This is a genomic window from Nocardiopsis mwathae (assembly GCF_014201195.1).
GTDB classification, from domain to species: Bacteria; Actinomycetota; Actinomycetes; order Streptosporangiales; family Streptosporangiaceae; genus Nocardiopsis_C; species Nocardiopsis_C mwathae.
On record NZ_JACHDS010000001.1, the window covers coordinates 4,649,401 to 4,759,467 of the forward strand.

The 110,067-nt window shown below is 69.6% G+C and carries 118 protein-coding genes, 1 pseudogene and 1 riboswitch (1 of these 120 only partly in view); of the genes and pseudogenes, 55 read left to right on the top strand and 64 right to left on the bottom strand.

All coding sequences use genetic code 11. The annotated features are described in order from the left end of the window. Positions 1-462: 462 nt before the first annotated feature. Positions 463-1,830 (top strand): outer membrane protein assembly factor BamB family protein, encoded by a 1,368-nt coding sequence (locus HNR23_RS20330; RefSeq protein ID WP_184077786.1) that lies wholly within the window; start codon positions 463-465, stop codon positions 1,828-1,830. Between the two features lie 506 nt (positions 1,831-2,336). On the opposite strand, the gene HNR23_RS20335 is transcribed toward HNR23_RS20330, so the two are convergent. Together HNR23_RS20335 and HNR23_RS20340 are read right to left on the bottom strand one after the other, a co-directional pair. Further along, positions 2,337-2,558, bottom strand: a complete 222-nt coding sequence (locus HNR23_RS20335) for a hypothetical protein (protein ID WP_184077788.1) — start codon at positions 2,556-2,558, stop codon at positions 2,337-2,339. Positions 2,559-2,579: 21 nt separating this feature from the next. Next, entirely contained in the window at positions 2,580-2,861 is a 282-nt protein-coding gene (locus HNR23_RS20340) for a pyridoxamine 5'-phosphate oxidase family protein (RefSeq protein ID WP_184077790.1), read from the bottom strand. Between the two features lie 706 nt (positions 2,862-3,567). Here HNR23_RS20340 and HNR23_RS20345 point away from each other — a divergent pair. Then, positions 3,568-4,083, top strand: coding sequence for a hypothetical protein (locus tag HNR23_RS20345; RefSeq protein WP_184077792.1), 516 nt, complete (start codon positions 3,568-3,570; stop codon positions 4,081-4,083). 102 nt (positions 4,084-4,185) lie between these two features. Here HNR23_RS20345 and HNR23_RS20350 read toward each other — a convergent pair whose 3' ends face one another. From HNR23_RS20350 to HNR23_RS20370, 4 genes are all read right to left on the bottom strand, one after another. Then, positions 4,186-4,872 (bottom strand): DUF4241 domain-containing protein, encoded by a 687-nt coding sequence (locus tag HNR23_RS20350; RefSeq protein ID WP_184077794.1) that lies wholly within the window; start codon positions 4,870-4,872, stop codon positions 4,186-4,188. A 184-nt stretch (positions 4,873-5,056) separates the two neighbouring features. After that, on the bottom strand, positions 5,057-5,884 hold the full coding sequence (locus tag HNR23_RS20355; RefSeq protein WP_343070635.1) for a sulfite exporter TauE/SafE family protein: 828 nt from the start codon (positions 5,882-5,884) through the stop codon (positions 5,057-5,059). Positions 5,885-6,233: 349 nt separating this feature from the next. Next, a complete protein-coding gene (locus HNR23_RS20365; RefSeq protein WP_184077798.1) occupies positions 6,234-6,431 on the bottom strand; it encodes a DUF397 domain-containing protein in 198 nt (65 codons plus the stop codon). A 9-nt stretch (positions 6,432-6,440) separates the two neighbouring features. Further along, entirely contained in the window at positions 6,441-7,283 is an 843-nt protein-coding gene (locus HNR23_RS20370; RefSeq protein WP_184077800.1) for a helix-turn-helix domain-containing protein, read from the bottom strand. A 209-nt stretch (positions 7,284-7,492) separates the two neighbouring features. Here HNR23_RS20370 and HNR23_RS20375 point away from each other — a divergent pair, with 209 nt between their 5' ends. The 5 genes from HNR23_RS20375 (at position 7,493) to HNR23_RS27290 (ending at position 10,699) form a co-directional block, all read left to right on the top strand. Then, positions 7,493-7,984 carry a hypothetical protein gene (locus tag HNR23_RS20375; protein WP_184077802.1) on the top strand — a complete coding sequence of 164 codons (492 nt, stop codon included), beginning with the start codon at positions 7,493-7,495 and terminating at the stop codon, positions 7,982-7,984. Beyond that, on the top strand, positions 7,981-8,220 hold the full coding sequence (locus HNR23_RS20380) for a hypothetical protein (protein WP_184077804.1): 240 nt from the start codon (positions 7,981-7,983) through the stop codon (positions 8,218-8,220). Before HNR23_RS20375 ends, HNR23_RS20380 begins: the two co-directional genes overlap by 4 nt. Positions 8,221-8,544: 324 nt before the next feature. Next, entirely contained in the window at positions 8,545-9,675 is a 1,131-nt protein-coding gene (locus HNR23_RS20385) for an ATP-binding protein (RefSeq protein WP_281382014.1), read from the top strand. Further along, on the top strand, positions 9,672-10,160 hold the full coding sequence (locus tag HNR23_RS27285; RefSeq protein ID WP_281381852.1) for a ParA family protein: 489 nt from the start codon (positions 9,672-9,674) through the stop codon (positions 10,158-10,160). Before HNR23_RS20385 ends, HNR23_RS27285 begins: the two co-directional genes overlap by 4 nt. After that, the gene (locus HNR23_RS27290; RefSeq protein ID WP_343070636.1) at positions 10,055-10,699 is read left to right on the top strand and encodes a ParA family protein; all 645 of its coding nucleotides are present in this window, start codon (positions 10,055-10,057) and stop codon (positions 10,697-10,699) included. Before HNR23_RS27285 ends, HNR23_RS27290 begins: the two co-directional genes overlap by 106 nt. Positions 10,700-10,884: 185 nt before the next feature. On the opposite strand, the gene HNR23_RS20395 is transcribed toward HNR23_RS27290, so the two are convergent. Beyond that, positions 10,885-11,721, bottom strand: coding sequence for a helix-turn-helix domain-containing protein (locus HNR23_RS20395; protein ID WP_184077806.1), 837 nt, complete (start codon positions 11,719-11,721; stop codon positions 10,885-10,887). Between the two features lie 135 nt (positions 11,722-11,856). On the opposite strand from HNR23_RS20395, the gene HNR23_RS20400 reads away from it, so the two are divergent. Further along, on the top strand, positions 11,857-12,582 hold the full coding sequence (locus HNR23_RS20400; protein ID WP_184077808.1) for a creatininase family protein: 726 nt from the start codon (positions 11,857-11,859) through the stop codon (positions 12,580-12,582). Positions 12,583-12,695: 113 nt separating this feature from the next. Here the strand turns inward: HNR23_RS20400 and HNR23_RS20405 are convergent. The 8 genes and pseudogenes from HNR23_RS20405 to HNR23_RS20440 form a co-directional block, all read right to left on the bottom strand. After that, positions 12,696-13,778, bottom strand: a pseudogene (locus tag HNR23_RS20405) (lysylphosphatidylglycerol synthase domain-containing protein); the annotation flags it as partial. Next, positions 13,678-14,538 carry a methyltransferase domain-containing protein gene (locus tag HNR23_RS20410; protein ID WP_184077810.1) on the bottom strand — a complete coding sequence of 287 codons (861 nt, stop codon included), beginning with the start codon at positions 14,536-14,538 and terminating at the stop codon, positions 13,678-13,680. The gene HNR23_RS20410 and the pseudogene HNR23_RS20405, both read right to left, overlap by 101 nt. Then, the gene (locus HNR23_RS20415; protein ID WP_184077812.1) at positions 14,535-15,647 is read right to left on the bottom strand and encodes a glycosyltransferase family 4 protein; all 1,113 of its coding nucleotides are present in this window, start codon (positions 15,645-15,647) and stop codon (positions 14,535-14,537) included. The genes HNR23_RS20410 and HNR23_RS20415 overlap by 4 nt, the downstream gene beginning before the upstream one ends. Further along, positions 15,644-16,042, bottom strand: a complete 399-nt coding sequence (locus tag HNR23_RS20420) for a 6-pyruvoyl trahydropterin synthase family protein (protein WP_184077814.1) — start codon at positions 16,040-16,042, stop codon at positions 15,644-15,646. The genes HNR23_RS20415 and HNR23_RS20420 overlap by 4 nt, the downstream gene beginning before the upstream one ends. Before the next feature lie 36 nt (positions 16,043-16,078). After that, positions 16,079-17,065 (bottom strand): zinc-dependent alcohol dehydrogenase, encoded by a 987-nt coding sequence (locus HNR23_RS20425; RefSeq protein WP_184080646.1) that lies wholly within the window; start codon positions 17,063-17,065, stop codon positions 16,079-16,081. Between the two features lie 8 nt (positions 17,066-17,073). After that, a complete protein-coding gene (locus HNR23_RS20430) occupies positions 17,074-17,868 on the bottom strand; it encodes a CDP-alcohol phosphatidyltransferase family protein (RefSeq protein WP_184077816.1) in 795 nt (264 codons plus the stop codon). Next, positions 17,855-18,679, bottom strand: coding sequence for an inositol monophosphatase family protein (locus tag HNR23_RS20435; RefSeq protein WP_184077818.1), 825 nt, complete (start codon positions 18,677-18,679; stop codon positions 17,855-17,857). Before HNR23_RS20435 ends, HNR23_RS20430 begins: the two co-directional genes overlap by 14 nt. Further along, the gene (locus tag HNR23_RS20440; protein ID WP_184077820.1) at positions 18,672-19,361 is read right to left on the bottom strand and encodes a GTP cyclohydrolase II; all 690 of its coding nucleotides are present in this window, start codon (positions 19,359-19,361) and stop codon (positions 18,672-18,674) included. Before HNR23_RS20440 ends, HNR23_RS20435 begins: the two co-directional genes overlap by 8 nt. 201 nt (positions 19,362-19,562) lie before the next feature. On the opposite strand from HNR23_RS20440, the gene HNR23_RS20445 reads away from it, so the two are divergent. After that, positions 19,563-20,414 (top strand): TetR/AcrR family transcriptional regulator, encoded by an 852-nt coding sequence (locus HNR23_RS20445; RefSeq protein ID WP_184077822.1) that lies wholly within the window; start codon positions 19,563-19,565, stop codon positions 20,412-20,414. 33 nt (positions 20,415-20,447) lie between these two features. Here the strand turns inward: HNR23_RS20445 and HNR23_RS20450 are convergent, their stop codons facing one another. Together HNR23_RS20450 and mgtE are read right to left on the bottom strand one after the other, a co-directional pair. After that, positions 20,448-21,155, bottom strand: coding sequence for an MgtC/SapB family protein (locus HNR23_RS20450; RefSeq protein WP_184077824.1), 708 nt, complete (start codon positions 21,153-21,155; stop codon positions 20,448-20,450). Next, positions 21,156-22,601, bottom strand: coding sequence for a magnesium transporter (mgtE, locus tag HNR23_RS20455; RefSeq protein WP_343070637.1), 1,446 nt, complete (start codon positions 22,599-22,601; stop codon positions 21,156-21,158). It lies immediately after the preceding gene. Positions 22,602-22,867: 266 nt separating this feature from the next. Then, positions 22,868-23,044, bottom strand: a riboswitch (M-box (ykoK) riboswitch). 66 nt (positions 23,045-23,110) lie between these two features. On the opposite strand from mgtE, the gene HNR23_RS20460 reads away from it, so the two are divergent. Continuing rightward, the gene (locus tag HNR23_RS20460; RefSeq protein WP_184077827.1) at positions 23,111-23,293 is read left to right on the top strand and encodes a hypothetical protein; all 183 of its coding nucleotides are present in this window, start codon (positions 23,111-23,113) and stop codon (positions 23,291-23,293) included. Positions 23,294-23,316: 23 nt separating this feature from the next. Next, positions 23,317-23,493, top strand: coding sequence for a hypothetical protein (locus tag HNR23_RS20465; RefSeq protein ID WP_184077829.1), 177 nt, complete (start codon positions 23,317-23,319; stop codon positions 23,491-23,493). A gap of 212 nt (positions 23,494-23,705) precedes the next feature. Here the strand turns inward: HNR23_RS20465 and HNR23_RS20470 are convergent, their stop codons facing one another. Together HNR23_RS20470 and eccD are read right to left on the bottom strand one after the other, a co-directional pair. After that, complete coding sequence (locus HNR23_RS20470; protein WP_184077831.1) at positions 23,706-24,407, bottom strand: class I SAM-dependent methyltransferase; 702 nt, start codon at positions 24,405-24,407, stop codon at positions 23,706-23,708. A 345-nt stretch (positions 24,408-24,752) separates the two neighbouring features. Then, on the bottom strand, positions 24,753-26,093 hold the full coding sequence (gene eccD / locus HNR23_RS20475; RefSeq protein ID WP_343070638.1) for a type VII secretion integral membrane protein EccD: 1,341 nt from the start codon (positions 26,091-26,093) through the stop codon (positions 24,753-24,755). A 274-nt stretch (positions 26,094-26,367) separates the two neighbouring features. Between eccD and eccCa the strand changes: the two genes are divergently transcribed. The 7 genes from eccCa (at position 26,368) to HNR23_RS20510 (ending at position 36,566) form a co-directional block, all read left to right on the top strand. Beyond that, positions 26,368-30,318 carry a type VII secretion protein EccCa gene (eccCa, locus tag HNR23_RS20480; RefSeq protein ID WP_246422422.1) on the top strand — a complete coding sequence of 1,317 codons (3,951 nt, stop codon included), beginning with the start codon at positions 26,368-26,370 and terminating at the stop codon, positions 30,316-30,318. Positions 30,319-30,421: 103 nt separating this feature from the next. Then, positions 30,422-31,324 (top strand): ABC transporter ATP-binding protein, encoded by a 903-nt coding sequence (locus tag HNR23_RS20485; RefSeq protein WP_184077833.1) that lies wholly within the window; start codon positions 30,422-30,424, stop codon positions 31,322-31,324. Further along, on the top strand, positions 31,321-32,166 hold the full coding sequence (locus HNR23_RS20490; RefSeq protein ID WP_184077835.1) for an ABC transporter permease: 846 nt from the start codon (positions 31,321-31,323) through the stop codon (positions 32,164-32,166). Before HNR23_RS20485 ends, HNR23_RS20490 begins: the two co-directional genes overlap by 4 nt. Positions 32,167-32,224: 58 nt before the next feature. Further along, entirely contained in the window at positions 32,225-33,472 is a 1,248-nt protein-coding gene (locus HNR23_RS20495) for a sensor histidine kinase (protein ID WP_184077837.1), read from the top strand. Then, positions 33,469-34,101: a response regulator gene (locus tag HNR23_RS20500; protein WP_184077839.1), complete on the top strand. Its 633-nt coding sequence runs from the start codon at positions 33,469-33,471 to the stop codon at positions 34,099-34,101. The genes HNR23_RS20495 and HNR23_RS20500 overlap by 4 nt, the downstream gene beginning before the upstream one ends. Positions 34,102-34,533: 432 nt before the next feature. Beyond that, positions 34,534-35,643 carry a hypothetical protein gene (locus HNR23_RS20505; protein ID WP_184077841.1) on the top strand — a complete coding sequence of 370 codons (1,110 nt, stop codon included), beginning with the start codon at positions 34,534-34,536 and terminating at the stop codon, positions 35,641-35,643. Between the two features lie 242 nt (positions 35,644-35,885). Beyond that, the gene (locus tag HNR23_RS20510; protein WP_184077843.1) at positions 35,886-36,566 is read left to right on the top strand and encodes a hypothetical protein; all 681 of its coding nucleotides are present in this window, start codon (positions 35,886-35,888) and stop codon (positions 36,564-36,566) included. 97 nt (positions 36,567-36,663) lie between these two features. Here HNR23_RS20510 and HNR23_RS20515 read toward each other — a convergent pair whose 3' ends face one another. Then, positions 36,664-37,422 carry a Mut7-C RNAse domain-containing protein gene (locus HNR23_RS20515; protein ID WP_184077845.1) on the bottom strand — a complete coding sequence of 253 codons (759 nt, stop codon included), beginning with the start codon at positions 37,420-37,422 and terminating at the stop codon, positions 36,664-36,666. A gap of 183 nt (positions 37,423-37,605) precedes the next feature. On the opposite strand from HNR23_RS20515, the gene HNR23_RS20520 reads away from it, so the two are divergent. Next, the gene (locus tag HNR23_RS20520; protein ID WP_184077847.1) at positions 37,606-38,418 is read left to right on the top strand and encodes a CPBP family glutamic-type intramembrane protease; all 813 of its coding nucleotides are present in this window, start codon (positions 37,606-37,608) and stop codon (positions 38,416-38,418) included. Here HNR23_RS20520 and HNR23_RS20525 read toward each other — a convergent pair. Then, positions 38,407-38,919 (bottom strand): hypothetical protein, encoded by a 513-nt coding sequence (locus HNR23_RS20525; RefSeq protein WP_184077849.1) that lies wholly within the window; start codon positions 38,917-38,919, stop codon positions 38,407-38,409. The two genes, HNR23_RS20520 and HNR23_RS20525, sit on opposite strands and share 12 nt — an antisense overlap. Before the next feature lie 451 nt (positions 38,920-39,370). Between HNR23_RS20525 and HNR23_RS20530 the strand changes: the two genes are divergently transcribed. Continuing rightward, on the top strand, positions 39,371-39,520 hold the full coding sequence (locus HNR23_RS20530) for a hypothetical protein (RefSeq protein ID WP_246421816.1): 150 nt from the start codon (positions 39,371-39,373) through the stop codon (positions 39,518-39,520). A gap of 104 nt (positions 39,521-39,624) precedes the next feature. On the opposite strand, the gene HNR23_RS20535 is transcribed toward HNR23_RS20530, so the two are convergent. The 4 genes from HNR23_RS20535 to HNR23_RS20550 form a co-directional block, all read right to left on the bottom strand. Then, positions 39,625-41,094, bottom strand: a complete 1,470-nt coding sequence (locus tag HNR23_RS20535; RefSeq protein WP_184077851.1) for a dihydrolipoamide acetyltransferase family protein — start codon at positions 41,092-41,094, stop codon at positions 39,625-39,627. Between the two features lie 20 nt (positions 41,095-41,114). Next, the gene (locus HNR23_RS20540) at positions 41,115-42,095 is read right to left on the bottom strand and encodes an alpha-ketoacid dehydrogenase subunit beta (RefSeq protein WP_184077853.1); all 981 of its coding nucleotides are present in this window, start codon (positions 42,093-42,095) and stop codon (positions 41,115-41,117) included. A 5-nt stretch (positions 42,096-42,100) separates the two neighbouring features. Further along, entirely contained in the window at positions 42,101-43,216 is a 1,116-nt protein-coding gene (gene pdhA, locus HNR23_RS20545) for a pyruvate dehydrogenase (acetyl-transferring) E1 component subunit alpha (RefSeq protein ID WP_184077855.1), read from the bottom strand. Positions 43,217-43,632: 416 nt separating this feature from the next. Next, on the bottom strand, positions 43,633-44,244 hold the full coding sequence (locus tag HNR23_RS20550) for a sigma-70 family RNA polymerase sigma factor (RefSeq protein ID WP_184077857.1): 612 nt from the start codon (positions 44,242-44,244) through the stop codon (positions 43,633-43,635). 272 nt (positions 44,245-44,516) lie between these two features. Between HNR23_RS20550 and purS the strand changes: the two genes are divergently transcribed. The 5 genes from purS (at position 44,517) to purL (ending at position 49,273) form a co-directional block, all read left to right on the top strand. Then, positions 44,517-44,759 (top strand): phosphoribosylformylglycinamidine synthase subunit PurS, encoded by a 243-nt coding sequence (purS, locus tag HNR23_RS20555; protein ID WP_184077859.1) that lies wholly within the window; start codon positions 44,517-44,519, stop codon positions 44,757-44,759. Between the two features lie 218 nt (positions 44,760-44,977). Next, positions 44,978-45,454: an ATP-binding protein gene (locus tag HNR23_RS20560; RefSeq protein ID WP_184077861.1), complete on the top strand. Its 477-nt coding sequence runs from the start codon at positions 44,978-44,980 to the stop codon at positions 45,452-45,454. 217 nt (positions 45,455-45,671) lie between these two features. Next, positions 45,672-46,388, top strand: a complete 717-nt coding sequence (gene purQ, locus HNR23_RS20565) for a phosphoribosylformylglycinamidine synthase subunit PurQ (RefSeq protein WP_184077863.1) — start codon at positions 45,672-45,674, stop codon at positions 46,386-46,388. A gap of 36 nt (positions 46,389-46,424) precedes the next feature. After that, the gene (locus tag HNR23_RS20570; protein ID WP_184077865.1) at positions 46,425-46,910 is read left to right on the top strand and encodes a hypothetical protein; all 486 of its coding nucleotides are present in this window, start codon (positions 46,425-46,427) and stop codon (positions 46,908-46,910) included. A gap of 53 nt (positions 46,911-46,963) precedes the next feature. After that, positions 46,964-49,273 (top strand): phosphoribosylformylglycinamidine synthase subunit PurL, encoded by a 2,310-nt coding sequence (gene purL, locus HNR23_RS20575; protein WP_184077866.1) that lies wholly within the window; start codon positions 46,964-46,966, stop codon positions 49,271-49,273. Positions 49,274-49,346: 73 nt separating this feature from the next. On the opposite strand, the gene HNR23_RS20580 is transcribed toward purL, so the two are convergent. The 7 genes from HNR23_RS20580 to HNR23_RS20610 all read right to left on the bottom strand — a co-directional run bounded on the left by HNR23_RS20580 (position 49,347) and on the right by HNR23_RS20610 (position 54,019). Continuing rightward, positions 49,347-49,667 (bottom strand): helix-turn-helix domain-containing protein, encoded by a 321-nt coding sequence (locus HNR23_RS20580; RefSeq protein WP_184077868.1) that lies wholly within the window; start codon positions 49,665-49,667, stop codon positions 49,347-49,349. After that, the gene (locus tag HNR23_RS20585; RefSeq protein ID WP_343070772.1) at positions 49,664-50,059 is read right to left on the bottom strand and encodes a type II toxin-antitoxin system RelE/ParE family toxin; all 396 of its coding nucleotides are present in this window, start codon (positions 50,057-50,059) and stop codon (positions 49,664-49,666) included. Before HNR23_RS20585 ends, HNR23_RS20580 begins: the two co-directional genes overlap by 4 nt. 237 nt (positions 50,060-50,296) lie before the next feature. Further along, the gene (locus tag HNR23_RS20590; protein WP_221308185.1) at positions 50,297-51,403 is read right to left on the bottom strand and encodes a YVTN family beta-propeller repeat protein; all 1,107 of its coding nucleotides are present in this window, start codon (positions 51,401-51,403) and stop codon (positions 50,297-50,299) included. Positions 51,404-51,748: 345 nt separating this feature from the next. Further along, positions 51,749-52,279, bottom strand: a complete 531-nt coding sequence (locus HNR23_RS20595) for a UTRA domain-containing protein (RefSeq protein WP_343070639.1) — start codon at positions 52,277-52,279, stop codon at positions 51,749-51,751. Positions 52,280-52,653: 374 nt separating this feature from the next. After that, on the bottom strand, positions 52,654-52,893 hold the full coding sequence (locus HNR23_RS20600; protein WP_343070640.1) for a DUF397 domain-containing protein: 240 nt from the start codon (positions 52,891-52,893) through the stop codon (positions 52,654-52,656). Beyond that, positions 52,883-53,140 carry a DUF397 domain-containing protein gene (locus tag HNR23_RS20605; RefSeq protein ID WP_184077872.1) on the bottom strand — a complete coding sequence of 86 codons (258 nt, stop codon included), beginning with the start codon at positions 53,138-53,140 and terminating at the stop codon, positions 52,883-52,885. The genes HNR23_RS20600 and HNR23_RS20605 overlap by 11 nt, the downstream gene beginning before the upstream one ends. A 21-nt stretch (positions 53,141-53,161) precedes the next feature. Beyond that, positions 53,162-54,019: a helix-turn-helix domain-containing protein gene (locus HNR23_RS20610; protein ID WP_184077874.1), complete on the bottom strand. Its 858-nt coding sequence runs from the start codon at positions 54,017-54,019 to the stop codon at positions 53,162-53,164. 185 nt (positions 54,020-54,204) lie between these two features. Between HNR23_RS20610 and HNR23_RS20615 the strand changes: the two genes are divergently transcribed. The 9 genes from HNR23_RS20615 to HNR23_RS20655 all read left to right on the top strand — a co-directional run bounded on the left by HNR23_RS20615 (position 54,205) and on the right by HNR23_RS20655 (position 61,476). Beyond that, a complete protein-coding gene (locus HNR23_RS20615; RefSeq protein ID WP_184077876.1) occupies positions 54,205-54,693 on the top strand; it encodes a hypothetical protein in 489 nt (162 codons plus the stop codon). Then, positions 54,690-54,929, top strand: a complete 240-nt coding sequence (locus tag HNR23_RS20620) for a hypothetical protein (protein ID WP_184077878.1) — start codon at positions 54,690-54,692, stop codon at positions 54,927-54,929. The genes HNR23_RS20615 and HNR23_RS20620 overlap by 4 nt, the downstream gene beginning before the upstream one ends. After that, the gene (locus HNR23_RS20625) at positions 54,929-55,132 is read left to right on the top strand and encodes a hypothetical protein (protein ID WP_184077880.1); all 204 of its coding nucleotides are present in this window, start codon (positions 54,929-54,931) and stop codon (positions 55,130-55,132) included. Before HNR23_RS20620 ends, HNR23_RS20625 begins: the two co-directional genes overlap by 1 nt. Positions 55,133-55,482: 350 nt before the next feature. After that, positions 55,483-55,824 (top strand): DUF6507 family protein, encoded by a 342-nt coding sequence (locus HNR23_RS20630; RefSeq protein WP_184077882.1) that lies wholly within the window; start codon positions 55,483-55,485, stop codon positions 55,822-55,824. Positions 55,825-55,882: 58 nt separating this feature from the next. Next, positions 55,883-58,558, top strand: coding sequence for a hypothetical protein (locus HNR23_RS20635; protein WP_184077884.1), 2,676 nt, complete (start codon positions 55,883-55,885; stop codon positions 58,556-58,558). Positions 58,559-58,572: 14 nt separating this feature from the next. Beyond that, the gene (locus HNR23_RS20640) at positions 58,573-59,133 is read left to right on the top strand and encodes a hypothetical protein (protein ID WP_184077886.1); all 561 of its coding nucleotides are present in this window, start codon (positions 58,573-58,575) and stop codon (positions 59,131-59,133) included. Continuing rightward, positions 59,130-60,089: a hypothetical protein gene (locus tag HNR23_RS20645; RefSeq protein ID WP_184077888.1), complete on the top strand. Its 960-nt coding sequence runs from the start codon at positions 59,130-59,132 to the stop codon at positions 60,087-60,089. The genes HNR23_RS20640 and HNR23_RS20645 overlap by 4 nt, the downstream gene beginning before the upstream one ends. A gap of 558 nt (positions 60,090-60,647) precedes the next feature. Next, positions 60,648-60,794: a hypothetical protein gene (locus tag HNR23_RS20650; protein ID WP_184077890.1), complete on the top strand. Its 147-nt coding sequence runs from the start codon at positions 60,648-60,650 to the stop codon at positions 60,792-60,794. 451 nt (positions 60,795-61,245) lie between these two features. Further along, the gene (locus HNR23_RS20655) at positions 61,246-61,476 is read left to right on the top strand and encodes a hypothetical protein (RefSeq protein ID WP_184077892.1); all 231 of its coding nucleotides are present in this window, start codon (positions 61,246-61,248) and stop codon (positions 61,474-61,476) included. A gap of 223 nt (positions 61,477-61,699) precedes the next feature. Here the strand turns inward: HNR23_RS20655 and HNR23_RS20660 are convergent, their stop codons facing one another. The 7 genes from HNR23_RS20660 to HNR23_RS20690 form a co-directional block, all read right to left on the bottom strand. After that, complete coding sequence (locus tag HNR23_RS20660) at positions 61,700-62,671, bottom strand: glycine betaine ABC transporter substrate-binding protein (RefSeq protein ID WP_184077894.1); 972 nt, start codon at positions 62,669-62,671, stop codon at positions 61,700-61,702. 91 nt (positions 62,672-62,762) lie between these two features. Further along, entirely contained in the window at positions 62,763-63,746 is a 984-nt protein-coding gene (locus HNR23_RS20665; protein ID WP_246421817.1) for a glycine betaine ABC transporter substrate-binding protein, read from the bottom strand. Positions 63,747-63,971: 225 nt separating this feature from the next. Then, the gene (locus HNR23_RS20670) at positions 63,972-64,940 is read right to left on the bottom strand and encodes an ABC transporter substrate-binding protein (protein ID WP_184077896.1); all 969 of its coding nucleotides are present in this window, start codon (positions 64,938-64,940) and stop codon (positions 63,972-63,974) included. Then, positions 64,933-66,870, bottom strand: coding sequence for an ABC transporter permease (locus tag HNR23_RS20675; RefSeq protein ID WP_184077898.1), 1,938 nt, complete (start codon positions 66,868-66,870; stop codon positions 64,933-64,935). The genes HNR23_RS20670 and HNR23_RS20675 overlap by 8 nt, the downstream gene beginning before the upstream one ends. Before the next feature lie 2 nt (positions 66,871-66,872). Beyond that, complete coding sequence (locus tag HNR23_RS20680; protein WP_184077900.1) at positions 66,873-67,982, bottom strand: quaternary amine ABC transporter ATP-binding protein; 1,110 nt, start codon at positions 67,980-67,982, stop codon at positions 66,873-66,875. Between the two features lie 121 nt (positions 67,983-68,103). Next, positions 68,104-69,648 carry a GMC oxidoreductase gene (locus tag HNR23_RS20685; protein WP_184077902.1) on the bottom strand — a complete coding sequence of 515 codons (1,545 nt, stop codon included), beginning with the start codon at positions 69,646-69,648 and terminating at the stop codon, positions 68,104-68,106. Between the two features lie 161 nt (positions 69,649-69,809). Further along, a complete protein-coding gene (locus HNR23_RS20690) occupies positions 69,810-71,333 on the bottom strand; it encodes an aldehyde dehydrogenase family protein (RefSeq protein ID WP_221308186.1) in 1,524 nt (507 codons plus the stop codon). 456 nt (positions 71,334-71,789) lie between these two features. Here HNR23_RS20690 and HNR23_RS20695 point away from each other — a divergent pair, with 456 nt between their 5' ends. After that, positions 71,790-72,440, top strand: coding sequence for a class II aldolase/adducin family protein (locus HNR23_RS20695; protein WP_184077906.1), 651 nt, complete (start codon positions 71,790-71,792; stop codon positions 72,438-72,440). Positions 72,441-72,467: 27 nt separating this feature from the next. On the opposite strand, the gene HNR23_RS20700 is transcribed toward HNR23_RS20695, so the two are convergent. The 5 genes from HNR23_RS20700 to HNR23_RS20720 form a co-directional block, all read right to left on the bottom strand. Then, positions 72,468-72,869 carry a PIN domain-containing protein gene (locus tag HNR23_RS20700; protein ID WP_184077908.1) on the bottom strand — a complete coding sequence of 134 codons (402 nt, stop codon included), beginning with the start codon at positions 72,867-72,869 and terminating at the stop codon, positions 72,468-72,470. Next, positions 72,854-73,009, bottom strand: a complete 156-nt coding sequence (locus HNR23_RS20705; protein WP_184077910.1) for a hypothetical protein — start codon at positions 73,007-73,009, stop codon at positions 72,854-72,856. Before HNR23_RS20705 ends, HNR23_RS20700 begins: the two co-directional genes overlap by 16 nt. A 39-nt stretch (positions 73,010-73,048) precedes the next feature. Continuing rightward, on the bottom strand, positions 73,049-73,327 hold the full coding sequence (locus tag HNR23_RS20710) for a helix-turn-helix transcriptional regulator (protein WP_184077912.1): 279 nt from the start codon (positions 73,325-73,327) through the stop codon (positions 73,049-73,051). Positions 73,328-73,455: 128 nt separating this feature from the next. Then, on the bottom strand, positions 73,456-74,316 hold the full coding sequence (locus tag HNR23_RS20715) for an ABC transporter permease (protein WP_184077914.1): 861 nt from the start codon (positions 74,314-74,316) through the stop codon (positions 73,456-73,458). Next, complete coding sequence (locus tag HNR23_RS20720) at positions 74,313-75,284, bottom strand: ABC transporter ATP-binding protein (RefSeq protein WP_221308187.1); 972 nt, start codon at positions 75,282-75,284, stop codon at positions 74,313-74,315. Before HNR23_RS20720 ends, HNR23_RS20715 begins: the two co-directional genes overlap by 4 nt. 240 nt (positions 75,285-75,524) lie before the next feature. Between HNR23_RS20720 and HNR23_RS20725 the strand changes: the two genes are divergently transcribed. Next, the gene (locus HNR23_RS20725; protein ID WP_184077916.1) at positions 75,525-75,974 is read left to right on the top strand and encodes a VOC family protein; all 450 of its coding nucleotides are present in this window, start codon (positions 75,525-75,527) and stop codon (positions 75,972-75,974) included. 93 nt (positions 75,975-76,067) lie between these two features. Here the strand turns inward: HNR23_RS20725 and HNR23_RS20730 are convergent, their stop codons facing one another. The 3 genes from HNR23_RS20730 to HNR23_RS20740 all read right to left on the bottom strand — a co-directional run bounded on the left by HNR23_RS20730 (position 76,068) and on the right by HNR23_RS20740 (position 77,937). Then, positions 76,068-76,430 (bottom strand): CrcB family protein, encoded by a 363-nt coding sequence (locus HNR23_RS20730; RefSeq protein ID WP_184077918.1) that lies wholly within the window; start codon positions 76,428-76,430, stop codon positions 76,068-76,070. Continuing rightward, complete coding sequence (locus HNR23_RS20735) at positions 76,427-76,972, bottom strand: fluoride efflux transporter FluC (protein ID WP_184077920.1); 546 nt, start codon at positions 76,970-76,972, stop codon at positions 76,427-76,429. The genes HNR23_RS20730 and HNR23_RS20735 overlap by 4 nt, the downstream gene beginning before the upstream one ends. Before the next feature lie 197 nt (positions 76,973-77,169). After that, on the bottom strand, positions 77,170-77,937 hold the full coding sequence (locus HNR23_RS20740) for an alpha/beta fold hydrolase (protein ID WP_184077922.1): 768 nt from the start codon (positions 77,935-77,937) through the stop codon (positions 77,170-77,172). Positions 77,938-78,241: 304 nt separating this feature from the next. Here HNR23_RS20740 and HNR23_RS20745 point away from each other — a divergent pair, with 304 nt between their 5' ends. The 4 genes from HNR23_RS20745 (at position 78,242) to HNR23_RS20760 (ending at position 81,151) form a co-directional block, all read left to right on the top strand. Next, positions 78,242-78,802 (top strand): DinB family protein, encoded by a 561-nt coding sequence (locus HNR23_RS20745; RefSeq protein ID WP_184077924.1) that lies wholly within the window; start codon positions 78,242-78,244, stop codon positions 78,800-78,802. Positions 78,803-79,052: 250 nt separating this feature from the next. Further along, positions 79,053-79,556 carry a hypothetical protein gene (locus HNR23_RS20750; protein ID WP_184077926.1) on the top strand — a complete coding sequence of 168 codons (504 nt, stop codon included), beginning with the start codon at positions 79,053-79,055 and terminating at the stop codon, positions 79,554-79,556. Positions 79,557-79,856: 300 nt separating this feature from the next. Next, entirely contained in the window at positions 79,857-80,540 is a 684-nt protein-coding gene (locus HNR23_RS20755) for an ATP-dependent Clp protease proteolytic subunit (RefSeq protein WP_184077928.1), read from the top strand. Continuing rightward, positions 80,537-81,151, top strand: coding sequence for an ATP-dependent Clp protease proteolytic subunit (locus tag HNR23_RS20760; RefSeq protein WP_184077930.1), 615 nt, complete (start codon positions 80,537-80,539; stop codon positions 81,149-81,151). Before HNR23_RS20755 ends, HNR23_RS20760 begins: the two co-directional genes overlap by 4 nt. Positions 81,152-81,198: 47 nt before the next feature. Here HNR23_RS20760 and HNR23_RS20765 read toward each other — a convergent pair whose 3' ends face one another. After that, complete coding sequence (locus HNR23_RS20765) at positions 81,199-81,561, bottom strand: helix-turn-helix domain-containing protein (RefSeq protein ID WP_184077932.1); 363 nt, start codon at positions 81,559-81,561, stop codon at positions 81,199-81,201. 380 nt (positions 81,562-81,941) lie between these two features. On the opposite strand from HNR23_RS20765, the gene HNR23_RS20770 reads away from it, so the two are divergent. Continuing rightward, entirely contained in the window at positions 81,942-83,345 is a 1,404-nt protein-coding gene (locus HNR23_RS20770; RefSeq protein WP_184077934.1) for an MFS transporter, read from the top strand. Between the two features lie 22 nt (positions 83,346-83,367). Here HNR23_RS20770 and map read toward each other — a convergent pair whose 3' ends face one another. Beyond that, a complete protein-coding gene (gene map / locus HNR23_RS20775; RefSeq protein ID WP_184077936.1) occupies positions 83,368-84,129 on the bottom strand; it encodes a type I methionyl aminopeptidase in 762 nt (253 codons plus the stop codon). Between the two features lie 62 nt (positions 84,130-84,191). Here map and HNR23_RS20780 point away from each other — a divergent pair, with 62 nt between their 5' ends. Continuing rightward, entirely contained in the window at positions 84,192-84,461 is a 270-nt protein-coding gene (locus tag HNR23_RS20780) for a helix-turn-helix domain-containing protein (RefSeq protein ID WP_184077938.1), read from the top strand. 100 nt (positions 84,462-84,561) lie between these two features. Beyond that, entirely contained in the window at positions 84,562-84,756 is a 195-nt protein-coding gene (locus HNR23_RS20785; RefSeq protein ID WP_343070641.1) for a DUF5988 family protein, read from the top strand. Positions 84,757-85,503: 747 nt separating this feature from the next. Here HNR23_RS20785 and HNR23_RS20790 read toward each other — a convergent pair. Both HNR23_RS20790 and HNR23_RS20795 read right to left on the bottom strand, forming a co-directional pair. Next, entirely contained in the window at positions 85,504-86,088 is a 585-nt protein-coding gene (locus tag HNR23_RS20790) for an HD domain-containing protein (RefSeq protein WP_184077940.1), read from the bottom strand. A 10-nt stretch (positions 86,089-86,098) separates the two neighbouring features. After that, positions 86,099-86,944 carry a transcriptional regulator gene (locus HNR23_RS20795; RefSeq protein WP_184077942.1) on the bottom strand — a complete coding sequence of 282 codons (846 nt, stop codon included), beginning with the start codon at positions 86,942-86,944 and terminating at the stop codon, positions 86,099-86,101. A gap of 105 nt (positions 86,945-87,049) precedes the next feature. Between HNR23_RS20795 and HNR23_RS20800 the strand changes: the two genes are divergently transcribed. From HNR23_RS20800 to HNR23_RS20810, 3 genes are all read left to right on the top strand, one after another. Next, positions 87,050-87,418: an NUDIX hydrolase gene (locus tag HNR23_RS20800; RefSeq protein WP_184077944.1), complete on the top strand. Its 369-nt coding sequence runs from the start codon at positions 87,050-87,052 to the stop codon at positions 87,416-87,418. After that, positions 87,346-88,983 carry a tyrosine-type recombinase/integrase gene (locus HNR23_RS20805; protein ID WP_184077946.1) on the top strand — a complete coding sequence of 546 codons (1,638 nt, stop codon included), beginning with the start codon at positions 87,346-87,348 and terminating at the stop codon, positions 88,981-88,983. The genes HNR23_RS20800 and HNR23_RS20805 overlap by 73 nt, the downstream gene beginning before the upstream one ends. 203 nt (positions 88,984-89,186) lie before the next feature. Beyond that, positions 89,187-90,068, top strand: a complete 882-nt coding sequence (locus HNR23_RS20810; RefSeq protein ID WP_184077948.1) for an SURF1 family cytochrome oxidase biogenesis protein — start codon at positions 89,187-89,189, stop codon at positions 90,066-90,068. On the opposite strand, the gene HNR23_RS20815 is transcribed toward HNR23_RS20810, so the two are convergent. Both HNR23_RS20815 and HNR23_RS20820 read right to left on the bottom strand, forming a co-directional pair. Then, on the bottom strand, positions 90,041-90,460 hold the full coding sequence (locus tag HNR23_RS20815; protein WP_184077950.1) for a DUF3817 domain-containing protein: 420 nt from the start codon (positions 90,458-90,460) through the stop codon (positions 90,041-90,043). The two genes, HNR23_RS20810 and HNR23_RS20815, sit on opposite strands and share 28 nt — an antisense overlap. Positions 90,461-90,723: 263 nt before the next feature. Next, a complete protein-coding gene (locus tag HNR23_RS20820; protein WP_184077952.1) occupies positions 90,724-92,292 on the bottom strand; it encodes a glycosyltransferase family 2 protein in 1,569 nt (522 codons plus the stop codon). A 347-nt stretch (positions 92,293-92,639) separates the two neighbouring features. Between HNR23_RS20820 and HNR23_RS20825 the strand changes: the two genes are divergently transcribed. The 3 genes from HNR23_RS20825 to HNR23_RS20835 all read left to right on the top strand — a co-directional run bounded on the left by HNR23_RS20825 (position 92,640) and on the right by HNR23_RS20835 (position 95,281). Beyond that, the gene (locus HNR23_RS20825; protein ID WP_343070642.1) at positions 92,640-93,356 is read left to right on the top strand and encodes a WbqC family protein; all 717 of its coding nucleotides are present in this window, start codon (positions 92,640-92,642) and stop codon (positions 93,354-93,356) included. 127 nt (positions 93,357-93,483) lie between these two features. Next, positions 93,484-94,197 (top strand): PIG-L deacetylase family protein, encoded by a 714-nt coding sequence (locus tag HNR23_RS20830; protein WP_184077954.1) that lies wholly within the window; start codon positions 93,484-93,486, stop codon positions 94,195-94,197. A gap of 94 nt (positions 94,198-94,291) precedes the next feature. Beyond that, entirely contained in the window at positions 94,292-95,281 is a 990-nt protein-coding gene (locus HNR23_RS20835) for an NAD-dependent epimerase/dehydratase family protein (protein ID WP_184077955.1), read from the top strand. Between the two features lie 145 nt (positions 95,282-95,426). Here HNR23_RS20835 and HNR23_RS20840 read toward each other — a convergent pair whose 3' ends face one another. Together HNR23_RS20840 and HNR23_RS20845 are read right to left on the bottom strand one after the other, a co-directional pair. Beyond that, positions 95,427-95,834 carry a DUF202 domain-containing protein gene (locus HNR23_RS20840; protein WP_184077957.1) on the bottom strand — a complete coding sequence of 136 codons (408 nt, stop codon included), beginning with the start codon at positions 95,832-95,834 and terminating at the stop codon, positions 95,427-95,429. 5 nt (positions 95,835-95,839) lie between these two features. Then, a complete protein-coding gene (locus tag HNR23_RS20845; RefSeq protein ID WP_184077959.1) occupies positions 95,840-96,223 on the bottom strand; it encodes a YidH family protein in 384 nt (127 codons plus the stop codon). Between the two features lie 231 nt (positions 96,224-96,454). Here HNR23_RS20845 and trxA point away from each other — a divergent pair, with 231 nt between their 5' ends. Further along, positions 96,455-96,838 carry a thioredoxin gene (trxA, locus tag HNR23_RS20850; protein ID WP_184077961.1) on the top strand — a complete coding sequence of 128 codons (384 nt, stop codon included), beginning with the start codon at positions 96,455-96,457 and terminating at the stop codon, positions 96,836-96,838. Between the two features lie 39 nt (positions 96,839-96,877). On the opposite strand, the gene HNR23_RS20855 is transcribed toward trxA, so the two are convergent. The 5 genes from HNR23_RS20855 to HNR23_RS20875 form a co-directional block, all read right to left on the bottom strand. Continuing rightward, positions 96,878-97,699 (bottom strand): SDR family NAD(P)-dependent oxidoreductase, encoded by an 822-nt coding sequence (locus tag HNR23_RS20855; RefSeq protein ID WP_184077963.1) that lies wholly within the window; start codon positions 97,697-97,699, stop codon positions 96,878-96,880. A gap of 163 nt (positions 97,700-97,862) precedes the next feature. Beyond that, positions 97,863-98,636 (bottom strand): spermine/spermidine synthase domain-containing protein, encoded by a 774-nt coding sequence (locus tag HNR23_RS20860; RefSeq protein WP_184077965.1) that lies wholly within the window; start codon positions 98,634-98,636, stop codon positions 97,863-97,865. A 27-nt stretch (positions 98,637-98,663) separates the two neighbouring features. Next, on the bottom strand, positions 98,664-99,518 hold the full coding sequence (hisG, locus tag HNR23_RS20865) for an ATP phosphoribosyltransferase (protein WP_184077967.1): 855 nt from the start codon (positions 99,516-99,518) through the stop codon (positions 98,664-98,666). A gap of 103 nt (positions 99,519-99,621) precedes the next feature. Then, positions 99,622-99,885: a phosphoribosyl-ATP diphosphatase gene (locus HNR23_RS20870; RefSeq protein ID WP_184077969.1), complete on the bottom strand. Its 264-nt coding sequence runs from the start codon at positions 99,883-99,885 to the stop codon at positions 99,622-99,624. 122 nt (positions 99,886-100,007) lie between these two features. Further along, complete coding sequence (locus HNR23_RS20875) at positions 100,008-100,820, bottom strand: SDR family NAD(P)-dependent oxidoreductase (protein WP_184077971.1); 813 nt, start codon at positions 100,818-100,820, stop codon at positions 100,008-100,010. Positions 100,821-101,046: 226 nt separating this feature from the next. On the opposite strand from HNR23_RS20875, the gene HNR23_RS20880 reads away from it, so the two are divergent. From HNR23_RS20880 to HNR23_RS20890, 3 genes are all read left to right on the top strand, one after another. Continuing rightward, positions 101,047-101,742, top strand: coding sequence for a class I SAM-dependent methyltransferase (locus tag HNR23_RS20880; protein ID WP_184077973.1), 696 nt, complete (start codon positions 101,047-101,049; stop codon positions 101,740-101,742). A 187-nt stretch (positions 101,743-101,929) separates the two neighbouring features. After that, a complete protein-coding gene (locus tag HNR23_RS20885) occupies positions 101,930-102,388 on the top strand; it encodes a Clp protease N-terminal domain-containing protein (RefSeq protein ID WP_184077975.1) in 459 nt (152 codons plus the stop codon). A 212-nt stretch (positions 102,389-102,600) separates the two neighbouring features. After that, positions 102,601-103,293, top strand: coding sequence for a hypothetical protein (locus HNR23_RS20890; protein WP_184077977.1), 693 nt, complete (start codon positions 102,601-102,603; stop codon positions 103,291-103,293). Between the two features lie 76 nt (positions 103,294-103,369). Here HNR23_RS20890 and HNR23_RS20895 read toward each other — a convergent pair whose 3' ends face one another. Further along, on the bottom strand, positions 103,370-104,953 hold the full coding sequence (locus tag HNR23_RS20895) for an OmpA family protein (RefSeq protein ID WP_184077979.1): 1,584 nt from the start codon (positions 104,951-104,953) through the stop codon (positions 103,370-103,372). A gap of 245 nt (positions 104,954-105,198) precedes the next feature. On the opposite strand from HNR23_RS20895, the gene HNR23_RS20900 reads away from it, so the two are divergent. Next, entirely contained in the window at positions 105,199-105,555 is a 357-nt protein-coding gene (locus HNR23_RS20900) for an ArsR/SmtB family transcription factor (protein WP_184077981.1), read from the top strand. Between the two features lie 169 nt (positions 105,556-105,724). Beyond that, the gene (lpdA, locus tag HNR23_RS20905) at positions 105,725-107,128 is read left to right on the top strand and encodes a dihydrolipoyl dehydrogenase (protein WP_184077983.1); all 1,404 of its coding nucleotides are present in this window, start codon (positions 105,725-105,727) and stop codon (positions 107,126-107,128) included. Positions 107,129-107,193: 65 nt separating this feature from the next. Here the strand turns inward: lpdA and HNR23_RS20910 are convergent, their stop codons facing one another. From HNR23_RS20910 to HNR23_RS20920, 3 genes are all read right to left on the bottom strand, one after another. Next, positions 107,194-108,045: a class I SAM-dependent methyltransferase gene (locus HNR23_RS20910; RefSeq protein WP_184077985.1), complete on the bottom strand. Its 852-nt coding sequence runs from the start codon at positions 108,043-108,045 to the stop codon at positions 107,194-107,196. 46 nt (positions 108,046-108,091) lie between these two features. Then, positions 108,092-108,919 carry an SURF1 family cytochrome oxidase biogenesis protein gene (locus tag HNR23_RS20915; RefSeq protein WP_343070645.1) on the bottom strand — a complete coding sequence of 276 codons (828 nt, stop codon included), beginning with the start codon at positions 108,917-108,919 and terminating at the stop codon, positions 108,092-108,094. A gap of 236 nt (positions 108,920-109,155) precedes the next feature. Continuing rightward, on the bottom strand, positions 109,156-110,067 hold the 3' portion of the coding sequence (locus tag HNR23_RS20920; protein ID WP_449406845.1) for a chaplin family protein. Its footprint extends 237 nt past the window's final position; the window shows 912 of its 1,149 coding nt (coding positions 238-1,149); the start codon falls outside the window, past its right edge; its stop codon occupies positions 109,156-109,158.

The following is a 110,067-nucleotide window of genomic DNA, read 5'->3' on the forward strand; positions in this document are numbered from 1 at the left end:
ATCTTTTGTTCGTCAGCGACGATTCTTGCAGCCTCCACTTTTTTCCTAAAGAGAAGGGGTAGCATCGCTCATACGAATGAATCGTACTTCTACGCAGCGGCATTCTTCGCTATTGCGCTGTCTCTGTTTCTCTTGATAAGGCCTCTTCTTCTCTCGCAGGTTGAGAAACCGTCACAGACTCGCTTCTGGCTAGACCAAGCAGCGGCCCGGATTTCGGCGGCTTTAGGATCTGTTCTTGCTCTAACGGCTCTGTACGTTGCTTATCCGAGCGCGACAATCGCTGCTCAGCTATTGAATCCAGCCAGCTCTGGAATACCTTTCGAAGTAATTTCCTGGATGTCGTGGGCTGGAGTTGCTTTATCTGGATGCATTCTAATCCTCATTCCCCCGCCGTCTTTGTACAGGCCGGTCCGCGTTACGCTAACCGCTGCCTCTGCAGGTGTGATGGTTACCCTGACCATCGTGGCCAGTGGAACACTGATCCCGCTCTACCAGGGCGTAGAGCATACGGCGGCTTCACCCCCTAAGAATGAACTTGGTTATCCGTCAAGTATCAACAGCGTCGGCTGGCGCTGGGAATCACCAGCCGGAAGCCACATCCTCCGAGTCTGGCCCACTTCAGGAGGAGTCACTGCCCTGGTGGGAGAGAACAAAGCAGTTGACGGCGTGATAGGGCTGGACTCTGAAACAGGTCGAGAAGTTTGGCGATATCGCATCCCCGGACGTCAAATAATTGCAAATATCTCGGGAAACGGCTCCAACATTTTCATTGAACATGAATATAGGAACCTTTTGGATAAAGGCGTAAAAAATATGGAGCTAGACTCTGCGACGGGAGAAATTCTCAAAGAATTTAGCTCATCGACCGAGGAACTGAACCAGGAGAACGACTCCGAAGATGTTCTCTTTACCTCCTACGGTCAGCTATTTGCTGGTGATGGTGAGCGGGTTCTGATTAGGTCTGAGTCTGTTCCGAGATCCGATGATGGCTACGATTGGGAATACAGATCCGAGAGCGGGTGCGAAGTAGACGCAACTGACAGGGATGAATTTATGAAAAGCATCCGTGTCATATCCGATGTCGTTTTGGTACCTCTCAATTGCTCCGTCCCAAAACGCTCAGACGCTACTGAGTACGATAACCCCAGCAAGGGACACCTTGTCGCGCTGGACGCAAGAGACGGACAGGTGAAGTGGGACTACACGTGGGACTCTGTTAAAGACCAAGCACGAGGACTCGCCAGTATTTCCATAGGCTCAGACGGATCCACGGTCCGTGTATATGACTACCTCCAGTATGCACGTGATCAGTTCTCAGATAACCCTGTCCATTCCATTCTTGACCTTGAGACCGGAGAGCCGATTAATGAGCACATCGGACCATTTTCCGGCCCGCAGGTGGTAGATTTTGATGCTTCAGTGATTGTCCTCCGAGACCAAGCCGCTTCCGCGTATTCACTAATTAGAGCCAAGAACCACGAGCTTTTGGGAAAGACGCAATCCAATTCCGAACCCCAAGATCAGACAAAGCCTACTCTTTTGAGTGAATCCCTTGTTGTTCCTTCAGTTGACCCCCAAAGCGAAGAGCACACTGCACCCCGCGCCGGTGTCGATTCTGTAACAGTTTACTCAAAAGCCAATCCTGATGAGCCGCCGACGAGCATCGAGCTTGAACCGGGATCTGTTCTGCTTCCCCAGGGTGAGGAAAGGATTATGATAAAGGCTCCTGGTGCGCTTATAGTTGGATCCAATTCCCCTTCGACGGAGAATTCAGATGGCGCACTGTACTCCAACTACCCAACAGCCCTGATCGGCCTCGTGAACCGATGAGTGGCCAGTTGATTATCTAGCTAAATCATACGTTGGGCAGGTACTGGACCTCCATAGCAAGCGCTTCTCTAGAATTGTCCAGCCGTTCGCGACGTTCCTCGGCGGGGGTTCCATGCCGGTTGCGACATGGGCAACCTTGTCGCAACCGGCTTCGGAGCGGAATACAAGGCAATCGTGGAACCATCCTCGTTTTATCGAGAATCAATAGAACGACGCTGATGTTCCATTTCTCACATGGTGACCAGTGCGCTACTGCGGGGAATCGCCCGTAGGATAAATCGGTGCTTGGGAGGTCTGCGCGGAAGATTGGAGTGTTTTCACTCCGCTCCGCTGCGCTCTCGGTGCGTTGCTCGCCGACTCTCCAGGGAGCGTTCCGAGGAATCCGGACCGCAAAATCGGTTTCTCGGTCCTCGGTTCGCTCATCTCCTTCGCCCCGACTCGAAGATGAACTCGCAGGTCAGCGACCTCGTCGCTGATCAGCCCGAAGTCGTGGCCCAGGTCGGGATTCAGTTGCCCTCGTCGTACACATCGGTGCGTTCCCAGGCGATCTTGCTGGGGCTGACACGCGCCGTGACGAAGACGCCGGATCCGAGCGCCGACTCGTTGAAGATCTTCATCCTGTGAGGGCGGAACCGATAGAAGCGGTAGGCGCTCAGCGCCGACTCGCTGAAGTCGGGGAACCGCTCCACATACGCCGTCGCCGCCTCACCGGCGGGGGTGGGCGCCAACTCGTGGGCAGCTCCGAAGAGTTAGAGGCCGCAGTCGGACTGGCCCCATGCCTGGTGGGAGTCGTAGACCGCTACAGCCACGGTGCTGCGCATGCGCACATTGCCCGAGTGCCGTGCACGCGGGTCTGACAGCCAGACCAGGTCGAACTCGGGCGTCCAAGCGAAGTAGGCGGTGTTGATGTGGGCGCGGTCCTGCGGAGAGACCGTGGAGATCGCACACAGCCGCGAAGCATCGAGTAGCTCCCTGGCCAGTTCCGCGAGCCGTTGGCTTGCGATCGGCCGGTCCACACGCCGAATCACCAAGGCCACCACCTTCATCCCCCAACCCCGAACCTCCAACGTAGCTGGGAACTACGTCAACGCCGGAGACCTCACCTCTGTTTTCCTGGGGTATCGCTCCGCAGACGCGATCGGCTGCGAGTGCGACGGCGACAATCCGTCCTGCGGATTCGCCACTGCCGTTCCCCTGAGTCGGGGCAATTCGGCGCGCAGCGGCTCGGCCCTTGTGGCTTCGGGGATCTGGCTGACGTCATCTGGTAGAGGGCGGCGGCCGTGATGAGTGCGCCTCCGGCCTGGATCTGGATCGTGCGGTAGCGGCGGACTGTCATGACGAATTCCCTTATGGACCAGCCGTTGGACTCCCCGATCCAGCAGAAAACGGCCAGGGCGGCGCCGCCCGCCCAGCGATCCCAGGAGAAGTCCGCGGCGGCATCATCGGGTTCGTCATTCCGATCAGCCTGGCCTAGGCTGAGGCGGACGTATGGTCCACGGAGACCGAAGGCCGTTCCGTCCCCCGGTAGGTGCACCCGTCGGAGCGTCTCTGTGTCCCATAGGATCCGGCCATGGAGCGAAAAGGATCCGTGCTTCGAAGATCACTGGTCGCTCTGGCGGTAGCGATCGGGGTCGTCGCGGCCTTCTATTTCCTGTTTTTTATCGCGGGATACGTGACGGGCCTCAGCGTTGAGGCACAGACTTCGTCCTCGCTCTACTCCCCGGCAAGGAACTCCTGATGCCTACGGAGCCCGCAGGTGCGGACGCCCCCATCGCGTGGGGCCTGACGGCCAATGTCGCTCCGCAGCACCACGTCGGCGATGGCGGACGCGTCCGCTCCGGAACGCGCTATTTCACGGTGGGCACCAAGGTCTGGATCTGCCCACCGCAATGGGGTGACGGCGGTGAACAGGTGATCGTGCTCGGGCGCCGACGGGGCACGCACGGGCGCAAGTGGTCGCGCGTCGTGATGTACATCGACCGCTTCACCGCCTTCCGCGCGGCGCCGATCTACTCCCCCTCCGTGTACCGGAGACTCACGCGCCCGTGGACCCACCCGCTGTATCGGGATGGGTCATGCGGGCACAACGACCGGGCGGCGTGGGAGAGCCCGATTCGCTACACCTGGACGCGAGAGATCGCGGAGTCCTGGGCACAGAGCCTGAACCAACGCATTCCGCGGTGGTGGGAGGGGGAACCCGAGCCTCGGTCGGCAACGGTCCGGCGTATGGGGTGGGCGGGTGTCCGTCCATGATCCGAGCGCCGAGCCCTCTCGCTGATGATGAGCATGGTGAACGGCGGGACGAATCGGACGGACGTGCCGCCTTTCGCCATGATCATCGCGGTGATATCACGGTCATTCGACGTCGATGCGTTGAGCGCCGTGGAGCACGAGGAAGTCCACGACCACGGCGGCCACCTTCCCATCCCCGCCCCGACCGAACCACACGGGGTAGGCGCCGTCACCCCACCCGGACGCGAACGCGATAAGGCCCGGGGATCCGTCCGGAGCCTCAAGGGTGACCGTGTCCGTCCCGTGGACCAGGATTTCGGGTCCGTCACCGCACAACAGAACCTCCCAGCCGGCTGTGCCGTCGTCCTGGTCATCGAGGATCCCGGCGAAGTGCTCCAACAGCTCGGCGTCCAAGAGGCAGCCCATACCGCCGTCCACGCCGAATCCGAAGAAGCCGAACCCGCCGTCGTCCTCTTCCTCCGCCTCGTCCCTGGCAGGCTCGGCGCTCCGGAGGTCGCGGAGGTCCTGCCCGGGTACGAGCGCCATTTCCCAGTCGGTCACCGCGGCGTTCTGGACGGCGAGTACTGCGGCGCAGACCCGGACGTGGTCTGGGTTGCCGTTCACGTGGGCGACGGTCAACCGCAGCGGGTACCGACCGGGAGGCACGGTCTGCACGTAGGGCGTGAAGCCCTCCGCGAACATGAGGTCCGTCGGGTCGGCTGCGATGAGGCGCCCGGTGGGTAGGTGCAGGTCGCCCTGGTCGTGGACGGCCGTCGTGAGTGTCGTGTCGGCATCGAGACGGAACCGCATGCCGCCGGAGAAGAAGGCCTCCGGATGCCGAGGTGCGGGGGAAGGAGGGCAGGGTGCTGCCACCGCTCCAGACGGGGCCGCAGGGAGATCGTCGGAGAGGGCGTCCTCGTGCGTCATAGGTCGAGAGACTAGTTCGGCCCTGTGACACGGAGCGCGCCGGAACCGGTGTCGGCCGACCGGAACCCTATCTGCCTCCGTGGGAAGAAAGCTTGACCGCCGAGAACACCAGGATCGCTGCCAGAACCGGGATGAGGACCAGGTCGGGGATGACGCCGAGCAGGACGCCTCCCAGCACGGCGCCCGCCACCGAACCGCCGGCCATGACGACGACGAAACGCAGGTTCGCGCGGAGGACCGCGAAGCTGCCGTCGCGGCTGTAGCGGGCGAAGGCCACCAGCATGGTCGGCAGCGACACCAACAGCGACAGGCTGCCCGCGGTCTTGATGTCCACCGCGAACAACAGCACGATCGTGGGAATCAGCAGCTCGCCTCCGGCCACGCCCATGATCGCCGCGACCACACCGATCCCGAACCCGGTCGCGACCCCGATGAGGATCTGGACGCCGACCGGCAGCACGAGCGTTCCCAGCGCGGTGGTGTGCGTCGCCACCAGGGCGGCGGCCATGAGCACCATCAGCACCGCCAGCACCTTGTAGAGAGTGGCACTGCGCATCCGCACCGCCCAGGCCGCTCCGGCCCAAGCACCCAGGAGGCTTCCGGCCAGCAGGTTGGCGGCCACGGGCCAGTGCGCGGCCAACTCCGGGGCGGAAACGGCCGCCATCCGGGCGGGCAGCGCGGCCAGGACAACGGCCAGGCTCATCGCCTTGTTGAGGATGACCGCGGAGAGCGCAGCGAAACCGAACAGGCCGATCAGCAGCGGTAGGCGGAACTCCGCCCCGCCCAGGCCGATCATCCCGCCCAGCACTCCCACCGCGGCACCGGCCGTGAAGGCCAGCGGTAGCGACTTCGCGCGCTGAAAGGACTGCTCGGCATCGACAGCCACGTGGACCACGCCCCAACGGTCACGAGCCATGCCCGCCCCGGGGCGGCCCACCTGGAGGGAACTGTAGTAGCCCTGCCATCAGGTGCAGCCGACCAGGGCCGGTGTCGCGACGCGGGAAGCGCGCCGGGGCTTCGCCGACCTGCCGCCGACGATGCGCTGGGCCGTCTGAGAGACGTCGACGACGCTCTCGTCGTCAGCCCTGGTCGGCCTCGGACGGCCCAGCCGTTCGCTTACGGCTCGGCTATGCGGAAGACGCCTCGACGGCGGTGTTCTGGCCGACCACGATCTTCCAGCCGTCGTCCTGCTTGGCGATGACATAGAGCGTCACGCCGTGGGTTCTCTCCACGGGTGCGCTCCGTCAGAGTTCGCGGCCCTTCACCCCGGCGAGGAACGCCTGCCATTCGACGGCGTCGAAGGCCAGTGCCCCCTTCTCAGGGTCTTTCGAGTCACGCACCGCAGCTCCGCCGGGGAGATCGGCCACCTCCACGCAGTCGCTGCGGTCGGTGTAGCTGGACGTGCGGAAGACGAGGTCGCTGGAGTCAGGGGTCGGGTTCAAGGCCGCTCTCTAGGTGATCGTGCTGCGTAGGTACTCGATGCTGTCGTCGGCATCGAGCGCCGAGTCCACGAGATGATCGAACAACCGCCGGTATCGGCGTACCTCCTCGGCCTCTTCGACGAAGAGGCCTTCCGTATGCATCTCCAGGTAGACGACCGAGTTCGCGGACGCATAGTCCAAGAGCACGAACTGGCCTCTCATGCCAGCGTGTAGTCCCGCTGCGAACGGTACGACGCCGACAGTGACGTTGTTGTCCGCCTCCGCTACGTCGATGAGGTGCCGCACCTGTTCTTGCAGCACCCGCGGACTCGGCTTGAGGCGCTCGATCGCGCACGCGTCGATGACGGCTCGCAGTTCGGGGCCGTCGGGGTGGGACAGGATCTCCTGTCGCTTCCGCCGGGCTGCGACGACGCGTTCGACATCAACCGGATCCCGCAGCAGGTTCGCGGAACGGGTGAACAGCTCCACGTATTTCGGGGTCTGCAGTAGTCCGGGGATCATGATCAACTGGTACGTCGAGATGCTGGCGGCCTCGGCCTCCAGCGCCGGGAACTCATCGGGGAAGACGTCGTCGTACTTGGTCCACCAGCCCTTCTTCCCCGCTTGCCTGGTGATGCTGAGTAGGGACTCGCGCTGCCACTGGTCGTTGACGCGGTAGGTGTCCAGCAGCGCCTTGACCTCGACCACCGATGGACGCTTCCGCACCCCGGTCTCGATGTTCGAGACCTTGCCGACCGACCACTCCAGAGCACGAGCAGCATCGTCAAGGGTCATTCCCGCCGCGTGGCGCAGTCGTCGGAGCTCTTCGGAGAGTCGGCGCCGACGCACGCTGGGGCGCTGCTGTTCGATCATCGTCTCCCTTGCTTCTCCTGGTCTTCAGGATGTTACGGCGCTTCGCGGCAATCGGGCATCCGACTACAGACAGATCGAAATCCTCACAATCTGAAAAGCAAGATATTGTGAAGTACTTGAAACTCTGAAATCCTCAGGCTTCTATGGATGGTGAACTCATTTCCGTGCCGGACCCCGCTCATCCGGCCTGACCCCTGGAGGGGTTCGCCATGCGCTTGTTGTCCCTGCTCTTCCTCCCGCTCGTCCTGCTGCTGCGGGTGTTCACGCCGTCGCCCCCACGGCCTCGGGCTCGGTCGGTGGCGGCTGCCCGGCTTGCTGCGCTCACCGCAGTGCCCTGCGCCTCCTGGTCGGCGCCGCGGTCGGTCCCGGCGCGCGTGCTGCTGCCCGGCGGGGCGTCTCGGACGCGGCCCTACGCTCCGACGCCCCGCATCCCCGACTACATCGGCTTCTGCGAAGTCGCGCTGCGCCATGAGGCCCGCTGGGAGGTCACCTACGACGGCGGCGAGCTGCCCTACCGCGGTCGGCACCGCGTCCACGACGACCTCATGATCGCCTGCGCCGACCTGGTCCTTCTCGACCACGCACTCACGCGGTCCGACCCGCCCGCCTGCCCACGTCCGTACGCCGACCTCGCCCGTGACGGTGCGGGGCTGCCCCACCTCCGTGCCGCGAACACGGACTCCCCGGAGGCGACGGCATGACGCCGCGGTGGGGCCATTCCCCCGAGCACGCCGACGCCCATGCCACAGCCGCCCGCTTCCAGGCCGAGCACTCGGGCACCGTCGTCTGGTTCGGCGAAACCAGCGGCCACTTCTACGTCCTGGATCGCCTCGGCCTCCACGACTACGCCACGCTCGCCGAACTCACAGCCCACCTGCGGTGGCGCCACCGCCGTTCCCGTTCGAGATCCGCGACCGCACTTCCTCAGGCCGCCTGACCGCCCACGAACCCTGCCGGCCGAACCCCGTGCCCCCGCCGTTCGCCCGGTTTTCTCGGCCGCCGCTCATCAGAGGGGGATGAGCACGCGGCCCTCCGTCCCCGGAGGACGAGGAAGCCGACCAGCGGCACTCGGCCCTCCGGGGACGGTCAATCCCCATCACCAGGCAGGTCCACCCGCGTAAGCTCACCTCGTGGAAAGGTTCGCGCCGAGGGTGCGTATCCCATCCCGTTGAAGCCTCACAGGCGATTGATCGCAACACTGGAACGGATGTCCATGGAACGCGAGTTGGCCGAAGAACTAGGGACACAGGAGAGCTGAGCCCTGGAGTTCGAACGCAAGGCCAAGGACCGCGAAGCCATCCGTAAGGCGATCTGCGCGCTGGCCAACGACCTCGCCGGTGCAGGCGGTGGCGACCTTGTCATCGGAGTCAGGGATGACGGTACCGTCGACCCGGATCTCGACACATCGGACGCGGCTCTTCTTGACCTCGCCCAAATCCGTGATGAGGGCACGATCCTGGACCGTCCGTCCATGACTGTGCAGAAGGATCTGTTCCGCGGTCAGCCCGTGATCAGGATCCACGTCGAGGCTTCACATACACCTCCCGTCCGTCTGAACGGGGTCGCGTGGGTACGCCCGGGTCCTCTCACGAAGCGCGCTTCAGCGGAGGACGAACGGATGCTCGTTGAGCGGAGGAGGAGTCGATGGCTACCCTTCGACAACCATCCGGTTCCGGGGAGCTGCACGCACGACCTCGACATGCGCCTGTTTCGCGGCACCTACCTCCCCTCCGCTGTCGATACCCAGGTCATTGAGGAGAACGGACGCCCCGAGGAGCAGCAGCTCGCTTCCCTGAATCTCCTCTCCCCGTCCGGGGAGGCGACGGTGCTTGGTCTGATCCTCCTCGGGATGGACCCGACGCGTTTCTTCGCCGGCGCGTACACACAGTTCGTCCGATATGAGGGTGATTCTGTCGACAGCGCTGTGATCGACGAGCAGGAGCTTCGCCTGAACGTAGTGGACACCGCCCAGCGGCTGGAAGTGCTCCTCAAGGGCCATACCCACACTCATCTCGCGAATGTGAGCGGATTCCGAGAACGCTCTCAGCCTGACTATCCGATCGCTGCCCTGCGCGAGGCGTGCATGAACGCCCTCATGCACCGGAACTATGAGTCATCGAACGCCCCCACCCGAATCCAGTGGTTTGCGGACCGGGTGGAGGTCGCCAACCCTGGCGGCCCCTATGGCCAAGTGAAGGCGAACAACTTCGACCGGATCAACGACTACCGAAACCCTTCTCTGGCTGGCGCGATGAAGAACCTGGGGTATGTCAACCGGTTCGGACGCGGTATCGGCCGCATGCGGGCCGAGCTTGAGCGCAACGGAAATCCTCCACCGAAATTCGACGTTAACGATAATTCGTGGGTGGTCGTGATGAGGAAGACGAAATGACGTCCATCGCACTGTTCAACAACAAAGGAGGTGTAGGAAAGACGACCCTTGTTTATCACCTCGCCCACATGTACCAACGACAGGGCGCGAGGGTGCTTGCCGTCGACTTGGACCCGCAGTCCAACCTCACGTCGATGTTCCTGGGCGAGGACGACTTAGCACAGCTGTGGCACGAGGAGGAACCAACATTCCAATACCAGCAAGGACTAATCCCCGCCATACGGGCAGAGAATGATGGAACCGTTGCCCAGGCCGTCAAGCCGATCATCGAAGGGACCGGCGATGTGGAGCTCATACGCCCGGTCGAAATCACGGAGAGACTTTGGCTGCTGCCCGGCGACCTCGAACTGAGCAGATTCGAGGATGATCTGTCCCAGTCGTGGGGTCTGACCTTCAAGGGAGACCCAAGGCGCTGCGGGCTACAACCGCCTTTTATCGAATCATCCAGTCGGCCCGACGTGACGTCACCCCTGACATTGTCCTGATAGATATCGGCCCCAACCTCGGTGCGATCAACCGGGCGGCGCTGCTGTCCTCGGACACCATTCTCATGCCCCTCGCTGCGGACCTGTTCTCGCTACGCGGCCTCCGCAACCTCGGCCCGGCGCTCCGTGAGTGGCAGAGGGACTGGCAGGAGGTGGTGGCGCCCCGTATCCCGGAACAGATCGAGGCCCATGCGGGTGACGTACGACCTTTGGGATACGTCACCATGCAGCCGATCGTCCGAGTCGACCGCCCACTCGTTTCCTACCAGCGCTGGCTGGAGCGCATCCCTCTGGTATACGACCGGTGCGTTCTCGGCAACGACCCGCCCTCAGCCGCTGCGGATAACGAGATCGCGACCATACGTAATTACCGCAGCCTAATGCCACTGGCACACGACGCTCGCAAGCCCATGTTCGATCTGCGTCCTGCGGATGGCGCGATGGGCAGCACATTGAGCTACGTCCAAACCTGCCGCAGCGAATTCGAAGAACTGACTCGAAAAATCGACGCGCGGTTGGCCGCCGTGGCCACAGAGTAAGACACCCTGGTGGGCATCGGGTGGTCGCCGTTAGATGGTCGATGCGAGTTCGCTGAAACGGCTCCAGGCACGGCCGATTCCCGATCCTGCCCTTCCGTTGATCTCGGCGGAGCGCACCGAATCCAGCCGATCATCCGGGGCACTCCGCCGAGATCAACGCAGGACCCGGTGACGGCACTCACGTCCTACTGGGGGTCGACGAGGTCGAAGAACCGTCCCATGGCCTTCCTCTGGGCGGGTGACGGCCGGTGGCCTGACATCAAGGCCTCCATGTGGAGGCCGAACGTCTCCTCGTCGATCTCGTCGTCTGCGGACTCGCTCGGCAGCTTCTCAAGGAGTGCGTCGATGTCGATTCCCCGGGCGAGTTCGGCCTCCTTGACCGCATTGCAGTACGCGGCCTGTTCGCGGGCATACTCCTCCACCCGCGGATCGTCGGGCTCGGCGTCAGCCAGGTCGTCGTAGAGCCGGACGAGCCGATCGCCCCACGTTGCCAGCCGCTCGTCGTTCTGCACCAGGCTCTGGGTGACCGCGTCAAGCGCGGCCTTGTCGGCGCCTACGACCTTTTCCAAGAGCAATGCCAATTCCAGGCCCTCACCACTGATGCGCACGCCGCCGACCTCTGCCAAGAGCGCACGGACCTCTTCCGAAGCGCTGGCGCCGATCAGCCCCGGCGAACTCCCTGCCTCACGCAGCCGCCGGACCGCCTCGCGCTGGGCGCGGATCTTCTCTTCCTGGCGGCTCAGCGTCCGCTCCAGCTCCCCGAGGATCTCCTCCTGCTCGTGCGCGCCCGCGATGGCATCGCCGATCTCGGGCAGGGTCAGCCCCAGCTCGGCCAGCTTGCGGATCCACAGCAGCCGCGCGATGTCGGGTAGCCGGTACACCCTGCGCCCACCGGAGTCGCGCTCGGCCTCCGGGAGCAGTCCCACCTGGTGGTAGTGCCGAATGGTGCGCGTCGACACCCCGGCCAACCGTGCCACCTGGCCGATCGCCAGCCGCTGAGTTCCAAAGTTCTCCCTGGTCATGCCACCAGAGAACCACTTGACGCTGCGTCAAGTGCAACTTCGGAATCCGAGCGCACGGGACTCGGCCCGGGGGCCCTCGGCGTCGGTAGCCTGGCCGGTTGTCGGGGCGGGTCCCGACCGGTACCGGGAGGGTTCATGGACGGACATTCCAAGCAGCTGCTGCCCCTGGACACGTCGGCCGACGCCGAGCGGTATCGGGGTCGTGTGGCGCTGCTGCCCATCGGGAGCTTCGAGCAGCACGGGCCCTACCTGCCCTCGGTCACGGACACGGTGATCGCGTGCACCATCGCCGGCGAGGTCGCCGCGGCCTACGGCGTGCAGGTGCTGCCGCCGGTGACGGTGTCCTGTTCGCACGAGCACGAGGCGTGGCCGGGGACGGTGAGCATCTCCGCGGCGACCCTCGTCGCGGTCGTACGCGACATCGCCGCGTCCGTGCGGCGCTCCGGGGCGGCGGGGCTCGTGCTGGTGAACGGGCACGGCGGGAACTACGTGCTGGGAAACGTCGTCCAGGAGGCGCGGGGGACGATGGCGCTCTTCCCCGGGCTGCACGACTGGCAGGCGGCGCGGGCGGCGGCCGGTCTGGAGACCTCTCTCGACACCGACATGCACGCCGGGGAGCTGGAGACCTCCGTCCTCCTGCACGCTCACCCGGACATGGTGCGGGAGGGGTACGCGTCCGCCGACTCCGTGGCCGATGAGCGCCCGCACCTGCTCACCCTCGGGCTGGAGGCCTACACCGGCTCCGGGGTGGTGGGGCGGCCCTCGCTCGCCTCGGCTCGCAAGGGCAAGGCGGTGCTCGCCGGCCTGGTCGAATCGTTCGCGGCGTATCCGCCGCTGTTCACCGTCCCCCGATCCCGCTGAGAGTCGGGGCTCTGTCGGCGGCGGCAGAGCAGTACGGCGACGCCGGGGAGGCTCGCGGCGAGGGCGAGGACGCCGTACGCCACGGCTGTGGCCAGGCCCAGCTCGGCTCCCAGCCCCGCCGCCCCGAACGCGGCCGCCGTCACGGCCTCGCGCGGCCCCCAGCCCGCCGCGTTCATCGGTACCGCCATCGCGAGCAGGGCGAGGATGGCGGGCGGAAGGAGTTCGGGCACGGTCGCCGTGCTCCCGACGGTCCACGCGGCGACGAGGAAGAGCGCCACGTGTCCGGCGAGGACGGCCGCCGACAGGAGGATGACCGGCGGTCCGGTGTCGCGGGTGAGCAGGGCGCTGCGGGCGTCGGCGAGTAGGCCCCGCACCGAGCGCCGCCAGCGCGGCGCGCCCCTCCCCCACACCCCCCATGCCGCGACCAGTGCTGCGACCGCGACCGCGATCAGGACCGCCCAGGAGATCCCGCCCGGCGCGAGCGTCGTCCCCCGCGCGGGCACACCGATCAGCAGGGCGGCGCCGGCGGCGGCCAGGACGACCTGTCCCGCCGTCCGTTCCAGGAGCACCGCCCGGACCCCGCGGCCGAGGTCGCCGGACGAGCGCCCGTGGTCCACAGCCCTGTGGACATCACCGAGCACCCCGGTCGGGAGAACCGCGTTCAGGAGCAGCGCGCGGTAGTAGTCGGCGAGCGCCCGCCCCATCCCCAGCCGCAGCCCCAGCGCACCGGCCACGAGCCGCCACCGCCACGCGCTCAGCACGGTCGTCACGGCTCCGATCGCCAGCGCGGCCAGCAGCGCGACCGCCGAGGCCGCGCCCCCGACGGCGCCGAGTGTCCCCGCCAGGGTTTGCGTGTCGAGCCGCCAGACGAGCACGAGCAGCAGCGCCACCGCGGCCAGCGCCCGCGCCCACGGCCAGAAGGCGTCGTGGGCGATGACCTCCCGCCAGGCTCTCCGGCCCGGCCGACGTCTGCTCCGAACGGCCCTTGCCACTGTTTCCCCTCCGTTCGTCGCCGGGCGCGGATCCGCCGAACACGCGGCTACGGGGAGCGCGGAGGTGCTCCGCCCATCATCCCTCGCGGATCGTCCGCACCGCTCACGCCCGCGCCCCATCGCCCGGCAGTACGAGCAGGTCGATGTGGTGCACCTCGGCCCGCAGCCGACCGGACGCGCATTCGTCCTGCCTCCACTCCACATACGGATGCGCCCGGGTGGAGAGTTCAGGGCGCTGCTCGACGGCCGCGGCGACCCACCCCTCCAGCCACCGCGCCGTCAGTGCGCGCCGGTCCGGGCCGAGCCGCCACGGGCTGGCGCTCGCGTGGACGCGGGCGCCCCACTGCCGGAAGGCGCGGGTCGCGGCGGCGGGTGCGTCCGGGCCGAGAAGGCGGCGGCCGTGAACCTCCCGTCGCTGATGGTCGTCGAACGCGGCGGCGATCTCGGCGTCGAGGGGGTGGCCGGGCGTCAGCGCGACCCGGCCGGCGACCGACAGGGTCAGCAGGGCGGCGCACCCGGCACCGGCCCACGCCTCGACCAGGGCGCCCAGCTCCTCCTCGGTGAGCAGGTCGAGCAGCGCGGAGGCGGTCACCAGGTCGGCGCCGATGAGGTCGGACGCGCGCAGGTCGGCGAGGTCGGCCAGGTGGGTCTCCACGGAGACGGGCGCCCCGTCCGCCGCCGCGGCCGGTGGCGTGCCGGCGGCGTGTGCGAGCAGGTCGGCATCGCGGTCGTGGAGGACCCAGTGCTGGGGGCCGGCCAGGCGCGGGGCGAGCCAGCGCGCCATCGAACCGGTGCCGCTGCCGAGGTCCCGGACGGTCAGGTGGGCGCCGCTCCCGCGCGGTGCCGCGGGGGCGAGATGCGCGCGGAGCGCAGCCACGAGCCCCGTGTCACGCGCGTCGGCGTCGGCCTCCTCGCGCAGGGCCAGCCAGTCGGCGGCGAAGCGGGGGGATCCGGGTTCGCTCATCGGGCATCCTCACATCGCGCTCGCAGGTCGGTCGGGCCGGGTATGCGGTCGAGGACCGCGGCCATGTCCCGGGCGGTGTCCGCCCAGGGCCGCAGCCTGTCCCGGCGACGCCGCGCCGCCGACCGCAGCCGGGCGCGCAGGTCGCCGTCGACGAGCCAGCTCCGCAGGGCGCCCGCCAGGGCCCGCACGTCGTTCGGTGGGACGAGGAGCCCGGGAACGGCGCCGCCGGCCGGCTGCCCGAGGGTGTCCGGCAGGGCCCCCACCGCGCTCGCGATGACGGGTGTGCCGCGCGCCAGCGCCTCGGTCACGACCATCCCGAAGGTCTCGGCGCGGGACGGCAGCACGAGGACGTCGGATCCCGCGTAGGCGTCCCCGAGTGCCGCGCCGCCCAGGGGTCCGGCGAAGTGGATGCGTGCCTCCAGTCCGCTTCGTGCGACCTGGCCGCGGACACGCCGCGCGTAGGCCGACTCCGGCGCGGCCGGGCCGACGCACAGGCACTCCCAGCGCAGGTCGCCGACCTCGGCGAGTGCCGGTACGAGAATGTCGTGCCCCTTGCGCGGGGTCACCGACGCGACGCAGAGGAGTCGACGGCCGCCGTCCGTGCCCGGGGCGAGCGGCGCGCCGTCGGTGCCCGGCTCCACGGTGAAGATACGGCGCGCGTCCAGGCCGTGCCGCTCGACGAGGCCGCGTACGGCCCGCGGGCTCGTGGCGATGACGGCGCTCGCGGCGCGCAGGGTGTCCCGCTCGGCGCCGTCCAGCGCCGCGGCGCGCTCAGCACTCAGCCCGGTCTCGTCGGCCAGCGGCAGGTGCACCAGCACCGCGAGCCGGAGGCGAGGGGACCGCGGAACGATGACGTCCGGGACACCGCAGGCCACCAGCCCGTCGAGGAGCACGGTGCCGCCGTCCGGCACGGCGTCGAGTACCTGCTCCAGCCGCGCCCGGGCGGCGGCGTCCGGTTCCGGCCACGCACCGGGGATCGCCGCCTCGCGCACGGGCCGCCCCCTGCGCGCGAGTTCCCGGTGGACGCGCCGGTCGAAGACGTTTCCTCCGCTGGGGGTGGCGGGGTCGTCCACACCGCCCGGCAGGACGAAGGTGGGCACCGCCGTCATAGTGCGCGCTCGTAGCTCGCCCAGGCGACGTGCGACTCGTGGAGCGTCACCCGGAGCTCGCTCACCCCGCGGGCCTGCTCGCCCAGCGCCCCGTTGGCCACTCGTTCGGCGATGCGGTCGGCGATGGCCTTGGCCAGGAATTCCGTGGTGGTGTTGACCCCGGCGAACTCCGGCTGTTCGTCCAGGTTCCGGTAGTTGAGGTCGGCGAGGACGGCGCCGAGTTCGCGGGTGGCCCGCCCTATGTCGACCACGATCCCGTCGCCGTCGAGTTCCGGACGGCGGAACGAGGCGTCGACGATGAAGGTGGCCCCGTGGAGGGCCTGGGCAGGTCCGAAGACCTCGCCGCGGAAGCTGTGCGCGACCATGAGGTGGTCGCGGACGGTGACGCTGAACAAGAACGGCTCTCCTTCGTGTGTGGTCGGCTGCGGCGCCTAGTCGTCGTCTTCGACGTAGGCGATCCGGTGGCACAGGGCCGGGATCCGGCCGTCGGCGAGGCGGGGCATGACCTCGGGCAGCCGTTCGAACGGGCTCTGCCCGGTGATCAGGGTGTCGAAGGCGGGGTCGGCGAGCAGGCGCAGGGCCAGGGCGAGCCGGTCGGCGAGCGACCTGCGGTGTCTGCGCGCCGGGGAGACCGCGCCCACCTGGCTCGCCCGGATCGCCAGGCGTCGGGAGTGGAAGGACTCCCCCAGCGGTATGCGGACCGCGCGGTCGCCGTACCAGCTGAGTTCGATGACCTCGCCTTCGTCGCCGAGCAGCGCCAGGGCCCGGGCGAGCCCCTCCTCGGTGGCGCTGGCATGGAACACCAGGTCGCAGTCGCCCTCGGCGTCCTCCGGGTGCTCGAACGCGACGCCGAGGCGTTCGGCGACGGCGGCGCGCTCGGGCTCGACGTCGACGAGCCGGACGCGCACGCCGGGGACGCCCGCCAGCAGGCGGGCGACGCAGCAGCCGACCATGCCCGCCCCCACCACGGCGATGCGGTCGCCGACGAGCGGGCGGGCGTCCCACAGCGCGTTCACCGCCGTCTCGACCGTGCCCGCCAGTACGGCCCGCGCGGCGGGGACGGCGTCCGGGAGGGGGACCACGGCTCCGGCGGGGACGACGAACCTCGTCTGGTGGGGGTAGAGGGTGAAGACGTCGCGGCCGAGGAGGTCGTCGGGCCCGTGCTCGACGGTTCCCACGTTGAGGTATCCGTACTTGACCGGGCCGGGCAGATCCCCTTCCTGGAAGGGGGCCCGCATGGCCTCCCGCTGGTTCTCCGGGACGCCGCCGCGGAACACCAGGGCCTCGGTTCCGCGGCTGACCGCCGTGTAGCGGGTGCGCACGACCACCGTGCCGGGGGCCGGGTCCGGCAGCGGAACCGACCGGATCTCGCCGACTCCCGGGGACCGCAGCCAGAAGGCGCGTGCGGTGCGCTGCATACTCCCCATCACCGGCCTCCGTCCGCGTCCGGGCCGGTGCCGGGCCGGGCCGCCCGCGTGCGCCACAGCCAGCCGATGTCGCGGCCGAAGGACCAGATCAGGAGCGCCAGCGCGCCGGCGACCAGTACCGCCGCGCCGGCGTCCGGCAGGGTGGCGGACGCGGCCGCGATGAGGGCGGCGGCCTGTGCCACCGCCACCGCCTTGCGCGGGGTGCTGGGCGGCAGGTCACCGTGCAGCCATGGCGCGGCCGTCGCAGCTGCCGCGAACGCGTAGCGCATCGCGCCGATCGCCAGCACCCACGGGCCGAGGTGGACGGCGACGTGCAGGCTGAGGACCAGGATCAGGAAGGCGTCGACCTCCATGTCGAAGCGGGCGCCCAGCGTGCTCGCCGTGTCGGTGCGGCGCGCCACCAGGCCGTCGACGCCGTCGAGCACCAGGGCCACCGCGGCGAGCGCGACGACCAGGGCGAGCGCGGCCCCGTCCAGCGGCCGCCCGGCGATCTCCTCGGCGACCAGCGCCGTCACCCCGCCGACGAGGACGGCGCGGGCCAGCGTCACGCGGTCGGCCGGCCCCATCGCGCGGGGTCCGTCCCGGTACAGGGCTCGGGTGAGCAGTCCCCACACGGCCAGCGCGTAGGCCGCTCCGGCCGCCCAGCCGACGGTTCCCAGACCGACGGCCCCGGTGAGCATCGCCAGCAGCACCGGCTGGGCGGCGGCGCCGGCGGCGGGACCCGCCCACGCGGCCGCTGCCCCGCTGCGCATGGCCGCGGGCATGGGGACAGCGCGCACGTCACCGGATCCCATACGCACGTCTCACCTCCGCCATCAGGTAGGTGCGCAGCCCCGGCGCGAGGGCGATCGTCGCCGAGGAGTCCACCGAGTGCGGGCTGCCGTCGCGGTCGACGACATCCCCTCCCGCCTCTCTGACCAGCAGTACCCCGGCCGCCGTGTCCCACGGCAGGTTGGCCAGGATGACCGTGCCGTCGAGCCTGCCGTGTGCGGTCCACGCGAGGTCGATGGCGGCCGCTCCGAGCATGCGGACCCGGCGTACCCGCGCGCCCAGCCGGTCCAGCAGGTCGAGCCGCACCCGGTTCCGCGCCGCGGCGCCTTCCCCCACGGCGAAGTCGCCGATGGAGACCACGGCGTCGGTGGGGGCGTCCGAACCCGGGACGTGGATGCGTTCGCCGCCGCAGAAGGCGCCCTTGCCCGCGACGGCCGTGTACTCGGCGCCGAGGAAGGGCAGGTCGATCGCCGCGAGCGCAGCCCGAGCCCCGGACACCAACCCGAGGGAGACGGCGCACAGCGGGATTCCGCAGGCGAGGTTGGCGGTGCCGTCGACCGGATCGAGCACCCACCAGGGCTGCTCGTCCGCCGTGCCCCCGCTGCGGCCGTGCTCCTCCCCGAGGAAGCCGACCTCCGGGGTCTCGCGCGCCAGGAACGAGCGAACCGCCTCCTCCACGGCGAGGTCGACGTCGGTCACGACATCGCGGTCGCCCTTGGTGCCGACCGACCGGGGGGCGTGCTCCCGCACGATCCCGCGGGCGATCGCCACGGCCTGGCGGGCGACGGGCAGCAGGTCGGCGTAGTCGGGGCCGGTGCCCGCCGGATCAGCCACGTCCGCCGCCCGTCCGGCCCGGGGCGACTCCGTCGTGCGAAGGCGCGGCGGGTGTGGTCCGCACCGCCTCGATGTGGGGGAGGTCGTGCCCGAGCCGGTCGCGCTTGGCGGTGAGGTAGGCGATGTTGCCCGGGTGCGCGGGGGCGAGGAGCGGGACCCGCTCGGCCACCCGGACCCCGTGGGCCTCCAGGGCGTCGACCTTGTCCGAGTTGTTGGACATGAGCCGCACCGAGTCGACGCCGAGGTAGCGCAGTACCCGGGCGGCCGGCCCATAGTCGCGGACGTCGACCGGCAGGCCGAGCGAGGTGGCCGAATCGATGGTGTCCAGCCCCTGCTCGTCCTGGAGGATGTGCGTGCGCACCTTGGCGACCAGCCCGATCCCGCGGCCCTCGTGGCCGCGCAGGTAGACCAGGATTCCGGATCCCTCGCGGACGATGGTGTCCAGCGCCGACGCCAGCTGTTCACCGCACTCGCAGCGCGTCGCACCGAAGATGTCACCGGACAGGCACTCGGAATGCACCCGCACCAGCACGTCCTCGCCGCCGACGGCCGCGCCGAACACGAGCGCCATGTGTTCGTGGCCGTCGATCGGGTCGCGGAAGGCGACGGCTCGAAACATGCCGCGCCGGGTGGTCAGGTCGGACTCGGCGACATCCGTGAGACCGGTGTCCTGATCAGGCATCTTCCCCCCTGGGGTGTGGGATGGCCGTATGGGCGCGGGGCGGCGTGGCCATGGCCGCGCCGACGACCGCTCAGTGGTTACACGGCTCTCGGCGCTCAACCGTTCGCTGGCAAGCCGGACACACTTCTCGCCGCACTGAGTAGACTGTGATCCTGATATTCGAAATTTGAGACACCATATCCCAAGCCCGGAAGGTGCGACATGGCCGGGGACCCCCCGATCGCGACGGGTGTGACGCGGCGACGCCGCCGGCTCACCGACCAGGAGACCGAGCAGCGTATGCTCCAGGCCGCCGTCGACCAGGTCAACAGCGCCGGGCTGACCGTCAGCCTGGAGCACATCAGCTTCGAGGACGTGATCCGGGACGCGGGGGTGTCGCGCAGCGCCGTCTACCGCCGCTGGCCCTACAAGGACCTGTTCTTCAGCGACCTGCTCAAGGAGCTCGCGCGCGGCACCAGCCCGGCCATCGTCGAGGAGGACCCCGAGGCCCGGCGCGCGGTCGACCGGACCATCCTCGACCGCGTGGACTGGCTGAGGACGCCGTCGCTGCGCGTCGCGCTGGCCGCGGAGATCCTGCGCCACGGCGCCCCGGTGGAACTGCGGACCTTCCTGCACTCCCCGGAATGGCGCACCTACCTCGCGCTGCACGCGACCTTCCTGAGCCTGCCCGAGGGAGAGCTCCGCGGCGAGGTCCAGGCGGCCCTCACCGAGTCGGAGCGCAACGTCACCGCGGGGCTCGCCGCCGCCTACGAACGCGTGGCGTCCCTACTGGGCCTGCGCATGCGCCCGGAGCTGGCGAGCGGGTTCGAGACGCTGGCGACGCTCGCCAACGCCATGGTGCGCGGGCTGGTCGTGATGGCCCCGACCACCCCCGCCCTGTCCGAGGAGACGATCCAGGCCGACCTGTTCGGAGCCCCGGCCCCCGCGGAGTGGACGCTTCCCGCGCTGGCGCTCGGCGCGCTCGCCGCGTCCTTCCTCGAAGCGGACCCCGACGTCGTGTTCGACGACGACCGCATCGCGGAGGTCCGGCGCGCCCTCGCCCGCGGCGAGTGAAGGGCCCGCCCACTGTGGGCGGGCCCCGCGGGGCTATACGCCGACCTCCTCCATCGCCCGCCAGTGGACCGAAGACACGCCCGGTTCCAGGCTCAGGCGGCTGACCGCCTGCTCCAGGGTGGCGTCGGCGCGGCCGACGGCGGTCAGCTCGGCCTCGACCTCGACCCGGGTGCCCTCCTCGTCGAGGTCCTCGCTGTGCAGGGAGCGGAGGCGGAAACCGCCGCTGGACAGCGCCTGCAGGAGCAGCGGCCGGACGTGGGCCTCCTGGTCGCCCCGGCATACCGCGCGCAGGCGGTAGACCGTCTCGACCTCGCTGGAGGCGTTGGCCGGGCGGCTCTCGATGCGGTGGGCGATCGGGCGCAGCACCACGTTGGCCGCGACCACCGCCAGGGCACCCATGAGCGCGCCCAGGTAGAGGCCGCTGCCGGCGAGCACGCCGACGGCCGCCGCACACCAGATGGTCGCCGCGGTGTTGATGCCGCGGACGTTGACCCCGTCCCGCAGGATCACGCCCGCGCCCAGGAACCCGATACCGGAGACCACCTGCGCGGCGATCCGGGTCGGGCTGACCTCGCCCGGGGTGTTGACGGCGAGCAGCACGAACAGCGCCGCCCCCGTCGCCACCAGGGCGTTGGTGCGCAGCCCGGCGAGCCGCGCCCTCCACTGCCGCTCGACACCCACCAGCGCCCCCAGCACGAGTGCGCAGGCAAGGCGGAGCGCGAACTCCCAGAACTCGATCATCTAGCCCACCCCCAGCAGCAGTGAGGCCAGCCCGAAGTAGACCGCCAGGCCGGTGAAGTCCTTGATGGTGGTGATGAACGGGTCGGCGCCGGGCGCGTGGTCCAGGCCGAGCTTGAGCATCAGCCACGGCAGTGCGAACCCGAGGAACGTCGCCAGCGTGACCGACGTGAACAGGGCGAGCCCCACCGCCACCCCCAGCATGGGGATGCCGTTGGGCGCCCCCTGCCACAGGTAGGCGATGCCGCCGCCGACCAGTGCGATGGCGAGGGCCATGGCGAGGCCGACCCGGACCTCCCGGAACAGCTGGCGGCCGAACCGGTTCGGGTCGATGTGGCCCAGCGCCAGCCCGCGGGCGAAGATCGTGGTCGACTGGGTGCCGACGTTGCCGCCCATGTCCATGACCAGCGGCACGAACACGGCGACCGCGACCACCGCCGCCAGGACGTCCTCGAAGCTGTCGATGAGCCCGCCGACCAGCAGCCCCCCGGCCAGCGTGACCATCAGGAAGGCGATGCGCACCCGCACCGGGTACCAGATGCTTCCACTGGTCAGCCGCTCACTGCGGAGCATTTCGGTGGCGTGGGCCGGGTCGCCCATGCCCGCCTTGCGGTAGACGGTCTCGGAGGTGTCGTCGTCGATGGCGTCCATGGCGTCGTCGTAGGTGAGCGCCCCGACCAGGCGCCGCTCGGAGTCGACCACCGGGATCGCGCCGAGGTCGCGGCGCTGCAGTGCGCGCGCCGCGGGTGCGGCCGCGGACCTGGTGGGCACCGCGATGTCGCCCAGCCGCGCCAGCTCGCCGACCTCGGTGAACGGGTCCGCCTGGACCAGCTCGGCGACGCTGACCAGCCCCAGGTAGGTGCGGTCGTTCTCGGTGATGAACACCGTGGTGACGTCCTCAGGCCCCAGGCGGGAGCGGCTGATCAGGCCGAGCGTCTCCTTGACGAGCATGTGCGGGCGCACGGCGATGTACTCGGGGTTGGCCTCGCGTCCCGCGCTGCCCGCCGGGTAGGCGAGCAGGGCGCCGACGCGCTCCCGGTCGGCGTCGGACATGGCCGCCAGGAGGCGCTTGGCCACGGCGGCCGGTGCCTCGTCGACCAGCCGGGCCAGGTCGTCGGCGTCCAGGTCGGCCAGGACCGCGGCGGCCTCGGAGTCGGTCATCGCGCGCAGCAGCCGTACCTGCTCGTCGTCGGTGAGCAGGTCGAAGACCTCCATGGCCAGGTGCTTGTCCAGCAGCCGGAAGGCCAGGACGAGCTCGGTGGGCGGAAGGATCCGCAGGATCACGGCGATCTCGTCGGCGGTCGCCGTGGTCAGCGTGGTCTTGGCGCGGTCGAGGTCGCGCTCCTTGAGGCGGTCCATGAGCATGGTGTGCATGGTGGGCTCCCTGGGGGGTCGGGCGCGCCGCAGCACCGGGGCGCGCAGGGAGCCGCCCGCACCAAGGGGGAGCACGATAGGGCTCCCGCTCCAGGTCAGCGGACGTCGACTCGCGGCGCACTCGGGTGAGGGCAGGCTGTGAAAGGTGGTGAGGTGGTTCGGCCCGTGGTCGTCGGGGTCGCCGAGCGGCGACTATGACCGGGCTCGTCGTCGACCGGGGTGGATGGTCGATCAGGCATCAGCCCTCACCTCCCTCGCGCCTCGTGCTCGCATACGAAAAAAGACCTCCCGAGCGGGGAGGCCTTCACAAGCTCACGAGAAAAGGTCGCCGGGCATGAGCCGACGGGTTCCCCACGTGGAGCTTTGACACTGCACACCTAGGCGGCCGCCAGGGCGGCGCCGGTCCGCATTAAGCCGAGCCTTGATTCGGCAGGGCCTGTTCAACCCGTTGGGGTCTCTCGACCTTTCCGGGCAGCGGACGCGTACGTGCACAGGAGCCTCGCCTAACGGGACACCTGACATTCCAAAGTGGAGCTTACCACCTCCGGGCGGCGATGGCCACCGAAAGCCTTGGGGCGCGGGGGGTGACGTCGATAACGACGCAGGCCGGAAGGGGGCCGGTCTGGAAGGGCGCCGACGCCATGCGCAAGCGCGGCGTGTCCGCCGACCCCGCCCACCTCGCCCTGGACGGGAGCGGGCGCAAGGCTCAGCTGTACGTGGATGGTCCGTTCGCCCGAGAACAGCGGTGTTACCCTCGCAGGCCGTGACCGGATCTAGGAGGTGAAAAGCCGTGCGACGCAAGTACCACCTGGTGTTCGGAATGGTCGCCGCGGGACTGTCCGCGTCGATCCTGGCGGTCGACCTGCCCTACTACGCCGTCCTGGCCACCGCGGCCGTGACGGTGCTGCTGGTGACCTGGCTGACCCTGTTCGTGCGTGAGGCCCGAGCACAGGCCGCGCAGGGCTGACCGCCGGCGCGGTTGTTCCCTCACCCGCGCCGCCCATGGGGTCCGATCGGGCGCAGGGGCCATCTGCACGAACGGACATCTCCGGAATCCGGCACCGCCGCAAGCGGGCATCCTCGGATGCGTGCCCATGTCCGGTCCGGCAGGCGCCGGGGCGCTCGGATCGCGAAGGAAGGCCGCCCGGCGGACCGGCCGACCGGTGGTCCGCGCCCCCGCTACCGAGGCAGGCGGAAGTAGATCATCGGGTTGTCCGTGCCGCTGCGGACCGGGTCGTCGAGGCCGAGGTCGCGCTTGATGGCGTGGATGGCGCGGTAGGCGTCGGGGGCTTTGGCCTTGGAGGGGGTGAAGTAGGGGGTGTCCTTCTCCGCGAGCCACCTGAGGACCGCCCGGCCCTCGGTGAAGGGCAGGGCGTGCTTGCCGTGGAAGACGTCGTGGACGCTGACGGGGGTGCCAGGGGCGACGCGGGGGAAGAGGTTGTCGATGTACCAGCGGGCGAAGCGCCCGTTGTGGGCGGCGTCCACGAACAGGTACCCGATACCCTCCGGGACCGCGTCGACGTTCTCGCGGATGTCGCCCTGGTGGAACGTCCACCGGTCGGCCGACAGCTCGGCGGGGACGTTGGAGACGACGTTGTCGACGATGTCGTAGGAGTGCAGCCGACCGGTGCCGTTGTCGCGCAGCGCCGAGAGGATCCAGGTGGTGGACCATCCGTGGAAGGTGCCCAGTTCCATGACGGTCGCCGGGCGCTGCTCTCGCAGCAGCAGGTAGGTGATCTCCGCTTCGAGGTCGTCGAGCTGCGGGGTCATCTTCCCGCGCATGTCGCGGCAGAAGGCCCGCTGCTGGTCCCGCACCTTGGCCAGCGGCTCGGTGTACGTGCGGTACAGCTCGCCGAGCAGGTCGAGATCGATCCGCTTCATCGGACCCCCTAAGTCACCCGTGTGCTTCCGGCCGGGCGGTACCCCCGGCGGCCGCCCCTCCGGTGCCGCCCACCGCGAGAGACCGCGGATGAGCCCCGGTCGGCCCGATGCTATCGCCCCGCCCGGGCCGTTCACCTCAAGACACCGTGCTCAGACCGCACGCCGACGGTCCGCGGTTCTCCCGGTGGAAACGCGCCCGGCATTCCGCCGCGCTGCGGACACGTCGGGAACGGCCGCCCCCGAGTTCCGCCCTTGCGCGGCGGGTCTCCGTTTTTCGTGCCCGCGCTTCGGACGGAACGGCGGAGGGTGTGACGGGGGGCGGGGGTGGGGGTTGCTGAGCGCTCCCTAGGCGGCGGTGATGGAGTCGATCAGGTCGAACAGGCCCACCGCCCAGGCCACCGCGGCGCACAGGGCGATGACGACGACGATCTCCACCCCGTTGATGACGCGCCGCAGCGAGGCGCGGGGGACGTCCGCCAGACGGATCCAGCTCAGCACGGAGACCGCGACCCCGATGGCCAGGGCGATCGCCGGGATCCACGGGCCCAGGGCCGGCAGCGGCTTCATCGAGCCCATCAGCGTGATCCCCAGCCCGATCACGCCCCCCAGGCGCAGCGGCAGCACGTGGCTGATCCTGTCGAACAGCCGGGAGCGCAGGATCAGCAGCAGCGACAGCAGGGCGGCCAGCAGGACGTCGGGCAGGCCGCGGCCCATGAAGACCAGGAGCGGGACGGCGGCCACCGCGCTGACGGCGAAGCCCAGCACCGCGCCCAGCAGCAGCCGGTCACTGGCGGTCAGGCTCTCCTCGAAGCGTTCGCCGTCGACCTGGCCGGAGTGGCGCACCTCGTAGTCCAGGCCCGACAGCCCGCCCATCGCCAACGCCATCCGGGGCAGCGCGCCCACACCGAGCACCAGCAGCACCGCCAGCGCGCGCACGCCCTGCGCACCGTCGATGAACATGCCGACGGCGCTGATGACCCCGCCCGACACGGTGACCACGGCGAGCGCCGCCAGGTAGGACAGGCCCAGCTCGTCGATCATCCAGCCGATCCCGGCGATGAGCAGCGCGCCCACGCTCCCGAAGGCCGCCAGCACCAGGAACTGCGCGTTCGGGCTGACCACGTACACCGCGAGCATGCCGGTGGCCGCACCCCACGCGCACGCCGTCCCGAAGAGGACGTGGCCGACTCCGGCCATCTCCCGGCGGCTCGCGAACAGCACCAGTGCAAGTGTGTACAGCGCGCCGATCCCGGCGATCGCTAGGTTGCCGGGGGCAGGGCGGACGTAGGTCATGATGCCCAGCACGACCAGCGGGCCGATGGCGGCCAGCAGCATCCCGAACGCGAACGTCGTGGAGGAGCGCCAGAACCGGGCGGTGTCGTCGATCTCGTCCTCGACGGCGCCGCGCACGTCGTCGATGTGGGCGGGGCGGCCGCGCGCGCTCACCCTGTCGAGCAACAGGACGTCGCCGTCGGCGATCCCCGCGCTCTCCAGGGACGCCTCGGGGTGGATCTCGTCGCCGTCGCCGGTGGTCAGCGTCCACCCGGCGGGCTCGGTGCCCTCGGTGTCGGGGGACACCACCCGGACCACCTGCGGGAGGAGGGTCGCCACCGGAACCGTCCCGGGAAGGGCGAGGTCGGCCCAGCGCTGCGGCCCCGTGACCGTCACCCGGCAGTATCCGCTCACGTCCGTGTTTTCCCTCGTGATCGTGGTGGTTCGCGTGCTTTCGCGGGGGTGCCCGCCCCCAGCGCCCGATTAGGCGATTCCATCCGGTTGCGGGATCATTACCGTAGCAACCTCACACTCCTCTTTCCTCAGGTGCACCGGAGAGATCGCCTTGGCGACCACGCTTGTCCACCGCCCCGCACGCCACTCCGTCCCCGCCCCCGGTTCCGATCCCCTCGTCATCGCGGCGCCGCCGCAGCTGCCGGACAACCCCCCGGCCACCAGCTCCATGGCGATGATGATCATGCCGGTGATCAGCGGGTCGGGGTCGCTGCTGATGGCGATCACGATGGGCAACCGCCCGCTGTACGCGGCCGCCGCGATGCTCGTCATGCTGGCCAGCGTCGCCGTGGGCGTCACCATGTTCCTCGCCCAGTACAACGGGCCGCGCAAGCGGATCCGCGAGCAGCGCGAACGCTACCTCGACTACCTCGACCAGCTACGCGAGACCGTGCGGGACGTGGCCGCGACCCAGCGCAAGGGCAGCGCGTTCCGGCACCCGGCCCCGCACCTGCTGACCGAACCGGCGCGGCTGCCGGCCCGCCGGTGGGAGCGGCGCGCCTCCGACCCCGACTTCCTGCACCTGCGCGCGGGCACCGGCACCCGGCCGCTGGCCCGGCCGCTGAGCCTCAAGGTGGACGCCTCCAACCCTCTGGTCGTCTACGACCCGGTGTGCCAGGGACTCGCCGACCAACTCGTCGAGCTCTACGCCCAGGTTCCCGAGGAGCCGCTGGTGGTGCCGCTGCGCGAGCTCGGCGTCGTCTCGGTCATCGGCGACCGGGCGGCGGGCCGCGCCCTGGCCCGCTCGCTCATCGCCCAGCTCGCCACCTTCTCCGCGCCCGAGGACGTCCGGGTGGGGGTCGTGCGGCACTCCCGCCTCCTGCCCGAGTGGGACTGGCTGAAATGGCTGCCGCACAACGCCCACGACGAGATCACCGACGGTCCGCTTCCGGCGCGCCTGGTCGCCGGCAACACCGTGGAGATGGCGGAGCTGCTGGCGACCGAGATCGAGCAGCGCACCATCGACATGCAGCGCCGCCGCGGGCGCCCGCCCGGCCCGGGAACACAGCGACTGGTGCTCGTCGTCGACGGCGAGTTCCAGGCGACCCTGTCGGGGCTGTCCGCCGAACCGCCCGTCACCTCCCTGGCCGACCTGGGCATCCACCTGATCATGCTGCTGGGTGAGCGCCGCGAGGAACCCGAGCACGTCGACATGCGGCTGTACGTGGACGCCGACGGCGAGCTCAGCGAGGACACCGGGGACGGCGCCCCGTCCGGCGCGGCCCAGGGGACGGCCGGGGAGTCCGACTGCCCGCGCACCCCCCTCAAGGGGACGGCCGACCGGGCGAGCGTCGCACTGCTGACCTCGCTGTCGCGCATCCTGTCACCGATGCGGCTGGCCGCGACCGACGGCGCCGACGTCCTGCACACCACCGTCGACCTGCCGGAGATCCTCGGTGTTCCCGACGTGGCGCAGCTCGACGCGCGGCACACCTGGCGGCCCCGCAGCACCAACGACTACCTGCGGGTCCCCATCGGCGTCGGCCCCTCGGGGAACCTGGTGCTGCTGGACCTCAAGGAGTCGGCGTTCGGCGGCATGGGCCCGCACGGCCTCGTCGTGGGCGCCACCGGGTCGGGCAAGTCGGAGATGCTGCGGACCATGGTGGCCTCCCTGGTCATCAACCACTCCCCCGACCACCTCGCGCTGCTCCTGGTCGACTTCAAGGGCGGTGCGACGTTCGCCGACACCGACCGCCTCCCGCACAGCGCCGGGCTCATCACCAACCTCGCCGACGACGACACCCTGGTCGCCCGCTTCCGCGAGGCCATGTACGGCGAGCTCACCCGCCGCCAGCAGCTCCTCAAGGACGCCGGCAACCTACCCAACCTGCACGCCTACGAGGCGCTGCGCGAGCAGCGGCCCGACCTGGACCCGCTGCCGCACCTGCTGGTCATCATCGACGAGTTCTCCGAGCTGCTCACCGCCCACCCCGACTTCGCCGAGCTGTTCGTGGCGATCGGGCGCATCGGCCGGTCCATCGGCGTGCACCTGCTGCTGGCCACCCAGCGCCTGGAGTCCGGCAAGATCAAGGGGCTGGAGTCGCACCTGTCCTACCGCATCGGCCTGCGCACCTTCTCCGAGGCCGAGAGCCGCGAGGCCATCGGCGTGGGCGACGCCTATCACCTGCCCCCCGAACCCGGCTCGGGCTACCTCAAGGTCGACACCTCCGTCTTCGAGCGCTTCAAGGCCGCCATGGTGTCGGGGCCCTACATCCCGCCCGCGGAGGCCACCAGCGACGACGACCCGGTGCTGCCGGTGATCTCCTACAACGCGGTCGGGTCGCTGCTGGGCCTGTCCGACCTCGTGGGCGGCGACGGGGAGGAGGAGTCGGGCGGCTCCGGCTCCTCGACCCGCAGCGTGCTGCAGGTGGCGGTGGACCGGCTGGTGGCGGCCGGGGCCGAGCCGGTGCGGCCGGTGTGGCTGCCGCCGCTGCCCGCGGCGCTCACCCTGGACGCCCTGTTCGAGCGGGTGGAGAACGAGGAGGCGGCCGCAGGCGGCGACGCGGACACCGCGAGGCGGGGCGGCGCCCGGCAGGGCGCCCCCGCCGAACCGGACCCCGCCGAGATGTGCGCCTACATCGGCCTCACCGACATCCCGCGCGAGCAGCGCCAAGAGCCGACGGGGCTCGACTTCACCGGCGCCGACAGCAACATCGTCGTGCTCGGCGGCCCGCAGACGGGCAAGTCGACGCTGCTGCGCACCATGATCGCGAGCCTGGCCTGGCGGTACCCGCCCGGCCGGGTGGCGATCTACGCGGTCGACTTCGGCGGCGGCGGGCTGGCCGCCCTGGAGGGCCTGCCGCACGTGGCGGGCGTGGCCGGGCGGTCCGACCCCGAGCGGGTGCAGCGCATCCTCTCCGACGTGTCCAACCAGCTCGACCAGCGCGAGCAGGTGTTCCGGAGTGTGGGCCTGGACTCCCCGGCGGGGCTGCGCCGGGCGCGCGCCCAGGGGAAGGTACCCCGCGGTATCGCCGGCGACGTGTTCCTGATGATCGACGGCTGGTCGTCGGTGCGGGAGAACTTCGAGGACGCCGACGACGTGCTGCTCGACATCGTCACCCGCGGCCCGTCCCTGGGCGTGCACACGATCCTCACCGGCGCGGCGAGCTCGCAGATCCGCAGCAAGCTCGCGGCGTTCTTCGGCGGCCGCATCGAGCTGCGGCTGACCGACCCCTTCGATTCGGGCATCGGCCGCAAGATCGCCGAGGAGATCCCCAAGGACGTCCCCGGTCGGGCGCTGCTGTCCGACGAGAACATGGCGCACATCGCGCTGCCGCGGGTGGACGGCGTCGCCGACGACACCGACCTCGGCGAGGGCGTGCGCGACCTGGTCGCCCGGGTCGGCGAGCGGTGGACCGAGCGGGCGGTCCAGCAGGTCCGCACGCTGCCGGACCGCGTCGAGCTGGACGAGCTGACCGGCATGCACGACGGCCCGGAGCTCATCCTCGGCATGGCGGAGCGGACGCTGGAGCCGGCGCTGCTGTCGCTGGCGGAGGAGCCGCACCTGATGGTGTTCGGCGACCCGCAGACGGGCAAGAGCACGCTGCTGCGCGGCCTGCTGCGGCAGCTCACCCGGCGCCCGCCGGAGGAGGTCGGCATCGTGCTGGTCGACTTCAAGCGCGCCCACCTCGACGTGGTCGGCGAGGAGCACATGCTCGCCTACTGCACCGAGCCGCAGTTCACCCAGCAGATCGCCACCCAGCTGGCCGGGTCGGTCAAGGAGCGCCTGCCCGGCCCCGACATCACCCCGCAGCAGCTGCGGGAGCGCAGCTGGTGGAAGGGGCTGGAGCTGTTCGTGGTCGTCGACGACCTCGACCTGATCAGCAACCGGCAGGGCAATCCGCTGGCGCCGCTGGCCCAGTACATCCCGCAGGGCGCCGACCTCGGCCTGCACCTGATCGTGGCCCGCCGCACGGGCGGCGCCGGCCGCGCGCTCTTCGAGCCGATCCCCCAGGCGCTGACCGACGCGGCCACCACGGGCGTCCTGTTCTCCGGCGACCGTATGGAGGGCCGCCTGGCCAACGGCGTCGCCTCCCGCCCGCTACCGCAGGGCCGCGCCCTCCTGGCCCGCCGCGGCCAGCGCCCCGAACAGCTCCAGGCCCCGTGGAGCGACCCGCCGGAGTAGGGCGCGTCGCGTCGGTCCGTGCACCGGTGTCGTCCGAACGGACGACACCGGTCGCCCCGTTCGGCGGAACCCCCGAACGCCGCCGCACGCGACCGTTGAAGGCATGACAGAACACGCAGTCACCGTCCGCGGGCTCCGGAAGTCGTACGCGGGCACGGTCGCGGTCGGCGGGCTCGACCTGGACATCGAGCGGGGCGAGGTCTTCGCGCTGCTCGGGCCCAACGGGGCGGGGAAGAGCACGGCCGTGGAGATCCTGGCGGGGTTCCGGACGCGCGACGCCGGAGAGGTCGGCGTCCTGGGCGAGGACCCGCAGCGCGCCGGGCGGGGCTGGCGCGCCCGGGTCGGGATCGTCTGGCAGAAGGACGTGGAGTCCACGCCCCTCAGCGCCCGGGCCACCCTCCGGCACTTCGCGCACTACTACCCCGACCCGCGCGACCCCGAGGAGGTCCTCGCCATGGTCGGGCTGCGGGAGAAGGCGGACACGCCCGTCCCCGTCCTGTCCGGCGGGCAGCGCCGCAGGCTGGACGTCGCGCTCGGCATCGTCGGCCGCCCCGAGCTCCTTTTCCTCGACGAGCCGACGACCGGGTTCGACCCCGCCGCGCGGCGAACGTTCTGGGGGCTGATCCGGTCCCTGGCCGACGACGGCACCACCATCCTGCTCACCACCCACTACCTGGACGAGGCCGAGGCGCTGGCGGACCGCGCCGCCGTCATCGCCGACGGCCGCATCGTGGCCGAGGGCGACACCGCGACCCTGGGCGGCCGGGCCACCGGCAGGTCGGCGGTCCGCTGGCGGGAGGACGGGCACCACCGGGAGGTGGAGACCGACGAGCCCACGCGCGTCGTCGGCGAGCTTGCCGACCGCTTCGGCGGCGAGGTGCCCGACCTGAACGTGCGGCGGCGGACGCTTGAGGACGTCTACCTGGAGCTGACCCGGGCCGGTTCCGCGGACGGCGCGCCGGCGGCGAGCACCGTGGCGGCGTCGCGCGAGGAGGTGTCCGCATGACCACGCCCACGATCACCGCTGCCGAAGGGCCGCGTCCGGGTCGGCGGGTTCCCGGTGCCTGGACCGTCGGCCTGCACCGGGGCGTGCTCGAAATCCGGTGGTTCTTCCGCGAGTGGGAGCAGGTGCTGTTCACCTTCCTGATGCCCGCGTTTCTGCTGGTCCTCTTCTCCCTGATCTTCGACGGGTTCGCCGACGCCGACGTCGACCGGGCGCAGTGGTACGTGGCGACCATCATGGCGATGGCCCTGATGTCGGTGAGCTTCCAGAGCCTGGGCATCGCGATCGCGATCGAACGCGACAACGGGGTGCTGCGGCGGCTGCGCGGCACACCGATGCCGAAGGCCGCCTACTTCCTGGGCAAGCTGTGGCTGGTCCTGGCCACGGCCCTGGTCCAGGTCGCGGTCCTGCTGGGCATGGGGGTGGCCTCCTACGGACTGGAGCTGCCCGCGTCGGCGGCAGAGTGGTGGACGCTGCTGTGGGTCGCGGTGCTGGGCCTGACCGCCTGCGGGCTCCTCGGCATCGCGGTCAGCAGTGTCCCGCGGTCGGGCCGCGCGGCGCAGGCCGTGGTGGTCTTCCCGTTCCTGGGGCTGCAGTTCGTGTCCGGGGTGTACCTGCCGCCGTCGATGCTGCCGGATTCGGTCAACATCCTCGCCGCGGTTTTCCCGCTGAAGTGGATGGCCGAGGGGCTGCGCGGCGTGTTCCTCCCCGAGGAGGCCGCCGCCCTGGAGTACGCGGGGGTCTGGGCCTACGACCAGATCGCGCTCGTCCTCCTCATATGGTGCGTGGCGGGGTTCGTGCTGTGCCTGACCACCTTCCGGTGGAAGGGAAAGAACGACGGCTGACGGCGGGTCGGCGTACGACATACGGCAGGGTGGACGAGCGGGAGGAGTGGGGCGAAGAATGTGGCCGCGCCGAGACAGTGCCGTTGACGGCCAGGCGGAGGCAGGGTCGTCCACACCCCCGGAACCCGGCCACCACCGGGAGTTCCGGGGCTGGGACGCGTGCTTCACACTCGTCTATGCGGGGGCCGCCGTCCTCGGCGTGGCCGTACCGTCCGCGGGCCCGGTCTGGATGGGTCCGGTCCTGGTGGGGCTGCTCGCCCTCTGCTACGCGGTGCTCATCCGGCCCGTGGTGCTGCGCGACGACCCGACACAGGCACTCTCGCCCCGCACGGCCGCGGCGATCGTCCTGGCGGCCGCGGTGTTCCTCCCCCTGACCGGGCAGTCGCTGGTGTACTACGTCCTGCTGCTGGCGGTCATCCCGCAGTGCTTCATGCTGCTGGCGCCCGGCTGGGCGGTCGGCTGCCTGCTGGTGTTCTTCGTCGGGCTGCCGTCGGTGGTGTGGTGGCCGATCCAGGGCGAGCCGCCACTGAGCATCCTCATCGCCGGGACCCTGATGGTCGCCTCGTCGCTGACCCTCGGGGTGTGGATCCACCAGGTGCTGGCGCGCAGCGAGGAGCGCGCCCAGCTGCTCCGGGAGCTGCACGAGAGCCAGCGCGAGATCGCCCGGCTTTCGGCGGAGCGCGGGGCCCTGGCCGAGCGGACGCGAATGGCGCGGGAAATCCACGACACCCTCGCACAGGGGTTCACCAGCATCATCACGCTGACCGAGGCCGTCCGCTGTGAACTGGACACCGACCCGGAACGGGCGCGGCGCCACGTCGACCTGGTCGCGCGGACGGCGCGGGAGAACCTCGCCGAGGCCCGCGCCCTGGTCGCAGGCCACGCACCACTGGCGGCGGGCAGCGGGTCCTTGAAGCAGGCGCTGGAGCGCATCACGGCGCGCCTCGCCGAGGAGCTCGACATCGACGTCACCTGCGCGGTGACGGGTGAGCCGACAGCGTTCGACGCACCCCTCCAGGTCGACCTGCTGCGCGCCGCGCAGGAGTCCCTCGCCAACATCCGCAGGCACGCCGAGGCGTCCCGAGCCGAGGTCGTCCTCCGCTACGGCACCGACCGCGTCGAACTCGTCGTGCGCGACAACGGGCGCGGGTTCCGCCCCGAGGACATCGGAGCCGGCCACGGCGTGCCCGGGATGCGGCGGCGTGCCGAGGAGGCGGGCGGAACGTGCACCATCGACAGCAGGCCCGGCCACGGGACCGAGTTCCGAATGGAGATCCCCCTGATGAGAACCGGAGCCGCGCCGTGACCCGGATCCTGATCGTCGACGACCACCCCGTCGTCCGGGAGGGGCTGCACGGGATGCTCGCCGCAGAGGACGGCTTCGAGACCGTCGGCGAGGCGGCGTCCGGCGGCGAGGCACTGGCGCTGGCCGCCGTCCACCGGCCGGACGTCGTCCTCATGGACCTGCGCATGCCCGGCGGTGACGGTGTCGAGGCGACGGCACGCCTCCTGGAGCGGCACCCGCGGTGCCGCGTGCTGATCCTGACGACCTACGACACCGACACCGACATCCTCCGCGCGGTGGAAGCCGGCGCCGCGGGATACCTGCTCAAGGACGCCCCGCGCACCGAACTGACCGCCGCCATCCGCTCGGCGGCCCGCGGCGAGACGGTCCTGCCCCCGCGCGTAGCCACCCGCCTCGTCAACGGCCTCCGCGAACAGCGCGAGGCCCCCAAACTGTCAGCCCGCGAGGTCGACGTCCTCCGCCTGGCAGCAGCGGGCCGCACCAACACCGAGATCGGCCGCGAACTCCACATCAGCGCGACCACCGTCAAGACCCACCTGGTCCGCACCTTCCAAAAACTCAACGTCTCCGACCGCACCGCCGCCGTCACCGAGGCCATGAGGCACGGTTTCCTCCCCCCGCCGAGATGACCTGCCCGCGGTGTGAACGCCTCACGGTCGTCGCCGCCACCCCGAAGAGGAGCGCGCAGGCGCCGATCGTCTGGAGGCCACCCTTCGAGTAGCCAGGTCCCGCGCCCCTTCTCTACCGACCCCGTGGGGCGTGCGGGACCCCGTCTGTGTTCTTCCCGGCGGTGAAGTCCTGGAATGACCTGATGTGGCCACTGAGGGCAGGCCGAGCGGTCAAAGTGCGGAGGGGCAGTTGGTGGCGGGGATGGGAGGGGGCTGCGCGTCGGGTGGGGTTCCCCGCGAGTTAGTGGGTTGTCACGGAGCACGGTCATACTGGTCTGGGGCGTTTGTTGGGTATCGGGCGCTGTCGGCAGGAAACGCCGCCGATGTGCCCGTCTCCCTCGTGGGGCGTCGAGGGTCGGAACCGTCCCGTTCTTCGTTCGGAAAGGCGGATGTATGCGTCGCGCGCGTGCGCTGGTCGGGATCGCGGCCGGGGTCGCTCTGCTGCTCACCAGTGCCTGTAGCGGTGCGTCCGGAACGACGGGCGGGGGCGGCGGGGGCGACTCCGAGGCCGAGGCCGAGGCGAAGCTCACCGGGCTGGCACTCCTCTTCCGCGGCTACGACGGAGGCGACCCGGAGGAGAGCCAGGCTCTCGTGTTCGTCGACCCCGACGACGGCACCGAGAAGACGGCCATCGCGCTGCCGGAGCGGGCGCTCGATCCGATGGTCCCCGGGATTCCCGCCTACGCGATGTTCTCCGAGGACTGGCAGTTCTTCGTCTACGCGACGCCCGACGCCACCGACCTGCAGCTGGCCCAGCTCAACGCCGATCGGACGGCCTATGAACCGGTGTCGGCGATCACCCCGCAGGCCTCCGAGGAGTGGGGCGAGCCGCGGATCCAGGGGGACCGCATCTGGTTCTCCGCGCGGACACAGGCGCAAGGTTCTCCGCCGAGCGTGCGCGTGATGTCGGTGCCGCTGGAGGACCCGACCTCCTCCCCCAAGCAGGCCGGTCAGCTGCCCGCCGGTGAGGACGGCAAGCCCGACCCCTGGACGCTGACGCCCGACGACGCGCTGCACATCCGCGAGCAGGTGCCGATCGCGCAGATGACCGGTCAGGACGGCAGCTCGCTGACCGTCCGCAAGAACGGCGAGCACCTGATGAACGCGACCCTGACGGTCGGCGGGAAGCAGTGGCAGAGCCTGGAGTCGGCCCCTGTGTGGGGCGAGGGCGGCATCATCGTCGGCCCCGCCGCCCGAGGCCAGGCCCAGGGCCGACCCCAGGGCCAGGACGGCGGCGCGTCGGGCGGCGACGGCGGGGCGCAGCTCATCACGCTCGATGACAGCGGCCAGGGCTACACCACCACCCAGCTTCTTGCCCCGGGCGATGGCGCCGTCGTGCAGTACGCGCCCGCGCCCGACCGCGACGCGGTGCTGCTGCAGACCGACTCGACCTGGTACCGGATCGACCTGGAGGACGGCAAGGCGAGCCAGGAGGCCGACTTCCCCGTCCCGCACGACGCCTCGCTGGACGGCTACCCGCTGGTGGCGGGATGGGCGACCTGACCGCGAACGGCCGTACGCGCCGGAGCGGCCGACACCCGCGTGGTCGCCGGAAGGGCCCTTCCCGGTAGGAGGCCGAACCGTTCGGAGCGGCCGACACCCGCACGGGCGTCCTGCGCCGTCGACCGACCCACCTGACTTCACGGGCCGCAGGCTCGGCCCGTGACCACCCCCCGCTACCCCCCGATCTTCCCCATCCCCTTATTCCGCATCGCTGTTCCGCGGTAGATCGGATTCCCCGAAGAATGCAGCAGTACCCGACCCCGCCCCGCCCCCTGCCCGCCTGGGCGCAGCCGCCCGCGGACCCGGCCGCCGCGGCCCAGGGCTACGGGGCGCAGTTCGGCCCTGTCGGCCCCGGGCGGGCGGCGCAGCAGGACCCCGCCGCCCTGCCGTCCCCGCAGCCGGTGCCGTGGCCGCCGATGGCCCCGCTTCCCGCCGTCGTGGCCCAGGAGGCCCAGCGGCGGCAGCTCGGCGACCCCGTCAGCGCCCACGCCGAGACGGCAAGCCCGTGGCGCGGCGGGGTGAACTTCCTGATCAGTCTGGTGGCGCTGGTCGCGGTCCCGGTCGTCATCGAGACGTCCGGCTACGAGACGCCCGACTTCGTACTGCGTATCCTCATGATCGCCCCGGCCGTGACGTTCCTGCTGTGGATGGCCGCGCTGAACCGGCGCCGCAAGACGGCCTACGTCTTCGAGAACGGCCTCACGGTCCGCAAGGGCGCCAAGTTCCAGTCCGTGCACTGGCAGGACGTCGTCGCGCTGAAGTACTCCTCGGGCAACAACCCCGCCGGCGACATCAAGATCTGGCTGCGCGACGGCGGCCGCGTCGACCTCCACGGCCACACCATCCCCGAGTCGGCCGCGATGTTCTCGTTGGTCCTTCGGGCCGCCGAGTACTTCGGCTGGCCGCAGAAGAAGCCGCGGTAGCAGCCCTCCGCGCGTCCGGTGACGGCGCCGGCCCCGCCGTCACCGGACGCAGCCCCGCGGCGGCCCGCTCAACGCCCCGCCGCTGCTTCCTCCCGCGCTACCGGGCGACGGCGCGGCGGGCTCGGTCGACGATGTGCAGGAGGCGCCGGTGGTGGGCGCCGGGCCAGTAGACCTGGCCGCAGGGGCCGCAGCGCGAGTAGGTGTCGTAGGTGGCGCGTGTGCCCGCCATCAGCTCGTCGGTCACCTCGGCCTTGGCGACCCCGACGAGGTCGCCGTTGCAGGCCGGGCAGCGCGTCCACGGGTCCAGCGGCGGGTCGAAGCGCGCCAGGACCTCGGTCAGCTGGTCGTCGGGGTCGTCGGCGCGGACATGGGCGCCCAGCCACAGGCGGCGGCGGAACAGCAGCGCGCGGTCGCGGGTGAGCAGCACCCGCCGCTCGGTGTTGGCCAGGTCGATCAGCCGGTCGTCGGCGAAGTCGTCGGGGTAGGCGGTGTCGACGCCGACCAGGCGGAGGCGGCGGGCCAGCGTCCCCAGGTGGACGTCGAGCACGAACCGGGTCGGCGACACCGGGAGCGGCTGCGGCAGCTGGGGCGGCGCGATATCGACGACGTCGCCCGGCCGCGCGCGGTACTCGGCGCCGACCTCCCGCTCCGTCGGCCCCGGGTTTCCCCCTCCGGGGCCGTCCGGCTCCGGGCCGCACACGCGCAGCGTGCCGACCTCCGTCAGCGGAACACCGAGGGACTGCACGACGTGCCCGATGCCGGCGGTGTCGTCGTGGTCGAGCCGGACCACCCCGCCACGGTGCCGCGGGGCGAGGAAGAAGCGCAGCTCCGGGGCGAAGCGGAGCGTCAGTGTCATCGCCGGTCCCCTCCCCTCGCATGGTCGGTCCGAGCCTTCGCCGCCCGTCGATCGTCACCGTCGTCTCTCCTTCAGTCTGGCACCGGAGGCGTCGCGGCTTCTTGCCGACCGTTGACCGAAGTGGGGGTGTTCCTTGGTCGACGGCCGGGTCCGGGCCCGCCGCAGCCGACCTAAGCTGGCGCGATGACCGACAGCTCTCCATCACCGGCCGCCGAACGGCCTGCGCAGGGCGGGTGGTCGGCCCGTGCCTGGTCCCTGGTCGTCGTGGGCTACCTGCTCGCCTTCGGGTTCTCCAGCGTGGTGGCCGTCGGCATCCTGGTCGGTTCCCCGGTCGAGATCGACCTGCCGCGCCCGGCCGCGCTCATCGTCGCCTCCTCGACGTTCGCGCTCGGTTTCGCCGTCGCGCCTCTCGCCCACCTGCTGGCCCACCGGTGGCTGCGCCTCTCCGGCACCGAACTGGGGTTGCGCGGCGAGACGCTGTGGCGGGCCGTCGGCGCGGCGGGCGCTGCCTACCTGGCCATGAAGCTCGGTTTCGAAACGCTGTTCCTGTTCCCCGAATGGCCGACGCCGCACGCCGCGGCGGAGCCGTGGCAGGTGCTCCTCACCGAGGTCCACGGCGGCGTGGTGGAAGAACTGCTGATCCTGGCGCTGCCCATGGCCGTCATGACCCGCCTGGGCTGGGGGTGGCCGGCGCAGCTGCTGGTCCTGGTCGTGCTGCGCACACCCTTCCACCTCTACTACGGGCCCCAGGCGCTCGCGCTCACCGCGGTGTGGATGGCCGGGTTCCTGCTCGTCTACCGCCAGGTGCCGCTGGTGTGGTCGTTCATGGCCGCCCACCTCGTCTACAACCTCGCCAACTCCCCGTTCATCCCGGTGCTGATCCGCGTCGGCGCGAGCTTCGCCCTCACCGTCATCGGCGTGGTCGCCGTCGTCCGCTGGATCTCCGCCCAACGCCGCCGACGCCGGACCGGGCCCCTGCCGGGGTCACGGGCCTGACTTCCTGATCGCACGCGCCAGGGAGGCAAGGTCCCCGGCAACGTAGCGGCCGAGGAGCAGGCCGAGCGCCACCAGGAGCGCGGCGACCAGAGCGAGGACGACGGGGAGGACGGGGAAGTCCCGACCGGTCTCCACCGCGAGGATCACGCAGTGCAGTGCCAGGAGGAACGGCGCCAGCACGGCCAGCACCACGTTGAGGTTGCTGGTCTTCGTCGCTTCGTCCTCGGCCGGAAGAGGAAGGACCCGTTCGACGGCCTTCGCGAAGGCCCTGTCGATCGGCCGGTGGGCGACTATCAGGACGGTGAGCAGAACCGTAACGGCGGGGAACGACGTGGCGATCACCCACCGGGGCACTTCGGTGGCCGCGCGGTGCTCCGTGGCCTCCCGGGTCGTGCTGAGCGCCGGCAGCGCGTCCCAGGCCAGCAAACTGACCCCGAGCATCGCGATCAGGCACACCATGCTGCAGATGACACCCGTGCGGAGCGAAGGGCTGGGCACCACCACTATCGGCCTCCTTACCGGTAGGACGTCGGTGGTAGGGACTCTAGGAGGCCGAGGAGCCGCCCGGCATCGCCCGGAGGTCGTCGAGGCGCCCCTCGCACCGTTCCCGAATGTCGCGTGCGTCCGGTGGTGGACCCGCCTACCGGATGGGCACGTCCACGATCTCGCTGGAAGCCCCCGTGGCATGGCCGGTTCCCTGCGGTCGGCGGGAGGGTTCCGGTACGGTTCCCGGTGGCCGGATCCGGCCAGGAGGGCACACGAAAAGCACGGCCGCCGCAGGGGCCGGGCGAGCCCCGGGGACGACCGCGCGAACGAGGGGATGGGAGCCGCCCCTGCCCGCGCTAGATCCACATCCACATGCTGTGGACAACAGGGGCGGCCCTCTGCCTACGACACGTACCGGCCGCGCCGCTGGTTCAATGTCGAAGACGAGGCGACGGGCGCCGCCGCCATGGTCCTCACCGGCGAGCTCGGCCGACCGCTGGACATCCACCAGGGGAAGGCCTCGCGGATCCTCACCGGACCCGCCGACGACGGCGACGGCGCGGACGCGATCGACCTCGGCGGGCGCGTGGAACCGGTGGGGCAGCGCCGCCTGTGATGCCCACCGGGGCCGGTACGGGCATCGGCATGGACGCGGACCGGCCCCGGGAAGGCTGCTCCCGGGGCCGGTCCGTGATTCCGACAGTGTGTGGGAGTGAGAGATCAGCCCCAGGCGAGGGCCACCGTCTCCGGGTCCTCCAGCACCGCGCCGACGTCGCGCAGCACCTTCGAGCCCAGCTCGCCGTCGACGAGGCGGTGGTCGAAGGACAACGACAGCGTCGTCACCTTGCGGACCTTGAGTTTGCCCTTGTGCACCCACGGCATGTCGCGGATCTGGCCGAACGCCAGGATCGCGGCCTCGCCCGGGTTGAGGATGGGCGTGCCGGCGTCGACGCCGAAGACGCCGACGTTGGTGATGGTGATGGTGCCGCCGGTCATGTCGGCCGGGGTGGTCCTGCCCTGCCGCGCCGTGTCGGTCAGGTTCTGCAGCTCCCGGGCGAGTTCGGGCAGCGGCTTGGCGTGGGCGTCCTTGACGTTGGGCACGACCAGGCCGCGCTCGGTCGCCGCGGCGATCCCCAGGTTCACGTAGTTCTTCACCACGATCTCCTGGGCCTGCTCGTCCCACGAGGCGTTGACCTCCGGGTGCCGCCGCACGGCGGTGAGCAGGGCGCGCGCCACCAGCAGCAGCGGGGAGACCTTGACGTCGGCGAACTCGCGGCGCTCCCGCAGCTTGCGCACGGCCTTCATCGTCTTGGTGACGTCGACCTGAAGGAACTCGGTGACGTGCGGGGCGGTGAACGCGCTGTTCACCATCGCCGCGGCGGTGCGCTTGCGCACGCCCTTGATCGGGATGCGCTGCTCGCGCTCGCCGGCGGCCACGCCCGCGGCCGGGGCCGCGACCGCCGCAGGGGCCTCCGCCGCTGCCGGAACCGCTTCCGGCGCCGGGGCCGGAACGGCCGGAACCGCGGCCTCGCTGTGGCGGCGCACGTCCTCCCTGGTCACAGTGCCGCCGGGACCGGTGGGCGTGATCGTGCGCAGGTCCACCCCCAGGTCCTTGGCGAGCTTGCGCACCGGCGGCTTGGCCAGGACGCGCGTGGGGCCGCCGTTGAGCGGCGCCGACGACGCGGGCTGTGCGGCGGCCGCGGGCTGCGGAGGCTGCGGCGCGACCGGTGGCTGAACCTGCGGCGCCGCGGGCGCCGCCGTTCCGGCCGAAGCCGCCGGAGCCGCCGGAGCCGCCGAGGCGCCCGCGGGCTGCGGACTTCTGCGTCGGCGACGCTGCGTGGCCCCGGCCTTCTCGCCGTAGCCGACCAGCGGCTTCTCGCGCTCCTCTTCCTCCTCGGCCGCGCCCTCACCCGCCGGGGCCCGGTCCGGTGCGGCGCCGCCGCCCGTGTCGACCCGGATGATCACGGTGCCGACGTCGACCGTCGCCCCCGCCTCCACCAGCAGCTCGGTGACGGTGCCCGCGTACGGGCTGGGCAGTTCCACGGCGGCCTTGGCGGTCTCGATCTCGCAGATCATCTGGTTGACCGTGACCTCGTCGCCGGGCTGCACGTACCACTGCAGGATCTCGGCGTCGACCAGCCCTTCGCCCACGTCGGGCAGGCGGAACTCCTGAATTCCTTGCTGACCCATTGTTCCCCTGGCTTTCCCTCTTAGTACGCGAACGCTCGGTCGACACCGTCAAGGACCCGGTCGAGGTCGGGCAGGTAGTGCTCCTCCAACCGCGACTGGGGGTAGGGGGTGTCGAACGCCGCGACGCGGATGACCGGGGATTCCAGGTGGTAGAAGCACTCCTCGGTGACGCGGGCCGCGAGCTCGGAGCCCAGCCCGCCGGTGAGGGGCGCCTCGTGGGTGACGATGAGGCGTCCGGTGCGCTTCACCGACTCGACGACGGTGTCGTAGTCGACGGGCGCGAGGGAGCGGAGGTCGACCACCTCGATCGAGCGCTCCGTTTCGGCCGCGGCGGCCTGCAGGGCCGTCTTGACCATGGGGCCGTAGGCGACGAGGGTGGCGTCGGTGCCGGGGCGGGCGATGCGGGCGCCGCCCATGGGGGCGGCCGCGTGCAGCGGCGCCTCGGTGTCCACTTCGGCCTTCTCGTAGTAGCGCCGCTTGGGCTCGAAGAAGATCACCGGGTCATCGGAGGCGATGGCCTGCTGGATCATCCAGTAGGCGTCCACGGCGTTGGCCACGGTGACCGCGCGCAGCCCGGCGGTGTGCGTGAAGTACGCCTCGGGGGACTCGCTGTGGTGCTCGACCGCGCCGATGCCGCCGCCGTAGGGGATGCGGATCACGACGGGCAGCTTCAGCTTGCCGGCCGAGCGCCGCCGCATCTTGGCGAGCTGGCTGAAGGTCTGGTTGGCGGCGGGGAAGAAGAAGCCGTCGAACTGGATCTCGCACACCGGCCGGTAGCCGCGCAGGGCCAGGCCGATGGCGGTGCCGATGATCCCGGACTCGGCCAGCGGAGTGTCGATGACCCGGTCGGCGCCGAAGTCCTTGTGCAGGCCGTCGGTGACCCGGAACACGCCGCCGAGCTTGCCGACATCCTCGCCCATGATGAGGACCTTGGGGTCGGCCTCCATGGCGCGCCGCAGTCCCGCGTTGATGCCCTTGCCGATCGTCAGGTTGGTACTCATCTTCTTCACCGGCCCCCTTCCGCGCCGCTGTCCTCGAACGAGGCGAGGTAGTCGGCGAATTCCGCGCGCTGGCGGTCGATGTGGACGTTCGGCTCCGCGTAGACCTCGGCGAAGATGTCCAGCGGGTCGGGGTCGGACATGGTCCGGCACTCGTGGCGGACCCGCTCGGCGAGCCGGTCGGATTCGGTTTCGACCTGGGCGAAGAACGCGTCGTCGGCGAGCCCCTCGTTCTCCAGGTAGGCGCGCATCCGCAGGATCGGGTCCTTGCGCTCCCACTCCTCCAGCTCCGCGGCGACGCGGTAGCGGCTGGGGTCGTCGTTGGTGGTGTGCGCGCCCATGCGGTAGGTGAACGCCTCGATGAGGGTGGGCCCCTGGCCCTCGCGCGCGTTGTTCAGCGCGGAGCGGGTGACGGCGAGGCAGGCCAGGACGTCGTTGCCGTCGACGCGCACGCCGGGGAAGCCAAACCCGGAGGCGCGCTTGTACAGCGGGACGCGGGACTGGCGCTCCAGCGGCTCGGAGATGGCCCACTGGTTGTTCTGGCAGAAGAAGACGACGGGGGCGTTGTTGACCGCGGCGAAGTTGAACGCCTCGTTGGTGTCGCCCTGGCTGGTGGCGCCGTCGCCGAAGTAGGAGATGACGGCGGACCCGTTCTCGCCGACGGAGCCGTCGCGCTGCACGCCCATCGCATAGCCGGTGGCGTGCAGGGCCTGGCTGCCGATGACGATGGTGTAGAGGTGGAACCCGTGCTCATTGGGGTCCCAGCCGCCGTTGGTCACGCCGCGGAACATGCCGAGCAGTTCGCGGGGCTGGATGCCGCGGCACCAGGCCACGCCGTGTTCGCGGTAGGAGGGGAAGGCCATGTCGTCCGGGCGCAGCGCGCGGCCGGAGCCGATCTGCGCCGCCTCCTGGCCGAGGAGCGAGGCCCACAGGCCGAGTTCGCCCTGGCGTTGCAGCGCCACCGCTTCCTGGTCGACCCGGCGGACCAGGACGAGGTCGCGGTAGAGCCCGCGCACTTCCTCAGGGTCGATGTCGAGCGGGTAGTCGGGGTGCTCCGTGAACACCCCCTCCGGGGTCAGGAGCTGGACCAGCTCCGGTTCCTCATGCGCGGTGTTGTCCGACACCTGTCGCTCCTCGGGGGTCTCGGGGCCGATCTCGCGGGGTACCGCTGGTCGGCCGGATCTCAGCCCGCTTACCCGGGGTAACGGGTATGGGCAGGCAGCCCTACCGACATCGTGACAGAACTCACCACGGTTGGCGCAAGGCCTCGTTGGCACCTTTTCGGTTGCAACCCATGATGTCCGAGAACCCGAAAAGCGCAACTACCAGGACTTCCTACCTTTCGCAAGGCCATCCGAAGAAAAATTCGGACATCCGACGAACCCCATCACGCCGGTCCGGCACGCCGCTCAAGTGAGTCGCCGCACCCGCGAAACGATCACCGAACGCACAGAGGGACGTCACTATACGTGACGTCCCTCTGTGCGTTATGGGTTCGGCGGGAAGCACCGGTCGGGAAGTTCCGGCCGGGAGGCGCGGCTCAGGCGGCCGCGCGCACGCCCCGCTCTCGGGCGTAGTCGGTGAGCATCTCGCGGAGCTGGCGACGGGCGCGGTGCAGCCGCGACATCACGGTGCCCAGCGGCGTCCCCATCCGGGCCGCGACCTCCTTGTAGGAGTAGCCCTCGATGTCGATGAGGTAGACGACCATCCGGAACTCCTCGGGGAGCTCCGCCAGCGCCACGCGGATGTCGGAGTCGGGGAGGTGGTCGAGCACCTCCATCTCCGCGGAGCGGGAGCCGGTCGACGCGTGGGCGTCGGCGGCGGCGAGCTGCCAGTCCTTGATCTCGTCGGTGGAGTCCTGCCGCGGCTCGCGCTGCTTCTTGCGGTAGCCGTTGATGAAGGTGTTGGTCAGGATCCGGTAGAGCCAGGCCCGGAGGTTCGTCCCTGCCTTGAACTGGTGGAAGTTGGCGAACGCCTTGGTGAAGGTCTCCTGGACCAGGTCCTCGGCGTCGGCGGCGTTGCGCGTCATGCGCAGCGCGGTCGGGTACAGCTGGTCGGCGTACGGGGTCACGGCCGCGACGAAGTCCAGTTCCTCGTGGGTGTCCGGGGCTTCTGCGGTAGCGGCGCCGCGTTCGAGTTCGATGGTCGCCAAATCTCCCCCTTAGAGACGACCGGATGATCGCTGCCACCCTGGTAGACGCACGGAACGGCTAAAGTCGATGCTCCATACCGGGGTGATGAGTGTCACGAATCGGACGAAACGGTACCGCCGACAGGTAAGCGTGCGGTAAGAGGAAAGGGCCGCGGAGCCCCGCCAGCCCGGAGTGTGCGCAGGTGCCGTACGCTGATCCCGGCCCCCTCCGACCGCATCCGGAGAGGCGCCCACCCGAGCCTGTGAAGTGCGGCACAACCGTGGAGGACCCCGTGGCCCGCGTCATCGTCGACGTCATGCTCAAGCCGGAGATCCTGGACCCTCAGGGCCAGGCCATCGTGGGGGCGTGCGGCCGCCTCGGCTTCGACGGCGTCACCCAGGTGCGCCAGGGCAAGCGCTTCGAGGTGGAGGTGGACGGCGAGGTCGACGACGCCAAGCTCGCCGACATCCGCCGCCTCGCCGAGACCCTGCTCGCCAACCCCGTCATCGAGGACTTCGAGCTCCGCGTCGCCTGACGCCGCCACTTACCTCCGTTGATCTCGGGCGTATCGACCGAGTTTCCTCCGATATTCGGTCGATACGCCCGAGATCAACGGAGGAGGGACCCCAACGGGTCGGGGTTCGCCCCTACAGCTCGCACATCCACCCCCTAACGGCCCGAGCGTCCCGTTTCGCCCCGTGTCCCCCGGGAAGCTTCCTCAGTAAGGGACAGGTCGGCCGTGAGGGTTGATACATGGACGAGCAATTCTCGATCACCCTCCCCCGCCACGCATACACCGTCACCGTGATGCGGGACGTCCTCCGCACCGCGTTCCGCGTCCACGGCATCTGCGGTGACTGCGCGTTCCCCATCCTCATCGCCGCCACCGAGGCGTGCGCCAACGCCGTCGACCACGGAGCCCCCGCACCCGACTACGAAGTCCGGCTGCGACTCCGCCCGTCGCTGTGCCTCCTGGAGGTCAGCCACACAGGACCGGAATTCCGGGCGGGCCGGGTGCCTCTTCCAGAACTCGAATGGGAGTCGGGAAGGGGCATTCTGCTGATGAGGGCCCTGATGGACAGCGTCGCCTTCCACGCCAGCCGCTCCGGCGGCGTCACCGTCTGGATGTGCAAGCAGCTCCACCCCGCCGAGCCGTCGCGCCGCGGCGCCCGCCGATCGGCCGCGACCATCCCCGCCTCCCGGCGCCCGCCCGAGCGCCTGCACTCCTGAACCCGCAGGCCTCCCGGCCGCCGGCGCGCGCGGACCGCCGACACGTGTGGCCGCCACCTTCCGCGCCACCCGCGACACCACCCGCGACACCACCCGCGACCCGCCACCCCGAGAGCAGAGGTCAGCAGGTAACCTCGGGACCGGATGCGCCGGTCGTGTCGACCTCGGTTCACCAATCGCCCGATCTCCACATCGACGATCCCTTCGGAGAGTGCCCATGACAGCCCGTGTGGGCGTCGTCACCTTCCCCGGTTCCCTGGACGACACCGACGCGATGCGCGCGATCCGCATCGCCGGCGCCGAGCCCGTCGCCCTCTGGCACGACGACCACGACCTCAAGGGCGTGGACGCGGTGGTGCTGCCCGGCGGATTCTCCTACGGCGACTACCTGCGCTGCGGCGCCATCGCCCGATTCGCCCCGATCATGACCGAGCTGATCCCTGCCGCGAGGTCGGGCGCCCTGCCGGTCCTGGGCATCTGCAACGGCTTCCAGATCCTGTGCGAAAGCCACCTGCTGCCGGGCGCGCTCACCCGCAACTCCTCGCTCCGCTTCATCACCCGCGACCAGTACCTGCGCGTCGAGTCGACCGCCACCGCCTGGACCAACCGCTATACCCCGGGTGAGGAGATCCTCGTCGTCCTGAAGAGCGGGGAGGGCGCCTACGTCGCCGACGACGCCACCCTCGACGAGCTGGAGCGCACCGGCCGGGTCGTCGTCCGCTACGCCGGCGCCGCGCCCAACGGCTCGCGCCGCGACATCGCGGGCATCACCAACGAGCACGGCAACGTCGTCGGCCTGATGCCGCACCCGGAGCACGCGGTCGAGGCGCTGACCGGCCCGTCCGTCGACGGCCTGGGCTTCTTCACCTCGGTTCTCGCCCACCTCGCCGACGGCTCACCGGTGGCCGGCGCGACGGCGACCGCCGGAGGCTGACCCGAGTACCGCAGCGACCTGGGGGAACGTTTCTCAATGATGGCACTGCTTCGCTCTCGGAGGATGATGATCCTCCTGGTCGCCGTTGTCACCGTCGCCCTCGTGGCCACCGGTGCGGTGGGGCTGTTCAACGCCTTCTTCGCCCAGCAGGCCGGCGACCAGCGGGAGGCCGGCGCACCGATCCCCGCCCCCGAGATGGCGGCGCTGGGCGACGCCCCCGACGACGCCGAGTACACCGACCTCGGCCAGCAGTGCGAGCAGCGCGAGTGCTACCGGGTCGTCGCCGTCACCCACGATGAGGCGCGCGACGGCGAGGAGGCGGTCGAGGCCGTCTACCAGCACCTCATCGACGAAGGCTGGGGCCGGATCCTCCCCGAGGGTGCCGAGGGCCCCGACGACGCCCCGCTGAGCGACACCTACCTGACCAACGGGTCCGTCCTGGTCCAGGGCAGCACCTCTCCCTACACCCCGGGGAGCACCGCCGGCCTGGTGATCGCGCACATGCAGGATCCGCTCTCTTGACCGACGCCCACGAACCCGCCGGTCGAACACCGCACATCCCGAACGGAAACCCGATGCCCGAAGCAGCCAAGCACACCCTGCTGGACACCGTCGCCACGGCCGAGAGCACGCCGGAGAACCCGCAGCCGTACGCCGAGCTCGGCATGGCCGACGACGAGTACCAGCGCGTCCGCGACATCCTGGGCCGCCGTCCCACCGCCGCCGAGCTGGCGATCTACTCGGTCATGTGGAGCGAGCACTGCTCCTACAAGAGTTCCAAGGTGCACCTGCGGCAGTTCGGGGAGAAGGCCCCGCAGAGCGACGCACTGCTGGTCGGCATGGGTGAGAACGCGGGCGTGGTGGACGTCGGCGACGGCTACGCGGTGACGTTCAAGATCGAGTCGCACAACCACCCCTCCTACGTCGAGCCGCACCAGGGCGCGGCCACCGGCGTCGGCGGGATCGTCCGCGACATCCTCACCATGGGCGCGCGGCCGATCGCGGTGATGGACGCGCTGCGCTTCGGCCCGGCCGACGCCCCCGACACCCGCCGGGTGCTGCCCGGGGTGGTCTCCGGCATCTCCTTCTACGGCAACTGCCTGGGGCTGCCCAACATCGGCGGGGAGATCGGGTTCGGTGCACAGTACGCGGCCAACCCGCTGGTGAACGCGCTGTGCGTGGGCGTGATGAAGCACGAGGACATCAAGCTGGCCCAAGCGCCGGGCCCGGGGAACAAGGTCGTGCTGTTCGGGGCGACGACCGGCCCGGACGGCATCGGCGGCGCGTCGGTGCTGGCGAGCGCGACCTTCGACGAGGAGAGCCACGCCAAGCGGCCGAGCGTGCAGGTGGGTGACCCGTTCCTGGAGAAGCTGCTGATCGAGTGCAGCCTGGAGCTGTTCGCCCAGGACCTGGTGGTCGGCATCCAGGACCTGGGGGCGGCCGGCGTCTCGTGCGCCACCACCGAGCTGGCGGCGGGCGGCACCGGCGGCATGCGGATCCAGCTGGACCGGGTCCCGCTGCGCGACCCGCGGCTCACGCCCGAAGAGATCCTGATGAGCGAGTCGCAGGAGCGCATGATGGCCATCGTCGAGCCGGGGAAGCTCGACGCGTTCATGGCGGTGTGCGCGAAGTGGAACATCCTCGCCACCGAGATCGGCGAGGTCACCGACGTCACGCCGGACGAGGCCGCGCGCGGCGGGCGGCTGGTGATGACCTGGAACGGCGAGACCGTGGTGGACATGCCGCCGCGCACCGCCTCCGACGAGGGGCCGGTCTACCAGCGGCCGTTCGCCCGCCCGGGCAGCCAGGACGACCTGCAGGCCGACACCCCGGCGCGGCTGGAAAAGCCCAAGACCGACGAGGAGCTGCGCGACCAGGCGCTGCGCGTGCTCGCGGCCCCGGGGGTGTGCGACCCGAACTGGGTGACCCAGCAGTACGACCGCTACGTGCTCGGCAACACGGTGCTGGCCACACCGCACGACGGCGGCATGGTGCGGGTGACCGAGGACGGCGAGCGCGGGATCGCGCTGGCGACGGACGGCAACGGCCGGTTCACCCGCCTCGACCCTTACACGGGAACGCAGGCGGCCTACGCCGAGGCGTACCGCAACGTGTCGGCCACCGGTGCCCGCCCGCTGGCGGTGACCAACTGCCTGAACTTCGGCTCGCCGGAAGACCCGGGGGTGATGTGGCAGTTCGCCGAGTCCACCAAGGGGCTGGCGGACGCCTGCAAGCAGCTCGGCACCCCGGTGACCGGCGGCAACGTGAGCTTCTACAACCAGACGGGGGACGCGGCGATCAACCCGACGCCGGTCATCGGCGTGCTCGGCGTGATCGACGACGTCAACGACCGGCTGACCTCGGCGTTCGGTCCGGACACGGACGGCGCCAAGATCCTGCTGCTCGGCGAGACCGCCGAGGAGCTGGGCGGGTCGGTGTGGGCCGACGTCGTCCACGGCCACCTGGGCGGGCTGCCGCCCAAGGTCGACCTGGCGGCGGAGGCCGCACTGGGCGAGGTCCTGGCGAGCGGCGCCGAGTACGGCGTCATCGCGGCCGCCCACGACCTGTCCGACGGCGGCCTGGTGGTGGCACTCGCGGAGTCGGCCCTGCGCGGCGGCACCGGCTGCCGCGTCACCCTGACCGACGACCCGTTCGTCGCACTGTTCAGCGAGTCCACGGCCCGCGCGATCGTGGTCGTCCGCCCGGACGCCGAGGCCGCGTTCACCGAACTGTGCGACCGCCACGGCGTCCCGGCGAAGGAACTCGGCACGGTCGGCGGCACGTCCCTGTCCGTCACCCACCCGGGCGGCGGCTTCGACATCGCCCTGGCCGACCTCCGCACGGCCTACGAGAGCACCCTCCCGGAGATCTTCGACGGCGAATAGGCGTCGGTCGGTCACGGCAATGGCGGGGCGGGACCACTGGTCCCGCCCCGCCGCGCTTTCGCGGGGACGGACGTCAGCCGACCTTCAGCTGCTCATCCCCGAAGTCCGCAACAAGCTTGAGAGTCCCACCCAGAGCGGTGACGTACCGGTCAAGGGACTCCCTGGTCGACACGTCCCCCTGCTCGATCTGCGAGACCCGGGCCACCGAGACGCCCATCCGCTGGGCGACCTGCGCCTGCGTCAGGTGCCGACGCCTGCGCATCTCGGCCAACCGCCACCCCTGCGCCTCTTCCTGCAGTCGGCGAACACCGCTCTCGAACTCGTCGACACCCCCAGCGGTCTCGATCGCACGCTCAAGGTGACCGCTGGACCGCCAACGCTGATACCCGCTCACGGCTCCACTTCCTTCCGGCGCTCCGCCACGTAGGTCTCATACAGCCACTCCGCCCGGGGCACTGCATCCCGATACCACCGCCGCCAGTTCCCTGCTTTGTCCCCCGCTACGAGCAGTATCGCCGAACGCCAAGGGTCGAAGACGAACAGTATGCGGATCTCGCTACGCGCCGTCGATCCGGGTCGCAGCTCCTTCATGTTGGGGATGTTCGAAGCTGTAATGGTGTCGACCAACGGTCGACCTTCTGCCGGCCCGTTGCGCTCCAGCACCAGGATCGCCTGGTTGACGAGTCTGTGGGACTCAGGATCTGCGGCATAGAGACCGTCAAGGAATTCCCCCCACCTCGTCAGTGAGGAAGATGTCCCACTCAGCCAATCCGCCCCTCCTGTCATCACCCACTGCTACTTAAGAATATCCTAAACCCTCGACTGTGGCTGCGCAGGGACTTCGGGATCCTCGGGCTCCCCGGTCTGAAGCGCTGGGAGAAGGCGGCCGCCCATGACCTGCCGGACGGCGGCCTGGCCGCAGCCTTGGCAGAGTCGGGTTGAGTCTCACGCCACGATGGGGCCAGGAGTCGAACTCCGGGCCCCATCGTCGTATTCGTCGGCATGCCTTCCCCGCGGGCGGTGTCAGTGGTCGGGGGCCGTGTGGTCCTCACCTTCGGGGACAGGCAGCCCGACCGAGCTTCCCGGCTCGACAGTGGGGGTGACGGGCGTGTAACTGATCCCGTTGGGCCGCTCGCCGACGGTTATACGCGCCACGACCTCCTTGTCGACCAGGTCGAGCACCGCGACCTCGTCGGCGTAGGTGTTGGTGATGTAGGCGTGGCGGCTCGACGGCTCGATGACGATGCCGTGCGCGCCCTGCCCCGTCTCAACGGTACTGACGACCTCGAAGCTCTCGGCGTCGATGATGGAGACGGTCGTGCCCGGATCCTCCTCGCTGCCCTCGTTGGCGACGAGGAGGTGGCTGCCGTCAGGGGTGGCGTAGACCTGGATGGGACCGGAGCCGACCGTCACCTTGTCGACCAGCCGCTGCTCGGCGACGTCGATCCTGGCGAGGGCGTCCTCGTCCCGCAGCGTGGCGTAGGCGAACCGGCCGTCGCTAGAGAAAGCGGTCTGGACGGGGGTCTCACCGACCTCGATGTCGGCGACACGCTCATCGGTGGCCGTGTCGATGACGCTGACCGTGCCGTCCTCGACGTTGGCCACGTACACCGACGTTCCGTCGGGGCTGGGACGGAGGCCGTGTGGATATGCACCGACCGGGATCGTCGCCACGTTGTCGCCTGTCTCGGCGTCGAGCACGGAGACGGTGCCGTCGTCGCCGTCGGTGGTGTAGACCTTTCGGCCATCAGGAGTGACGATCACGTGGGCCGGGTGGGCGCCCGTCGGGGCCGCCGCTCGGAGGTCGAGGGTCGCGGCGTCGACCGCGATGGCCTGCGAGTCGCTACCGCTCACCGCCCACACGCTTGCACCGTCGGGAGAGACCTGGACGTTGTGGGGACTTCTGATACCGGTCAGCGTCGCGACGACCTCGTGAGTGGCGGCGTCGATCGCGGTGAGGCTGTCACTCGCCTCGTCGGCGACCCAGATGGCCCCCTCCACCATCCCCTCGTGACTCACCGGTGTGGCGTCCGGCTCCTGCTCTCCGGGGGTGAGGACCCCGATGGCGACCGCGGCCGCCGCAACCGTGGCCAGCGCGCCGGCGCCGACGATGAGTGCTCGCTTTCCCATAGTGATCTAACCCCGCCCCTCAGATGACATGCTGCGACGATAGGGCGGGGGGCGCTGCCGGAACCATCACTGCAAGTCCTTGATGTACAGGACCTTAGGTTCGATGGCATCCGCCGTACCGCTCGATAGGTTGGGACGCTGGACCGGCCGCCCCAGGCGTCGGCCCTCAGCGGGATGGTCCCGGAGTGCCGACAACCTGCGCACGGCTTCCGCGAACACCCTCCCGGAGATCTTCGACGAGAACCGGGCATCCATCGCCGGATAGCACCGCCTTGGGAAACGTCGTCAGGATGTCGCGAAGGTCCCCGGTGTCTCAACAGCCGGGGACCTGCCGCATGAGTAGGGTCAGAACTGGTCGGACCCGACGGCTTCTCCGATCGGGAAGGCGTGACTGCTTGCCGCGCAGATCGTCTCCAATGCGTGGATGGGCATGTCATCCGTGCTGATGCTCACCCGCAGGATCTCCACCACCCACTCACCGGCGACATCGAGCAGGTCGGCCTCATAGGGTGTCGCGGGCCGCGCGGTCAGGGTCTCGGTGGCGTGGCTGAAGGTGTGGCCCAGGTCCTCGATCGCGGCCTGCAGCGTGGGAAGTACGAACCCCTCACCGTCCAGTCGGGTGTTCTCTCCGACGTCCACACGGAAGTAGCTGGTGGCGATGCGCACCGGCACGTCGTTCGCCCAGAACATCTTGCGACGGGCGATCACCGCGTTCCCCGGTTCCACCCGAAGCGCGGTGGCCACATGCTCGTTCGCGGGCTCCTGGCCGACGAACAGCATCTTCCGTGCGGAGGTGAGTCCCTGGCGTTCGGCCTCGGTCATGTACAGGGACTTGGAACCGCGGACCGTCAGCGGGGTCGGCAGGGCCCGCTCCACCAGGACCCGAGGCCGAGGCTCGACCGGCCCTGTCGGCGCCTTGTGATCAGACAGTTCGCCGGCGCCCGCCTTCTTCATCTGGCTTACGCGGCCCTGGCTCGCTCCAAGGGGTCTGGAACGGCGGCTATGTCATGCAGTGTCCTGGCGTCCACGGCGGTCCTTCGTTAGTAGCTGCTCCGACCGAACTTAGCCCCCACCGCCCTCCCAGACATCTTCGACGGCGAATAGTCCAGTGACAGCCCCCTACAACTGGTCGCCCCGGGTTGACCGGCTCCAACTGCTGGTTGAGGTCACCGACCAAGGAACCTCGGGGGTGGATGGGCTGGATGAAGACGCGAAGGCCCCGGCACCTGCCAGGGCCTTCAGCATTGGGGTCAGAACGCGTACTTCCGTGCTCCCCGAAGGAACGCGGCCCATTCCGCGCTGTCGAACGCCAGATGGCCAGCCTCGGGACGCTCGGAGTCCCGCACGGCGCACCCGCCCTCGGGCAAGGCTGCGACCTCGACGCACTCTCTCGCGGTCGAGCTGTACGAACTCTTGCGGAACAGAGAATTCAGGCGAGGAAAGGAGGAATCCATCGGGTAACCAGTCGTCGTAGACGAGCTACAGGTCATGTCCTGTCACCACATTGAGGAAGGCGGACCACTCAGCTGCTCCGAACGCCAGGTGCCCGTGTCTCGGGTTCTGTGAGTCGCGCACGGCCACGCCTCTGGGCAGATCTGCCACTTCGACGCAGTTGTTGGAGTTCGGGGCGCTGTGGCTGGAAGCACGGAACGCCACCTCAACGCAGTTATCTCCTCCCGAAGTGGAGTAGCTGGACTTGCGGAACGAGGGGTCCAGGGGGGTGGGGAACTTGCGCATCGGGTCGTCCTAGGTCTTGGGCTACTGCTTCAGCAGGTCCTTGAGTAGAGCGATGGACTCGTCTGGTCGAAGTGCCTGCTCGCACGCTCGGGCGAAGAGCGCGCGGTACATCGACACCTCCGCCTTTTCTTCCAGATAGGCGCCGCGCGCCACCGACTCGGTGTAGACGATCGACAGATCGAGCTCATCGTGGAAATCAAGGATGACAAACGACGGGCCGAGCACCGCGTGCAGCCCCGAGCGCAGCGGCATGACCTGGATGGTGACGCGGTTGCCGTCGTCTTCCCCCATCGCGATGAGGTGCTCGACCTGGGGCCGGAAGACCTCAGGGAGGTTCACGAGACGCTGTAGTGCCGCTTCCTCGACGACGAACCTGGCGACCAGTGGACTGCTCCGCGTGAGAACCTTCTGCCGCCGCTGGCGCGCCTCACATTTGCGCTGCGCCTCCTCCGCCGTGAGTAGCGGAGAGTTACGCATGAGCTCCGTGATGTACTCGGGTGACTGAAGCAGCCCGGGTACGAGGCTTGGCTCGTAGCTGAACAGCTCGGATGCCTCATCTTCGAACGCGGGCAAGGCGCTGCCGAAGGCATCGTTGTATTTACTCCACCACCCCGGCTTCTTCGCGTCGCGCATGAGCTGCTCCAACGCCTCGCGCTTGGCGGGGTCGTTCACGCCGTAGGTGTCGAGCAGGGCTCTGAGGTCGGTGAGATTGCCGCGCGTCCAGCGGCCGGTCTCGATGTTGTGGACCTTCCCCTTGGACCAATCGAGCTGTTCAGCCACCTGGTCCATCGTCAGCTGCGCGGCTTCACGCGCGCTTCGTAGTTCCCGGGCCAGCTGCCGCTTCCCCACTGTCGGCATCACCGGCTGACGTGCGGCCATCACGCTCTCCCAACCTGCCTGTTCGCGTCGTGTCGATCGTAGACCGTGCGAACCAGGTATGAATACGACATAAATGACGTTTCTTTTTCTGACTTGAAAACTCTGACGTTCACAGTTCATTATGCAGTTACCCAAGTTCCAGGTCGTCTCCGGCAGGCGACCTAACCCCTTCGGAGGGGTTTCACATGCGAACCTTGATGTATCTGCTCGTCCCCCTAGCGGTACTCCTGCTGCGGCTCGCCGACCGCGAACCTGTCCCGACCGGGCGACACGCGGCCACCGGGAAGACCCCTGCCCCGAGCACCGATGCCGCCCAGCCATCGCCGCCGCGCCAACCCGGCCCACGTCGCGAAAGGCCGGTGCGGCGCATCCCGGACCGGGATGCCTTCTACCGGCTCGCCGAGTACTCCCGGCACGCCTCGCGCTGGAACTTCCGCTACGACCATGACGCCCTGGCCGCCTACACCGCGACGCACCGCGTCAACCCCGACGTCACGGTCGCCGCGTCCAGCGTCGCGGCCCTGGCCGACCTGCTCGGCGACATCGACGTCCCAAGCCACGTCCGCCGCTACCAGCTCGACCCCCGCGACCGACGCATGGCGGAACAGGAACGGGCCGAGCTCGACCTCCTCGTCAGCGCCTCCCCCGGCGCGGGAGCGGGGGCGGGCCGATGAGCACCACCTTCGACATCCACGACCTCGACCCCGACGAGATGAACATCGTCGACAGCGCCGACGGCCGCGAGGTCTTCATCGAGCTCGGCGACCGCACCCGCTTCGCCGTCCCCACCACCGGCCCGGGAGCGGTCCGGGGTGCCGCGGCGATGCAGCGGCTCAGCGACCTCGCGCACGAGGCCTTCCACCGCGCCACCTGGCGCGCCATCGCCGACGCCACGGGAGGTGACACGTGATGCTCCAGCGCGCCCCCGCCCACCTCGAACCGGTCTTCATCCAGGCACGGGAACGCGCCTCTGCTAGCGGCTACACGCTGACCTGGTACCGCACCCCCGACGGCTGGCGCTACATCCTCACGAACCCGACGACCGGGTTCAAGCGCACCTACCGCTACCTCGCCCAGGTCCAGCAGCGACTCCATCGGGCCGACGCCCGCTGAACCACCCCGGAAGGTCGCCCGGTCCCGCGGAGGGGTCGGGGCCGGGCGGCCCACTTGACCGATACCCGGCTTTCGAGGCCAGGACCGCCCCCACGCGCACGGGAAAACGCATTCCCCTCCCCGACCCCCGATGATCATGGGATCCAGTCCGGCGAAACGGACACGACCGGATGCCAGCCCATGATCATCGCACTGGAGCACCGACCGGTCCCGCCCTCGCCCTCTCCCCCCTGTCCGGTTGCGGTCATCACACCCTCACCGTCTGCCATGTGTCACTCCACCCCGATAAGCTCACCGAGTTCATCCCATGACACGACGTTTCCCAGCGCGGAGAAGGGAGACCGAAGCCCATGAGCACATGGGACATCAACCCCGACGGCGTCAACGCGGTACTGAAGCAGGTGTTCAACCACGCAGGCGGCGAGGACGGCACCGGCGGACTCGCCGGCACCCTGACCGACACGGGCGAACACATGACCAACGCGGCCAAGCACGCCAACAGCTTCCCGGTCAACACCGCCCTCGCCGAGTTCGCCGACCACTTCCAAGGCCCGCTGGAGAACATGACCGCCAAAACCGCCAGCGCCATCGACGGATGCGCCACCGCCACCCGCGCCTACACCAACGGCAACCTCGAGATGGCCGCCGAGGCGCAGAAGAACGCCGGAACCGTCACCGACCCCGACCTGTAGGCCTCCCCCGCACCCCCCGTCACCTCCGGCCAGCGGACACCAGCGAGAACGGAACAGCGTGAGCGACGAGCCGCTGATCGACCCCGACGCCATCTTCATCCCCGACGCTTCCCCCGAAGAGCTGGAGTCCACCGCCGCCCAGCTCATCCAGGACGGCAAGGACGTCGCCCAGGCCGGCCAGGACATCAAGTCCTCCTGGCAGTCCCTGGCCGGGGTGTACTCCGCGCCCGAGTCCGACGAGCTCCTATCCGCGATCAACCCCGTCGCGACCACCGGCGACGAGTTCTCCGACGCCATGGGCAAAGTCGGCGAGGCACTGCAGGACTTCGCCGAAAAAGCCGGAAAGATCAAGAAGAAGCTCCTCAGCCTGCAGTCAGAGGCCCGGCTCTTCATCACCAACGTCGCCTCCCAGGAGGACTGGCGCTCCGAGCCCGACAACGTCACCAAGCACAACGACCTCATCGACCAGGTCGGCTCGCAGACCGTGGCCTACCAGGACGCCGAGCGGGAGTGCGCCAACAAGATCACCAGCGTGTTCGGCGGCACCACCTTCGTCCCGCAGGGCGGCACCCAGTGCAGACCCGGCGAAGTCGCCTACGGCGCGGGATTCTGGGCCCTCGGCGAGGACACCCCCACCCCCTGGGGCACCCCTCAAGAGGTGGACCACCCCTGGTACATCGACGCATGGGACGGCACGGTCGACATCGCTGCGGGGGTCGGCGAGTTCGCGGGCGGGGCCACCGGGTTCTACGGCCACAACGGATGGGCCATCACCCCTTGGGGGCAGGCCGAGAACCGGGGCTACTTCGGCTGGGACCTCGCCCAGGGCGTCAGCAGTCTCGTGGGCTACCGCTTAGAGGCACATGCGGACATGAGCCTGTCCATCGAGAGCACCTCGTGGGGCGAGGCCGGAGACGCCTGGGTAGAGGTGGGGCACTCGATCGTCCCGTGGCGCGAATGGGACGACCGGCCCGGCTACGTGATCACACAGGGCGGGATCAACATCGCGCTGACCGCCCTCGGCGGCGTAGGCGCTGTCAAGGCCGCCATCCAGGGCGCGAAGGGCGCATCTGCCGCGGCCCGCGCCGCGCGCGCCGCCGAGGAAGTCGCCGGGGCCGCCAGGCACGGGCACCCTGGCGCACTTGGACTGGCCGGCCAGGTCGGCCGCGCCCCGGCGGGCGCGGGCGCTCTGCCCACCGCAGGCGAGATCCTCACAACCCCGAGCCTGTGGGGTCCCGCAGCCCAGGGCGCGTTCAAGAATCTCCTGAAAGACGCTCTGGGGCTGAGCCACAACCAGCCCTCCGTACCCAACCCGGGCCACCACTCCTTCGACGGCGGCCGCGCCCCGGCCACCGGGTCTGCTCCCGACACGCATGCGGGGCAAGGACACGGCCAGCCCGGATCGAACGCCGGTTCCGCCGCGGGCAGCAGCGCCCACCATGCTCCGGCCCACACCGGCTCCGGTAGCCGGGCGCCCAACGACACATCGGCCGCTCCCCACACGCCCCAGCACGCGGGCCACGCGTCCGGGGATCCGACCACCAGCCAGATCCAGCGCGAGCTCGACCTTCTCGAGGAGCGCATCCAGAGACACAACGGCGACATCGACCGCGCCCTCGACGAGCACATCCGCGACCGCCAACCCCAACTCGTCGGCGCCGGAGCAACGGCTCGCCACGGAGACACGAGCCCAATGGCTTCGTCCGGCGATGGCGGCCGGTTCTCCGCCGACTCCGACGCACCACGACCTCCAGGCCGCTGGGGCCCCAACTCCGACCACTCATTCACTGGCGGTTCATCGGGAACACCACTGGTCGAAGGGGACGGCGGCCGAGGTGGAGGTGGCGCGCCCCACCACGGACATGGCTCTGGGCCAAGTGCCGGGGGCCGTGGCCATGGCGAGGACGGTATTGGGGACGGGAGGCCGGGCACGGCGGTTAGCCCCGATAATGAGAAGGCGCTAAAGAAGGCCGACGAACTCGAACAGAGCTTGCGCGATGCGGGCCTGACCAACGAGCAGATCGCCAGCCTGCGGGGCGACCACCCCCGTATCGGTGACGAGTGGCAGCGGGCAGCCTCAGCCGTAGGCCAGCCGTTCAACAAGACAGTAAAAAACCTACTCCATCCAGAAGCCACCCGATTCGCTTTGGAGGGAGCGAGTTCGCCACGTGAATTCGCCTATCGGTACGAGTACTACAAGGCAGTATTCGACGAAAAGGTCAGGCACCTGGAGGACACTGACCCCAGAGGACTAAGCCATAAGGGACAGTCGAGAAAGCGATCTGCTGCCGACCTCACCCTTGACATGGATGTTAGAGCACAGCTGGACGCCGACCATCGAGTCGTTCGCGAAGTCTGGGCCAATGACGCGCATGTCGACCCAAATCTACCTGAGAGCCAACGCGATCGCATGATTCGGGGGCAGGCAGGTGACATTACAATGGGGCACGAAACATCTGCCGCCTATCATGCTCGCAAGCACTACCGAGAACTCCCTGACGGCGAACGCTCAGGTGACGTTATTCGCGACTACCATGACAGCGCAGAAACAACCATCCGCGAAGGCGAACTAGTATCGGCCAGCAACACAGGCCCCGGAGCAGAACGCCGCCTATATCACCGCAGTGTTTTCGATGAAAAAGAAGGAAAATACAGAGCACTTGAGGCGCTAGTTTTAACCAGGCCGGATGGCAAAGTTGTAATGCTAACCTACGGCACAGCCAAGGTGGCGTGATCAGAGTGAACGATATGAGCACACAAGACCGTGACGCACCCGGCCTGATGCGAGAGATCATCAGCGACCTCCAGGAGGGCGTTGATGACCCTAACTTCAAATGGGGCTCCATGCGGGCGGCCGAAAAGATCTCCAATCTCTACTTCCTTCTAAACGGAAGCCTGCCAGACGATGAAGAAACAAACTCCTTCAAAAGGAAAGTCTCAGACCTACTCAGGAAAGGCGGGAACCCTAGCGGGCTAACCATCCTCATCGGCGATTGCTATAGATACGCCGAACGGGGCAGACTTGATGGTTTTCACCAGGCGTGCCTATTGCGGTCGAAACTGCAAGTACTTCAGGACGAATTTGTCGACTTGGAGGAAGTTGTTCACGAACCTGACCGAGGTGAAATCGCCGAGATCGACGAGCTTCTTGAAGAGGTATCCGACGACGCCCCTCCTGTCCCAGAGAAGGACATCCCCAATTGGCTTCCCGACTCTCACTGGTGGTGGCGGGCACCCAAGCAGCAGGACATGAGCCACGAAGAGCGCATGCGTAGGATCTTGTACGACGAGAACGACTGGATGGGATGACCGTGCCTGACGACCGCTCGCCGGAGGAGATCGCCGCCCAGCGCATGCTGGCCGACCCTGATGCGATCCGCCGACGGATGGAGGCGGACATCGCCGCGGTCGAGGCGCTCGGCCGCGGAGAGGTTCGCCTCGACCCGGCGGCCGGAGACGAGGCTGTGGCGTCGGCAGTCCGGTCGCTTGCGGACCGCATCGGCTTCGACTCGCCGATCGAAGCCGCCACGATGTCGATGCGGCATCTGCATGAACTCCCTGTCGCCGAGCGCGGCCCCGGCTCGGCCATCGAGGCCTACCTCACCGCGGCATCGCGGACCATCGCCCAAGGCCAGTTGGTGGGGAACCGGGGCTACCCCGAAGGCCACCGGTGGCTGACGTTCCACCGGACGGCCCGCGAGGCAGCCGGCATCACCGTGGCCCTGGAAGCCAGCGTCTATGTCGATGCCGATGGCTCGGTCCGGCTGTTCCACTTCCACTGGCCCACCGAGAGGCCGCAGACCCCTGTGTACGCGTTCGGGGGCACCCCAGAGCGGTACATGGACCAGGCGCTCTGTGACCTCCGCGACCACGAGACGCCGTTCGACCGCGCGATGCTCATGCTCCTCGCCAACGCCCTCGGCGGACCGGGCACCACTGCCGGCCACGAGCAGCGCGCTGAGATCGCCGAACTCGTGGCCCAGCGTCGGGGCGAGCTCTCCGCATACGTCACGCAAGCCGAGAACTACGCCCTGGCCGTGCGGGCTGACCGCTGGTACGCCGCCTGCCTGTACCGCTCAGCGCTGGAGACCGTCTTCGAGAACTTCCTGGGCGGCGCCGGCTTCTCCCTCATCGACATGCAGGAGATCCAGGATATCGACGAAGAGCTGGACGATGCCCTGCCCGAAGTGACCGACGCGTCACCGGCCGCCGTGCCTCAGGGGATCCCTCCTCACCACTGGTGGTGGAACACCGCTGTCCGCTGATCGCCGCCAAGGGATAGCGCCCGGGGCCGATCCAGCGATCCCCCACCTCGACAACCGCAGGTGACCATGGGAAACAATCGAACAAAACGGACACGATCAGAAGTAATCCCATGATCATCGTTGGGAACTAGGCCATAGACCTGCTGGTCGCGCTTGTCAGCTAACGGCTGGCCAATGTCCTGTGGCAGAGCAGCGGCTGCGGTGGGATGCTGGGGGCGTCTGCCATCACGCTGGTCGGCGCGGCCCCGGGGCACCCGGAAACCTTGGGCCGAGGACACCGACGACCACTCTTGCCCAGGCGTCCGAGTTTCCACAATTTCCCACCGATGATCATGGGATTACATCTGGCCTCGCTCGTTGAGCCGGGTTCTTTCCCATGATCACGGAGGCAGGGGCGCTGAGGGGGATCCTCCAGAATGGCGGAATTAGCCTCAGGCAGAGTAGAAACTGCGGCAAGTTCCACGAAAATCGACGAAGCAATCGCCGGTTCGATTGAATCGGGGCGAGCTGCAGAATCTGGGGGGTGATATTGGGCCGCCGGACGACTATATCTACTTCATGAAGAAAGCGGGAGCCAACCCGTTCGAGCATTTCAGCATGGAGCTCGACATTCGCTCAGCACTCGGCGCAGTCGATGTCGCCGAGGAGATGCTCGAGGAGTCGCCGGAGTTCGAAACCTCAGACAAACCATTCGTACGCAGCTAAAACTTCGACGTTGTGTACTACCTACACAGAAGCAACCCAGGAATCCACGTTTTTAACGAGGTCGAGACAAAGAAAGTTGCCGACACATTCGCCGAGTTCCTGGAGGCTGAGTTTCTGGAAACCACGAAGAGCCCGTAGAGGGCGAGAGCCTTCTACAAGAAGCTTGATGAGGACGGGGCGCAAGTGGCACATCCGTCAAATCCAAAAAGGAGGGTTTATTGAAATAGGAACAACCGCGATACCAAAGGGCAATCGCGAGGACTGGCTGATTGGATATCCCCTATCCACTGTGAGTCTTGAGGATATGGACAAACTAGATTCTTGACATATCGACCCCTCGGGATGATAGGCGTGTTCCCGACTGGCTCCGCGAGAAAGTCCGGGCCACTGAAGGCAGCGGTGGATGAGGGATAGAATGGGCTGGTAAGCGGCCATTCGTGGAGGGGTGGGCATGCGGCGCGGGCGGTTGAAGGGGCCTCTGGGGAGTCATGAGAGGCCGGCCAGTGCGCTGGGGTTCCGGATGGTCTTGGCGGTGTTCGGGGCCGGGGTGTTGCTGCTCGCTGCGGTGTTCGCGGTGGTGCTGACCGACTCGGTGCCGCTGATGGTCGTCTTCGGCGCCGGGTTCGTGGCGTCCTGCTTCAACGTGTACTGGGTGTGGCAGCGGCTGCGGCACGAGAGGTGATGGCGGCAGAGCTCGACTGGTGCGGGCTATCCGGGCCATCCAGACCGTCCAGGCCCGTCCATACCGTCCAGGCCCGTCCATACCGTCCGGGCCATTCACCGTCCGGGACATTCACCGTCCGGGACATTCATACCGTCCATACCGTCCATGCCGTCCAGGCCGTCCGGCTGGTACGGGTGGACGGTGGGGGCGGTCCACCGCCCACCCGGGTACGGCTGCGGTATCAGGCGTCGGCCGGGAGCCAGGGCTTCCAGGTGTCCGGGTTCTCCTCGATCCACGCCGCGGCGGCGTCCTCGGGGGACAGGCCGTCCTCGGCGATCATCTTGGCGACCTCGTTCTGGTCGTCGTTGGTCCACTCCCAGTTGTCGAGCAGCCGGTAGGCGGGGCTGTTCTCGTCCGCGAAGCCCTTGCGGAAGACCTTGTTGAGCTTGTAGGCCGGGTAGTCGCAGCCGATGTCCTCCGGGTCGATCTCGCACATCGACACGTACTCCGGGAACTTCACCTTCACCAGGTCCAGCTCCTCGAACGCCCACTGCGGCTCGTAGAAGTAGAAGAGGACCGGCTTCTCGTCGGCGTACAGCTTGCGGACCTTGGCGATCTGGTCCTCCTCCGAGCCCACGTACTCGATCTCCAGGTCCAGGTCGAAGTGGTTGATCATGCCCTGGTCCTGGGTGACGAACGTCGGGTCGCTGCCCAGCAGGCGGCCCGTGGTGTCGCCCGACGCGGCCGCGCCGCCCGGCGTGAAGACCTCGGTGTGCTCCTTGAGCCCCGCGACCGTGTCGATGCCCGGGTACTCATCCACCACGTACTGCGGCATGTACCAGCCGAGCGTGCCCTTGTTGCCGGTGGGTCCGCCGTCGACGACGAGCTGGTTCTCGGCGTCCCCGTACAGCTCCATCAGGTCCTCGTGGCCCCAGTTCTCCAGGATCACGTCGGCGTCGTCGGACGCCAGTTCCTGCCAGGCGGTCTGCTCGTCCACCTCCAGCAGCTCGGTCTCGTACCCGAGTTCCGTCTCCAGCAGGTGGGACACGACCGCGGCCGACGCCCGGTACCCGTCCCACCCGTTCAGTGCGATCCGCACCGTGTCGGACCCGTCCTCGGTGTCCGTGGCGGCCCCGCACGCCGAGGCGAACAGGGTTGCCGCCGAGGCGGCCGCGATCTTCGCGGCGGCGGATCCGAACATCGTGTTGCTCATGGTCTTCTTTGCTTCGCTAGGGGGTGCATGACTGCGGCGGCGGGGTGGGACCCCGCCGCCGCATCCGTCCATTCTCCCCTGTTCGGAGGGGTCAGCCGTCCGCGGACGCGGAGGCGGGCAGCCACTGCTTCCACACGTCGGGGTTGGCCTCCACCCAGGTCCGGGCGGCATCCTCCCGGTCCATGCCCTCGTCGGCGATCATCCGGGCGACCTCGTCCTGGTCCTCGTTGGTCCAGGTCCAGTTGTCGAGCAGCTGGTAGGCGGGGCTGTTCTCGTCCGCGAAGCCCTTGCGGAAGATCTTGTTGAGCTCGTACTCGGGGTAGTCGCAGCCGACATCCTCGGGGTCGATCTCGCACATGGGCACGTAGTCGGGGAAGTCGACCTTGACCAGGTCGAGCTCCTCGTGGATCCACTGCGGCTCGTAGAAGTAGAAGAGGACGGGTTCCTTCTCGTCGTAGGCCTTGCGGACCTCTTGCAGTTGCTCCTCCTCCGAGCCCGCGTACTCGATCTCCAGGTCCATGCCGAAGTGGTTGATCATGCCCTGGTCCTGGGTGACGAACGTGGGGTCGGCGGCGAGGAAGCGGCCCATGTCGCTTCCCTGCGCGCTGGAGAAGATGTCCGCGTTGTCCTGGAGCCCCTGGTAGGTGTCGATGCCGGGGTACTGGTCCACCAGGTACTGCGGGATGTACCACCCGATGCCGCCGGAGTTGCCGTTGGGCCCGCCGTCGACGACGAGCTGGTTCTCGGGGTCGCCGTACAGCTCCATCAGGTCCTCGTGGCCCCAGTTCTCCAGGATCACGTCGACCGAGCCGTCGGCGAGCCCGCTCCAGGAGGACTCCTCGTCGTCCTCGACCAGCTCGGTGGCCTCGCCGAGCTCGTTCTCGATCAGGTAGGAGAGCACGGCGGCGTCGGCTTCGTAGCCCACCCACCCGTTCAGCGCGATGCGTACCTTGTCGTCGCCGTTCGGATCGCCGCCGCTGTCCGCCGATCCGCACGACACGGCGAGCAGCGCCGTGAGAGAGATGGCCGCGGTCTTCATGGCCGTCGCGGCCCGTCGGGAACTGTGAACGCTCATGGGGGTGTCCTGCCTCGGGGTGAGCTGAACAGGGAGGTGTCGGTGGCGCGGGGGGCGATCCGAAGCCGGGCCGGTGGGGTCCGTCCACCTCGCAGAAACGAAACGGGCGGCCCGGCGCCGCGCAGGGGTAGGCGGTGGTGCTGCTGGGGTGTGTCGGTGGCGGGACGTGCGCACGCGTCCCGCCACCGTCGGCCATTATCCGGTCACCATGTTGCAGGTGGGTGACTAGTTGTCGGCGCCCTCGGGAATCCAGGACTCCCAGACGTCCCGGTTGTCCTCGACCCACTTCTCCGCGGCCTCGTCCGCGTCCATGCCGTCCTGGGCGATCATCTCGGCGACCGCGTTCTGGTCGTCGTTGGTCCAGGTCCAGTTGTCGAGCAGCCGGTAGGCGGGGCTGTCCTCCTCCGCGAAGTCCTTGCGGAAGATCTTGTTGAGGTCGTACTCCGGGTAGCCGCAGGACACGTCGTCGGCGTCGTCCGCGCAGCCCTCGGTGTACTCGGGGAACTCGACGTGCTCCAGGTCGAGCTCGTTGTGCAGCCATTGCGGCTCGTAGAAGTAGGCGAGGAACGGCTCCTCGTCGGAGTACTTCTTGCGCATCGTGGTGATCTCGGCGGCCTCGGAGCCGGCGTAGACGATCTTCAGGTCCATGTCGAAGTGGTTGATCATGCCCTGGTCCTGGGTGACGAACGCCGGGTCGCCCGCCAGGAACTCGCCCTTGTCGCCGCTCTCCGGGGTCCTGAAGATCTCGGCGTTCTCCTTGACACCCTGGTAGGTGTTGATGTCCGGGTACTCCTCCAGCAGGTAGGAGGGCACGTACCAGCCCAGGGTCCCCTTGTTGCCGTTCGGCCCGCCGTCGACGACGGTGTCGTTGCCGTCGGGGCCGTACTGCTCCATCAGGTCCTCGTGGCCCCAGTTCTCCACGATGACGTCGAGGTCGCCGTCGTTCAGGCCCTGCCAGGAAGGCTGCTCGTCGATCTGCTTCTGCTCGACGCGGACGTCGAGCTCGTTCTCCAGCAGGTAGGTGAGCACGGCGGCCGACGCCTCGTAGCCCACCCAGCCGTTGATCGCCATGCGGACGGTGTCCTCGCCGCCGGGTCCTCCACCGGTCTGCGCGGCGCAGGAGGAGGCGAGGACGACGGCCGAGGCGGCCGCTGCCGCCGTGGCGGCGGTCGTGATGGACGGTCTCTTACGCATTGGTTCTCCTACCTTGTGTCATCCGGTCGAGGAAGATCCCCAAACACACGATCGCCAGGCCCGACGTGAGTCCGAGGCCGAGCTCGTTCTGCTTGAGCCCGAACACGACGCCGTAGCCGAGCGCACCGCCGCCCACGAGGGCTCCGATGACCACCATGGAGAGGATCATCATGATGCCCTGGTTGACCGCGAGCAGCAGCGACGAGCGGGCCAGCGGCAGCTGGACCTTGGTGAGCAGCTGCCACTTCGTGGAGCCCTGCGAGACCGCGGCCTCGACAGTCTGCTGCGACACCCCCCTGATCCCGTCGTTGACCAGCCGGATCACCGGCGGCAGGGCGAACACCACGGCCGCGGCCAGCGCGGGCACCTTTCCGGCGCTGAACAGCGCCACCGCGGGGATCAGGTAGACGAACGGTGGAAGCGTCTGCATGGCGTCCAGGACCGGCCGCAGCAAGGCGGCGAACAGGTCGTGGCGCGCCATGAAGACGCCGATGACGACCCCGATGGCCAGCACGATGACGGCGGCGACCAGGATCTGCGCCAGCGTGTCCATGCTCCGGTCCCACTGGCCGAGCAGCCCGGCTCCGAGGATCGCGACACCGCAGGTGATGCCGACGCGTCGGCCGCCGAAGATCCAGCCGAGCGCGCCCGACGCCAGGACGACGAGCCACCACGGTGCGCCGGTCAGGGTGGAGTTCAGCGGCCCCAGCACCCACTCCAGCAGCCAGGCGCCCAGGGTGCTGGTGACACCGCCGACGGCGGACTCGAACGCGTTGCTGAAGTCGTTCACCGGTCCGGCGATGTGGAACCGCCATTCCGAGGGCCACCGCTCGACCTGCAGCGCCGCCGCTGCCGCGGTCGCCAGCGCGCCGCCGCCCAGCACCCACCACCGCAGCCGCTCGGGGATCTGCGGGGTGTGCGCGCCGTGCCCGACGGCACCGGTGACCCGGTCCATCGCGATGGCCAGCATGACGATCGCGAGCCCGGCCTCCAGCGCGCGCCCGATATTGATCTTGGAAAGCGCCTGGTAGATCGCGTCGCCCAGACCGCCCGCGCCGATGACGGACGCGATGACGACCATCGACACCGCGAGCATGATGGTCTGGTTGACGCCGAGCAGGATCGTGCGCTTGGCCAGCGGCAGCTGGACCTTGCCGAGGATCTGCCACTTGGTGGAGCCGAGCGAGGTCGCGGCCTCGATCGCACCCTTGTCGACGTTGCGGATCGCCATGGCGGTGATACGGACCGCCGGCGGGATCGCATAAACCGTGGTGGCGACCGCCGCGGCCGGGTTGCCGATGCCGAACAGCAGCAGCATCGGCATGAGGTAGGCGAACGCCGGCATGATCTGCATGAAGTCCAGGACCGGCCGCAGCGCCCGCTGCACCCGGTCGCTGCGCCCGGCGGCGATCCCCAGCGGGATGCCGACGATCAGCGCCAGGCCCACCGCGGTGATGATCAGCGCGAGCGTGGTCATCGCCTGGTTCCACAGCCCCGTGAAGCCGAAGACGGCGAACGCGGCGAGGACGACGAGCATGACCCGCCAGCCGGCGGCGCGCCAGGCGGCGAACGCCCCCAGCACGACCACGCCGGGCCAGGTCAGGGCCTGCAGCATGTCGTCGATGAACACGACGGAGGAGCCCAGCCCCACCGACAGGTAGTTGAACCCGTAGATGAAGATGGGACTGGTGTCACGGTTGGAGACGACCCAGGAGTACAGGTCGTTGAGGTTCTGGTCCAGCCAGACGCCGGTCGCCTCGGGGAACGGCGCGCGGACGTAGGGCAGCGCCCCCGCGATCACGAGCACCAGCAGGACGATGCCGGTCTGGATCCAGCGGTTGGCGGCCCACTCGCGCCAGGTCGGCGCCTCGGCACCGGCGGGCCGGTCGGGCCCGGCGGGCTGGGTGGTGGGGGTGGTCGTGGTGGCCATGATCAGGCCTCCAGGGCGGCGCCGACCGCGGCGTCGCTCTGGTCCTCGGCGATCGCGCGCAGGACGTCCCTGCGGCCGACGACGCCGAGCAGGCGACCGTTCTCCGTGACGCGCACCGGGGCGGTGCCCTCGGCCAGCATCGGCACGATCTCGCTGACGATGGTCCCGGGTGCGGTCTGCGGGCCGTCGAGCGGTTCGTCCGGTTCGGCCGGGCGCATCAGCCACCTGACGGTGAGCACGGTCGTGCGCGCGACGTCGGACACGAAGTCGCGCACGTAGTCGTCGGCGGGCTTGCCGACGACCTCTTCGGGGGTGCCGACCTGGACCAGCTCGCCGTGGCGCATGATCGCGATCCGGTCGCCGAGCTTGAGCGCCTCGGACAGGTCGTGGGTGATGAACACCGAGGTCTTGCGCAGCTCGCGCTGGAGCCGCAGCACCTCGTCCTGCATATCGCGGCGGATCAGCGGGTCCAGCGCGCTGAACGGCTCGTCGAACAGCAGCACCTCGGGGTCGACCGCCAGTGCGCGGGCCAGGCCGACGCGCTGCTGCATGCCGCCGGACAGCTGCCCGGGCTTGTGGTTCTCATAGCCGGAGAGCCCGACCATCTCGATCATCTCGGCGGCGCGGGCGTGGCGCGCCGACCGCGACATGCCGCGGATCTCCAGGCCGTAGGCCACGTTGTCGATGATCCTGCGGTTCGGCAGCAGGCCGAAGTGCTGGAACACCATCGCCAGCTTGTGCCGGCGCAGCTCCCGCAGCTCCTGCTGCGGCAGCTTCTCGATGTCCTGGCCCTCCAACAGCACCTCGCCGCCGGTCGGCTCGATCAGCCGGGTGAGGCAGCGGATGAGCGTGGACTTCCCCGATCCGGAGAGGCCCATGACGACGAAGGTCTCGCCCGGGTAGACGTCGAAGGAGACGTCCCGCACCGCAATGGTGCAGCCCGTCTTCTCCAAGACGGTCTCCTGGTCGAGCCGCTCGTAGTCGGTGCCGATGATGGAGCCGGCGTTCTTGCCGAAGATCTTCCACAGGTTGCGGACGGAGATCTTCGGCTCGACGCCGGCCTCATAGTGAGGCTCTCCGGCGTTCTCGTTCTCTGGTGTCGGGGAGTTCATGGGATCGCTCTCCTGGCTGTCCTTTTGGTGCGGCGGGCCGCGCCGTTACGGCCGGGCGGCCCGCGCGGTGTGCGGGTCCGGTACGCCGCCCCGCACGGGGCGGGGCGGCACCGGGCGGTGGTCAGGCGCGGATGAGGTCGGCCGCGCGCTCGCCGATGGCCAGCACGGTGACCATCGGGTTGGGCGAGGGCATCGTCGGGAAGACCGACGCGTCGGCCACGCGCAGACCCGACAGGCCGCGCACGCGCAGCTGCGGGTCGACGACGGCCGTGGGGTCGTCGGCGGCGCCCATCTTGCAGGTGCCGGCCGGGTGGTACACGGTGTGCGCGGCACGCCGGCCGTACTCCGAGAGCTCCTCGTCGGTGGTGACGTTCGGGCCGGGGGCGACCTCACGCTCGATCCACGACTTGAACGGCTCCGTCGCGGCGATCTCGCGCGCGATCTTCAGGCCGTCGACGATGGTCTGCGCGTCGTAGCCGTCCGGGTCGGTGAAGTAGCGGAAGTCCAGCGCCGGCTTCTCCTTGGGGTCGGAGCTCTTCAGCCAGAGCTTGCCGCGGGAGCGGGAGCGCGGGATGTTGGGCGTCATACACATCGCCCGGCCCATCCGCGGCGACTCATACCCCAGGCGCTCGGTGTTGTCGTCGAACGGGATCTGGTACGTGTGGAACATCAGGTCCGGGCGCGGGTCGCTCTCGTCGCGCCGGATGAACAGTGCGCCGTCGGAGTGCATGACGGTGTTCTCCGGGACGTCCTTGGACGTCTCCCACATGATGATGGACTCCGGGTGGTCCATCAGGTTCTCGCCGACGCCCGGCAGGTCGTGGCGGACGTCGATGCCCACCTCGGCCAGGTCGTCCTTGGGACCGACGCCGGAGAGCAGCAGCAGGCGCGGCGTGTCGATCGCGCCGGCGCACAGGATGACCTCGCGGGCGGCGGAGACCGTGCGGCGCTCGCCTGAGGCGAGCTCGACCTCGACGCCGGTGGCCCGGTCGCCCTCAAGGACGATCCTGTCGGCCCAGGTCTCCAGCATCAGGGTGAGGTTCTTGCGCTCCCCCATGATCGGGTGCAGGTAGGCGACCGACGCCGAGGAGCGCTTGCCCGAGTAGGGGTCGTAGGAGATCGGCAGGAAGCCGACGCCGTCGTGGAAGCCGCCGCGGTGGGAGGTCTCGGCGTTGAAGTCCTCGACGACCGGGACCCCCGTCGCCTTCGAGGAGGCCTCGATCCAGTCCTTGATGAGGTCGTTGCGGTCCTTCTCGGCGATCGGGACGATGTTGTTCTTCAGCCGGTCGGCGTAGGCCTGGACGGTGGCGTTGTCCCAGCCCTCGGCGCCTGCGGCCACCCAGTCGTCCAGGTCCTCGGCGAACGGGCGGAAGCTGATGAGCGTGTTGTGCGAGGAGCAGCCGCCCAGCACCTTGGCGCGGGAGTGCACGATGTGCGAGTTGCCGTTGGGTTGCTCGGTCGTGGTGTAGCCGTAGTCGAGGTCGCTCTCCAGCAGGCCGAGCCAGTCTCGGAGGTTGAGCACCCGGTCCAGGCCGACGTCGGAGGGGCCGCCCTCGATCACGCACACGGTGGTGTCGGGGTCCTCGGTCAGGCGGTTGGCGATCACCGACCCGGCGGTCCCTCCACCGACGATCACGTAATCGAAGGCGGATTCGGTTGCGGACACGTGGGCTCCTTTCGAGCGAAAGCTGTCGGGGCGGGCCCCGGCCGGTGTGTCACTCCCGGCCCGGGGCCGCAAAGATGTTGAAATCTCGACGCTGCCGCGGGCATGCCGGAGCCCCACCGCGCTGTCGGCGGCGGGGCGGGCCTCCCTCGGCGTCCGGTCGCCTAGCCGAACCAGCGCTGCGGCCGGGGGTCCAGGTTCCGGTAGATGTGCTTGGCCTCCCGGTACTCGTCCAGCCCGGCGTGCCCGAGCTCGCGGCCGACGCCGGAGTGCTTGAAGCCGCCCCATTCGGCCCCCGGGAAGTAGGGGCCGTAGTCGTTGATCCACACGGTTCCGTGGCGCAGGGCCGCGGCGACGCGCTCTCCACGCCCGGTGTCGTCGGTCCACACGCCGCCGGACAGGCCGTAGTCGGTGTCGTTGCCGAGCTCGATGGCCTCGGCCTCGGTGCGGAACTTCTCGACCGTGACGACCGGGCCGAAGACCTCGGTCTGCACGATGTCCATGCTGCGGTCGCAGTCGACGAACACCGTGGGGCGGAAGAAGTAGCCCTTGGCGAGCTCCGGCTCGTCGGGGCGCTTGCCGCCGGCGATCACGCGGGCGCCCTCCTCGACGCCGCGGGCCACGGCCGCCTCGACCTTGGCGCGGTGCTCGGCGGAGACGAGCGGGCCGCAGCGGACGCCCTCCTCCTGGCCGCAGCCGATCCTGATCTCCTCGGCGCGGCGGGCCAGTTCGCCGACGAAGTCGTCGTGGATGTCCTCGTGCACGATGAGCCGCGCGCCGGCGGAGCAGACCTGGCCGGAGTGGAAGAACGCGGCGCTGAGCGCGTAGTCGACGGCGGTGTCCAGGTCGACGTCGGGGAAGATGATGTTGGGGTTCTTACCGCCCAGCTCCAGCGCGACCTTCTTGACCGTGTCGGCGGCGCCCGCCATGATCCGCTTACCGGTGGCCAGGCCACCGGTGAAGGAGACCAGGTCGACGTCGGGGCTCTCGACCAGGGCCGAACCGGCCTCGGCGCCGGCGCCCAGCACCAGGTTGACGACACCGGCGGGGACACCGGCCTCTTCGGCGAGCTCGACGAGCTTGCAGGTCGTCACCGGGGTGATCTCACTGGGCTTGATGACCATGGTGTTGCCGGTGGCGATCGCCGGCGCCATCTTCCAGGAGAGCTGCAGCAGGGGGTAGTTCCAAGGGGTGATCATGGCGCACACCCCCACCGGCTCGTAGACCACCTTGCTGGAGACGCCCTCGGGCGCCTCGATGATCCGTCCGGCGTCCTTGTCGGCGAGGCCCGCGTAGTAGCGGAAGACCGCGGTGACGTCGTCGACGTCGATGCCGCCCTCTTCGATCGTCTTGCCGGTGTCGAGGGATTCCATGAGCGCGATCTCGTCGCGGTCGCGCTGCAGCAGATCGGCGATGCGGTTCAGGATCTCCCCACGCTCACCCGCCGGGCGGTGACGCCAGTCGCCCTCGTCGAAGGCGCGCCGGGCCGCGGCCACCGCGACCTCGGCGTCGGTCGGGCCGGCTTCGCTGACGACGGTCAGCACGGAGGCGTCGTAGGGGTTGAGGACCTCGCGCGTCCCACCGCCGGAAGCCGCCTTCCAGGCGCCGTCGATGTAGAGGCTTGCCGCGGTTTTGGAACCGGGTTCAGAAAGGTACTGCTTGTTCGGGAGTGTTACGTAGGGTTGCATCACGGAACCGTCTTGCCCTGGATAATTGACCACAAACGGCCACGGTACCTTCTTTACCCAGACGATATGTTTGCTTTAATCACGCCCTGACCTGCGAAAACACCCGTTTTGGTAACGCGCGACGGTGATGCGTATCACGCAACGCGACCGAAATTGAACACGCTCCGTAGTCAATATCGGATCTTGTGACCCGGAGTTGCAACCCAGGTCACATCTCGGGCCCGCTACGGAACGAAACCGGGCGGCCGCAGGCCATCCGCACATCGCCTGCATACCGCCATCAGCGCGAACGGGCACAGAGGAGACGTACACCACTGGCCACGACCCCCTGCGCCGGGTTACCTTGATTAGGTGTGCCTAACCGTAGAAGGCACCCGATCGGACGCCGCGGCCGGAGTGAGGATCGTGGGCGTCCCCCTGCCCCCGGCCCGCCCGACCGACCTGGCGTGAGGAAACATGCTGCTGGAGCAAGAGCGTAGAGACGTGTGCCTGACGGCGCGCCGCCTGTCCGACACCGGACTCCCCCAAGGCGAGGGAGGCACCGTGAGCGTCCGCTGCGGCGACCTCGTCGCCGTGACCCCCGCCGGTGTCACCCTGGACCGCGTCGAACCGGCCGACTGCCCCGTCCTGTCCGTCGACGGCCGCGTCTACGAGGGACGCCGCGAGCCGACCGCCGAGACCACGCTGCACATGGCCGTCTACCGGGAGACCGACGCGACCGCGGTCGTGCACGCCCACACCCGCAACACCGCCACCGTCTCGGCGGTGCTGGCCGAACTCCCCCCGATCCACCACTACGCCGCCCGGCTCGGCGGCGCCATCCCGGTGACCGAATACGCCACCTACGGCAGCGGCGACCTCTCCGACCAGGTCGTCAAGGCGCTGCAGGGCAAGCGGGCCGCACTGCTCGCCAACCACGGCGGCGTCGGCGTCGGCCACGGTCTGGCGCAGGCGTTCGAGCACGCGCGGCTGCTGGAGTGGCTGTGCGGCATCTACATCGACGCCCGCCGCCTGGGCGAACCGCGCGTGCTCTCCGAGGACGAACTGGCCGAGGTCCGCCACCGCGACACCTACGGCTGGGCCGGCCCCGACCTGATGTACTTCTAGTCGCTCATCGGTCGACCGGATGACGCCCTATGGCGCGTCCAGCGCCTGAACCCCCGGAAGGTCCCCGAACCGCGCCTTCGCGCCCCGGCTCAGCACCGGGCGCCCGGTCTCGGCCGCATGCGCCGCGATGATCAGATCGTGCGCACCGCGGGGCTGACCGCTTCGCCGCGTGTGAGCGATCAGGGCGGCGTGGTGTGCGGCCGTCACGTCCGTGTAGTCGAGAACCTCGACGACGGAGATGACCGCGGTGAGGATGCGAGCTCGCCGAGCGGCCTGCTCGGCCGTGGCCGCCATCTCGATGCCCACCCGGAACTCCGCGACCGTGATCGAGGCGATGGCGAGTTCATCGTCGTCCAATTCGGACCTGTCGATGGTGCCTCGCTCGAAGGCGATCAGGCAGTCGGTGTCCAGGATCAGGTTTCGGCCCACGGGTCCGCGTCCTCGTTCGTGACGTAGGCGAGTGCTTCCGCGATGTCCTCTTCGAAGCGGTCATCCAGCGGCGGGACATCCGCAAGCGCGGCGGCCAGGTCGGCCCCCGTCCGCGGACGGGCCGGGCCGATCTCCGCCACAGGGACATGCCCCCGGGTGATGATCGCCCCGCTCGATGATCATTCACTTCCGATGCGGGGGAACGGCTCGGTGGAGAACACCACTTCCACCGGCACCTCGAAGTACTGCGCGATGCGCAGGGCCAGGTGGAGGCTGGGGCTGTACTCGCCCCGCTCCAGGTAGCCGACGGTCTGATAGTGCACGCCGAGGGTCTCGGCGAGCTCGCGCCGCGAGACACCGCGCTCGGCCCGGAGCACGGCGATGCGGTTGTAGACCTGCTCAGCGCTCGCCGCGGGCTTCGTCCGCCGACGCGAACTCGCGTCCTTCGTTTCGGTCATGGCCGCACCCCCTCTCCTCCATGTGGATCCAGCCTCTCAGTTCTCGGCGCCGCCGGGGGATCATTAGCCCCAGGCGATCACGCCGCTGATACGGGACCCCGGTCGGCCGTTCCTGCTGCCCGTTCAGCTCAGTAGGCACGCTGCATCGCCTTCTCCCGCGCCGCCTGCACGCGCGCCCCGGACTCGCGGCGCGCCATGCGGCGCAGCACGAACGGGGCGACGATCAGGCCGAGGACCGCCCAGGCGCCGAGGACTCCGGCCGTCTCCAGGTGCTGCCACGACGCGCGGAGCTCGGAGCTGAGCGCCGCGTCCGGCAGGAAAGCCGAGCGCATCCCGAGGTTGATCCAGTACATGGGGAAGGCCTGCCCGATCCACTGCAGCCACTGCGGGGCCCAGTGGACCGGAAAGAAGGTACCGGAGATCATCATCAGCCCCACGAGGGGCCCCAACGACAGGCCCGTTGCCAGGCGCGGGTTGGTCACCAGCGAACCGATGATCGCCCCGATGGGCGCGATGGCCAGCAGGCCCAGGATCGTCACCCAGGCGAACGTGAACAGCCGCTCGGGCCCCGGCACCGCGAAGCCGTCGATCAGCGCGAACGCCGGAAGCAGCAGGAACAACAGGCTGGTCGGCGTGATCAGGCTGATGTACACGGATTTGCCGACGAAGTACCCGAGCATGCCGCGGGGCAGGGCCTTGGCGCGCAGCAGAGTTCCGTCCTCGCGCTCGACCGCCAGCACCTGAGCCACGGTCACCACTCCGGCCATCACCAGCAGGAAGCCCATGAACCCGGCCATCATCATCGCCCCCACCGAGACGCCGGTGTTCTCGACCTCCGCGCCGCCGAGGCTGATCGCGATGGTCAGGAAGATGAGAGGGGTGCCGAAATAGCCGAAGAGGTCCTGGCCGCTGGTGAAGGACTGCCGGTACTCGACCCAGCCGCGCGAGAGCCCGGACCGTACGGCGTTCATGGTGGCGGTCGTGGTCATCGGGTCTCCTTCGCGAACTCGCGGGCCGCTTCCTCGGCTTGGCCGGTCTCGTGGCGGTGCACCATGGCCATATAGGCGTCCTCCAGCGTCGCCCGCCGCACCTCCAGGTCGGTGACGTCGTCACCGTACTGCGCGAGCAGCTCGCCCACGAAGGCGGTGGCGTCGGGCGTGGAGTGCACGAATCGCTGCCCGTCGCGGCGCCACTTCACCTCGGCGTCGCTCTCGACCTGCGCGGCGAGCCGGTCGGGGTTGCCGTCGGCGACGATGAGGCCCCCGGCCAGGATGAGGATGCGGTCGGCCAGCTTCTCCGCCTCGTCCAGGTCGTGGGTGGTGAGCAGGATGGTGGTGTCCTCCTCGTCGGCGAGCCGGTGCACCAGGTCGTGGAAGTCGCGGCGCGCCTGCGGGTCGAACCCGGCCGTGGGCTCGTCGAGGAACAGCAGCTCCGGCTTGCCGACGATGCCGATGGCGACGTCGAGGCGGCGGCGCTGCCCCCCGGACAGCGTGGAGATCTTCTTGTCGGCATGCTCGGTCAGGCCCACCGTCGCGATGAGCTCGTCGACGTCGCGGGGCCGGGAGATCGCGGCCGTGGCGTAGGGGGCGTAGAACCGCGCCATGTGTGCGAGCAGCTGCCGCACCTTCCACTTGCCGTGGTCGCGCCAGGACTGCAGGACCACGCCGATCCGGGCGCGCCAGGCCTCGCCGCCCCTGGCGGGGTCCTCGCCGAGCACGCTCACATCTCCCCCGGAGCGCATCCGGAAGCCTTCGAGGATTTCGATGGTGGTGGATTTCCCGGCCCCGTTGGGCCCGAGGAGGCACACCACCTCGCCCCGGTCCGCGGTGAAGTCCACGCCCTTGAGCACGTCCACGCTGCCGTAGCGCATCCGCAGATCGCGCACGCTCACCACGGTTCCCCTGGCGTCCCCCGAGGACGTGTGCGCGGCGATCTGCTGCGCCCTCGCCACTGTCATACGCCTACGCCTTTCTATCTACCTTCAACTACCATTGATAGCAGATGTACTACATTCTGACGAGCGAAGGCTACGGAAAACCGGCTGTTGCGGCCGTGACCTCGGCTTTCACCTCGGCCGTGACCGGATCCGGACAGACTCCCGGCGACAGGGGATGGGCGAAAACCGGTTTCAGGACGGAAGATGGGATGTGAGACACCGGATGTGACCGGACCGAACTCGGACTCGGGGAGGCCCGCCGTGCGCTGCAGCTACATCCGCCTGCTGGTCGACGACCAGCTCACGTGCTTCCGCTTCTACCGCGACGTGCTCAAACTTCCCGTTCTGTGGGGATCGGAGGTCACCCGCTATGCAGAGTTCGACGTCGACTCCCAGACCCGGCTGGTGGTCTGCGAACGCGACGTGATCGCCGAGGCGCTCGGCACGACCGGCGAGAACGCGACGCTCCCCGGTCAGGACCGCTGCTCGATCGTCTTCGAGGTCGAGGACGTCGACGCCACCGCGGCCGAACTGGTCGCGGCCGGGGCGCCGCAGGCCTCAGCGCCCAAGAACTGGTCGGCGTGGGGCATCCGCGCCGCGCACTTCCGCGACCCCGACGGCTACCTGATCGAGATCAGCCGCCCCCTGCGGCCGTCCGAGCAGGAGACCCTGGGCGAGTTCAAGGGTGAGGAGGCGGGCGACGCCGACTGATCGCGCCGCCCACACTGACGTTGATCTCGGCGACGTGCACCGAGCACCGGCGGCCGTCGTTCGGTGCGTTTCACCGAGATCAACGCACCGGGGTCAGCCACCCAGGGCGCCGGCGACGGCTGCGCCGATGAAGGCCGCGCCCAGTCCCGCGGCGATCGAGGCGGCGACGTTGGCGAACGCGAGGAAGCGCGCCCGGCTCTGCAGCAGCCGGAACGTCTCGTAGCCGAACGTGGAGTACGTGGACAGCGCGCCCAGCAGACCGGTGCCGAGCAGCGCCCACGCCCACTCGGGGAGGGTGAGCGCGCTGACGAACCCGAGGAGCAGGCACGCCGTGGCGTTCGCGGCATGTGTGCCCCACGGGAACACCGAATCGTGCCGGGCCTGCACGAAGCGGTCGGTGAAGTACCGCAGCGGGGCTCCGATCGCGGCGCCGAGGGCGACCATGAGGGTGATCACCGGCCCACCTCCTCCTCATCGCGCTCGCGCCGGGCGGTGATCCGCCGCCGGAACACCCCTTCGGCCAGGGAGATCCCCGCCCACACGGCCGCCATGGCTCCGACCAGCGTGCCGCCGAGGTAGACCAGCGCGGGCCCGGCCTCGCCCGCGTTCAGCATGTGCTGCACGTCCACGACGTAGGTGGAGAAGGTGGTGTAACCGCCGAGCACGCCGACACCGCAGAACGGGCGCAGCAGGCGCAACCCCGGAAGGACATCGGTCACCACCACCATCAGGAACCCGATCAGCAGGCAGCCCGAGACGTTGACCAGCAGCGTCGACATCGCGAACTCGCCGGGGGCGTGCGGCAGCAGGACGTCCACTCCATGGCGTGCGGCGGCGCCGATGGCACCGCCGAGCGCGATCGCCACCGGAACGGCCCACGGGGCCTCGCGCAGTTCGCGGACCTGGCGCGGAACATGGAAGTCGACGTCGGAGTCGACCGGTAACCGCACGGTCTCCGGATCGGGCTCGTGGGCGTGCGCCCCGCCGGCACGGGTCATCGAACGGCTCCCATCAGCAAAGTGACCACGGCTGACAGGGACCGTTGGCGACAGCGGCGGACGTCGTGGCCACCACGGGATCGGACACGATCACCGGGGTGCGGGCGCGTTCGCTGTGCGGTTCCCCCGCCGCTGGGCGGCGAGGCGGCGGGCCCCACCGCCACAGCCGATGATATCCCCTGCCGGTGCCCGGCTCCTCACCCGCCGACGTGTGCCATGAGCAGCTCGTTCACCCGCTCGGCGCGCTCGATGCCGACGAGGTGGGCGGCGCGGGGGATCACCTCGAAGCGCGCCCCGGGGATGGCGTCGGCGAGCCGCCGGCCGTGGCCGGGCGGCAGGAAGGGGTCGTGGGCGGCCGACAGCACCAGGGTCGACACACGGATCCGGGCCAGCGACAGCCGCTGGTCGAGCCCGTCCAGGGCGGCGCAGTGCCCGGCGTAGCCGACCGGGGAGATCCCCTCGAACTCCGCGACCAGGCGGGCCACGACATCGGGCCGCTCCTCGACGAACCACGGGGTGAACCAGGCCCGGGTGGTCTCGGCCGACACCGCGGCCATGCCCGACCCCAGGACCTGGTCGGCGAGTTTCGACCAGGACACCGCGGGCGGGGCGCCGGTCGTCCCGGCGACATAGGCGAGTCGGCGCACCTGGGCGGGGCGGGACAACGCGACCCAGGTGGCGAGCGCGCCCCCGGTCCCGGCGCCGATGACGGAGTACCGGTCCAGCCCGCACCCGTCGAGGACCGCCAGCACGTCGTTTCCCAGGTCGTCGAGGGTGTAGGGCCCCTCGGGGGCGGGCGTGGCGCCGTGGCCGCGGTGGTTGACCCGCAGGACCCGCAGCGTGCGGGTCAGCTCCGGCATCTGCGGCTCCCACACCGACCACTTCGTCCCCAGCGGGGGGATCAGCAGCGCCACCGGAGCATGCCGTGACCCGTCAAACCGGTAGTGGAGCGGAACGACGGTCATGCGTGACCTCCTGGGACAGCTGTGGAAAGCGTATCCACAATCCCCGCGCAACGGCCGGAATTCACCGGACACGGCCCGAAACGCCGATGGTGCAGGTCGTGCGAGGCTCCACAGGGACCGAAGCCGGGCGGCCCGGTGCACGGTGTCCGGCGGCGGCCAGACCGGAGGATGGGCGGCCCCCGCGAAAGAATCGCGGCTCGCTGCGCATTGAGGACCGATACTGACCGCGATCCCTCCTAGTTTCGAGGCCACCGAGCAGGACACACCCGTCCGCGAAGTGACCGAAGAGAAGCAGGTGGTCCCCATGACCGAGTCCGCCGAGCGCGCACCCGACGAGCGCGACGAAGTTCTGAGCATCCTGGCAGAGCAGCGCAAGACCCTGAGGATGACGATCCGCGGCCTGGACGACACGCAGGCCACGGCCCGCACCACCGTCAGCGCACTGTGCCTGGCGGGGCTGATCAAGCACGTCGCCCGGGTCGAGCGGGGGTGGATCGACATCATGACCGGACGGCCCGCCCGCGACGACGGCCCGTCGGTCGGAACGGACGCGGACGAGCAGGCGGCCGCATGGGCCGACGAGTTCCGCCTGCTCGACGGCGAGACCCTGCAGGGCATGCTCGACCTCTACGACGAGGTGGCCCGCGAGACCGAGAAGGCCGTCGCCGCGCTGCCCGGCCTGGACGTCACCGCCGAGCTTCCCCGGGCGCCGTGGTTCCCGCCGGACACCCGCTGGACGGCGCGCCGCATCCTGCTCCACCTGATCCGGGAGACCGCCCAGCACGCGGGGCACGCCGACATCATCCGCGAGGCCCTCGACGGCGCGACCACCTCGGACGCCTGGCTCGAAGAGTTCACCGGGTAGGCCGCGCCCCCGCCGACCAGGCACGCCACCCCTCGCTGAATTCGAAACAACATCTCTACCAGCGGAAACGGCCCCCGGGCGGCGACATAGCCGCCCTTGCCGGACCGGCGGACAGCTGACACCATCACGCATGGTGGTCATGCGCACACGGATGGAACGGAACGTCGCGCGAAACGCCGGACGCGACGCGCCGCCATACCCGCGACAGGGCACCCGCAGCGTTCACTTCCACATTGGCAGTAAGGACGAGATGCACAACGTTGTCCGCAGACTGACCGCGGCCATGACGGCGGCCGCCACCGCCCTGGTGCTCGCACCGGGCGGCGCCGCCCTGGCGGCCGAGAGAACGGCACCGTCCATGGAACGGCAGTCTTCACCTGCTGGAGCTCGCATGTCGGACAACCCCTTCACCGACCTGAAACCGACCGGACTGCACGCCGAGGAACGCACCATGTGGCCCGCCGGGAATCCGGTGCGCTACTGGGCGCTCGTGCTCAACGAGGACCTGGTGCGCGAGGACTACACGGGCGGTGAGTTCTTCCTCTACGCACCGGACACCGGCTACTACGGCTGGTTCCTCGTCACCGACATCCCGGTGTCCAGCACGCCCGACCCCTACCAGGTCGTGATCGCCGACACCATGTTCCTCAGGGGCACCCCGCAGGCCGAGGTCCGCTACGGCGTCCCGCAGAAGCCCGACTCCGCCCGTGTCGTCGCCACCGTCGTCAACCCGACGTTCCGACCCGTGCTCTAGGCGTGCGGCCGCCGGGCGCAGGGCCGAGCGGCGGAACAGGATCGGGGGAGGGGTCCTCCTGGCACCGGCCCCTCCCTCGCGCTGACCGCGCTGAAGGTTCTGACCGTTCTGGCGGCTCCGACCACTCTGACCGCTCCGCCCGGGAACGCGCCGGTCCCGGGCATCCTCCCCGCTCTGCCGGCAGCAGATCTCCGCACGGCAGAATCGCTCGCCTCCGCCGCCTCCGGGGCCGCAGGCTGGAGAGCGACCGGCCCGCATGGGCACGCGCCCATTCGACGGCGGCCGGAAGGAGGAGGACACGTGAACTCGACCGTTCCGCGGCTCACGGCACAGGAACCCGCCGCGATGCCGTTCGACGACCAGATCGCGACCCGGCTGTCGCACGGCCGGATCGTGGTGCTGGGGACACAGGTGGACGACGCGATCGCCAACCGGATCTCCGCGCAGATGCTGCTGCTCTCCGAGGAGGATCCCAAGCGTGACATCACGCTCTTGATCAACAGCCCCGGCGGCTCCATCAGCGCAGGGCTGGCCATCTACGACACCATGCGCTTCATCCCCAACGACGTCGCCACGCTGGCCATGGGCTTCGCCGCCAGCATGGGGCAGTTCCTCCTGTGCGCGGGGACGGCGGGCAAGCGCTTCAGCCTGCCGCACGCGCGGATCATGATGCACCAGCCATCGGGCGGGTTGGGCGGGACCGCCGCCGACATCGCGATCCAGGCGGAGAACCTCGCCCACACCAAGCTGACCATGCAGCGGCTCATCGCCGAGCACACCGGTCAGACAGTGCAGCGGATCGCCGAGGACCAGCGGCGCGACCGCTGGTTCACGGCCGAGGAGGCCCGGGAGTACGGTTTCGTCGACCGGGTGGTCGCATCCGTGGCGGACCTGGGCGGCGACACGGCCCGCCGGTTCGGCTTCACCCCCGCGGCCGCGGGGGCCGCCGGACAGGAGACGGCAGGCAAGGGAGGCCCAGCATGAGCGGGCAGTACACGGTTCCCGTGGTCATCGAACGCACCCCGCACGGGGAGCGCTCCTCCGACGTGTTCAGCCGCCTGCTGTCGGAGCGGATCGTCTTCCTGGGAACCGGGATCGACGACGGCGTCGCCAACGTGGTCATGGCGCAGCTGCTGCACCTGGACTACGAGAACAGCGAGCGCGACATCCACCTGTACATCAACTCGCCGGGCGGCTCGGTCACGGCGGTGACGGCCATCTACGACACCATGCGGTTCGTCCGCGCCGACATCTCGACCGTCTGCATGGGCCAGGCGGCCTCGGGGGCGGCGGTCCTGCTCGCGGCGGGGACGCCGGGCAAGCGCCTGGCACTGGAGCACTCCCGGGTGCTGCTGCACCAGCCCTCCACCCAGGGCCAGGGCGAGGCCGCCGACCTGGAGATCCAGGCGGCCGAGGTACTGCGGCTCCGCTCCCAGATCGAGGAGATCCTGGCCCGCCACACCGGGCAGGCCGTGGAACGGCTACGCGAGGACACCGACCGGGACAAGATCCTCACCGCCCCGCAGGCCGAGGAGTACGGCCTGGTCGACGGGGTCATCACGACGCGGGAGCTGCCCGCTCGGGCGGCGGCCTGACGCCGCGGACGGGGCCGGTGGCGGTGCGACGCCGCCACCGGCCGCACTCACGCGGCGAGCAGCATCGCCTGCGGACCCCGCGCGGGCACGGCGATCGTCGAGGCCGGGGAGGACGGGCGAACGGGCTGGGGCTGCGGCATGAGCTGCGCGTGCAGGTCGCCGACCAGGTCGACGAGCTGCAGCCCGAGGGCGCGGTAGACCGCGGCGAGCACCTCGGAGGAGGGCTCCTTGCGGCCGCGCTCGATCTCCGACAGGTACGGCAGCGACACCCCGGCTTCGTCGGCCACCTCGCGCAGGGTCCGGCCCTGCTCCCGCCGTGCCCGCCGCAGGACGTCGCCGATGAGGTCCCGCATCAGCGGCTCGTCCTCCTCCCGAGCCTCAGGGACGGAACGCAACACGCGATCGCTCATGTGATTCCTCCACCGCCGACCAGGCGAGCCCAGGTTCAGATGCGACCGACACTACGCCGCACCGCTCGCCCCCACCATCCCGGTTCGCTGGAATTCACCGGCTTCCGCGCCGGGCGTAATCGATCACGAAGACGACGCACGGCCGGCGAAAAATGTGTCGCTGCGCCCCGCCCCTCCCGCTAGGCATGCCGCGCATGCCTGAATCCGACAGACTCCGCCGCCCGTAGCGGCGGCGATCTCCCCATCCTGGATGTCGCTTCGCCGCGTCTGTGTCAGCTGTCAGCTGCCGGGCGGCGGATTCGTGCTGTCGTCATCCCCTACTGATCTGTGCGCTTCGCGCCGCTCGGCTCCCCACGTGATCTGAACCGCGGAGCAACGAAGTGCACACAGATTTCCGGAACGGCCGGGCGAGGATCGTCCTGCTCGCCGTTCTCCTCTCGACCCTGACCTTCCCGCTGACCATCACCGGGGCCTCGCTGGCCCTGCCGGGCATCCAGGCGGACCTGGAAGCCGGACTCACCGCGACGCAGTGGGTGGTCAACGGCTACAACGCCACCTTCGCCGGATTCCTGGTGGTCGCCGGTTCCCTGGCCGATGTCATCGGCCGTCGGCGGATCTTCGCCGGCGGCGTGTCCCTCTTCTGCGTCAGCGGCGCGCTGTGCGGCGTCGCGTCGGACATCATCGTCCTCGACGCCCTGCGGATGCTCGGCGGCGTCGGCGCCGCCGCGGCCGTCACCGGGGGGACGTCGATCCTGGCCGAGACGTTCGCCGGACCGGCCCGGACACGGGCGTTCGGCCTGCTCGGGACGGTCCTCGGGGCCGGGACCGCGTTCGGGCCGACGATCGCCGGGCTGCTGGTCGACCTGATGGGCTGGCGTGCCGTGTTCGCCGTTCCGGCCGGGGTCGCGGCGGTCGTCCTCGCGTTGACGCCGATGCTGCCGCGGCCGCGCCCCGCGGCCGGGCGCAGCATCGACTGGACGGGCGCGTTCCTGTTCGTCGGCGCACTGCTGCTGTTGATCTCCGCCCTTGTCGAAGGGCCCGAACGCGGGTTCGGCTCCCCACTGATCGTCGGCGGGCTGATCGCGGCCGTCCTGGCGGGCGTGGCCTTCACCGTTGTCGAGCGCCGCCGTGACGACCCGATGTTCGACCTCGGCCTGCTGGCCAACCGCCGCTTCCTGTCGTTCGGCATCGCGGCCGGCGCGATCATGGCCGTGCTCGTGTCGTTGCTGGTGTACCTGCCCTCCTACCTGATCTCGGTGGTGGGCCTGGACGCCGGCCGGGCCGGGCTCTGGCTGCTGATGCTCACCGTCCCCACGGTGCTGCTGCCGCCGGTGGGAGCGGAGCTGGCCAAAAGGCTGCCGACCGTGCTGCTCGTGGCCGGGTCGGTCGCGCTCTGCAGTGGCGGAACGCTGTTGCTGGTGACGATCGGCCCGGACAGCACCCCGCTCCACCTGTTCGTCCCCTTCGCGCTCGTCGGTGCGGGGGCCGGGCTCACCAACGGGATCCTCGACGGGCTGGCGATCGGCAGTACCCGCCCGGAGCAGGCGGGCACGGCGGCCGGAATGTTCAACACGATGCGGATCACCTTCGAGACGGTCGGGATCGCGGCGGTGGGCGGAATGCTCGCCGCCCTCACCGGCGGACACCTGACGGGCGCCGCCTACACCGGCGCCTTCCACACCGTCGGCCTCGCCCTGGGCGGCTTCGCACTGGTGGCGACGGTGTGCGTGCTCGCACTCTCGCGTGGGACGCGACGCGGCCCCGCGGCCGTCGTACGCCGCTGAGGGACGGTCGCGTCCGGGGCGGTCAGGGCGCGGTGAGGACCTTCGGGCCGCCCTCGGTGACCGCGACGGTGTGCTCGATGTGCGCGCCGCGGCTGCCGTCCAGGGTGCGCACCGTCCACCCGTCGGGATCGTTGCGGTAGGCGCCGCCTCCCCGGGTGAAAATCGGTTCCAGTGCGATGACCAGACCCGGCCGCAGCCGCATGCCGCGGCCGGGTCGCCCCTCGTTCGGCACGTAGGGAGGCTCGTGCATGTCGCGGCCGATGCCGTGACCGCCGTGGTCGTCGACGCTGCCGTAACCGGCGTCCCGGGCGACGGCGCCGATCGCCGCTGCGACGTCGCCGAGGGTGGCACCCGGCCGCGCCGCGTCGATCCCGGCGCTCAGCGCGCGGTCGGTGGCGGCGATGAGGGCGGTATCGGCGGGGTCCGCCTGCCCGACGGTGAACGTGATCGCCGCGTCTCCGCACCAGCCCTCCAGCCGCGCCCCGCAGTCGATGCTGACCAGGTCGCCGTCGCCCAGTCGCCCGGTGGGGATGCCGTGCAGGACCGCGTCGTTGACGCTGGCGCAGATGGCCCCCGGGAACGGGGTGGGCGCCCAGGTGGGCAGGTGGCCGAGGAACAGCGGCTCGGCACCGGCGTCGGTGACGACCTGCTTGGCGAGGTCGTCGAGGTCGCCGAGGAGGACCCCCGGCTCGGCATGCCCGCGCACGGCGGCCAGGGCCCGGGCGACGATGCGGCCGGCCTCCCGCATCGCCTCGATCTCGGTCGGCGTCTTCAGCTCTACCATCCGAACCCCCTGAACAGCCAATAACTATACCGGTATTTCTATCCTGTATTAGTATCACGGTCATGGTTCGAGTTCCGCTGACTCCCGAAGAGCGCGACCGCGGCGAGCGGCTGGGGCGCATCCTCCGCAGCGCCCGCGGCGAGCGCAGCATGGTGCGGGTCGCCGCGGAGGCGGGGATCTCGGTCGAGACGCTGCGCAAGATCGAGACCGGCCGTATCCCCACGCCGGCGTTCTTCACGGTCGTCGCGCTGTGCCGCACCCTGGGGCTGTCGCTCGACACCACAGCCGACGCCCTCGGCGTCACGGCCGAAGGCCGGGCGCTGGCCTCGTGACTCGGGGCCGACACTGGCGAGGATGAGCCGCCGCGATCGGCGTTTTCGCTGGTCAATCCGAGTCCCAGGTGGGAATCTCAGAAGTATGATGACCAGTCGCGTGAAAGCCGTCTTGGAGGGCGGTCCGGACGACCTTCCGGAGCGCATCGTGCCCATCACTCCACCCGGGGTCGAGCTGCGCATCCCCTTCAGAGGCGGCTACGAACACTTCAAAGTGACCGCCCGGCGCCAGGACACGCCGGAAGGCACATTCCCGGTCTACGAGTACACCGGCCGGACCGACACACCCGACTGACGGACACCGGAGTCCCCGGCACCGCGCCACCCGCCCGGCCAACGAGCAGGCACGCGGCGCCGGGGGGCATCGACGGTTCCGCCCCCGCGCCCGGAGGTCCGCCGACGCCGCCAGTCGGCGTGGCGCGGGACCGCCCGGGTGGCCGCCCTGTGTACCACCCCCTCCACCGGCCGCGACGGACGAGGCACCGCCGACCCACCGAGAGCGCGAGCGCCGCCACGACGGACAACGCGAAGGGCAGCAGCGGCTGCGGGCCGCGACTGAGCACGTCATCCGCCCCCAGCAAGCGGTGAGTGATGGCGCCCTGAACGAAATACCACGTCAGACGACCGGCTCAGCCCGGTCATGGTGGTCGGCGACGGCTCCCCGGACATGAAGGATCAGGGAAGGATCACGGAGCCGATCGGAAGGTTCAGACCATCGGTTCGACAGCTCTGACCAGCGGGGTTGCCCCGAACATGCAAAATGCGAGGGCCGCCACCGTGTCCGGTGTACCGGACGGATCTCGGAACATCGAGGTACTTCCGGAGGCGCGTAAAGACTGGTGATCCGGTGTCCGGCACGCATAAGGGGACACCTTCGGACAGCCGGATACACCGAGGGCAGTATCAAGCGAAGTATCAATCCGGAGATCGAAAGACGGGGCGCTCCCGCGCTGCTCAGCGCTGGAGCGCCCCGTTTCACGGCCTGCTGCCTATCGAGGAGGCACGAGCGCACCGCGCCCCATCATCACATGACGAAGGCCGGTCAGAGCTCGGGCTTGCTCTCCCTCGCCTGGTGCATCCAGCGCAGCGACGACGCTTCAAGGGCCGCATCTGCGAGCCGCTTCGCCGCGGCGGTCTTCAGCGACGCCATGGACGTCTCGATCCACGCCCGGGTGTCGGTGCCCTGTTCCTGGTACTCCACGGCCTGCATGAGGCACTCCAGCTTGTCCGCGTCCTTGGCGCAGACCGCTTCGGCCGACTCCTTCGCCTCGTACTCTCCGACAGCGGAGCCGATCACCTCGGCCAGCGCTACAGGCATCCCCGCCGTCTGGTCCGCGGTCACCTCCTCGTTCAGCGCCGACTTCAAGTAGCGCTTGCCGATGTGCGGAATGTCGGAGACCCGCGACTCCTGCGTGTCATGGAACAGCGAGAGGAACGCCGAGCGCTGCGGATCGGCCCCCTCCATGGAGGCGATCACCGCCGCGGTGATCGCCGTGCGGTGGGAGTGGTCGGCGATCGACTCGGGGGAAGCCACGCCGGCGATCACCCAACCGGTGCGCTTGTACCTCTTCAAAAGGCCCATCTCGAAGAGGAAATCGACCGTCCGCGCATCGCGCTCGTCAGTCATGAGGCCCTTCCTACCGGCGGTGGATCATCCGTAGAGCGTAGAGGACCTCGTTCAGCTCCTTGACTGCCTGCGGAGATGCAGAACTTTCCTCAAGGAGACGGGCCACCGCCACCGACGCGGGTTCCGCGCTTCGGGGGGTCACCGCACCAGGCTTCCGAGTGATCAGGGACCAGAGCGTGTGAACGACGACGTCGACGTACGGGTTGGTCGCGTCCAGCTTCGCGATGAGGTGAGAGAGCATCCGCTCTCCGTTCCAGGTCTCCAGGTCGAGTTCGACCATGAAGGAGTCCGTCACCTGCGGATCGCTGATCTCCCCGAGCCAATACGCCCAGTAGTTGAGGTTAGCCGTCTCGCACTCGTCGGCCTCGATGTGCACACCGATGAAGTGGGGCAACGCGTCACCATCGCCCTTACGAGCGAGAGTGTGCGCTCCGGAGCGGACGACGGCCCAAGATGGTGTCCATCGTCCGGAGCGGAGTCGGCGCTCTTCGTCGCGCTGCATGAGCGCGAGCCACTCGCCGGTTTCGGCGCTGCCGTCGAAGCCGGCGACGTAATGGGCTTGGCGCCGTAGAAGTGCCCCGGTTTCGGTGTCCGGCACGGCCTGCTCGGCGGCATCGCGCAGATGCCCGATGATGCGGTTCCGCTCATCGAAGGCCATCTGCGGACCTGGCGGTGTCGGACCGTGGCGCTGTTCCGCTGCGTACCCGGCGAGCACACTCGGGCAAGTCCCGGTGAAGGCCCACCCCACCAGGTCGGTGAACGGCCGATCGATGACCCAGGTGGCAAGAGGGTGGTCCTCGTGGTCGACAGAGCCATCGCAGGCGAGCGCGTAGCCGATGAAGCGGTCGGCCTCCATGGCGCTGTCGAGTTGACCGAGTAGACGCGGGGGAGCTCCCAGCCGCAACAGGGAGCGGCGCAACCGCAAGTAGGTGCCCGCTGTGACCGCCAGGGCCTCGTACTCATGATCCGCCACAAGGCCCTCGACAAGTGGCTGCTCCCCGGCGGGCACATCGAGCCCCAGGACCCGAACCTTCTCGGGGCGAGCCTGCGCGAGCTTGAGGAGGAGGCCGGCATTCCCTGGCAGCGGGTCGTCTCCCCTCCCGCCCACGATGTCCCTCCGGCAGACATCGACATCCACAAGATCCCCGCCAACCCCGCGAAGGACGAACCGGAGCACTACCACTTCGATTTCCGTTACGCCCACTGGGTCGACGACGCCGACGTGCGGCTTCAGCTCGAAGAGGTCACCGACTTCGAATGGCGCCCCTTGTCGGACCTTCCGGCAGAGCTGGCCGACAAGCTTGCTCCGGTCACTCCGTCGGGAAGCTGACAGATCGCGCAGCCGGGAAGGAGGTGACCGTTTCCGTCACCCCCACTCGACAGCACTCGGGATACCGCTTCGCGCACGTAGGCGGACGGGGGCCGGTCCGCTCGCGCTCTCTTGAACCTGACGGACATCGCGGAGACCTCGTCGGCGATCCCCAGGAGCGTCCAGGAGGGGGCATCCTCGAATTCAAGAACTCCAACGGGGCGGTTCGGTACGGGATCAAGTTCTTACGCCCCCTCGCCGACGCCAGCAAGAAGCAGGTGCTTCGCCGACGGGACGAGAACGACCAGCGGTGGAAGACCGGGCGAGCAGCGCAGGCGGCTCTACGCGACGTACTCGGGAAGATCGAACGGGACGAGTATGTCGACCCGGCGAAGGTCACCTTCGGGGCCTACCTCGACGAATGGGCGAAGGGACTCAGGCTCGCGCCGTCGACGACGTCGAGCTATGAGAAGAACATCCGGCTGCACATCGAACCGAACCTCGGCGCGGTCCCACTGTCCAAGATCACCGGAACGAAGCTCTCCGCCTTCTACCGGAAGTTGGAAACCGACGGACGGCGGGACCACCGGGCGGGGCAAGGGCTCTCCGCTCGGTCGGTCCGCTACATCCACACGATCATCCCCAAGGCGCTGGATGCGGCCGTGAACGACGACATGATCAGCCGCAACCCGGCCGACCGGGCCAACCCCCCGACGGCGAAGCAGGCGAAGGCGCCGGAGATCCACCCGTGGTCACCGGAACGGCTGCGCACGTTCCTCGACTGGTCACGGGAGAACAGCGACCTGCACGCGGCGTGGTTCACGCTGGCGACGACCGGGGTGCGACGCGGTGAGCCGCTGGCGCTTCGGTGGCGCGATGTCGACCTCGACGCGCGCACCATGGCCGTCCGACCGTCGGCGACGCTGGTCAAGTTCAAGGGCGGCGGAGAGCAGATCACGGAAGGCCCGACCAAGACCAACAAGGCGAGGGTGGTCGACCTCGACGACGACACGGTGGCGCTGCTCCAAGCACACCGACGCGAACGCGCGAACCTGGCGCTGCAACTCGGCCGGGACGACGCCCTCGTCTTCGCCGACCAGGAAGGCGAGCACCTTCACCCCGAACGGTTCAGCCGGACGTTCCGCTCGACCGTGACATGGTGCCGGAAGCGTCTGGGGAAGCTCGGTCACGTCGACCTTCCGCCCATGATCCGGCTGCACGACCTCCGACACACTCACGCCACGGTGCTGCTCCGGATCGGAACGAATCCCAAGATCGTGTCGGAGCGGCTGGGGCACGCGAGCGTGACGATCACGCTCGACACCTACTCACACGTGTTGCCGACCATCCAACGGGCCGCCGTCGACCAGTTCCACGCGGCGATGTCGGCGGACCACAAGTATCAGACAAGTATCAGCGGGGCGGTTTCGGGTGATCCGGGGGTCGGCGTCGAGGCTCTGACCAGCGGGGTTGCCCCGAACATGCAAAATGCGAGGGCCGCCACCGTGTCCCCCCTCAAAATCACGGCGGCGGCCCTCGCTTGGGAACGGTCGCCGACTCCTCCCCCCTGGAGTCGCGACCTGTGAAAGCTCGCGTCGCGCGGTAGCAGCGACTTCTCTCTCGCGCTGTTAGTTAGATTACCCACGGCGACCTGGCTAAACAACCCTCAGTCACAGGAAATTACTTAAAGTGATATCCACTCGCGCCCCTTCAACGCACCAAGTCGGAGGGGGGATCGTCAAACGGGGGTCATGGCAGGTTCCCGCCGTGCCGGACATAACCTGGGAAGGTGCGTTTCCCGCTCTTGCAACCCCGTTGGATCGGCATCCACCTGGCCGCCGTCCTCGTCGCCGTCTCCTGCGTAGGCCTCGGCTACTGGCAGTACCTGCGCGCTCAGGAGCCCTCACGGGAAGTGATCACCAATCCCCTGCAGGACCTCCAGGAGGCCGCCGACCTGTCGTCGGTCCTGCGGCCCGGCGACTACATGCCGGATGACGACGCCAACCGGGCGGTGACAGCCACCGGCGCCTACGACGCCGACGAGCGGCGCCTGGCCCCCGCGCTGTCACCCGACGGGGAGGAGGGGTACTACGTCCTCTACCCGCTGGTGACCGAGGAGGGGGCGGCGGTCGCGGTCAACCGCGGCTGGGTCCGCGCCCAGGACATCGACGCCGTCGACGAACTGCCCCCGCCGCCCGAGGGGGAGGTCACCGTGACCGGGTGGCTGCGGCCCCCGCAGTCAGCGGCGGACGGCTACATCCCGGTAACGGTGCCCGAGGGGCAGATCGACCGGATCGCGCCCTCCGTGCTGGTCAACGAGTGGCACTACCGGCTCTACGAGGGCTACCTCACCATGGCCGAACAGGACCCCGCCGACCCGCCGGCCGAGGCCGGGTCCCCCCGGACCCAGGTGATCCCTCCGCCGGACCCGCCGGAGAAGATCATCTGGAACTGGCGGAGCCTCAGCTACGCCGCCCAGTGGGTGATCTTCGGCATCGCCGCCATCGTGTTCTGGATCTCGCTGATGCGCCGCGAGTCGGGGAGCGGCCCCGACCGGGACGGCACCCCGGGCGACGGCGCCGACGGCGCCGACGGCGCGGGCAGCGGTCCCGCCGAAGGCGGCGATCCCTCGGCGCCGACGGCTCAGCGCTCGGCCGCTGCGGCTTCCTGACCGGTCGACGCCGCGGTCTCAGCGTCCATCGCGGCCTTCTCCGCCTTCGCCATCCGGTGCTCCAGGATCAGGCCCCAGAACGGGATCGTTCCGGCCAGCGCCACGCCGACCGTCCGCAGCGCGCTCCAGCGGCGGTCCATGGCCAGCCAGATCACGACCAACACGTAGAGCATGTAGATGTAGCCGTGCGGGAGCGCGACGATCTTCATCAGCACGGTGTCGTCCCCGAACCACTGCTCCATCCCGGCCGGCGCGGCCACCAGCGAGAACCGCGCGGCCTCGCCCACCAGGTACTTGGCCGGCATGGCGACGAACGTCAGCAGGAGCAGGAGGACACCCGTCACAAAGGCCAGCACGCGGTACAGCGTGAACGGCAGACGCTTCTTATCCACTGGTGGCACCTCGGGCGATCGGTGGGTCGACACGGGTCCGGGGGTGGCGCGACACGGTGGCGGCCACCCCCGGCGAATTTCTCGCCCTTCGAGCCTAAATGCTGTGGTGAGCGGTCTGTCTGCGGGGCACAGGAGAGCGGGGTCGCGGGTGGGAGAGCGGGGGTGGGTGGGATCGGCGGGCCAGGGCGGCCTCGGGGCACGGGTGGAGTGGTGCCGCGGTGGGTGGGTGCGACGGGGATCCGCGGATGCGGGGGTCGGTCCGGCTAGAGGGATCCGGACGCCCGGGTGGGGCTGCTCCAGCGGCCGTCGGAGTTGGCGGTCCAGGCCTGCGGGATGGTGCGCAGTGTGAGGTAGGCGTCGACGACGCGCATCGGGAGGAAGAACAGTCCGTAGACCAGGTAGCTGGGCCGCCGCCGGATCGTCGCCATCACGCAGGTGAGGACGTAGTCGGGGACGAACATGCCGACGGCGATCGCGGTCAGCGGCAGCACCGCCGACACGGCCGCGTATCCCGCGGCGTAGAAGCCCAGGGAGAGCACCGCACCTCCGGTGAGGGCCGGGAGCAGCGTGAACAGCGCCAGGCCGACCATGACGAGCAGCATCAGCGCGACGAACACCACTTCGAGGATGTAGAAGAACAGCGAGAACCAGAACATGCTCGGCCACACGCCGTGCCTGCGCACCGTCTGCCAGAAGCCCAGCGTCCAGCGGCGCACCTGCTTGACGTAGTCGCGGATGGTGAAGGGGTCCTGGCAGTAGGCCTTGGTGTTGGGATTCATCGAGATGCGGCCGAGACGCCGGTGGTGCACCTCGAATGTCATGTTGAAGTCCTCGATGACCAGCCCCTTGGGGTTGATCTCCAGGTGCTTGAGCACCGAGCTGCGGTACACGCTGGCGAAGCCCGGGACGATGAAGGCGACGCTGGTGTAGCGCCAGGTCTGGCCGAAGCGGAGCAGGTACTGGAGCATCCAGTAGAGCCGGTCGCGGTACGCCGAAATAAGCCGGCCGACCACGGTCCGCTCCTTGGGCTTCCACTCCGCCACCACGAACCCGGCCACCGCGGCGACCGACGGGTCGCTCAGCTGCTTGCGCGCGCCCTCGACGTACTTCTCGTCGAGCTCGGTGTCGGCGTCGAGGATGACCACGCCGTCGTAGTTTTCGGTTAGGTCGAATTCCTGGATGACCGCTTCGAGGGCCCCCGCCTTGCCGCGGTTGGTCAGCAGCTCCAGGACGTTGACGCCGGTTTCGGCCGCGATATCGGCCGTGGCGTCCTTCGAGCTGTCGGAGACCACGTAGATGTCCCAGCGGTTGAAGAGGCGCAGCGCGGACTTGATCGCGCCGTCGATGACCGGCTCCTCGTTGTGCGCGGGGATGACGACGGCGAGCGAGATCTGGTCGGCCCGGGTGGGCGCGCCGGGCGCGGACGCGGTGGCGGCCGACGGACCGTCGGCGGTGCCCCCGCCGCCGGTCGCGGTGACCGCCCGCGAGCCGGTTCCACCACCGCCACCGGCCGCGACCGTCTGCTGGCGGACCAGCACCCGGGCGTCGCCGGGGGTTCTCTCGGTTTCGGAGCCGATGGTGTGCGCGCTCCACCGCTCGGGCAAGGCCCTTCGGGCGAGCAGAGCGCGTACACCGTCGTCTCCGAGGCGGACGGCTCCGATGGCGGTCCAGACGAAGAGGTTCACGCCGAGGGCCATCCACAGGAAGAGGGGGGTGGGCCCGGCGGCACCGGAGGAGAGGACGAACTGGAGCCAGTTTATGAACAATGTCACAGCGAGGGTGAGGGCCAGCAGCCCCGCGACCCAACTCCCAATGAAACGGGCGGTACGCACCGGTAACCCTCCTGGGGGAACAGTTTCGGACTGACGGTATCCGACAAAGCCAGCATTAGGATGACGTTTCCCATAAGCAGGAAGTTCACCGACTTCCGCGACCTATGTAGGCCACACAAATCGTATGCATGGGCTTGCGGCCAGTGAGTCCTGTTGGTGCAATACCGAGTGGGGATGGGATCCACTCATCCTGTATACGTAGTTTCTTCGTATTTCAACCTCGCCCACGACCGGACCGGAAGCCCGCCTTCCCGAGGACCGCGGCGGATCCTCGACCAGGACCGACCCCCGACCATCGCCGACACGCGCCGTGGCGCGTGTGACCCCCGCCTCGGAGAGGAACCGCAGTGCGCGTCGCCATGCACCAGCCGCATTACCTGCCCTGGCTGGGCCTGATCGACAAAATCGACCGATGTGACCTTTTTGTCGTGCTCGATCACGTGCAGTACGAGCGCCGAGGCTGGCAGAACCGCAACTACATCGCCTCAAAGAGCGGCCCCGTCCTGCTCTCCGTCCCGGTTATCCAACGGAGCCGGAACGAGCGAATCATGGACAAACTGATCAATAACGATCAGCCGTGGCGGGAGAAACACCGCCGCACACTCGCGGAGCACGCCTACCGGGGTGCCCCGTTCTTCGACCGGTTCGGCAAAGACTGCCTGAGCCTGTACGACACGGAGTGGGAGCGCCTCATCGACCTGTCGATGGCCACCACCCGCATGCTCCTGACCGGCTTCGGGATCACCACGCCGATCGTGCACGCGAGTGAACTCGGCGACTTCCCCGGTCAGAAGTCCGAGCTGCTGGCACAGATCTGCGCGAAGGTCGGCGCCACCGTCATGCTGTCCGGCGACGGCGCCCGCGACTACGTCGATCAGGGCCTCTTCCAGAGGTACGGCATCGGGGTGGAGTGGCAGAACTTCCAGCACCCGGAGTACCCGCAGCAGGGCCGGGGCAAGGACGGATTCCTGCCCCGCATGGCCGCCCTGGACCTGCTGATGAACGTCGGCCCGGATGGACTCGGGCTGCTGCGCGCGGCCCGTGCCCCCACCGCAGGAGACTGACCCGGCCGACCCGGTGTGCCGACCGCCACACCCGGGCGAACCTCTTCTTCGACCAGGTGGAGTACCCCGGACGGTGCTCACTGCCTGGAATCCCTCGACAATCCCCCGTCTCTCGAAGGACATCGGCATGACGATCGACTGGTCCGAGCAGCGCATCCTCATCTTCGCCCCCCATCCCGACGACGAGACACTCGGCTGCGGTGGGCTGATGCACAGGGCCAAGGCTGCCGGCTCCCAAGTCTTCATCCAGTTCCTCACCGTCGGCGACACCGCCGACTTATCCCCCAAGGGCTTCTCCACCGCCAACGAGCGGTACGCGGAGATCAAGGAGGTCGCCGACCACTTCCGCTGGGACGACTGGCACATCGCCTTCCCTGGTGACGAATACCACCTCAGACTCGACCAGGTGCCCCGAGTCGACGTGTGCAACGCGATCGAGCGCAAGAGCCCCCTGTCCATCGCGACCATCGAACCGACGATCGTCCTCGCACCCCACCGCACCAGCTACAACCAGGACCACCAGGTCACGGCCGAGGCCGTGCACACGGCCCTGCGCCCGTCCAACACCGCTCTGCGGCACCACCCCCGCGTGGTGCTCGCCTACGAGGAGGCCGCCGACCAGTGGCGCTACGAGGCGGCCGCCCCCCCGAACCTGCTCGTCGAACTCGCGGAACACGACCTTGACGCGAAGGTCACCGGCATGCGCCTGTACGGCACCCAGATGCACGACCACCCGCACACCCGGTCGGAGCTGACGCTCCGCAGTCTGGCCGCCCTGCGCGGAATGCAGAGCGGAGTCGCATTGGCCGAGGGCTACCACACCCTGCGCTGGCTCGCCTGAACGTCCCCGTGTCCCGCCGTCCAGTCCACCGCAACCGAAGCAGCGTCAGCTGCCAGCTCACATCACAACCGCACCCTTGGAGGGGGAAGGAACGTTGAAGGCTGTAGTCACCGGCGGTGCCGGCTTCATCGGATCACATCTGTGCGATTACCTGGTCGCCCGCGGGCACCAGGTGACCGCGCTCGACGACCTGTCCACCGGATCGGAGGCCAATCTCACACAGGTCGCGCAGGACCCCGCGTTCGAACTGGTCAAGGGCAGCATCCTGGACCAGAACCTGGTCAACGAGGTGATCGAGGGCAGCGACACCGTCTTCCACCTGGCGGCGGCGGTCGGCGTCCACACGATCGTGGACAACCCGCTGCGCTCCCTGCACACCAACCTGCACGGCACCGAGAACGTGGTCGAGGCCGCGGTGGCGCACGGCGCGCGGTTCATGGTCGCCTCCACCAGCGAGGTCTACGGCAAGAACGACACCGACGGCCTGACCGAGGACGCCGACCGCATCCTCGGCTCGGCGCTGAAGAGCCGGTGGTCCTACGCGGCCGCCAAGGGCCTCGACGAGCTGGTCGCCCACATCTACGGCGAGCAGTCCGGCCTGCCCTGCGTCATCACCCGGTTCTTCAACATCGTCGGCCCCCGCCAGACCGGTCGCTACGGCATGGTGGTTCCCCGGTTCGTCGCCCAGGCGCTCAACGACGAGCCCATCACGGTCTACGGCGAGGGCACCCAGCGCCGGTGCTTCGGCTCGGTCTTCGACGTCATCCCGGCCGTCGTGCAGCTCATGGACACCCCCGAGGCCTACAACAAAGCCGTCAACCTGGGCGGCCACGAGGAGGTATCGATCAAGGGGCTGGCCGACCGCGTGCTCGAACTCACCGGTTCGTCCAGCGCGATCTCGTATGTCTCCTACGAGGACGCCTACGGCAAGGGGTACGAGGACATGCAGCGCCGCATGCCCGACACCACCCTGGCCAACCGCCTCATCGGCTACACGCCCCAGCGCAACCTCAACGACATCATCACCTCGATCGTCGATCACACGAGGGCCGAGGATGCCGCGCCCCAGGCCGCGGCGGTCTGAAGTGCCCTCCGGGCCGGATCCCGTCCGTCCGGCCCTCCGGGACGCACGTCCCCACCGCATGTCCGGCAGGAGACCCCACCGGCCGGTGCCCCCGGTCCCGTTCGCTCCCTTCTCCGAAGGATTCGGCCGAGACCCCCTGTCCCCGTCAGACGACCGCACTCACCGCGACCAGCAGGGCGAACCCCGCCGCTGAGCCGCTCAGCAGGTAGACCGCCCACCCCGCGGCGAGTGGCGCCGGAGGGTTCTGTGTGGCGTCGTCGTGCAGACCGCGGTCTGTCACACGCCAGCGCCGACGCAGATGCACCATGAGGACACCCGCCGCACCGGCCACGACGAGCACGACCAGCAGTCGGTAGAGAGGGTCGGGCCCGCTCCCCGGCCCCACACCACCGTCCTGGAAGGGTTCGCGCAGGTAGAGCAGGACGACGATGACGACGCCGATGAGAGTCCGCTGCCATGCGAGCAGCGTCCGCTCCGGCTGGAGGCCCGTGTCCCCGCCGGTGGCCCCATCGGCGTCTCCCCCGTCCACCGCGGTGTCCTCGTCCGCCCGCATCGGAGTCACCGCCAGTAGTGCCCGACCAGCACGGCGGCGCAGACGGCCGCGATGCCGACGGTGACGACCACGGGCAGGGCGCTCAGCGGCAGCGGCTCCCCCAGGCGCATGCTCCGCTGCACCCGCCGCCAGCGCAGCGGCGCGTACACCGTGATGACGACCGCGAGCCCGGTGAGCGCCAGGCCCACCACCGTCTTCAGCTCCGGCCGCCAGTCCAGCGGGACGAGGTGCAGCACCGCGACCGCACCGGCGACCAGCGCCAGGGATGTGCGGATCCACGCCAGGAAGGTGCGTTCGTTGGCCAGGGTGAACCGGTAGTCCGGCTCCTCCCCCTCATCCCGTTCAGCGCGCCGGATCAGCGGCGACCGCCACCTGCCCACGTCGGCCATCCCCCCGTCTACCGTGCCGGTTCGTTCGTGCTGGTTCGTCCCCTCCCAGTCGACACTAGCCACGCTGCCCTTTTCCGCCCAAGTCGGTATTCACCAGGTGTTTTGTCGGGAAACCGGGCGTGACGAACCACCGCTCCGCGGCCCCCACCATGTATGCGGAACAAATCAGTGGGCACGACCGCTCTACGAGGCACCGACCGACGACACCTACGCGACGACACAGGAGACCGTGTGGCCACCATCGAGCTCAACAAGGACAACTTCAACGAGACGCTGACGAAGAACGAGTTCGTCCTGATCGACTTCTGGGCCTCGTGGTGCGGTCCCTGCCGGACCTTCGCCCCGATCTTCGACACGGCGTCGGAGGAGAATCCCGACCTGGTCTTCGCCAAGGTCGACACCGAGGCCGAGCAGGAGCTCGCCGCAGGATTCGACATCCAGTCGATCCCCACGCTGATGGTCGTGCGGGACAAGACGGTGATCTTCAATCAGCCCGGTGCGCTCCCCAAGGACGCCCTGGACGACCTCATCCGGCAGTGCCGCGAACTCGACATGGACGAGGTCCGCAAGGAGATCGAGAAGCAGCAGGCCAACGGCCGGCCCTCCGACGACTGACCGGCTCGGGACCGCCCCCTCGCGGTGCGGGTCCCGAGGTCAGTTGTGCGAGCCGCCGTCCACCCGCAGCTCCACCCCGTTCATGAACCCCGCGTCCGCGGAGCCTGCGAAGGCGATGGTCCCGGCCACCTCTTCGGGCGCGCCCAGCGACCCTGTGAGCGGCACGATCCGGCGGTAGTACGAGGCGTCCGCACCCTCGGGGAACCGGGTGGAGCGCGACATCGGGGTCCGGATGCCGCCGGGCGAGACCGCAACGGCCCGCACGCCGTGCGGTGCGACCTCGGCGGCCAGGCTCAGGGTGAACGCCAGAACCGCCCCCTTCGAAGCGGCGTAGGCGGTCATCAGCGGGTGGGCGTGGGTGGCCGCGGTCGAGGCGGTGTTGACCACCACGCCCTTGGCCGCGATGAGGTGCGGCAGCGCCTCCCGGCAGAACAGCATCGTGCCCAACGCGTTGACGTCGAACAGCCGCCGCCACTCGTCGACGCCGAGGTCTGCCAGCGGGGTCACCCCGAGGGCTCCGGCGACATTGACCAGCAGATCGATCCGGCCGAACCGCTCGGCCGCCGCGGCCACCGCGGAACGCACCGCCTGTTCCTCGGCCACGTCCGCGACGACCGGGACCGGCCTCGGTGTGTGCGGGTCGGAGCACTCCTCGACCTGCCGGAGCGTGTCCGCCAGCCCGTCGGCATCCCGGTCGACGACGAGCAGCCGAGCGCCCTCCGCGGACAGCCGCAGTGCGGTCGCACGGCCGATCCCTGAGGCAGCTCCGGTGAGCACGACCGCCTTGTCGGCGTAGCGGCGGCCGGGGCTCCCGGTGGCGCCGTGCCCGGTGTCCGCGTCATCCGTGTCCGCCTGGCCCATATGCGCCTCCCCGGGGTCCGCGCTTCGTCGTGCCGGATCCGCGACCGTTCCTGATCGAACCTGCACGCCCGTTCCTGCGCATTATCAAGCATGCGCTTGGCAGATTCCAGGGGGTGGGCGGCGGCCGTGGCCACGCGCGCCGGCGGCCGCATGCGGTCGTCTGTTAATTGGGGACGCCCGATTCCCGGGACGAGCGCCGCGAGCGCCGGGCGAGGTAGACGACATCGGGTTCGCCGCGTCGCGCAGGGACCTCGACCGTTTCGACGGGGCCGCAGTGCCGCTCCAGGAGCGCGGCGAAGCCGGGCGCCCGCATCGCGCTCCAGAAGGCGAGGACGCCGCCGGGGCGCAGCAGGCGCGCCAGCAGGTCCAGCGCCGCCGGCTCGTACAGCCGCCCGTTGCCCTCCGCAACGGTCCAGTCCGGCCCGTTGTCGGTGTCCAGGCAGATGACGTCGTAGCCGGGCTCCCCGCCCCCGGGCTCCCCGCCGGCCGTCCGGTACAGCCAGGAGACGAGGTCCGCGCAGACCAGTTCGCACCGCGGGTCGGCCGGCAGGTCCCCGGCGACCTCGGCGAGCGGCCCGCTGTGCCACTCGATGACCAGCGGCTCCAACTCGACGACCCGGACGTGGCCGACGCGCGGGTCGTCCAGGGCCTCGCGCGCGGAGAACCCCACGCCCAGACCTCCGATGAGCACCCGCGCCCCGGTGGGCTCGCCGGGCAGCGCGTCCAGCGCGGCACGCACCATCAACCGCTCGGACGCGCCGTCCCGGGTGTCCATGAGCGCGACACCGTTGCTGTAGATCTCGAAGTCGTCCCCGATCCGCCGCAGGACCAGGTCGCCCCCGGTCTCACCGGTGGCCCGGGCGACCACCTCGGGTTCCGGCCCGGGGCCGGGCTCGGGCCCATGGCCATCGGCGGACGTCGACGCGGTCGGGGACACTGGGGCGACTCCAAGGGGGCGGACGGGTTACAAGCGGCAGGCGTAGATGTCGGTGACGAGGATGGCGCGGGCGCCGATCCCCCACAGGTCGTCCATGATGCTCTGGGCGTCGCGGCGCGGGACCATGGCGCGGACCGCGACCCAGCCCTCGCGGTGCAGCGGGGAGACGGTCGGCCCCTCCATGCCCGGGGTGAGCGCGACCGCGTCGTCCAGGCGCTCGGCGTGGACGTCGTAGTCCATCATCACGTAGTCGCGGGCGACCAGCACCCCGCGCATGCGGCGCAGCAGCTGCTCGATCTTGGGGTCGTCGGCGGCGTCCCGCTGCCGGATCAGGACGGCCTCGGAGCGCAGGATCGGGTCGCCGAACATCTCCAGCCCGGCCTGGCGCAGCGTGGTGCCGGTGGAGACGACGTCGGCCACCGCGTCGGCCACACCGAGCTGGATCGAACTCTCCACGGCGCCGTCGAGGTGGATGACGCGCGCGTCGATACCGCGTTCGGCCAGGTAGCCGCGGAGCAGGCCGTCGAAGGACGTGGCGACGCGCTTGCCCTGGAGGTCCTCCGGCTTCATAGAGGCGCCGTCGCGCGCGGCGAACCGGAAGGTGGATCCGCCGAAGCCCAGGGCCAGGACCTCGTCCACGGGCGCCTCGGAGTCGAGGGTCATGTCGCGGCCGGTGATCCCGGCCTGCAGGATGCCCTCGCCGACGTAGACGGCGATGTCCTTGGGGCGCAGGAAGAAGAACTCGGTCTCGTTGTCCGGGTCGACCAGGACGAGGTCGCGGGAGTCCTTGCGCTGGCGGTACCCGGCCTCGCGCAGCATGGCGCTGGCGGGCTCGGCGAGCTGGCCCTTATTGGGCACGGCGATACGAAGATAGTCCTTCATGGGAGGTGGTTCCCCTACTCATCGGCTCAAGCATGTCGGTGTGGACGTCGACTGCGCGGTCGATCCCACGGGGCCGGGTGAGGTGCGCGGGCCCGGGGTCGACCTACAGATGCTTGTAGACGTCCTCCAGGCGCAGGCCGCGGGCCAGCATCAGGACCTGGAGGTGGTAGAGGAGCTGGGAGATCTCTTCGGCTGCGGCCTCGTCGGATTCGTACTCGGCGGCCATCCAGACCTCCGCGGCCTCCTCGACGACCTTCTTGCCGATGGCGTGTACGCCGGCGTCGAGTTGGGCCACGGTGCCCGACCCCTCGGGGCGGGCCTCGGCCTTCTCGGACAGCTCGGCGAACAGCTCTTCGAAGGTCTTCATGATCACTCTTCGCTAGACGACGTGCTCTCCCAGGGTAGGCGTTTCCGGGCCCGTTCGGTGACGCGGCCCGGCGATGAGCGGCTGATGACGGGTCGAAACCCGCCTCGCGGAGGGGACCGCTGTCACCCCAACCGGCGCGCCATCGACTTGAAGACGCTGCGCGGGATGACGCGCAGCAGGTTGACGGCGGCCTTGTACTGGGCACCGGGAACGACCTTGGTGTATCCGGCGGCCCAGGCGCGCAGCGATTCGCGCACGATGCGCTCCCTGGGGACCCACGCGATGTCGGGCAGGCCCTTCTCCTGTACCGAGCGCGTCATGTCGGTGCGCACGAAGCCGGGGAGGACGGCCGTGACGTGCACGCCGTGCTCGGCGACCTCCAGGGCGACGCTCTCGCTCCACAGGGTGACGAATTTCTTGGTCCCCGCGTAGACGGAACCGTGCGGGTTGACGGCCAGCTCACCGGCGACCGAGGAAACGTTGATCACGCCGAGCGGGGCGCCGCGCCCGTCGGCCCGACCGCGGGCGATCTGCACCGGCAGGACCGCGCGGGTCAGCCGCAGCACGGCGCGGACGTTGAGGTCGAGCATGGAGTCGACGGCCGCCGGGTCCATCTCCGTGAACGTCCCGCCCTCGCCCCGGCCGGCGTTGTTGACCAGTAGGTCGACGGGGGCGTCGGCGCCGGTTCCGTCGGCGCGCAGGCGCTCCTCGACGGCGGCCAGTCCGGAGTCCTCGCCGAGGTCGGCGGCCAGGGGGACGGCGTCGACCCCGTAGCGCTCGCGCAGTTCGGCGGCGATCCGCTCCAGCTCCTCGGCCCGGCGGGCGACGAGCACCACCGCGTACCCGCGCTCGGCGAGCTTGCGTGCGTACTCTTCACCGATTCCGGTAGAAGCACCGGTGACCAGGGCGGTTCGAGAACTGCGTGATGCGGTCATAGTGCGGGATGTTACCGGCTGGTCGCTTTGTTGGACAGGGGAACGCAGGGCGGAGCACGCCGGCTTTTCCGGGGAATCGGGCCGACGCGGCTCGCTGCGAGAACGCACCGAAAGACATCGAGCAATACGGACATACGGGCATAATCAGGGCACCACGCAGCGACTCCGAACCCCGTTATCCCCCCGGCTAACAGGGCTTTTAATCATGGGACGCTAGCGTAGCGCTATGGCACCGACCCAGAGTTTCTCCGAGCTGTTCAGCCTCGATGCCCGCCTGCGCGACACCGGCCTGTTCTTCCGAGAAGCGTTCCGCACCTTCCGGGCAACGGGAGCGGTGCTTCCCAGCAGCCCGGTACTCGCGAACCACCTGACCAGATTCATCACCGAACGCGAGGATCCACACGCGCCGCTGCGCATCATGGAGGCCGGATCGGGGACCGGCCCGGTGTCCCGTGCCATCGCCGCCGCCATGCGCCCCGGCGACACCCTCGACCTGGTGGAGACCAACCCGGAGTTCACCTCCTACCTCGACACCCTCCTCGAAACCGATCCGGCGCTGTCACAGGTGGCCGACCGGACCACGATCCACCAGGCACCGGTCACCGAGCTGGGCGTGGAGCGGGAGTACGACGTCATCATCTCCGGCCTGCCGTTCGCCAACTTCACGGCGGACGAGGTGCGGACCATCTTCGACTACTACTTCACCGTCCTGCGCCCCGGCGGCCACCTGTCCTTCTTCGGCTACCTCTACACCAAGGAGGTCAAGGCGATCATCGCCCCGCGCGAGGACTACCTGCGCCAGGCCCGGTCCCGGTGGGTGGTGGAGGAGTGGGTGAACCGCTACGGGGTCGAATCCGAGCGGGTCCTGCCCAACATCCCCCCGGCCTGGGTCCACCACCTGCGCAAGCCCGCCGAGGAGTGACCGGCCCACTGCCGACGTCGGCCCCGGAACGCCCCACCGGTGTTCCGGGGCCGACGCGTTCTCCCCCCGCAACGCCGTCAATTTAGGTTGACAAACCACGGTCGTCAACCTAAATTGACAAGCGGTGGCGGAACCGTACACGCAACCGACCGCCACCGCCGTCACGACGCCAATGGGGTGGTTCATCATGTTCGAGCGATTCACCGACGACGCCCGCCAGGTCACCGTGCGCGCCCAAACCGAGGCGCGCGGGATGGGCCACCCGCGGATCGGCACCGGACACCTGCTGGTCGCCCTCGCCGCCGAACCCGCCGGGGCCGGAGCACGGGCACTGCGCGAGCACGGACTGCCCTCCGGCACACTGCGCGACGCCGTGCGCGTGTCCGCCGCCGAGACGCCCCCGCGCAGCCGCGGGCGCCTCGCCCGCATCCACCTCCCCTTCACCAAGTCCGCGAAAAGGGCCATGGAGCTGTCCCTGCGCGAGGCGATCGCCCGCGGGCACCGGTCCATCACCACCGGGCACGTGCTCCTGGGGGCGCTGCGCGTCGAGGACGGGGCCGCCGTGCGCGCCCTCCACGACGCCGGAGCGGACCCCGCCGCGCTGCGCGCCACGGCCGAGCGGCTCATCGAGGAGGCCCCGGAGTAGGGAACCGCCGGATCATCGGCACGGGCGACCCGGCCGCCGCGCGGTCCACGGTCGGCCCCGCCGGCAGGTGCCGCAGCCCCCCGGCTGCGGCACCGATCCCCGCCGCCGGAATCCCCCTTCTTGCTACGGTTCCGTGTGTCGTCCGCGCCGGTGCCGCCCCCCGTGGCGCATGGCCGCCCCGATCCCTGCGTCCCCGACTACGAAGGCCTTCCATGCGACTCGTCCCCTCCTCCCCGCTCTCCTGTTCCGCCGCGGCCCTCGGCGCGGTCGCCGTCGTCGGCGGTGTCGTCCTCGTGGGATGCGACGCCATCCCCATCGACGGCGAGCTGTGGGAGGGCTTCACCGGCGCGGCGTCGCCCTCCCCGTCGCCGAGCCCGACCGACGAGGCGGCGGGCGGCCCCGCCTACGCGCTGCCCGACTCCTGCACGGAGATCGGCGCCGCCGAGCTCGCCGGGAACCTGGCACCGCAGGGCGCCGCCGCCGGCGAGGAGACCGGGAAGGTCGAGGGGGCCTCCGACGCCGAGCAGGTGTCGTGCTCCTGGTCCGGGGGAGCGGTCGCCGACCCGGGCGGCGCCGAGGCGGGGGGCGGCCCGGCGTTCGTCCTCACCTTCACCGTCAACACCGACCCGAGCGACCGCGCCCAGGTCATCCAGGTCCCGGGCGACCAGGAGGAGATGAACTGGGAGGTCGACGTACCGGTCGACACCGCCACCTACCGGACCGACAAGACCGTCGAGCTCGGCGGCGAGCTGAAGTACGTGACCACCGCGGACGGCTCCGCCCAGCACCTCTACCTGTCTCTCCCGGACGACTTCCACGTCTCGGCCAGCGCCATGTTCTCCGACGCCACCAAGGAGGACCTGGAGAAGGTCGTCATCGCGGCCGCGGAGAAGGCGAAGGGGTAGCCGGCGCCGACCGGTGGGTCGGGGCGTCCGCCCCCGCCCCCGCCCCGGCACCGGGGCGGGGGCGGGGGCCACGCGGTCAGCGCTGCTCGATCGGGATCTCCGGGATCTCACCGAACGGGCCGGCGCGCAAGGTCAGCTCCTCGACGTTCACCGGCGGCGCGGGGAACACCGCGACGAGTTCGTAGGGCTTGCCCGGCTGCAGTTCGTGCACGTCCTCGGCGAACCCGCTGTACTTGTCGTCGCCGAAGTTCATCTGCGCCACGTAGCGCACCAGCCCCGAGTCGGGGTCCAGCAGCTGGAATCCGCCCAGCGTTCCCTTGCTGAACTTCTCGGGACCGCCCGCCTGCAGGGCCTCGGTCCCGCCCATGTCCGGGGTGACCGGCTCGCGGGTGGTGTTGGTCAGCTCCACCGTCCCGATGACGTAGGCGCCGTCGCGGCGCAGCGGGTAGACGTCCAGCCTCACGCCGTCCTTCTCAACGGTCGCGGCGGCCGAGCCGTTGTCGTCGGTGAACGGCGCGGGCCAGCCGACGCTGCGCTCGGCGACGCCGAGGCCCCCGTCGTCGGCCTCCTCCTCGGTGGGGTCGGTGGAGCGGTCCACCTTGTAGGAGAACTCCACCCGGCGGTTGCGGGCGCGGGCCTGCTCGTCGTCGGGGCCGCCCTCGCGCGCGACCGGCTCCCGCTTGCCGCGCCCCTCCACCTTGTAGGTGTAGCCCCCGCCGATCTCCTCGCGCAGCAGCTCGCGCACGGTTTCGGCGCGGCGCATGGAGAGCTTGTCGTTGTAGTCGTCGGCGCCGATGCCGTCGGTGTGGCCGATGACGGTGATCTCCGGCTCGTCCGGGTCGACGTTGTTCGCCAGCGACTTGGCGGCCTGGCGCACGACGCCCTCGGCCTCGTCGGTGAGGTCCGACTTGTCGAACTCGAACATCACGTCGGAGTGCAGCGCGATCGTCTCCTTGTCGCCGTCGCGCGTGGTCGAGGCGATCTCGGAGTCGACGAAGCTCTCCACCTCCCCCTGGTCCGCGACGGCGTCGTCGTCCGGCCGCCGGTTCTCGAAGGTGAGGTTCTCCCCGGCGGGCGGCGGGTCGGACGGGGTGAGGTGGTCCCTGCCGTTGGGGTTCTCGGGATCGGGCTGCTCCGCCTCGACGTCCTGGATCGGGATGCCGGTCATCGCCCCGAGCCCGCTGCCGACGAAAGTGACCTGCTCGACCTCCTCCGGGATGGGCGGGAAGTAGCGGCGGTACTCGTTGGTGACCCCGTCGAAGACCGGGTAGAGGCCCTTGGGGCCGGGGCTCACCGAGCCGTACTTCAGGCCCTCCGGGTCGACGTACTCCCGGTACACGCGGCCGGTGATCGGGTCGACGAGCGTGTTGGCCATGCTGAGGTTGCGGTTGCCGCCGCGTATGTCGTCGAGATACTCCACCTCGTAGTACATGACCGTGTAGTCGGACGTGCGCTCCAGCCCGGTGATGGAGAAGCGCATCCGCGCGTCCTGCTTCGTGTCCTGGAAGATCCGCCCTTCTTTGGTATAGGGGAACTTCTCCTCCACCTCCGGCGGCCCGGAGTCGTCGCCGAACCAGGACAAGTCGCCGGTGATGCTGCACCCGGCGAGCAGAACGCTGCCCGCCGCCAGCAGCGCGACGGCGTTCGTTGACCGCGCCATATGAGGGGAACTCCGATCATTGAGGGACATGTGCCGGGGCTATCCTCCGGCACACCCGACCAGAATCGCGAAAGATCCGGGCATCGTGCACCCGTCTGCGCCGACGAATCCGGACTCGTCCCGGCCCCAGGTGGCGGCCGGGGCCATTGCGCGCCACTCATTTGTTTGATTAACATCAAACAAATCACGGTCGCGCGACGCACCGGGGACCGCCGACCGGGCACCGAGAAGGGTGGACGACACCGTTGACCCTGCTACCCGAGCCCGCCCGCCACGAGCTGCGGCTCTCCGCGATCCTCCACGTCCTGGCCGATCCGGTGCGCCTCCGGCTCCTCGCCGACCTCGCCCAGGACCACGAACTCGACTCCGAACGCCGCTGCGCCGTGGAGGAGTGGAGCGTCACGGTGCACAAGTCGACCCTGTCGCACCACTTCAAACTGCTCCGCGAGGCCGGGGTGACCTCGACCCGGGTCGAGGGCCGCCGACGGTGGGTGCGGCTGCGCTACGACGACCTGGAGGCGCGCTTTCCCGGCCTGATCCCCTCGATCCTGGCGGCCCTGCCCGGGGAACTGGAGCCGACCGCCACCCGGTCCGGGGACTGACCGGGCAGGACACGCCGGACCGCGACCGTTTCCGAAGCAAGGCCGAGGGGGGAGGCTTGGATGAGGCCCCGGTTCCCCCGACCGCGCCTCCACCCGATTCGAACAGCCGACAACCTCCGCAGCCGACGAGACAGAACCACGAGACAGTCCACATCCAAGGAGGTCCCTGATGGGACAGCATTTCGACCTGGTCGTTCTGGGCGCGGGCCCCGGGGGCTACGTGGCCGCGATCCGGGGGGCGCAGCTGGGCATGAAGGTCGCGGTCGTCGAGGAGAAGTACTGGGGCGGGGTCTGCCTCAACGTGGGGTGCATCCCCTCCAAGGCGCTGCTGCGCAACGCCGAGCTCGCCCACCTCTTCACGACCGAGGCCGCGACCTTCGGCATCGAGGTCGAGGGCAGCGTGCGCTTCGACTACGCCAAGGCCTACCAGCGCAGCCGGAAGGTCGCCGACGGGCGGGTCAAGGGCATCCACTACCTGATGAAGAAGAACGCGATCACCGAGTTCACCGGGCGCGGGACGTTCACCGACGACCACTCGCTCAGCGTCGCCTCGGCGGGCGGCGGCACGGAGACGGTCACCTTCGACCACGCCGTCATCGCCACCGGAGCCTCGGCTCGGCTGCTGCCCGGAACGTCGGTCAGCGAGCGGGTGGTCACCTTCGAGGAGCAGATCCTCACCGAAGAGCTGCCCGGCAGCATCATCATCGCCGGGGCCGGGGCCATCGGAGTGGAGTTCGCCTACGTCCTGCGCAACTACGGCGTCGAGGTGACCATGGTCGAGTTCCTCGACCGCGTCACCCCCACCGAGGACGAGGAGGTCTCCACCGAACTCGCCCGCCAGTTCAAGCGGCTCGGCGTCGACGTCCTCACCTCCACCAGGGTGGAATCGGTCGACGAATCCGGGGACAAGGTCCGCGCCGAGGTCATCGGCGCCGACGGCGACCGGCGCACCCTGGAGGCCGACAAGCTCCTCCAGGCGATCGGGTTCGCGCCCAACACCGAGGGCTACGGCCTGGAGAACACGGGGGTCAAGGTGACCGACCGCGGCGCCATCGCCATCGACGCCCGCGGCCGCACCGACGTCCCGCACATCTTCGCCATCGGCGACGTCACGGCCAAGCTGATGCTCGCCCACGCCGCCGAGGCCATGGGCATCGTGGCGGCCGAGACCATCGCCGACGCGGAGACGATGGAGATCGACTATCGGATGATCCCCCGCGCCACCTACTGCCAGCCGCAGATCGCCTCATTCGGCTACACCGAGGCCCAGGCGCGCGAGGCCGGGTTCGACGTACAGGTCGCGAAGTTCCCGTTCACTGCCAACGGCAAGGCGCACGGGCTCGGCGATTCCCGCGGATTCGTCAAGATCCTCTCGGACGGAAAGTACGGGGAGATCCTCGGCGCGCACATGATCGGGCCCGAGGTGACCGAACTGCTGCCCGAACTGACGCTGGCCCAGCAGTGGGACCTGACGGTGCACGAGGTCGCCCGCAACATCCACGCCCACCCCTCGCTCAGCGAGGCGGTCAAGGAGGCGGTGCACGGCCTGGCCGGGCACATGATCAACTTCTGACCGCGCGGTCGGCCGCGGCGCGGCCGGTTCCCCCGTCCCCCCGGGGTCCGGCCGCTGCGCCGCGTTCACCCGCGGGGCTCGTCCGCCTCGGGCCGGTCGGCGGCGAAGACGGCGGTCCCGGGGATGATGCGGCCGCGTAGCGGGCTCCATCCGTCCCAGGTCTGCTCGTTGTCCTCGGGCCACTCCGGCTCGACGAGGTCGCGCAGCACCAGCCCGGCCGCGGCGATGGAGCGCACCCAGTCGCCGAGGGTGTGGTGGTGCTCGACGTAGACGGCGCGGCCCGCCCCGTCCTCCTCGACGTAGGCGCGCCGGTCGAAGTAGGAGTCGCGCGCGACCAGCCCCGCCTCGGTCGGGTCGTCCGGGAAGCACCAGCGGATCGGGTGGCTGACCGAGAACACCAGTCGGCCGCCCGGCCGCAGGACCCGCGCGCTCTCGGCCACCGCGGCCGCGGTGTCGGGGACGAACGGGAAGCCGCCGTAGGAGGAGCACACGACGTCGAACGCGGCGTCGGCGAACGGTAGCCGCTGCGCGTCGGCCTGCGCCACCGCCACCGGTGTCCCGGTCTGCTCGTCGATCCGGCGCGCGTGCTGCAGCTGGCGGTACGACACGTCGATCCCGACCACCTCGGCGGCACCCTGGCCACGCAGCCACCGCGCGCACTGCCCGGCGCCGCAGCCGACCTCCAGGACACGCGCGCCCCGCAGCTCGTCCGGCTCCCCGAGCAGCCGGACCCGCGCCTCATCCAGACCCTCCGGCCCCCACACGAAGGCGGCGTCTCCGAGGAACCCGCCGTGCTCGGCCTGGTACTCGTCGGCGGCACCCTCCCACCAGATCCGACTGGCCCGAGCACTCTCATCGGCGCCCGCAGCCCGCCGCGCCACCCGGGCGATGGAGGACGTCGTCAGGTCATCGGTCATGCCCACATCCTCGCAGCCGCGTGCGGATCGACGTCATGTCGCCCGCTCAGGTCCGCGTTTCGGCACGCTCGGGCGCATCCGCGGGCCGCTCGGGGAGTACCGCGGATGCGCCACCCTTGGGCTCCGCTTCCTCGGTCCGGGCGTCGCGGAGTTCGCGGCGCATGAGGATGATCCAGCCGATGACGGCGATGACGGTGAACACCCACCACTGCACCGCGTAGGAGAGGTTCATCCCCATGTTGGTCTCCGGGGCGGCGACGCGTTCCGGGGCCGGGTCGGACGGGGGGTCCTGGGCGGTGAGTTCGGCGAAGCCGCCGTAGACGGGGTAGGGCAGGTCGGCGGCGATCGCGTCGACGTCGATGATCATGATCTGGCCGTCGGGCAGGCCGTCACGCTCGCGGATGCCGGTGTTCTCGGGGGTCTCGCCGAACTGGATCCTGCCGGTGACGGTGACCTCGCCCGTCGGCGGGGGCGGTACGTCGGGCTGGGCGGTGGCGGTGTCCGGGTTGGGCACCCAGCCGCGGTTCACCAGCAGGGCGGGGCCGTCGTCGGTCACCAGCGGGGTGAGCACGTACATGCCGACGCCGCGGGAGCCGTCGCGGTTGCGGACCACCAGCTCGTGGTCGGCGTCGTAGTGTCCCGTGGCCTCCACCGACTTCCACCGGTCGGCACGGTCGACGTCCCGGCCGACCCCGGTCAGCCGGTCGACGGGCACCGGTGCCGCCTCGATGTTGGCCTCCTGCAGGTTCGCGGCCGCCTGCCGGTCCTCCCATCGGCTGAGCTGCCAGAAGCCCAGCCAGATGAACGACGGCACGATCAGCAGCACCAGCGCGTGGAACGCCAGCATGCGCGATGAGAAGAGAACCCGGAACACACCTCCGAGGTTAGGAGATGGTTCCGGGAGCCGCGCATCGCCCCGGGGCTCACCCCGCACCGGGCGGCCGAGAGCTCCGGCGGCGGTGCGGCACCTCGCCAGCGCACCGGCGCCGCACCGGTGGGCGCGCAGACGGACGCCGGGTCCGGGGAGTGCCCCGGACCCGGCGCCGTCGGGTGAGCTGGGGATGACCGGATTCACACCGTCCGGTCAGGGGGATGGGGGTGCGGGTTGGCCTACACCTCGGCGTCGGTCCCCGCGGCGGCCTTGCGCTTGCGGGAGAACTTCATGGCCGCTGCGCCGCCGCCCAGGGCCGCGAGTCCGGCGGCCACCAGGCCGGTGAGCGCGGCACCGGTCACGGGCAGACCGCCGCTGGCGCTCTTGTTGTCGGCGACCAGGTCGACCTTCTCGTCGCCCGACTCGGCGCCGTCGGCCGCGTCCTTGCCCTTGTCGTCCGCACCCTCGGCGCCGGAGTCCTTGCCCTTGTCGGCGCCGTCGTCCTTGCCGTCGTCCTTGCCGCCGTCCTTGCCGCCGTCGTCGCCGCCCTTGTCGGCGCCGTCGTCCTTGCCGCCGTCCTTGCCGCCGTCGTCGCCGCCCTTGCCGCCGTCGTCGCCCTTACCACCGTCGCCGCCGTTGTCTCCGCCGCCCTTGCCGCCGTCGGAGATCTTCTTCACGCACTCGGCCTTCGAGACGCCGAGAGCGGACACGGAGTTGCCGCAGATCTCGGCCGCGGCGTCGACCGGGACGGTGACCTGGTTGCCGCTGCCCACACCGCCGGAGCCGTCGGTCTGGTTGCCGCCGCCCTTGTTCTGGTCCGAGTCGGCGACACCCTTGACGACCTTCTTGCAGCTGGCCTCGGAGACGCCGCCCACGGCGACGGAGTTCCCGCACACGTCGATGGCGACGTTCACCGGGATGCTGATCTGGTTGCCGCTGGCGATGCCGCCGGAGCCGCTGGTCTGGTTGCCGCCGGAGTTCTGGTCGGACGCGGCGATGCCCTTGACGACCTTGGTGCAGTCGGCCTTCGAGACGCCGGCGACCGCGACGGAGTTCCCGCAGACACCCACGGCCGCGGTCACCGGGATGCTGATCTGGTTGCCGCTGGCGATGCCGCCGGAGCCGTCGGTCTGGTTGCCGCCGCCCTTGCC

Bases quoted from the DNA above. Each gene is read 5' to 3' on its own strand.
- HNR23_RS20345 (WP_184077792.1), top strand. From the start codon at position 3,568: ATGCCTACGGAGCCCGCAGGTGCGGACGCCCCCATCGCGTGGGGCCTG.
- HNR23_RS20350 (WP_184077794.1), bottom strand. From the start codon at position 4,872: ATGCGGTTCCGTCTCGATGCCGACACGACACTCACGACGGCCGTCCAC.
- HNR23_RS20370 (WP_184077800.1), bottom strand. From the start codon at position 7,283: ATGATCGAACAGCAGCGCCCCAGCGTGCGTCGGCGCCGACTCTCCGAA.
- HNR23_RS20375 (WP_184077802.1), top strand. From the start codon at position 7,493: ATGCGCTTGTTGTCCCTGCTCTTCCTCCCGCTCGTCCTGCTGCTGCGG.
- HNR23_RS20380 (WP_184077804.1), top strand. From the start codon at position 7,981: ATGACGCCGCGGTGGGGCCATTCCCCCGAGCACGCCGACGCCCATGCC.
- HNR23_RS27285 (WP_281381852.1), top strand. From the start codon at position 9,672: ATGACGTCCATCGCACTGTTCAACAACAAAGGAGGTGTAGGAAAGACG.
- HNR23_RS20395 (WP_184077806.1), bottom strand. From the start codon at position 11,721: ATGACCAGGGAGAACTTTGGAACTCAGCGGCTGGCGATCGGCCAGGTG.
- HNR23_RS20400 (WP_184077808.1), top strand. From the start codon at position 11,857: ATGGACGGACATTCCAAGCAGCTGCTGCCCCTGGACACGTCGGCCGAC.
- HNR23_RS20410 (WP_184077810.1), bottom strand. From the start codon at position 14,538: ATGAGCGAACCCGGATCCCCCCGCTTCGCCGCCGACTGGCTGGCCCTG.
- HNR23_RS20415 (WP_184077812.1), bottom strand. From the start codon at position 15,647: ATGACGGCGGTGCCCACCTTCGTCCTGCCGGGCGGTGTGGACGACCCC.
- HNR23_RS20425 (WP_184080646.1), bottom strand. From the start codon at position 17,065: ATGCAGCGCACCGCACGCGCCTTCTGGCTGCGGTCCCCGGGAGTCGGC.
- HNR23_RS20430 (WP_184077816.1), bottom strand. From the start codon at position 17,868: ATGGGATCCGGTGACGTGCGCGCTGTCCCCATGCCCGCGGCCATGCGC.
- HNR23_RS20440 (WP_184077820.1), bottom strand. From the start codon at position 19,361: ATGCCTGATCAGGACACCGGTCTCACGGATGTCGCCGAGTCCGACCTG.
- HNR23_RS20445 (WP_184077822.1), top strand. From the start codon at position 19,563: ATGGCCGGGGACCCCCCGATCGCGACGGGTGTGACGCGGCGACGCCGC.
- HNR23_RS20450 (WP_184077824.1), bottom strand. From the start codon at position 21,155: ATGATCGAGTTCTGGGAGTTCGCGCTCCGCCTTGCCTGCGCACTCGTG.
- HNR23_RS20470 (WP_184077831.1), bottom strand. From the start codon at position 24,407: ATGAAGCGGATCGATCTCGACCTGCTCGGCGAGCTGTACCGCACGTAC.
- eccCa (WP_246422422.1), top strand. From the start codon at position 26,368: ATGATGATCATGCCGGTGATCAGCGGGTCGGGGTCGCTGCTGATGGCG.
- HNR23_RS20485 (WP_184077833.1), top strand. From the start codon at position 30,422: ATGACAGAACACGCAGTCACCGTCCGCGGGCTCCGGAAGTCGTACGCG.
- HNR23_RS20490 (WP_184077835.1), top strand. From the start codon at position 31,321: ATGACCACGCCCACGATCACCGCTGCCGAAGGGCCGCGTCCGGGTCGG.
- HNR23_RS20495 (WP_184077837.1), top strand. From the start codon at position 32,225: ATGTGGCCGCGCCGAGACAGTGCCGTTGACGGCCAGGCGGAGGCAGGG.
- HNR23_RS20505 (WP_184077841.1), top strand. From the start codon at position 34,534: ATGCGTCGCGCGCGTGCGCTGGTCGGGATCGCGGCCGGGGTCGCTCTG.
- HNR23_RS20510 (WP_184077843.1), top strand. From the start codon at position 35,886: ATGCAGCAGTACCCGACCCCGCCCCGCCCCCTGCCCGCCTGGGCGCAG.
- HNR23_RS20515 (WP_184077845.1), bottom strand. From the start codon at position 37,422: ATGACACTGACGCTCCGCTTCGCCCCGGAGCTGCGCTTCTTCCTCGCC.
- HNR23_RS20520 (WP_184077847.1), top strand. From the start codon at position 37,606: ATGACCGACAGCTCTCCATCACCGGCCGCCGAACGGCCTGCGCAGGGC.
- HNR23_RS20530 (WP_246421816.1), top strand. From the start codon at position 39,371: ATGGTCCTCACCGGCGAGCTCGGCCGACCGCTGGACATCCACCAGGGG.
- HNR23_RS20535 (WP_184077851.1), bottom strand. From the start codon at position 41,094: ATGGGTCAGCAAGGAATTCAGGAGTTCCGCCTGCCCGACGTGGGCGAA.
- HNR23_RS20540 (WP_184077853.1), bottom strand. From the start codon at position 42,095: ATGAGTACCAACCTGACGATCGGCAAGGGCATCAACGCGGGACTGCGG.
- HNR23_RS20560 (WP_184077861.1), top strand. From the start codon at position 44,978: ATGGACGAGCAATTCTCGATCACCCTCCCCCGCCACGCATACACCGTC.
- purQ (WP_184077863.1), top strand. From the start codon at position 45,672: ATGACAGCCCGTGTGGGCGTCGTCACCTTCCCCGGTTCCCTGGACGAC.
- HNR23_RS20570 (WP_184077865.1), top strand. From the start codon at position 46,425: ATGATGGCACTGCTTCGCTCTCGGAGGATGATGATCCTCCTGGTCGCC.
- purL (WP_184077866.1), top strand. From the start codon at position 46,964: ATGCCCGAAGCAGCCAAGCACACCCTGCTGGACACCGTCGCCACGGCC.
- HNR23_RS20585 (WP_343070772.1), bottom strand. From the start codon at position 50,059: ATGACAGGAGGGGCGGATTGGCTGAGTGGGACATCTTCCTCACTGACG.
- HNR23_RS20590 (WP_221308185.1), bottom strand. From the start codon at position 51,403: ATGGGAAAGCGAGCACTCATCGTCGGCGCCGGCGCGCTGGCCACGGTT.
- HNR23_RS20600 (WP_343070640.1), bottom strand. From the start codon at position 52,893: ATGACCTGTAGCTCGTCTACGACGACTGGTTACCCGATGGATTCCTCC.
- HNR23_RS20605 (WP_184077872.1), bottom strand. From the start codon at position 53,140: ATGCGCAAGTTCCCCACCCCCCTGGACCCCTCGTTCCGCAAGTCCAGC.
- HNR23_RS20610 (WP_184077874.1), bottom strand. From the start codon at position 54,019: ATGGCCGCACGTCAGCCGGTGATGCCGACAGTGGGGAAGCGGCAGCTG.
- HNR23_RS20615 (WP_184077876.1), top strand. From the start codon at position 54,205: ATGCGAACCTTGATGTATCTGCTCGTCCCCCTAGCGGTACTCCTGCTG.
- HNR23_RS20620 (WP_184077878.1), top strand. From the start codon at position 54,690: ATGAGCACCACCTTCGACATCCACGACCTCGACCCCGACGAGATGAAC.
- HNR23_RS20625 (WP_184077880.1), top strand. From the start codon at position 54,929: ATGCTCCAGCGCGCCCCCGCCCACCTCGAACCGGTCTTCATCCAGGCA.
- HNR23_RS20630 (WP_184077882.1), top strand. From the start codon at position 55,483: ATGAGCACATGGGACATCAACCCCGACGGCGTCAACGCGGTACTGAAG.
- HNR23_RS20640 (WP_184077886.1), top strand. From the start codon at position 58,573: ATGAGCACACAAGACCGTGACGCACCCGGCCTGATGCGAGAGATCATC.
- HNR23_RS20645 (WP_184077888.1), top strand. From the start codon at position 59,130: ATGACCGTGCCTGACGACCGCTCGCCGGAGGAGATCGCCGCCCAGCGC.
- HNR23_RS20650 (WP_184077890.1), top strand. From the start codon at position 60,648: ATGAAGAAAGCGGGAGCCAACCCGTTCGAGCATTTCAGCATGGAGCTC.
- HNR23_RS20655 (WP_184077892.1), top strand. From the start codon at position 61,246: ATGCGGCGCGGGCGGTTGAAGGGGCCTCTGGGGAGTCATGAGAGGCCG.
- HNR23_RS20660 (WP_184077894.1), bottom strand. From the start codon at position 62,671: ATGAGCAACACGATGTTCGGATCCGCCGCCGCGAAGATCGCGGCCGCC.
- HNR23_RS20665 (WP_246421817.1), bottom strand. From the start codon at position 63,746: ATGAGCGTTCACAGTTCCCGACGGGCCGCGACGGCCATGAAGACCGCG.
- HNR23_RS20670 (WP_184077896.1), bottom strand. From the start codon at position 64,940: ATGCGTAAGAGACCGTCCATCACGACCGCCGCCACGGCGGCAGCGGCC.
- HNR23_RS20675 (WP_184077898.1), bottom strand. From the start codon at position 66,870: ATGGCCACCACGACCACCCCCACCACCCAGCCCGCCGGGCCCGACCGG.
- HNR23_RS20680 (WP_184077900.1), bottom strand. From the start codon at position 67,982: ATGAACTCCCCGACACCAGAGAACGAGAACGCCGGAGAGCCTCACTAT.
- HNR23_RS20690 (WP_221308186.1), bottom strand. From the start codon at position 71,333: ATGCAACCCTACGTAACACTCCCGAACAAGCAGTACCTTTCTGAACCC.
- HNR23_RS20695 (WP_184077906.1), top strand. From the start codon at position 71,790: ATGCTGCTGGAGCAAGAGCGTAGAGACGTGTGCCTGACGGCGCGCCGC.
- HNR23_RS20710 (WP_184077912.1), bottom strand. From the start codon at position 73,327: ATGACCGAAACGAAGGACGCGAGTTCGCGTCGGCGGACGAAGCCCGCG.
- HNR23_RS20715 (WP_184077914.1), bottom strand. From the start codon at position 74,316: ATGACCACGACCGCCACCATGAACGCCGTACGGTCCGGGCTCTCGCGC.
- HNR23_RS20720 (WP_221308187.1), bottom strand. From the start codon at position 75,284: ATGACAGTGGCGAGGGCGCAGCAGATCGCCGCGCACACGTCCTCGGGG.
- HNR23_RS20735 (WP_184077920.1), bottom strand. From the start codon at position 76,972: ATGACCCGTGCCGGCGGGGCGCACGCCCACGAGCCCGATCCGGAGACC.
- HNR23_RS20740 (WP_184077922.1), bottom strand. From the start codon at position 77,937: ATGACCGTCGTTCCGCTCCACTACCGGTTTGACGGGTCACGGCATGCT.
- HNR23_RS20745 (WP_184077924.1), top strand. From the start codon at position 78,242: ATGACCGAGTCCGCCGAGCGCGCACCCGACGAGCGCGACGAAGTTCTG.
- HNR23_RS20750 (WP_184077926.1), top strand. From the start codon at position 79,053: ATGCACAACGTTGTCCGCAGACTGACCGCGGCCATGACGGCGGCCGCC.
- HNR23_RS20760 (WP_184077930.1), top strand. From the start codon at position 80,537: ATGAGCGGGCAGTACACGGTTCCCGTGGTCATCGAACGCACCCCGCAC.
- HNR23_RS20765 (WP_184077932.1), bottom strand. From the start codon at position 81,561: ATGAGCGATCGCGTGTTGCGTTCCGTCCCTGAGGCTCGGGAGGAGGAC.
- map (WP_184077936.1), bottom strand. From the start codon at position 84,129: ATGGTAGAGCTGAAGACGCCGACCGAGATCGAGGCGATGCGGGAGGCC.
- HNR23_RS20780 (WP_184077938.1), top strand. From the start codon at position 84,192: ATGGTTCGAGTTCCGCTGACTCCCGAAGAGCGCGACCGCGGCGAGCGG.
- HNR23_RS20790 (WP_184077940.1), bottom strand. From the start codon at position 86,088: ATGACTGACGAGCGCGATGCGCGGACGGTCGATTTCCTCTTCGAGATG.
- HNR23_RS20795 (WP_184077942.1), bottom strand. From the start codon at position 86,944: ATGGAGGCCGACCGCTTCATCGGCTACGCGCTCGCCTGCGATGGCTCT.
- HNR23_RS20800 (WP_184077944.1), top strand. From the start codon at position 87,050: ATGATCCGCCACAAGGCCCTCGACAAGTGGCTGCTCCCCGGCGGGCAC.
- HNR23_RS20805 (WP_184077946.1), top strand. From the start codon at position 87,346: ATGGCGCCCCTTGTCGGACCTTCCGGCAGAGCTGGCCGACAAGCTTGC.
- HNR23_RS20830 (WP_184077954.1), top strand. From the start codon at position 93,484: ATGACGATCGACTGGTCCGAGCAGCGCATCCTCATCTTCGCCCCCCAT.
- HNR23_RS20840 (WP_184077957.1), bottom strand. From the start codon at position 95,834: ATGCGGGCGGACGAGGACACCGCGGTGGACGGGGGAGACGCCGATGGG.
- HNR23_RS20845 (WP_184077959.1), bottom strand. From the start codon at position 96,223: ATGGCCGACGTGGGCAGGTGGCGGTCGCCGCTGATCCGGCGCGCTGAA.
- HNR23_RS20855 (WP_184077963.1), bottom strand. From the start codon at position 97,699: ATGGGCCAGGCGGACACGGATGACGCGGACACCGGGCACGGCGCCACC.
- hisG (WP_184077967.1), bottom strand. From the start codon at position 99,518: ATGAAGGACTATCTTCGTATCGCCGTGCCCAATAAGGGCCAGCTCGCC.
- HNR23_RS20870 (WP_184077969.1), bottom strand. From the start codon at position 99,885: ATGAAGACCTTCGAAGAGCTGTTCGCCGAGCTGTCCGAGAAGGCCGAG.
- HNR23_RS20875 (WP_184077971.1), bottom strand. From the start codon at position 100,820: ATGACCGCATCACGCAGTTCTCGAACCGCCCTGGTCACCGGTGCTTCT.
- HNR23_RS20880 (WP_184077973.1), top strand. From the start codon at position 101,047: ATGGCACCGACCCAGAGTTTCTCCGAGCTGTTCAGCCTCGATGCCCGC.
- HNR23_RS20885 (WP_184077975.1), top strand. From the start codon at position 101,930: ATGTTCGAGCGATTCACCGACGACGCCCGCCAGGTCACCGTGCGCGCC.
- HNR23_RS20890 (WP_184077977.1), top strand. From the start codon at position 102,601: ATGCGACTCGTCCCCTCCTCCCCGCTCTCCTGTTCCGCCGCGGCCCTC.
- HNR23_RS20895 (WP_184077979.1), bottom strand. From the start codon at position 104,953: ATGGCGCGGTCAACGAACGCCGTCGCGCTGCTGGCGGCGGGCAGCGTT.
- lpdA (WP_184077983.1), top strand. From the start codon at position 105,725: ATGGGACAGCATTTCGACCTGGTCGTTCTGGGCGCGGGCCCCGGGGGC.
- HNR23_RS20910 (WP_184077985.1), bottom strand. From the start codon at position 108,045: ATGACCGATGACCTGACGACGTCCTCCATCGCCCGGGTGGCGCGGCGG.